The 80,924-nt window shown below is 40.2% G+C and carries 61 protein-coding genes, 1 tRNA gene and 4 pseudogenes; 15 read left to right on the top strand and 51 right to left on the bottom strand.

Features of this window, described 5'->3' with window-relative positions; all coding sequences use genetic code 11:
* Positions 1 to 225: 225 nt before the first annotated feature.
* The 11 genes and pseudogenes from BSAG_RS12075 to BSAG_RS12105 form a co-directional block, all read right to left on the bottom strand.
* Entirely contained in the window at positions 226 to 1,161 is a 936-nt protein-coding gene (locus tag BSAG_RS12075) for a transposase (protein ID WP_008025715.1), read from the bottom strand.
* A gap of 40 nt (positions 1,162 to 1,201) precedes the next feature.
* Positions 1,202 to 1,573, bottom strand: coding sequence for a transposase family protein (locus BSAG_RS12080; protein WP_008640050.1), 372 nt, complete (start codon positions 1,571 to 1,573; stop codon positions 1,202 to 1,204).
* Positions 1,574 to 1,781: 208 nt separating this feature from the next.
* A pseudogene (locus tag BSAG_RS0223185) lies at positions 1,782 to 1,976 on the bottom strand (type II toxin-antitoxin system RelE/ParE family toxin); the annotation flags it as partial.
* Positions 1,977 to 2,032: 56 nt separating this feature from the next.
* Positions 2,033 to 2,278 (bottom strand): hypothetical protein, encoded by a 246-nt coding sequence (locus tag BSAG_RS0223180; protein WP_004315521.1) that lies wholly within the window; start codon positions 2,276 to 2,278, stop codon positions 2,033 to 2,035.
* Between the two features lie 270 nt (positions 2,279 to 2,548).
* A complete protein-coding gene (locus BSAG_RS12085) occupies positions 2,549 to 3,904 on the bottom strand; it encodes an MFS transporter (protein ID WP_004315522.1) in 1,356 nt (451 codons plus the stop codon).
* Positions 3,905 to 3,917: 13 nt separating this feature from the next.
* Positions 3,918 to 4,757 (bottom strand): glycerophosphodiester phosphodiesterase family protein, encoded by an 840-nt coding sequence (locus tag BSAG_RS0223175; RefSeq protein WP_008770867.1) that lies wholly within the window; start codon positions 4,755 to 4,757, stop codon positions 3,918 to 3,920.
* A 256-nt stretch (positions 4,758 to 5,013) separates the two neighbouring features.
* A complete protein-coding gene (locus BSAG_RS12090) occupies positions 5,014 to 6,816 on the bottom strand; it encodes a glycerophosphodiester phosphodiesterase family protein (RefSeq protein WP_004315633.1) in 1,803 nt (600 codons plus the stop codon).
* 78 nt (positions 6,817 to 6,894) lie between these two features.
* On the bottom strand, positions 6,895 to 8,277 hold the full coding sequence (locus tag BSAG_RS12095; protein ID WP_008770866.1) for a RagB/SusD family nutrient uptake outer membrane protein: 1,383 nt from the start codon (positions 8,275 to 8,277) through the stop codon (positions 6,895 to 6,897).
* Between the two features lie 15 nt (positions 8,278 to 8,292).
* Positions 8,293 to 11,690 (bottom strand): annotated as a pseudogene (locus BSAG_RS0223170) (TonB-dependent receptor).
* Between the two features lie 45 nt (positions 11,691 to 11,735).
* Positions 11,736 to 12,731 (bottom strand): FecR family protein, encoded by a 996-nt coding sequence (locus BSAG_RS12100; protein WP_008019006.1) that lies wholly within the window; start codon positions 12,729 to 12,731, stop codon positions 11,736 to 11,738.
* A 127-nt stretch (positions 12,732 to 12,858) separates the two neighbouring features.
* Positions 12,859 to 13,479 carry an RNA polymerase sigma-70 factor gene (locus BSAG_RS12105; RefSeq protein WP_004315628.1) on the bottom strand — a complete coding sequence of 207 codons (621 nt, stop codon included), beginning with the start codon at positions 13,477 to 13,479 and terminating at the stop codon, positions 12,859 to 12,861.
* Between the two features lie 232 nt (positions 13,480 to 13,711).
* Here BSAG_RS12105 and BSAG_RS12110 point away from each other — a divergent pair, with 232 nt between their 5' ends.
* Positions 13,712 to 15,277, top strand: a complete 1,566-nt coding sequence (locus BSAG_RS12110) for an ATP-binding protein (RefSeq protein WP_032811609.1) — start codon at positions 13,712 to 13,714, stop codon at positions 15,275 to 15,277.
* A 106-nt stretch (positions 15,278 to 15,383) separates the two neighbouring features.
* Here the strand turns inward: BSAG_RS12110 and BSAG_RS12115 are convergent, their stop codons facing one another.
* From BSAG_RS12115 to BSAG_RS12155, 9 genes are all read right to left on the bottom strand, one after another.
* Entirely contained in the window at positions 15,384 to 16,739 is a 1,356-nt protein-coding gene (locus BSAG_RS12115; protein ID WP_004315624.1) for an MFS transporter, read from the bottom strand.
* Between the two features lie 16 nt (positions 16,740 to 16,755).
* Positions 16,756 to 17,676 (bottom strand): glycerophosphodiester phosphodiesterase family protein, encoded by a 921-nt coding sequence (locus BSAG_RS12120; RefSeq protein WP_008997516.1) that lies wholly within the window; start codon positions 17,674 to 17,676, stop codon positions 16,756 to 16,758.
* 30 nt (positions 17,677 to 17,706) lie between these two features.
* On the bottom strand, positions 17,707 to 20,238 hold the full coding sequence (locus BSAG_RS12125) for a glycerophosphodiester phosphodiesterase family protein (protein WP_004315622.1): 2,532 nt from the start codon (positions 20,236 to 20,238) through the stop codon (positions 17,707 to 17,709).
* 21 nt (positions 20,239 to 20,259) lie between these two features.
* Positions 20,260 to 21,606, bottom strand: a complete 1,347-nt coding sequence (locus BSAG_RS12130) for a RagB/SusD family nutrient uptake outer membrane protein (protein ID WP_008770863.1) — start codon at positions 21,604 to 21,606, stop codon at positions 20,260 to 20,262.
* A gap of 12 nt (positions 21,607 to 21,618) precedes the next feature.
* Positions 21,619 to 25,038, bottom strand: coding sequence for a SusC/RagA family TonB-linked outer membrane protein (locus BSAG_RS12135; RefSeq protein WP_008018997.1), 3,420 nt, complete (start codon positions 25,036 to 25,038; stop codon positions 21,619 to 21,621).
* A 162-nt stretch (positions 25,039 to 25,200) separates the two neighbouring features.
* Complete coding sequence (locus tag BSAG_RS12140; RefSeq protein ID WP_004314735.1) at positions 25,201 to 26,181, bottom strand: FecR family protein; 981 nt, start codon at positions 26,179 to 26,181, stop codon at positions 25,201 to 25,203.
* 67 nt (positions 26,182 to 26,248) lie between these two features.
* Positions 26,249 to 26,845: an RNA polymerase sigma-70 factor gene (locus tag BSAG_RS12145; protein ID WP_004314736.1), complete on the bottom strand. Its 597-nt coding sequence runs from the start codon at positions 26,843 to 26,845 to the stop codon at positions 26,249 to 26,251.
* Between the two features lie 212 nt (positions 26,846 to 27,057).
* Positions 27,058 to 28,356 (bottom strand): outer membrane beta-barrel protein, encoded by a 1,299-nt coding sequence (locus tag BSAG_RS12150; protein ID WP_004314737.1) that lies wholly within the window; start codon positions 28,354 to 28,356, stop codon positions 27,058 to 27,060.
* A gap of 6 nt (positions 28,357 to 28,362) precedes the next feature.
* Positions 28,363 to 28,911, bottom strand: coding sequence for an RNA polymerase sigma factor (locus BSAG_RS12155; RefSeq protein WP_004314738.1), 549 nt, complete (start codon positions 28,909 to 28,911; stop codon positions 28,363 to 28,365).
* A gap of 176 nt (positions 28,912 to 29,087) precedes the next feature.
* Between BSAG_RS12155 and BSAG_RS12160 the strand changes: the two genes are divergently transcribed.
* Positions 29,088 to 29,810, top strand: a complete 723-nt coding sequence (locus BSAG_RS12160; RefSeq protein ID WP_004314739.1) for a NigD-like protein — start codon at positions 29,088 to 29,090, stop codon at positions 29,808 to 29,810.
* A 138-nt stretch (positions 29,811 to 29,948) separates the two neighbouring features.
* Here BSAG_RS12160 and BSAG_RS12165 read toward each other — a convergent pair whose 3' ends face one another.
* Positions 29,949 to 30,638 carry an MIP family channel protein gene (locus BSAG_RS12165; RefSeq protein WP_004314740.1) on the bottom strand — a complete coding sequence of 230 codons (690 nt, stop codon included), beginning with the start codon at positions 30,636 to 30,638 and terminating at the stop codon, positions 29,949 to 29,951.
* A 117-nt stretch (positions 30,639 to 30,755) separates the two neighbouring features.
* On the opposite strand from BSAG_RS12165, the gene BSAG_RS25265 reads away from it, so the two are divergent.
* Complete coding sequence (locus BSAG_RS25265; RefSeq protein WP_008770862.1) at positions 30,756 to 30,926, top strand: hypothetical protein; 171 nt, start codon at positions 30,756 to 30,758, stop codon at positions 30,924 to 30,926.
* 24 nt (positions 30,927 to 30,950) lie between these two features.
* Here the strand turns inward: BSAG_RS25265 and BSAG_RS12170 are convergent, their stop codons facing one another.
* Complete coding sequence (locus BSAG_RS12170; protein WP_004314741.1) at positions 30,951 to 31,877, bottom strand: hydrogen peroxide-inducible genes activator; 927 nt, start codon at positions 31,875 to 31,877, stop codon at positions 30,951 to 30,953.
* 137 nt (positions 31,878 to 32,014) lie between these two features.
* On the opposite strand from BSAG_RS12170, the gene BSAG_RS12175 reads away from it, so the two are divergent.
* Entirely contained in the window at positions 32,015 to 32,491 is a 477-nt protein-coding gene (locus tag BSAG_RS12175; protein WP_004314742.1) for a Dps family protein, read from the top strand.
* A 95-nt stretch (positions 32,492 to 32,586) separates the two neighbouring features.
* On the opposite strand, the gene BSAG_RS12180 is transcribed toward BSAG_RS12175, so the two are convergent.
* The 6 genes from BSAG_RS12180 to BSAG_RS12205 form a co-directional block, all read right to left on the bottom strand.
* Positions 32,587 to 33,786: a DUF1735 and LamG domain-containing protein gene (locus BSAG_RS12180; RefSeq protein WP_008018988.1), complete on the bottom strand. Its 1,200-nt coding sequence runs from the start codon at positions 33,784 to 33,786 to the stop codon at positions 32,587 to 32,589.
* 21 nt (positions 33,787 to 33,807) lie between these two features.
* Positions 33,808 to 34,878, bottom strand: a complete 1,071-nt coding sequence (locus BSAG_RS12185) for a glycoside hydrolase family 18 (RefSeq protein ID WP_004314744.1) — start codon at positions 34,876 to 34,878, stop codon at positions 33,808 to 33,810.
* 30 nt (positions 34,879 to 34,908) lie between these two features.
* Positions 34,909 to 36,549 (bottom strand): SusD/RagB family nutrient-binding outer membrane lipoprotein, encoded by a 1,641-nt coding sequence (locus tag BSAG_RS12190; RefSeq protein WP_004314745.1) that lies wholly within the window; start codon positions 36,547 to 36,549, stop codon positions 34,909 to 34,911.
* 22 nt (positions 36,550 to 36,571) lie between these two features.
* Positions 36,572 to 39,892 (bottom strand): SusC/RagA family TonB-linked outer membrane protein, encoded by a 3,321-nt coding sequence (locus BSAG_RS12195; RefSeq protein WP_008770860.1) that lies wholly within the window; start codon positions 39,890 to 39,892, stop codon positions 36,572 to 36,574.
* Positions 39,893 to 40,145: 253 nt separating this feature from the next.
* The gene (locus tag BSAG_RS12200) at positions 40,146 to 41,066 is read right to left on the bottom strand and encodes a FecR family protein (protein ID WP_004314747.1); all 921 of its coding nucleotides are present in this window, start codon (positions 41,064 to 41,066) and stop codon (positions 40,146 to 40,148) included.
* Positions 41,067 to 41,239: 173 nt separating this feature from the next.
* Entirely contained in the window at positions 41,240 to 42,535 is a 1,296-nt protein-coding gene (locus BSAG_RS12205; RefSeq protein WP_008019074.1) for an InlB B-repeat-containing protein, read from the bottom strand.
* A 377-nt stretch (positions 42,536 to 42,912) separates the two neighbouring features.
* On the opposite strand from BSAG_RS12205, the gene BSAG_RS12210 reads away from it, so the two are divergent.
* Complete coding sequence (locus BSAG_RS12210; RefSeq protein WP_004315177.1) at positions 42,913 to 43,476, top strand: RNA polymerase sigma-70 factor; 564 nt, start codon at positions 42,913 to 42,915, stop codon at positions 43,474 to 43,476.
* A gap of 567 nt (positions 43,477 to 44,043) precedes the next feature.
* Here the strand turns inward: BSAG_RS12210 and BSAG_RS12215 are convergent.
* The 13 genes and pseudogenes from BSAG_RS12215 to BSAG_RS12275 all read right to left on the bottom strand — a co-directional run bounded on the left by BSAG_RS12215 (position 44,044) and on the right by BSAG_RS12275 (position 57,870).
* Positions 44,044 to 45,183 carry an AMP-binding protein gene (locus BSAG_RS12215; RefSeq protein ID WP_008019070.1) on the bottom strand — a complete coding sequence of 380 codons (1,140 nt, stop codon included), beginning with the start codon at positions 45,181 to 45,183 and terminating at the stop codon, positions 44,044 to 44,046.
* Positions 45,184 to 45,214: 31 nt separating this feature from the next.
* On the bottom strand, positions 45,215 to 46,240 hold the full coding sequence (locus BSAG_RS12220) for an o-succinylbenzoate synthase (RefSeq protein ID WP_008770858.1): 1,026 nt from the start codon (positions 46,238 to 46,240) through the stop codon (positions 45,215 to 45,217).
* A 172-nt stretch (positions 46,241 to 46,412) separates the two neighbouring features.
* Positions 46,413 to 47,237 carry a 1,4-dihydroxy-2-naphthoyl-CoA synthase gene (gene menB / locus BSAG_RS12225; protein WP_004310001.1) on the bottom strand — a complete coding sequence of 275 codons (825 nt, stop codon included), beginning with the start codon at positions 47,235 to 47,237 and terminating at the stop codon, positions 46,413 to 46,415.
* A 3-nt stretch (positions 47,238 to 47,240) separates the two neighbouring features.
* A complete protein-coding gene (gene menD, locus BSAG_RS12230; protein ID WP_004315180.1) occupies positions 47,241 to 48,908 on the bottom strand; it encodes a 2-succinyl-5-enolpyruvyl-6-hydroxy-3-cyclohexene-1-carboxylic-acid synthase in 1,668 nt (555 codons plus the stop codon).
* A 19-nt stretch (positions 48,909 to 48,927) separates the two neighbouring features.
* Entirely contained in the window at positions 48,928 to 50,043 is a 1,116-nt protein-coding gene (locus tag BSAG_RS12235) for an isochorismate synthase (RefSeq protein ID WP_004315181.1), read from the bottom strand.
* On the bottom strand, positions 50,040 to 51,272 hold the full coding sequence (locus BSAG_RS12240; protein ID WP_004315182.1) for a Cof-type HAD-IIB family hydrolase: 1,233 nt from the start codon (positions 51,270 to 51,272) through the stop codon (positions 50,040 to 50,042). Before BSAG_RS12240 ends, BSAG_RS12235 begins: the two co-directional genes overlap by 4 nt.
* A gap of 84 nt (positions 51,273 to 51,356) precedes the next feature.
* Positions 51,357 to 51,719 carry a DUF488 domain-containing protein gene (locus tag BSAG_RS12245; RefSeq protein WP_004315183.1) on the bottom strand — a complete coding sequence of 121 codons (363 nt, stop codon included), beginning with the start codon at positions 51,717 to 51,719 and terminating at the stop codon, positions 51,357 to 51,359.
* Between the two features lie 65 nt (positions 51,720 to 51,784).
* Positions 51,785 to 53,542, bottom strand: a complete 1,758-nt coding sequence (locus tag BSAG_RS12250; protein WP_004315184.1) for a helix-turn-helix domain-containing protein — start codon at positions 53,540 to 53,542, stop codon at positions 51,785 to 51,787.
* A 154-nt stretch (positions 53,543 to 53,696) separates the two neighbouring features.
* Positions 53,697 to 54,464: an N-acetyltransferase gene (locus BSAG_RS12255; protein ID WP_004315185.1), complete on the bottom strand. Its 768-nt coding sequence runs from the start codon at positions 54,462 to 54,464 to the stop codon at positions 53,697 to 53,699.
* A 50-nt stretch (positions 54,465 to 54,514) separates the two neighbouring features.
* Positions 54,515 to 55,450, bottom strand: coding sequence for a 23S rRNA (adenine(1618)-N(6))-methyltransferase RlmF (gene rlmF / locus BSAG_RS12260; RefSeq protein ID WP_004315186.1), 936 nt, complete (start codon positions 55,448 to 55,450; stop codon positions 54,515 to 54,517).
* Between the two features lie 376 nt (positions 55,451 to 55,826).
* Positions 55,827 to 56,048: pseudogene (locus BSAG_RS12265) on the bottom strand (MATE family efflux transporter); the annotation flags it as partial.
* Complete coding sequence (locus tag BSAG_RS12270) at positions 56,045 to 56,746, bottom strand: epoxyqueuosine reductase (protein WP_004315188.1); 702 nt, start codon at positions 56,744 to 56,746, stop codon at positions 56,045 to 56,047. The pseudogene BSAG_RS12265 and the gene BSAG_RS12270, both read right to left, overlap by 4 nt.
* Positions 56,743 to 57,870 (bottom strand): GyrI-like domain-containing protein, encoded by a 1,128-nt coding sequence (locus tag BSAG_RS12275; protein ID WP_004315189.1) that lies wholly within the window; start codon positions 57,868 to 57,870, stop codon positions 56,743 to 56,745. The genes BSAG_RS12270 and BSAG_RS12275 overlap by 4 nt, the downstream gene beginning before the upstream one ends.
* A gap of 689 nt (positions 57,871 to 58,559) precedes the next feature.
* On the opposite strand from BSAG_RS12275, the gene BSAG_RS12280 reads away from it, so the two are divergent.
* The 7 genes from BSAG_RS12280 (at position 58,560) to BSAG_RS12310 (ending at position 66,674) form a co-directional block, all read left to right on the top strand.
* Complete coding sequence (locus BSAG_RS12280; RefSeq protein ID WP_008770855.1) at positions 58,560 to 59,843, top strand: site-specific integrase; 1,284 nt, start codon at positions 58,560 to 58,562, stop codon at positions 59,841 to 59,843.
* A gap of 67 nt (positions 59,844 to 59,910) precedes the next feature.
* A complete protein-coding gene (locus tag BSAG_RS12285) occupies positions 59,911 to 61,209 on the top strand; it encodes a YhcG family protein (RefSeq protein ID WP_004292951.1) in 1,299 nt (432 codons plus the stop codon).
* Between the two features lie 5 nt (positions 61,210 to 61,214).
* Positions 61,215 to 62,252 (top strand): hypothetical protein, encoded by a 1,038-nt coding sequence (locus BSAG_RS12290; RefSeq protein ID WP_004292950.1) that lies wholly within the window; start codon positions 61,215 to 61,217, stop codon positions 62,250 to 62,252.
* A gap of 223 nt (positions 62,253 to 62,475) precedes the next feature.
* Entirely contained in the window at positions 62,476 to 62,784 is a 309-nt protein-coding gene (locus BSAG_RS12295) for a DUF3853 family protein (protein WP_004292949.1), read from the top strand.
* A gap of 14 nt (positions 62,785 to 62,798) precedes the next feature.
* The gene (locus tag BSAG_RS12300) at positions 62,799 to 63,875 is read left to right on the top strand and encodes an AAA family ATPase (protein ID WP_004292948.1); all 1,077 of its coding nucleotides are present in this window, start codon (positions 62,799 to 62,801) and stop codon (positions 63,873 to 63,875) included.
* A 214-nt stretch (positions 63,876 to 64,089) separates the two neighbouring features.
* Positions 64,090 to 65,046, top strand: coding sequence for a toprim domain-containing protein (locus tag BSAG_RS12305; protein ID WP_004319668.1), 957 nt, complete (start codon positions 64,090 to 64,092; stop codon positions 65,044 to 65,046).
* A 224-nt stretch (positions 65,047 to 65,270) separates the two neighbouring features.
* Positions 65,271 to 66,674 carry a hypothetical protein gene (locus tag BSAG_RS12310; protein WP_004292946.1) on the top strand — a complete coding sequence of 468 codons (1,404 nt, stop codon included), beginning with the start codon at positions 65,271 to 65,273 and terminating at the stop codon, positions 66,672 to 66,674.
* A gap of 103 nt (positions 66,675 to 66,777) precedes the next feature.
* Here BSAG_RS12310 and BSAG_RS12315 read toward each other — a convergent pair whose 3' ends face one another.
* Both BSAG_RS12315 and BSAG_RS12320 read right to left on the bottom strand, forming a co-directional pair.
* Positions 66,778 to 67,743 (bottom strand): CfxA family broad-spectrum class A beta-lactamase, encoded by a 966-nt coding sequence (locus BSAG_RS12315; RefSeq protein ID WP_008770854.1) that lies wholly within the window; start codon positions 67,741 to 67,743, stop codon positions 66,778 to 66,780.
* 238 nt (positions 67,744 to 67,981) lie between these two features.
* Positions 67,982 to 68,066: transfer RNA gene (locus BSAG_RS12320), tRNA-Ser, on the bottom strand.
* Positions 68,067 to 68,199: 133 nt separating this feature from the next.
* Here BSAG_RS12320 and BSAG_RS12325 point away from each other — a divergent pair.
* The 3 genes from BSAG_RS12325 (at position 68,200) to BSAG_RS12335 (ending at position 73,068) form a co-directional block, all read left to right on the top strand.
* On the top strand, positions 68,200 to 70,701 hold the full coding sequence (locus tag BSAG_RS12325; RefSeq protein ID WP_008770853.1) for an endonuclease MutS2: 2,502 nt from the start codon (positions 68,200 to 68,202) through the stop codon (positions 70,699 to 70,701).
* Positions 70,702 to 70,787: 86 nt separating this feature from the next.
* A complete protein-coding gene (corA, locus tag BSAG_RS12330; protein ID WP_008021512.1) occupies positions 70,788 to 71,840 on the top strand; it encodes a magnesium/cobalt transporter CorA in 1,053 nt (350 codons plus the stop codon).
* Between the two features lie 19 nt (positions 71,841 to 71,859).
* The gene (locus BSAG_RS12335; protein ID WP_004305771.1) at positions 71,860 to 73,068 is read left to right on the top strand and encodes an L-serine ammonia-lyase; all 1,209 of its coding nucleotides are present in this window, start codon (positions 71,860 to 71,862) and stop codon (positions 73,066 to 73,068) included.
* Positions 73,069 to 73,132: 64 nt separating this feature from the next.
* Here BSAG_RS12335 and BSAG_RS12340 read toward each other — a convergent pair whose 3' ends face one another.
* The 8 genes and pseudogenes from BSAG_RS12340 to BSAG_RS12380 form a co-directional block, all read right to left on the bottom strand.
* On the bottom strand, positions 73,133 to 73,633 hold the full coding sequence (locus BSAG_RS12340) for a PepSY-like domain-containing protein (RefSeq protein WP_004315193.1): 501 nt from the start codon (positions 73,631 to 73,633) through the stop codon (positions 73,133 to 73,135).
* A 37-nt stretch (positions 73,634 to 73,670) separates the two neighbouring features.
* Positions 73,671 to 74,117 (bottom strand): PepSY-like domain-containing protein, encoded by a 447-nt coding sequence (locus tag BSAG_RS12345; protein WP_004315194.1) that lies wholly within the window; start codon positions 74,115 to 74,117, stop codon positions 73,671 to 73,673.
* Positions 74,118 to 74,463: 346 nt separating this feature from the next.
* Positions 74,464 to 74,820 carry a hypothetical protein gene (locus tag BSAG_RS12350; RefSeq protein WP_008770851.1) on the bottom strand — a complete coding sequence of 119 codons (357 nt, stop codon included), beginning with the start codon at positions 74,818 to 74,820 and terminating at the stop codon, positions 74,464 to 74,466.
* 1,191 nt (positions 74,821 to 76,011) lie between these two features.
* A pseudogene (locus tag BSAG_RS12355) lies at positions 76,012 to 76,268 on the bottom strand (hypothetical protein); the annotation flags it as partial.
* A gap of 92 nt (positions 76,269 to 76,360) precedes the next feature.
* Positions 76,361 to 77,374, bottom strand: coding sequence for an NAD-dependent epimerase/dehydratase family protein (locus BSAG_RS12360; RefSeq protein WP_008770848.1), 1,014 nt, complete (start codon positions 77,372 to 77,374; stop codon positions 76,361 to 76,363).
* Positions 77,375 to 77,385: 11 nt separating this feature from the next.
* Entirely contained in the window at positions 77,386 to 78,198 is an 813-nt protein-coding gene (locus BSAG_RS12365; RefSeq protein ID WP_008770847.1) for a glycosyltransferase family 2 protein, read from the bottom strand.
* Positions 78,199 to 79,353: 1,155 nt separating this feature from the next.
* Complete coding sequence (locus BSAG_RS12375; RefSeq protein WP_008770845.1) at positions 79,354 to 80,031, bottom strand: haloacid dehalogenase-like hydrolase; 678 nt, start codon at positions 80,029 to 80,031, stop codon at positions 79,354 to 79,356.
* On the bottom strand, positions 80,028 to 80,840 hold the full coding sequence (locus BSAG_RS12380) for a glycosyltransferase (RefSeq protein WP_008770844.1): 813 nt from the start codon (positions 80,838 to 80,840) through the stop codon (positions 80,028 to 80,030). Before BSAG_RS12380 ends, BSAG_RS12375 begins: the two co-directional genes overlap by 4 nt.
* Between the last annotated feature and the right edge of the window lie 84 nt (positions 80,841 to 80,924).

Genomic DNA, 80,924 nt, shown 5'->3' with positions numbered 1-80,924 from the left:
AAAAGACCGTCAATGAACCAACAGCTTCAGAGATACCATCTTGTTGCAGATTATCGTAGCCAGGACTGAATCTGAAATCATGGAATAATCCCCTATTTGTAGGAGGATTTTCTTTTTTTGATGTATATTTGTACGTTGTAGATATGGCTTGTTGCATTGTAACTCTTAATGATGTGGTGTCGGCTCAGTTGTAATTCTTGGGGGATTAAGTTTAGTCAATTCCCTTCATGCATATACCTTTGCTAGCCTAAAAAGGAAGAAGCTCATATCCACTACTCCTCTAAATGATGCCCTAAATGCTTTGATTTTAGCATTAAATGCTTCCGCTGCTGCATTTGTACTCCTGTTCACAAAGAAGTTCAAAATCCTTTCATAATGGTTCTCAATAGAGTTTGCTACTGTTGTGAATGTATCGTATCCATATTCTTCAATCTTATTATACCATAGTGCCAGCTTTGCTCTTGCTACATCCTTGTCATAGTTTGTGGAAAAGATCTTTCCCAACTCCAATGAGTAGTAATATACGTGCTTAATATCTTCAAACTGCTTGAAAAGTAATTCTGCCCTGATTTTCTGACTCTTGGTCCATTTATCAGGTGATTTAAATAATAAATATCTGCTTCTGGCCAATAATTGCCTGAGTGTATCTCCGTTTTCGAGTTCTTCTGCTTTATATACTTCCCCCTTCTCTTTTGCCGCTTTCATAGCTTTATTCTCCTCTTTTATCACTTGCCATCTATATGTAATGCGCAACTCTTGTACAGCTTCGTATACAAGTTTTTGTACATGAAACCTATCAATCACCTGCATGGCACGTGGAAAGCACGTTTTGGCAATCTTTTGCATGCTCCCTGCCATATCCAGTGTAATTTCTTTGACCTGATTACGCAGCTCCTGTGGCATCTTTGTAAGTACCGCAATGATATCATCGGTTTTAGTGCCCTGAATTACAGCTATAATAGAACCTTTCCTACCTCGCTTATCTCTATTTATTAAGATGGTATAAAGATCTCCCTTACTTAAAGCCGTTTCGTCAATACATAGGTGATAACCCATATTCTTTGGATAAAGGATATACTCTTGGGCATGTGCTCTCTGATCCCAATTCTGGAAGTCACTCAGGTGGTCTTTATATTGGCTTTGAAGCTGTTTGCCATCCATACAGTAATGCTCAGCTACACTTTGGCAGCTAACGGCGTGATTATCTAAGTAATTCTTTTAAAAAAGCACCGAACTCAGCGGTTATGCGAGTACCGGTGGCTACCAAACTCCAGTCACGACTATATGTCTGCCCAGTGGATGGATCTTCCCAGCGACGACGCTTGATACGTAAATAAACGGCTTTACCACGGATAGGGAAGTCCTGAACTTCAATCTCAGGGAGGAAACCTTTTGAGTGAAGATGGAGATCAGAGTACTCAGCAGGAATAGTGGCTTTCTCCTCTAAATAAAGAATAAAGCAAGTATCCTGAGAAACATGATTGACTAGGGTAAAGTAATCAAGGATTCCTGAAGGCAAGAACAAGCTTAAAGAAGCAACAGGATCAATCGTTTGGGAAGAGGATGTTTTCATGATGCAAAAATAAGAATTTTAACGCAATCCCCCAAGGTTTCAGACTGAGCCGTGGTGTCTTTAAAGTTACTAAAAAGCAAACATATCTACAACTTTTTATAGGATTAAGAAAGAAGAAGAGGAAAACCATCGAAATAAAAAAGAGATTACCACCAAATTTGACGAAGAACCCAATATTTCCATCATCAAAAATGAAAAATACCCGTTATATATTACCATTATATTCTGTACGAAGTTCAAAAACTCCGTCCTGAACAAATTTTACAAATTTAGTGGAGAGTCTTTCTTGTGTTTTCAACAAGAGTAGTCCATACTGGATTTTATCTTGTTCCTTTTCGGTTAAAGTCTCCATGAAAGCCTCAAAGTAACCTCCGTATGTACGGATCTTACGTTTCTTTTCCATACTGCAAATATACGAATTGTTGTTCAACTATACAACAATCGTCTTTTTATTTTATATTATTTTTCCTCAAATTCTCCAGCACGCTTTTTCTTCTCATAAGACACCAGCGTCTCTACACTAAGCGTTTTCCCATTCTTAGGGCTTATCACATCTACAACGCTTGCTAACGCACGAAAAGTCTGTTCGCAATTTGCTACTCCGTCATACGTCAACCTACCCAGATTGATGGCATCGAGCACAACAGAGACATATTGCTTCGGATTTCCCCGATACTCGATGATGACAGGCGTGAGATGCGACATCTCTCGAGTCAGTTGACTGACGATTTCTTTTTTTTGGTCGAGCAGATCCATTAATTTTTCACTATGCACATTGATTTGTGCGGTTACTTCACGAAGTTCGTCTTTCAATGAACACAATAATTCATCATTCAATGAATTTTCCATAAAACTTTCTATTTAATTGATTATAAAAAAGCCATTCCAGAAAGATAAGCAATCATTACTTACTTCCCGGAATGGTGTCTAATACCTCGAAAACAAAGACTTATATTCTAACCTAATGTACTCACTTTAATCCATTTCTTTTGATTTTGCATTCCATACCAGCAAAGCAAACAACACCGAAAGCAAAGCAGCACCAATCCAAAACCAATTGATATAGGTGAAGTCATAAACATCTACTCCATTCTGAACAGTCTTTTGCCCTTCTATCAGTATACCGCTCATCACGTCCTGCAATCCGGCACCGATATAACTGGCAATACCAACTACTCCCAATGCAGCACCCGACGCATTACGGGGAGCAATATCCACTGCCATCAAACCACCCAGAAAACAGATCAAAACTCCGATACCTAAACCGAAAAGAACCATTGCCAACACGTCTATCCCAAAATGAGCTCCCGGAACTAAGAGAAACAAACAAAGAGCAAACACATTCATCAACCCGAAAATTAACGCAGGAACATTGCGACGTCCACCAAATAACTTATCGGAAATAACACCTGAAAACATAGTACCGATTATGCCACAGACCGGACAAATAGAAATGATAAAACTGGCATCCAAGGTGGAGTAACCCTTTTGAGCTTCCAAATAAAAAACGCCCCAACTATTGATAGCATAACGACTGATATACATAAAAGCACTCGAAAGAGCCAGTATCCAAATGGCAGGCATCAGCAATACCTGACGCTGTGCTTTATTAAAATCAGCCGTTTCTGTCTCACTCATTTCCTTTTTCTGTTTGGGAACATTCACCGAAGGAAATCCCATGCTTTCGGGAGTATCATGGAAGAACTTCCAGACGATCAACGCTCCTATCAATCCCACTATACCGGCTCCGAAGAAACCATACCGCCAGCCCAACACACTGACAATTGAGGCTATTATCAGAAAAGTCAACGCTTCGCCGATATTATGGCTCGCAGACCAAAAGCCATAGTATGAACCGCGCTCTTTGTCCGTGAACCAACGGGAAAGCCCTACTACACAAGAGGCTGCTCCCATAGATTGAAACCAGCCGCTAATCCCCCAAAGGATAGCGAACAGGATAAAAGAATTAGTAAAACCGAGACAGAGGTTAACCAAAGCGGTTACCAATAAACCGGTAGTCATAAAACGGTTGATATTACTACGGTCGGCAAGGAAACCGTTCGTGAATTTCCCGATGGCATAGGTGAAAAACAATACGGAACCTATGATGCCTAACTCTGTTTCCGAAAAAATGCCTTCATCTACAATAGGTTTCTTTACGACATTCAGACTAAGACGGCACACATAATACATACCGTAACCAAAAGTCGCAGAAAGGAAGGTAGACCATTTCAGAAACTTCAAACGGCGGGCATCGGATGAAGACAAAGTTTCTCCGTTACAAGGTCTCGGTGAAGAGACCTTGTAAAAATTGATTAGTTGTTTCAACATGAAGGAAGTGCGTTTAATCGTGAAGTTTCTTGTTACGCAAATACTCCAATAATAAAGCAGGACGATCTGTTTGAATTAGCTTGGCTCCCTGGGCAATTATCCACCCCCAACTTTCATCCGGCTGATGAAGTTCTACTGCACGGTCGTCATCATGGCCGCCACAGAGTTTAGGCCACAAAGAATTAACAAAAAGCCTTGCGCCACTATCACGCACTTTCTGAATCAATCGAAGAGTCTCTTTTTCATCATTATCAAAGACTAATTCATAAGCTATCGGTTTCAAATGTTTCTGATAACTATCTATTATTTTTTCAGCATCTTCCTTATTTAAATTTATCACTGGCATAAAAATCACTTTATCCAATACTTCCCCGTTCTCCACTTTTACTTGTTCATAGGGAAGTCCAGCTTTGATAACACATTGGTCAACTGTTCCCGTTTTTTCCAGAATACAATAAGCCTCTTTAAAATAATCATACCCCTTATCAATATTGACTAATATTTTGCCCTTACATAATAACATGACTTCTTCTAAAGTAGGAATAAGATGAGTAGTCTTGTGAGCTGCTCCATTTTTTAGACGAAAACGCCGCAATTCTTCCAAAGTGTAATTTTCCGGTTTCCCTTTTCCTGTTGTTGTGCGATCAATTGTTTGATCATGCATCACAATGAGATGTCCGTCTTTCGTTTTCTTCAAGTCAACTTCGACCATATCAACTCCCATATCAATACAATTTTGTATTGCTTGCAAAGAATTTTCCGGTGCATTTCTCCAATCACCACGATGAGAAACCACCATCACCGAATGATTATTTTTATCTAACAAATTCGCACGTAACTGGTTCTTAATCAAATTCCGTGCTAGTAAAGCTCATTGAAAGGCCGATGGATAAAGGGATATCGGCATATTAGAAATAGCAAATAAATTATCCAAACTATATGCATCTTAAAGTACTCCGGAATAGCCATGAATAAGGTAATTGAACATAAATAAGTAGCACGGAATTTGAAGAAGAACCACGTAACTTTCTATTCTGAGCATTTATCCCCGAAATAGCAATGAGCAACAAACTAAAAATGAATAACTTTCTCATATTGTTTCAGTATTTTTATCTATTGATTCTGATTTTTAAATAAGCTCTATCGTCAAAGGAGCAGTTTCCCTTCTTAATACCTTTAGTACTTTTATATTGGCGCATACAAAGAGGATCATTCTCCAAGATATTCATCAAATAACATTCTGATTCCCTCAAAGTCGGAAACAAACAAGGATAGCCGTCAGACGACAAGACTATTTGTGTATGATTTCCTATGGAGAAAATACGTACCTGATGCATATTAATGGGAAAACCATCAAAAACCGGAAAAGAATATGGTTGATTTTTATCAGGATTGTTTTGAAGTATAGCTTGCTGCTGGAGAAAACGATAAATAAAATTACGCCCTGGATCATTGCTCAATAAATCATCCGGTGTAGCACCATTTAACAAAGCTATTTCATTTACTACCGCACGCGCATTAGCCATTATAGCGTCAATTTCCTTTTCATTTGAAGAGTAAGTATTACCAAAAAGACACTGACAGTCCCCGATTTGCCATATTTCATTCTTTTCATAACTATAAATCACTCCATTGGCAGTAAAACGGCTACCGGGTGTTTTCTCCAACTCTTCCAACAAACGATGCTGAACATAAAAAGAATGTATTTTCTCTGTTATCCTTTTCAGAGCTTCATTGGCATCAATATCTTTAGGGAAATCGTGTATCGCCTCAATGACCAGTTCCATCGCTATACGCCCCGTTTTTTTTCCATCAATCTCCAATTCCGATTTTGCCGTAGCTCCATCAATGACTGCTGCAAAATAGGGAGTTACAATTATCCCATCTTCATTTGTAGCAGGAGTATGCTTACCTTTCAAGAATACTTCTTCTACATCAAAATTAGGACTTGTTTGCATTGTCCATTCATTCTCTACGGAAAGGTAATCCCAATTTTCAATACATTCCCATTTCTTTTTCAATTCTTTCTTTTTCAAATAATTTATTAAATATGCAGGTCTGTCTGTTTGCAATATAGAAGCCCCGAGCGAATCTATCAAATAGCCATAACCTTCATCCGGATCAACTAAAGAGCAATCATCATCGTGACCGCCTGCATGGGTATTCCACAAAGTATTATACCAAATTCGTGCTCGCCCTTTCATCGCATTTTTTACATCATAGGGTAATCTGTTCAAATCAGATGCAAATTTGAACTCTACCGCCACAGGATTTATTATTTGTAAATAGTCATCCAAACGCTGCATTGCATTTTTATCGTCCAAATTAATCTTTGGCATAAAGACGACCTTTTTTAGATATTTCCCATAGTTCTTTTTCACATAATCTGCCGGAGCATCGCTTTTCATTATTACCATATCGGTCGTTCCTGTCTTCTCCAATAGGGTATAAACCTGATCAAAATAATCAAAAGCTTTGTCCAAATTAAGCATCACTCTACCTTTAGCAAACAGTAATGCCTCTTCTAAGGTCGGTACTTTATAAATAGTTTTTATATGACAACCATTTCGCAATTGAAGTGCTTTAATTTCTGCCAGCGTATGATCTGCAACCAGTCCTTTGCCGGTCGTTGTCCGGTCCAACTTAGAATCATGCATTAATATCAAGTGTCCATCTTTCGTTCTTGCCAAATCAACTTCTACAATGTCTACCCCCATTTTTACTGCATTATCTATTGCCTCTATAGAATTCTCGCAAGCATTTCGCCAATCACCTCTATGAGAAGCTACTAATACATTCTTGTTTTCAGGAGCAAACAGTTTATTGCGAATACTGTCTAATCTGGTCTGAGCAAATGAACTAATGCTCAGAATACAAAAGCTCACAAAAACAACTAATTTTCTATTTATCATGTTTCAGCCATTTCAATTATATCGGAATATATAAATAACTATCTTATCTATATATTCCAATATAACATAGTGAGTTTTCTAATATTGAGGATTTTGTGGAAGTATATTAGGATTATTCACCTTCTCAACTTCTGCACTAGGAATCGGGAAAATCAATCTATAATCCGGAATATCTATATCATAAGCGGCCTTTATGACCTCTTTTGCCGTTCCTGTTCTAATTAAATCGAACCAACGATTTCCTTCTAATGGAAATTCCAAATATCTTTCGTTCAAAACAGCTTTTTTAAAGTCTGATTGTGAAGGTACTTCCAAGGATGTCAGATTTGGTAGCCCTGCTCTATCACGTACTTTATTCAGATAATAAAAACCGCTGTTCTTTGAGTTAATATCCGTATCAAAAGATTCTTCGTTCAATACCTCCGCATACATCAAAAGAATATCTGCATATCGCAAAACGATAAAATCATTTCCAACATCTTTAGTAGATACATCCTGAATATCATAATATTTCATCGGTAAATAAACAGAACCACTCTTTTTGTACTCCAACAATCCTGCACGCGCATCATCACTATTATAGGCTCCTTTCAGGACGTCACTAAAATGGCCCAATGTTACATCCGATAGACTTAACCACATTCCATGACCACCGTCAATCAATGTTTTACTATATTTAATGGCAAACAAGATCTCTTTATTCATCTCATTATTCACATCAAAAACATCCTTTATATCAGTAAGCAAATCATATTTCTCTGTGATTATGATATTATTTAAATGAGTCTTTGCATCATTATATTTCTTATTTGTCAGATAAGTTTTTGCAAGAAGAGCTTCAGCCGCATTAGATGTCACCCGCCCTAAATCTGATTTATCATAAGTATCGGGTAACTGTAAAGCAAATATCAGATCGGATTCAATCTGCTCATAAACTTTGCCTACGCTCTCCCGAGGCATCTTCAAGGCCTCTCCATCGGAAAGTTCATGTACAACCAATGGCACTCCACCAAAGAGACGCACCAAATTAAAATAATGAAATGCACGAATGAAACGGGCTTCCGCCTCAAATTGTAATTTCTTGTCGGCATTAATTGTTGCATTCTGAATGTGATCTATCATCACATTACAACAACTTATTGCACTGTACGATTTCTCCCAAATATCAGCAATCAAACTATTTGTCTTGTTATCTTGAAAATGGTTGATTTCATATTTATCTTGAGAACCGGACGTAAAACTTGGCATAAACATATTATCCGAACGATACTCCAATACATCAAGAACGATTGTCGGATAATTCCGAAGCGACTGGTAACACGCCATTACCGCACTATTAAAATCATTTTCAGTTACATAAAATTCTTTAGCATTAGGCTGAGATTCCGGCGACAAATCTAAGAAGCCCTCACAAGAACTCAAACAGAAAAATGCACATACTATCAATAATTTATTCTTCATAATTTCATGTATTTATTAAAAGCTAACATTCAAACCAAACGAATAAGTCTTAGATAACGGATATGATCCATAATCCACACCAGGAGTCAAGGAACCATTAGAATTATAGTTACTTACTTCCGGATTATAACCGGAGTAATTGGTTATCGTAAATAAATTCTGACCGGAAAAATAAAGTCTCAATGATGTTAATCCGAACTTTTGTACAAAATTCTTAGGCAATGTATATCCTAAAGTAATATTTTGCATTCTAAGATAAGAACCATCTTCCAAATGCCATGTAGATGTGCGTGAATTGTTACCGGTTGACTTACGGTTTGCTCTGTTCACCTGTCCGTTACCCGGATTTTCCACTGATTGAAAACGGTCTAAAGCAATGACCATACTGTTTACATTTCCCTCCATATTAGCTATATAACGCCTTTGTAGATTAAGAATTTTATTTCCCTGAATACCTTGCAAGTTGAATGACAAATCTATCCCTTTATATGCAAATGAACTCATAAATCCATATGTAAACTTCGGCATATAATTGCCAACAATTGCGCGGTCATCATCCAAATCCATTTCACCATTTCCATCAACGTCTACAAATTTGAAATCACCGACTTTTGCATTTGAGAAGTGTGGATATGCATCTAGCTCTGCCTGATTTTTGAATACTCCATCCTGAACCAACAAAAAGTAATTGCCGATAGGCTGACCTACTTCTGTTTTAAAATATGCATGGCTAACGCCCGCAGATGTGATGATCGGAGCATCTTCGGGGCCAAGTTTAAGAACTTTGTTCCTATTGGCAGCAATATTAAAACTTGCATCCCATCTGAACCCACTCCAATTGTGATGGGTACCTATCGTAAATTCAACACCACGATTACGTACTTCACCAATATTCTTGCGCATATCTGAGAATCCCGTAATCTGAGGGATAGGTACGTCTAACAATAGATCGTAGGTGTTACTTTGATACATATCAAATTCAAATGTCAATCGTTCGTCAAATAAACCGATGTCTAATCCAACATTGTACATCCGAGTTTTTTCCCATCCTAAATCATCATTTGAAATCTGCGACGGACGCAAACCTGATACTAAACTACCTTCACCCGTGCCCAATACATATTGATTATATTTCAACATAGCAATATGTTCATAATTTCCAATACTAAAGTTACCGGATATACCATAACTAGCACGTAATTTCAGATTACTAACCCAAGGAAGATTTCTCATGAAATCTTCAGAAATGATACGCCATCCAACAGAGACTGACGGAAAATATCCCCAACGATTATTCTTCCCGAAACGAGACGAACCATCTGAACGTATAGCAGCACTCAATAAATATTTTCCTTTATAATCATATTGTGCCCGTGCCAAGAAAGAAGCCAATGCCCATGCCTGTGAATCTGCTCCACCTGTAGAAACAATTCCTCCGGCTACATTCTGCACTAAATCATTCACAAAATCCGTAGCTTGTACAGAATGCTTCTTCATCATATCTTTTTGAGCTGTAAATCCAATGATAGCATTTAAATTATGACCATTGAAGTTCTTTTGATAATTTAAAGTATTTTCTATAAGCCAGTTCAAATAGTACGTTCCACTGGATTTAGCTACGGGGTTTGATGGTGATTGAAAATACTTCTCTCCCTGTAACGGCAATTCGGACGAACGATAATACTCATTATAAAAATAATTATAATTAGTGGCAGCTGAAAACTTATACTTCAAACCTTTAATTATCTCCCACTGAAAATAGAAGTTACCTAATAAATTAGCATGAGTCACCTGATCTTTTGTCAGATTAGCCATTGCGACAGGATTTAAAACAGCATTATGCTGATAGTCAGTACCTATTTTCCAAAATCCGTTTCCCATATAATTATATGAACCGTCCTCATTATATACCGGCCATACAGGTGGCATCATTAATGCATTAATTACCACTCCTTTATTATTATCACGATCCACTCTGTCCTCTATCGAATAAGACGGTGAAAAATTAACACCTAATTCCACTTTATCACTTTTATAAGTGAAATTGAGACGAGCACCAAACCTTTCATAACCCGAATTCACAATGATACCCGATTGATTTAAATAGCTTCCAGAAATAAAGAATTTTGTCTTTTCTCCACCACCACTTATAGAAATGGAATGCTTTGTAATAGGAGCCGTACGATATAATGCATCTTGCCAATCTGTATTTGTTAGCCCTTTCTGTCCTTCTAAATATGGAAATAACTCAGGTGGAATCTTGTCGTAAGATTTTTTTCGTACTTCATTAGGGTCATCAGGACTAGCGTCAGGATAAGAGGTTAAATACGAACCATTATGCCCGTCACGTGCAAATGCTGCAAATTCATAAGCGTCTAACATATCTATCTTTTTTGAAAGCGTTTGAAAACCAACAGAACCATTATAACTAACTTTCGCTTTTCCACTCGCCCCTTTTTTGGTAGTAATCATTACAACACCATTTGCTCCACGTGAGCCATAAATTGCTGCCGAAGAAGCATCCTTTAATATTTCAATCGATTCCACATCATTCATATCAACAGTTTCCAAAGCACTTGAAGCTCTTTCCAATGGTACTCCATCCACCACATATAGCGGCTCTGCCCCTGCTGTAATAGTCCTGTACCTCTCACGCGAATAGTAGCACCACTGTTAGGTTTTCCAGAAGTCTGAGTTACTTGAACACCAGCCATTTTACCAACAATAGCCTGGTCAAATCCTGTAACAGGCATGTCTTTCAAGTCTTTCCCCCCTACTCTTGCAATGGAAGTAGTGACATCCTGCTTTCTCATGCTTCCATAACCTACTACTACAACTTCGTCAATCAACTTACTATCTTCTATCATGGTTATCTTTGAAAGTTTCTCATCAGTAACAGCAATGTCTATTGTCAAATATCCGATATAAGAAATAGTTAATAGCGATTTTTCCGGCACATCTGACAAAACAAATTTACCATCAAAGTCGGTAATTGTTCCTTGCGCTTCACCTTTAATTTGGACACTGGCTCCAATAATAGGAGTACCATTTTCGTCTACAACCGTTCCGGAAATTTTCTTTTTCTCTCCACTTTTTGATTGCTTTTGTTGGTTACTTTTAGAAATTACAATCATTTTATTCTGCAATTTATAAATCAAGCCTTCATCAAGAATTTTATCCAAGACATCATTTATCGAAGCATTTTTAAATGTTGCCGTAATCATCTTGTTCTCATTTACCTCGTCTGTTTTATAAATAACAGATAATCCAGTTTGTTTTTCCACTTCTTTCAATACCGTTTTCAAAGCTTCATTTTTAAATGTCTTACTCACTGTTTGACCATTTAAAATTACTGCAACAAAGCTCAATGAAACGAAAAGAAGTAACCGTAATAAGTTCTTTCGGTTGTTCATAGTTCTTCCTGATTTAATTTAATAATAGTTGTTACTAAATAGAAATTATTCTCTGATATATATATCCTTGTCTATACGTTCGATGGTTATCGGGATGATCTCCTGCAAAGCAGTCATCACCTCTCCTATCGTTTCTCTGTTTCGCAGAGAAATACGGAAAGTCTTATCGCCTATCGACTCCGATTCCAATCGAATATTCACATCATATTGCCGGGATAGTTTTGCGACTAGTTCTTTTAATGTAATATGATCAAATTCTATACGATTCTCCGCCCACGCTTTTGATTGTGAGGCATTTACTTGGGTACGGACAAATTTTCCGGTTTCTACATTCAATCTTATTGATTCACCAGGAGACATCATAACCGGAGTCCCCTTATAATTCAACTCGACCGAACCTTCGAGCAGAGTGGTGGAAATAAACGGATCGTCCGCATATGCGGATACATCGAACTTCGTTCCTTTTACGACTACGTCATATCCATGTGTCTGTACGATGAAAGTAGCTCCCTCCTTCTTTGTGACTTCAAAATATCCCTCACCATTCAATTCGACTTTACGATTGGCCGTATTAAACTTGTTCGAATACTTCAGTGTAGAACCTGCATTAAGCCAAACGACTGTCCCATCAGAAAGAACGACTTTGCTCTTCTCTCCATAAGGAGTTTCACATACAAAATACGTCTCCGGCTTTAATGAGGAAGAAATCTGCCAAATACCTATGGTGCCTCCTATGGTCAGAATCACGATAGCCGCAACCGCAGCAACTTGCCGCCATACGGATGACCGGAATTTTGAAACAGTAAGCATCGGGATAATAGCTTCTTGAGTGCGAATCTTGCGCTGCAAAATTTCCCATTCTCCGATTGTTCCGGAATCTGAAATGCCTGATGCAATCCACTCCTTTTCCCATTGTCTGAATGTCGCACGATTTTCTTCGCTTTGCCCGACATACGCAAACAGTAGTTTCTCGTCTTGGCGCAGGATTCTTCCTTCGAAATACTGAATAGCTAACTCACGAATGTTTTTCTTTTCTTCCATAATCTCACTTTCTATAAGATGTAACAACTATTATTTCTTTTACCCAACCACCGATAGAAATAAAAAAGCAGGAATTTTTCGGTTCCTGCTTTTTCGCCCTAATTTTCAATGGTTTATCTTTTCCATTTTATTTATTATTCATAATAACCCAGGCAATAATTATAATATAAATATCTACCGGATACTTGTCTTTGAAGTGTTTAGAGAAGCACTGCAATGCTTTGGCAATGTGTTTTTCAACTGCCGTGGTCGATATTTGAAGTTTGTCTGCTATTTCACGATTCTTCAGTCCTTTGAAACGGCTCATCAGGAATATCTCGCGGGAGCGTTCAGGCAATTGCCCAATGACAATGTTGATCTGTTCCTGCAGCTCGTCATACAGCAGTTTATGTTCGGCATCTAATGCGAAATCGGAATAGTAGAGCCGCTCTTCTCCATCAACAGATGCAAGATATTCAATCTGATGTTTCTCAACAATCGAAAGATGCTTCAAGTAATTCAAGCATCCATTACGCACCATCGCAAAAAGCAAAGATGTGACCGATACTGCCGACAGCAATGCCCGCTTCTCCCAGAAACGCAAGAAGCACTCTTGAATAATATCACGAGCCGTTTCTTCATCTTCAACAAAACGAATAGCATAGCCACGCAAACGAGGATAGTAGGTCTTAAAAAGATATTCAAAAGCTTGATTATTTCCTTTTTTTATTTCATCCAATAAGAATTTCTCATCTGAAAATTCAATCATAGTGTCGCATTTTAAGAACAAAAGTATAACAAAGATGTAAAATATCAGATGACAATATTATTAATATTTTTCCACTTATCCGCATTTTGGGGAATCTTTTTGTTACGCAAGCAACAAATATATAAGGAGAAAGATGATATATATCAGATATATCCCGTTTTTAAAGTGTTCATTCATCATTATTTCGAAATAATGATTACCTTTGATGTGTATAATAGCTAAAGAACCGAATATGTATGACTTGATGCGTAAACTTCCTATTGGAATACAGACCTTTGAGGATATCCGAAGGAAAAATTATTTATATGTGGATAAAACGGCATTGGTATGGCGAATGGCGAATATGGGAAAGCCATATTTCCTAAGCAGACCGCGCCGTTTTGGCAAAAGTTTGTTGTTGTCTACATTTGAATCCTATTTTTTAGGTAAAAAAGAATTATTTGAAGGTCTTGCCATTGAGAAAATGGAAACTGAATGGAAGGAGTATCCGGTTTTACATATTGATTTGAACGCAGAAAAATATGATAAACCGGAGAAGTTAAATGAAATTCTTAGTAATCATCTGACTCAATGGGAACTTAAATACGGGAAAGGGATTGACGAGAGAACCCTTTCTTCACGATTCGGGGGTGTTATTCGCCGGGCATGCGAACAAACAGGTCAACAAGTAGTGGTATTGGTGGATGAGTATGATAAGCCGCTTTTGCAAGCTATCAACAATTTGGAACTTCTCGACGATTACCGCCAGACATTGAAAGCCTTCTACGGAGTGCTAAAAAGTGCCGACCGCTATCTGCGATTTGTATTTCTTACCGGAGTGACAAAATTCTCACAAGTCAGTGTATTCAGTGATTTGAATCAATTGAACGACATCAGCATGAAGCCTCCGTATGCTACGGTCTGCGGCATTACCCGGCAAGAATTAGTTGATACTTTCACACCTGAACTCAAAAACCTGTCGGAAGCCAACCAACTGACTTTTGAAGAGACACTTCAAAAAATGGCTGCCACCTATGATGGTTATCATTTCTGCGAATTTGCCGAAGGAGTATTCAATCCCTTCAGCGTACTCAATTCTTTCGACGGATGCAAATTCGATAGTTACTGGTTTCAGACAGGTACTCCTACATTTTTAGTTGAACTGCTGCAAAAAAGCGAATATGATCTCCGCACTTTATTAAGTGGTATCGAAGTTCCGGTTTCTTCTTTTGCAGAATATAAAATGGATGTTAATAATCCTATTCCGCTGATTTATCAAAGTGGATATTTGACGATTAAAGACTACGACAGAGAATTCCAAAATTATCTATTAGATTTTCCAAACGATGAAGTCCGCTATGGGTTCATGAACTTTCTTGTACCGTTTTATACTCCAATGAAGAACAATGACCAAGGATTTTATATTGGAAAATTCATCCAAGAACTCCGAACTGGTGATTATGAAGCTTTCCTCACCCGTCTCGAAGCCTTCTTCGCAGGTATTCCCTATGAGTTGAACGACCAAACCGAACGTCATTATCAAGTTATCTTCTATTTGGTATTCAAACTAATGGGGCAATTTACAGAAGCCGAAGTCCGCAGTTCGCGTGGGCGTGCCGACGCTGTGGTTAAAACTCCTAAATACATCTATGTATTTGAATTCAAGCTGAACGGAACGGCCGAAGAAGCACTCAAACAGATTGATGAGAAAGGATATTTGATTCCTTATAAAGTAGACCATAGAGAAGTGGTAAAGATTGGCGTGGAGTTTAGTGCTGAAAGTAGGAATTTAAGTCACTGGCTGGTAGAAATCAAGTAATAAATATAAAGCCATTCCAGGAAGAAAAGCAATCATTACTTACTTCCCGGAATGGTGACTAATACCTCGAAAACAAAGACTTATATTCTAACCTAATGTACTCACTTTAATCCACTTCTTTTGATTTTGCATTCCATACCAGCAAAGCAAACAACACAGAAAGCAAAGCAGCACCAATCCAAAACCAATTGATATACGTGAAGTCATAAACATCAACGCCATTCTGAACAGTCTTTTGCCCTTCTATTAATATACCGCTCATCACATCCTGCAATCCGGCTCCGATGTAGCTGGCAATACCGACTACTCCCAATGCAGCACCCGAAGCATTACGGGGAGCAATATCCACTGCCATCAAACCACCCAGAAAACAAATCAAAACTCCGATACCTAAACCGAAAAGAACCATTGCCAACACGTCTATCCAAAAATGTACGCCCGGAACCAAGAGAAACAGACAAAGTGCTATTACATTCATCAACCCAAATACTAAAGCTGGAATATTACGACTGCCGGAAAACATTTTATCGGAAATGATACCGGAAAATACCGTGCCAATGATTCCACAGATAGAACTGATTGATATTATAAAACTGGCATCCAACGTAGAATATCCCTTTTGAGCTTCCAGATAGAAAACACCCCAACTATTTACCGCATAGCGGCTAATATACATAAATGCACTGGACAGAGCCAAAATCCAAATTGCAGGATTCTTCAAGACAGCCTTTTGTGCTTTGTTGAAATCTTCCGTTTGTTTACCAGACAAAGAATGGGAATCCACAGATGAAGAATTTTTGTTCAACAAGAATCCCTGACTCTGTGGCGTATCACGCATAAAGACAAGCATCATAAAGAAACCTAATATCCCAATAATGCCAGCTCCAATCATCCCGTACCTCCATCCCATCCAACTGACTAATAAGGCTATGGAAATAAAGGTTAATGCTTCACCCAAATTATGACTAGCAGACCAAAAGCCGTAAAAAGTTCCCCGTTCTTTACTACTGTACCACCGAGTGAGAGAAACCACTCCGGATGCTGCTCCCATTGACTGAAACCAACCATTCAATCCCCAAAGTAAAGCAAAAGCATAAAAGGAGCTAGTGAAACCTAAACATAAATTTATCAAAGCGGAACACAATAACCCGGTAGACATAAAACGCCGAACATTACTACGGTCAGCAAGAAAACCATTCGTCAACTTACCCACTGCATACACAAAAAACAGACAGGAACCGATGATTCCTAATTGCGTTTCGGAAAATACTCCCTCCTCTACAATTGGCTTGCGCACTACATTCATGCTAAGACGACAAACATAGTAAATGCCATATCCGGTAGTAGCCGACAAAAATGTAGCCCAACGGATGCGCTTAAAGCGGGAAGAATCTTCTGAATCAGTCTCTCCCCCGGCTAGCGGGGAAGAGATTTTATAAAAATCCAATATTTTAAATGACATAACCGAAGTTTACATATTAATGAAAGACGTCTATCTTATGCTCATTACGTTTCTTACGGACTTGCAAGTATTCCAGTAAATAAGCGGTACGATCAGTCTGGATAATCGTTGCTCCAAGTTTATCTATCAAATATCCATATCCTTCATCCGGGTTTTCCAATGATTTGTCGTCATCATGTCCGCCTGCCATCGTATCCCAAAGGGTATTATACCAGATTTTACTTTTTCCTTCCAGCTTCGTCCTCACTTGTTGGGGGAGTTGACAAGTATCCGATTCGAACAACAATTCGAAGGCTACCGGATGAAGTTCTTTCATGAAATCATCTATTTGCTGCATAGCTCCCGGTCGATCCAAATGTACGATTGGCATATATATGATCCGGTCTAAATATTTTCCCAAATCCTTTTTCACTTCTGCAACAGGCTTTGACCCCTTCATGATGATCTGTTCAACGGTTCCGGTTTTCTCCAGAATGGGGAAAATCTCATCGAATATCGGATAAGCCTTATCCAAATTTACCATAACGCGCCCTTTAGCCGTCAATAATGCTTCCTCTAATGTAGGCACACGATGTTTGGTTCTCAAAGCAGCGCCATTCTTCAGACGGAGTGTACGGATAGAATCCAGTGTCCACTCGGCAACCTTACCTTTTCCGGTGGTCGTTCTATCCAAAGTCTTATCATGCATAAGGATCAACTGTCCGTCTTTGGTTTTCTGAACGTCCAACTCCACGACATCGGCTCCCAACCGGATAGAACTCTCTATTGCTGCCAGCGAATTTTCAGGTGCAAAGCGCCAATCCGCCCGATGGGCGACTACGGTTACTTCTTTATTATCAGGATTCGTAATCTTTGCGTAAATTGCCTTCACCGGTTCATCTGCAAACAAGCGGAAAGGAAACAGCAAAATAATTCCTATTATCAGATAGTTTTTCATATTCATTTTTATCATCTATACTTTGGGGGATTATCTATACTTTTTGGATTTTAAATACTTGGCAGCTAATTCGGCATAATCAGTCTGTACGACATTAATACGTTTGTTTATCATGCCTACCAACCCCGAATAGTTGTCCGACAACATGTTCGTATCATTCGCTCCTACGATATTGGAGAATAAAAGCCAACCTTTGGATTTAATGTCTTCCGTCATCGCTCCCGCAAGAGCATCCGAGGTGGAAAGTTGCATCATCTGCACATTGTCCGTGTAAGATGAAGCAAAATAGGTAATATCATCTGAAGCTTTTGCCATCGGATGCAGTAACAGAGTGCTGTTCGCCGCTTTCAAATCGTATGCATAATTACGGTTGTTTGAAACATAAAGCAGGACTTCGTTTTCCATGTCGAGTTTTTTAAGTAATGCCACCATTGTCGCTACGGCAACGTTTTTGTTGACTATATCCAAGTTAAAATAAACCTTTCCTTTGCCTTTCTTCAATGCGTCCTCTAAAGTGGGGATTCGTTCGTTTGTCAGATTCCCTGCTGCATCTTTAAGATAGAGTTGCTGTAATTGCTGATAAGAATAATCTCCTACCGCACCGCTTCCGTTAGTGGTTCTGTCGATCGTATTATCGTGCATCAGCACCAATATTCCGTCAGAGGTGGGACGTGCATCAAGTTCGATCATTTCTACTCCTGCATTGATTGCATACTCTATGGAAGTTAATGAATTCTCCGGTATGCCATCGGCTATACCTTTCTGCGTGTTCGCCCGATGGGCACAAAGCCAGACCTTATAGGAACTATCATCAAATAAATTCTTTAAATCGGTCTTCAGATTTCCTGTAATAGGCAATTGTCCGCCCGGTTCGCCTCCCGGATTCTCTCCCGAGCCTCCCAACTGTGCACTGGTGTGGCGGCTGTCTTTCCCTTTCATCGGCCATGCCGAAGCTGCACATCCGGTTATACCTTCATCTTCCAAAGCTACCAGGACACTCTTCGACGGATCTACCGTGTGAGTAACGCCAATATAGATCGTTCCATCCGGTCCGATTGTAGGCGAACTCCAGATTTTTCCGATACCCGCTTCCCAGTTATCTTTTAAAGGAGAATCGCTCTCGCTAATCAGTGCAGCCAAGTCTTTTTTCAAGATTAGCTGTTCTTCCGAGGATTCGGGTTTAATGATATAATAATTACCGGATTGCGTTCCAAAATGAATATTTCCGGCCTGATCGATTGCCGCACATCCACTGACGTCTTCCGGCACACCGTAATGCCATTGAACAACTCCATTAGGAGATAATGCAACGATTCCTCCTGTGGCTTCACCCGGAGCACGTTTTACCGTTACAATGATACTTCCGTCCAAGCCTATCACAACACCCCCTTGGTCTAGTGTTCCTACATTTCCTAACGAAGTACGCCATTTCTCAACCCCGTCGCTTCCAATAGCAAACGCACTGCTTCCTATACTCGGGAAGGTGGCAATTCCGTATATAGTGCCGGTTGCGTCCACAGCTACGGAAGCATTCATGTTTTCTGAAGGCTTATCATTTCCCGAACTATATATTTGCCATGCCCACATCACATTACCACCTGTATTCAGTGCAGACGCCGACGCGCCGAATAAGCCGTTCTTTCCACCAGCCCAAATTAATGTGTTGTTCGCCAATGCTATTCCGGCAGATACTCCCCCCGACGGGCCTCCGGAATTGTCTGCGTTTGCCACATAACCTACTCTGTAACCGGTATTCTTATCGACAGCAAGCACAGATCCCGTAGAGCCGCCGTTACCCATATAGATATGATTCTCTCCAATCGCACAAGTCAGATAATTAATACGAGGCTTTGAAGCCTGTCCTTTATTCCAAAATCCTTTTTCAGCATCTCCGGCAACGACCCATTTCTTTGTTCCATCGGGATTGATGGCATATACGCGCCCTATTTTGCCACTTGTGTCGCCTGTTCCTACATACACAGTACCGTCCGTATCAATGCTCGGAGTGGTATGCGTATTACCGGACGGAGAATCACCGTCAGCCGATGTCCATAAGTCGAACTCCCACAATTGTTCACCGGTAGCGGCTGAAAATTTCCGCAAATAATGGTCATTGGAAGTCATATATACATTATTATCATCACTGACTGCCGGAGCCGTAGAACGTATTTCGCCCAACACGTGGGCACCTACCCATTTCAGTTTCACATTGCCGACTTCGGGCAGAGGTTCAGCTTCAATCGTCAATAATTTATGAGCCATTGCATAATTTCCTTTACTGTCTTTCACATGCAAAGTCACTGTATATGCTCCATTCGTTTCGTAAGTCACTTTAGGAGCAACTTCTGTTGAAGTCTCTCCATTCCCTAAATCCCATTGGCAGGTATAATTACCTTCTCCGCCTACTGTCTCATTCGTGATACTGACTTCTTCGCCTACATAGTAGGTTGTCTTGTCAAAAGTAAATTTAGCTGTCAGCGCATTTTCCTTCCAATCATCCGAGCATGCTGAAAGTAGCAGCAAGCAGATAAAAAACGTTGTTACTATTTTTATATTCTTCATACTTTGTTCTTTCTAAGATAATTAATAGCCTTCATTTTGAGGGTAATTTTCCTCTCCCGCCAAATCGCGTTCCGACTGGGGAACAGGATAATACATCAGGTAGTTTCTACCGTTCAAGGAAGAAAACAAGTCCAAACGGTTGGTTCGCTTCAAATCATACCATCGTTGACCTTCTGCATACAACTCGCGGTGACGCTCATCAAGTATTTGATTCTGAAACTCTATATCAGTCATATTTGAAGGCAACAAGACGGTTGCGTAGCGTTTGTTCATAAATTCTTTTAATGTAGCCAACCCATTGACTGCTCCCAATGCTTCCGCTTTAATCAGATACATTTCCGCCACACGGGTAACCACAATCGGGGTTTGTGACGGTTGTTCATTGGTAACAAACTGACCGGTACTTCCATTCGGGAATTTAATAATACGACTATTATCTGAACCAAATACTGCCTTTGCCCGTATATCCTTTGACTTTACGGCGGTATCATCATAAAGATGGCTGTAACATTCGGTAGAAGGAGAGTAATCCCAAGTCGGATCAATGTCATTGACCGTTTGGTAAAATAACAGCAAACTTGTACTACGCTTGTTGGCTAACGCAAAGACCAGTTCTTTGCTACTGCTATTAGAGACAAACGCCTGAGCATACTCAACTGATGTAGTACTCAATGCGAAATTTGACTTTGTAATCACTTTGTCGGCATAAGCTGCCGCATTTGTATAGTCTTTCAAGGACAAACATACTTTGGCGTGAAGCGCATCACAAGCACTAAGAGACACATAAAAACGATCGGTGAAATCAGACAGTAATCCTTCCGCTTTAGCCAAGTCTTCTTTTATAAAACTCCACACTTCGGTTTCGGGGGAAATGGGAACGACGTCGTAAGTGCGCTTACGCAAGATAGGAACTCCTCCCCAGCGAGTGACCAGATGATAATAAATCAAAGCTCTGAAGTAGTATCCGGTCCCTCCTGTCTGCTTCACAACCTGACTCTCTTTATTAGATGACGCTTCGTATGTTTCGACCAAGAAATTAACTTGCTTCAAGGCTGTGAAACATTTTTGCCACTGGCTCAAAACTTCTTTAGAACTAGGAGCCATCAACATGGGGTCGTTCATGGAAAATCCGGGACCTGCCTTGAAATTCTCGCCTTTTACATCACCATCCATATAAAATTTGAATACCAGTTCTTCCATTTCGGCATACACTCCATTCAATAACTTTTCCAAATCGGATTCGCTCAACATATCTTGAGGTATCTGATCTTTAGGTCGCATATCGTCCAGTATACCTGAACAACCCGTCATCCACAAAAGGCAAATGCTACATAGCAAATAGTTGATTATAGTATAGTATCGTTTCATACATCTATATTTTTAAAAGTTTAGATTCAGACCAAAAATAAATGTTCGCAATACAGGTTGCAACCCGAAGTCAACTCCATAATTTGAGTCTCCCGGGCTACCGGAAAATGATGTTTCGGGATCATAACCGGAATACTTGGTGAGAGTGAGTAGATTATCAGCCGAAACGTAGACTCTTAATGAGTTCACGCGGAGTTTCTTAACGACTGATTCCGGCAAAGTGTAACCCAAAGTCACAGTTTTCAGTTTAAAATAGGAAGCATCTTCCAAATAACGTGTTGAGGTTTGCACGTTATAGTCATAATCATACCCGGTATGTACTCCTATTCTTACAGGACGAGGAATCGTGTTGCTTGTGCCCTCTCCACGCCAGTATCCGTTAGCCACTTCTTTGCTTACATTAAAGTATTGCTCGACAGATTCGCCACGGTCGTTTACTTTTACATTGGATAGCGCCAATCCTAAATGGTCAGTACCTTCGGAACCGTTCACTCCCCGCCATGCCGACATCACTTTACCACCTACCGAAAATTGTCCGAACAATGACAAATCGAAACCTTTGTAAGAGAAGTTGGAAGTAATACCACCGTAAAAATCAGGAATGGCTTTTCCTACATTCATTCGGTCGGCGTCAGATATATCTCCGTCTTCATTATAATCGAAATATTTCACGTCACCGGCACGGACTCCTTTTGCATACAGTTTCGCAGGCACTTCGTCGTCACGCTGGTAGATACCTTCCATCTTTAACATATAGAATGTACTGATAGGCTGTCCGTTAATCAATGCATGCATCGAACCTCCTAAAAGGTTACTACCGCTGCTGGGAACAATATACATATCATTTCCTTCGATGAGGGAAAGCAGCTTGTTCTTTACAAAAGAAATGTTACCACCCAAATCCCATTTAAACTTTCCGGTGAAGATTTTACCATTCAAAGCCAACTCAAGTCCTTTATTCTCTAATGAGCCGATATTGGACTGTAATGTGGTATATCCGGTGGTTGCATTGACTGGTTTCTTAAACAGCAGGTCGGTAGTCTTTTGATAGAACATATCTATGTTTAAAGTCAGGCGAGACTGAAACATTTCTATATCAAATCCGATATTAAACTGGCTGGCTTTCTCCCAAGTCAAAGCACGGGCATCCTGCGAAATCTGGAATCCGGCAGAACCGTTGTAAGAAGCACCGCCCGCACTAATCAGTGATAACGGAGCATAATTACTCACTCCTGCCATGCTACCTGTCATACCCCAGCTTAATCTTAACTTTGCATCATTGACGTATTTGTTTTTTGGAAAAAATTCCTCATTGGAGGCACGCCACGCAAAAGAAGCAGAAGGGAAATAACCATATCTCTTGTTCTTCGCAAAGCGGGAAGAACCATCACTACGCAAAGAAGCATTCAGTATGTATTTATTGTCCCAATTCAAAGCGATTCGTCCGAAATAAGATTCTAAGGCATAAGAGGTATAACTAATATTTCCGGCGTAAATATTAGGACCTGCATTGATTAAATCAAAGTTGGAGGAAGGAAATGCGCCGTTAGCATAGTTATCACTCTTTGCCCCGAATTGTTCATAAGTGTATTTCTCAAACGAATGTCCCAACATGACGGAGTAGATTAGTTTATTCCATTCATTGTTGTAAGAGAATATATTATCTATCACATAGCGGAAACTCTGGTCTTTTTGTTCGGCTAATGCTCCCCAACCACTACTATTTTTACGGGCATCATGCTTGTCCGACAATTTTTTAGATGTGTTGTCCAAAATACCATATACGCTTACTGTTGGTGTGTACTTAAATCCTTTGAAAGGAGTTACGTCTATGCTGAACACACCAGACAGTTGATATTTCTTAGCTACCCAGTCTTCTTCATTAATCAGCATCACCGGATTGTGGCGCAAAATATCTGTCCCGTTCACTTTATAAGATGTTCCGTCTTCTTTATAAGGTGAATACCAGGGCTGCTCCTCACGAGCTGTACGAAGTACTTTCAAGCTGGTACTCGTTTCTTCCAATAAGTCTGAACGGCTGGCCGACCCTGCCAGATTCATATTCAGCTTGAACAGGTTGTTTATTTTATGCGTGAATTTGGCACGCATATTATACTGGTCATAACTGCTCTTATTCAAATATCCTTCTTGAGTATTAGCGCCTAAAGAAGCAAAGAAGGTGGTCTTTTCATTTCCACCGGAAATGCTGATAGAGCCGGTACCTGTTTTCGAGTTTTTTCTTGATATTTCTTTCACCCAATTGGTTTCCTGAATTTGAGAAGGAACATACAATTGAAGGTTAGCTCCCATTTGCACATTGTAATTATCAATAGCGGCTTGCATCGTATTCATATATTCCATCGAATTGGCCATTTCAATGTCGCTAGCCAGATAAGCGAATCCGTAACGACCGGACACCTCTATCTTCGTCTTACCTTGTTGACCTGATTTGGTCGTTATCAACACAACTCCGGCATTGGCACGCGAACCATAGATAGCGGCCGCAGACGCATCTTTCAAAACTTCCATGCTCTCAATGTCATTCGGATTCAGGTTGGGATATTTTTCGCTGGGGATACCATCGACCACATAAAGCGGAGAGCTTCCCCCACTAACGGAACCGATACCACGAACGGTAACATTCGGTGCTTCTCCCGGAGTTCCTGATGCAGAGGAGATATTCACACCCGCTACACGTCCTTGCAGCATTTTAATCGGATTATAGTCATTACCCTGATCTATATTTTCCATCTTTACTTTACTGATAGAAGTAGTGACTAGCTTTTGTGACTGGACTCCGTAGCCGACAACAACGACCTCGTCTATCATTTTACTGTCTTCCTGCAGTACAACTTTTACGAATGTCTGCCCTGCGGCAGAAAGGTCAACTGTTTTATAACCGATATAAGAGACGGTCAATATTCCCTTTTCCGGTACGTCTGCTAATGTGAACTTTCCATCAAAATCTGTAATCGTTCCGTGCGACTCACCTTTTATCACAATACTGGCACCAATGACTGGCTCGCCTTTTTCATCGACAACAGTACCTGTTATTTTTTTAGTTATCGATTTGTCCTGGGCTTTGCGAATCAATACAATCACATTGTCTTGTTCTTTCTTATACGCTAAGTCCATTCCTCCTAAAAGTTGTTGCATGGTTTGTTCAATCGTTGCATCTTTCACATTTAACGATACTTTTCGGTTTAACTCCGGCAGACTCTCATTGTAGAAGAATTTGTAATTGCTTACTTGCTCGATTTTCTTTAAAGAGGCTCTCAAAGAGATGTCTTTCACATTCACTGTTATTTGGGAATAAGCGGTGAAAGAGACGCTTAAAAACAATAGCAGACAGATAGCCCGCAGTGTTTTCCAGTTCTTACTTCTCCCTGTATTTGCTTGAGGGAGCTTTTCAAAGGTTGTTTTGTGCTTCATATATCAAAACTTTTAAGTTGTTTGATAGGTATACAGACTGCTATACTCGCTCGTCCAATCGCCTATCAGACTTTAACTCTCGTTAACTTATTCAATTCAGAGAACAAAAAAACCATTCCTAAGTAGTGGGCTTCGGAATGGCTCTATTCTATATTTTTTCTACTATTTCTCTTTCAAAACAATCACCGAACCGTCCATTTCATAATAGAAAGGTGAAGTAAGCATCAGGATATTCAATGCATTCTGTATGCCACCTCCCGGAATGGTTCCGGTGAAATATTCATTAGGTAGTTTATTGGAGTCGAAACGAATCTCTACGTCATAGATGCGTGAAAGGGTTTTCATTATATTTTCCAAAGATTCTTTCTCAAAATAGATATTTCCTTTCGTCCATTCAATGTAGTCACTCGGGTGTACTTGAGTGGCTGTTATCTTATGAGTGGCTTTATTATATTCTATTTTGTCGCCGGGCTTCATGATATGCGACATTTTCTGCGCATAAACCCCTACTTTTCCTTCCAAAAGAACGACCGTCACGTCTTTGGCATCTTCATAGGCAGATACATTAAAAGAAGTACCGAGTACTTTCACTTCCAAATCCCCGACCTGCACTATAAAGGCATGTTTTTCATCATGAGCTACTTTGAAATAGGCTTCACCATTCAGTTGCACACGACGCACATTTTCTCCGAAGTTATTCAGATAGCTTAATTGTGAAGCTGAATTGAGAACGACATTCGTTCCGTCCGGCAATTCGATGGTTGCTTTATCTCCTTTATCGGCTTTTACTATAAAGGGCGCTCCCACTGTTTGCGAAGAATCTATAAGATAGTAGGTGAAGAAGGCAATACAAATGGGTAAAACGATGGCGGCAGCCCATTTCCAAAGATTCATGCGAATAGTTCTTGGTTTCTCTTTTCCCTGTGTCTCTTCTTTTCCCTGCGTCTGTTCTTTGATTCGGGCAAATAGTTTGTCGCGCAGTACCGGATTAATACCGGCATCCGATTTGGAAAATTCTTCTTCCCACCAGTTCTGTAAATGGCGGTCGTTCTTTATCCAATCGGAAAGTTCTTTAATCTCCGCATCCGTTATATTTCCATCGAAATACTTTTCAATCAGTTCTTTATAATATATCTTATCCATCTTCTTTCCTGCTTATTTACAAGTATACATTTTCATCCTATCTACTATCCAAAAACGTGTATTACAATTACATTTCATTAACAAAAAAGGCGATCAGAAGCGCAATTACCTTATCGTAATGCTTCATCAACTGCTCACGCATAAATTTCACCGCCAAAGATAATTGTGTGGCGACTGTACTTTCAGAAATACCCATCATTTCAGCAATTTCCTTATTCGTATAGTTCTGACGCTTACTTAAGATAAAGATTTTCTTTCGCTGTGCCGGCAATTCTTCCGCTAATGAGTCGATATAGTCGTTCAAGAAATGAAGATCAATATTCTCTTCTGTTTGCGAATCACGATCCACACTGCTTTTCAGCAGATATTCATTGTAAACATATTCAACGGTCTGACGCTGGTACATGTTCATCAGTAAATTTTTGGCTATCGTACAAAGAAAAGAAATAAATGAAGCGTTGGTATCGACTTTCTCACGTACTTCCCATATACGGATAAAAGTGGATTGCACCACTTCTTCAGCCATATATTGATTGCCGGAAGAAAGCCGCATAATGAAATTGTACAGTTTACCGCTGTACATATTATACAATCTTTCAAATGCTTGAAAAGAACCGTCTTTTAAATCGATTAATAAATGTTTTTCATCTGTAAAATTCACCATAGCTTAGAGTTTTGCAACAAAGGTATGCAACCATAGACCATTAACAGGTGACAATATTATTAATATTTTCTCAATTATCCGATTTTTATGAGGAAAAAGATACTAATATCAGGATAGTGACGCCATCCGGTCAAGATAGTGACGCTATCTAATCAGGATAGTGACGCTATCTTGAACGGATACCGTCACTATGTTCAGTAAGGTAGTTCGCATTAATAAGTCAAGCGGATACCAGCCTGTATATTGAAGTTAAACGGATTCTCTTTACGTATGGTCTGTATATCCGAACCATCATCAAAATAATAAGCAACACCGGGTTCTACATAGATACCCAGACGTTTCGTTGCGTTCACCTGTGCACCTACCGCACCGGATACCGAGAATTGCAGAGGTTTCACCGTTTCTTTCTCGGAACCGAGCTTTCCATAGACACATTTCTCCACCATACCTCCACCGGAAACGTAAAGAGTGATGAGTTTTTTATCAAGGAAATTCCAGTTGGCACGCAGCGGAATACCTACATAATGAAGTTTTTGTTCTATCTGCTGATCTTCACCCGCCAGTTTCGCATCCGAAGAAAGCAATGTGTAAGTCAATCCCGTTTCGAGAGAGAATCCTTTGGCCAGTCCTTTACGGACGGACAATCCGAAAGAAATAGGTTGATGGTGCTTAATGTCAACCACTTGTTTTGCCTGACGCAGATAAGGCACTCCATCTTCAAAAACCAATGTCTGATCGTTAGGTATCTCCATCAAACCGTTGGAAACAGAAAGCATATTCACACGAGACATATAAGCATGAGAGCCGGCACCGACTTCTGTGGATGCTCCGCCCGAATTTCCAACCGATAGTCCCATGGACCATGTTCCTTTTTGAGATGCTCTTTTTTCTGCCGGAATATGCAGCTTGTCTCTGCCGGAAGGACGACGCGGCCTGTTGTTCGGCCGTTTAGTATCCTGTGACTGTGTAGCCTGACCCACATTTTCACTGTCAACCTGCCTTGCTTCATTTTTCGTCTGTTCCGTCTCACCTTTGAGCGTCTGATCTTTCTCAATCACAGGATTATTTTCATTCCCTGTTACAGGTTCGTTGTTATTTTCTATTGCAGATTGACCTGCATTTGTTTTCTGTTCTGTAAGATTCTTATCAATTTTCGCCAAACGGTCTTCACGAGCCACTGGTCGCAAGACGGGGTCTACGGAAGTGCCCTGCACATCCGGTTGTTGCACACCCGGCAACGCATCGGGTGTAGATGCCAATGCCGGAGTTTTTATATGACGTATTTCATCCGCGGCCGGTGTCCCCAGAAAATATAGACTTACCGACGAAACGACGGCTAACAATATAACAGCTGCAGCAGCCATCATCCATTTTCGATAAGGATATATTTTCTTCTCCACAGGAGGCATAAGTTCTTTTTCCAGTTGTTCCCAACCGGAAGCAGGCACCGGCTCGGAATAATCCGCGAGCTTCTCCTTCAACTTATTCATCCACAATTCTTTCTCTTCCATCTCTATCTATCCATTATGCATTATCCATTCTTTTACTCTTTTTGCCAATACACTCTTCGCACGAAATAGTTGCGAAGCCGAAGATTTTTCATTAATACCTAATTCCTGTGCGATTTCTTTATGCGATTTGTCTTCGAATGTATAAAGGTTAAACACTGTACGATATCCGGCAGGTAGTTCTTCTATAAACTGCATCAACACTTTCTGTGGAATAGCTTCTACATCAGAAGCGTCCGGTTCTTCATATTCTTCAGGCAACTCTTCTAATGGTGCCGACTGATTGATTACATCATTTTTCCGGAGATATTGCAAAGCTGTGTTGACCATCACCCTTTCCATCCAAGCCCGCAGGGAGCCTTCACCCCTCCAGGTGAACTTGTCGAATGAATCGAATATCTTTAAAAAACCGTCGTGAAGCAGATCCTGGGCTGTATCACGGTCGCCGGTATAACGAAGACAGATGCCAAGCATACGTCCCGCATACTGCTCATACAGTTCTTTGCGAGCTTGGTTATTGCCTAGCCTGCATTGTTCCGACAACTCTAATTCTTCCATTCTCTTATACACGTGTTTAACTTATAAATGCAGCAAAGATAGAAATACTGCATAGAGAGAACAACTCTTTTATCACTTTTGTTTCTTTAACAGATTCAAATGCAATATTTTCTATCCCACTGCATTTTCACAATACAAAGGAACCATTTTATATAATCTAAAACTTAAATAAGTATATGAAGAAATTTAAATTCATTGCCTTTATCTTTGCTATTATGACTACAATGCCGATTCTCCAGTCATGTTTGGACGACGATGACAACCCGTCCGATCTTCTGGTTGTCAGTACCATCAATATGATTAGCCAGGATAGCAAGGAATTTTATTTCACTTTGGATGACGGGAAAAAGATGTATCCCAGCAATGCGCAAGGATGGAGTAATAAAGATTGGGTGGAAGGACAACGAGCTTTTGTGATCTTCAACGAGCTGGAAGAACCTGTGAATGGATACGACCTTAATATTCAGGTGAGAGGTATCAATCCAATCTTAACTAAAGACATCATCACGATGGGTGAAGATGACAACGATGAAGAAAAAGTCGGAGATGACAAGATCAACACGACTTATATGTGGATCAACAAGGATAATAAATATCTAACGATTGAATTCCAATATTATGGAACGCATAGTGAAGATAAAAAACATTTCCTGAATCTCGTAATCAACGACAAAGAAGAGTCTGCTCCCACTGCTGACGAAGACAGTGCGGAGGACGAATATATCAATCTGGAATTCCGTCATAACAGTGAAGGTGATTATCCTCAAAGCCTGGGCGAAGGATATGTATCTTTCAAACTGGATAAGATTAAAAACCGGATGGAAGGGAAAAAAGGATTAAGGATCCGTGTCAACACTTTATATGGCGGACCGAAAACTTATGAAGTAAAGTTTCCCTAAGATTATAAATCTAATGTAAACGTGCAAAACACACTCTTTTTTAATATAATATATTAATTACGCAAAAGAGGGCGGTAGTTGTGAAACTGCCGCCCTTTTATCTTCTCCTTTATATAAGGAGTTATTCTTATAAAAGATTTATTTCTTTTCTTCCTTATCTCCCAGATAATTCCAAACTACCGCACTCAACGCAGCTCCTACAAATGGAGCAATGATGAACAGCCACAACTGCGACAATGCTTCTCCTCCCTGGAATAATGCCGGAGCAATACTACGTGCCGGGTTTACAGAAGTCCCTGTGATAGGAATACATACAATATGTACCAATACAAGAGTCAAACCGATGGCAAGTCCTGCCAGATTGCCTGCTCCCTTCTTCGAGTCGGTAGAGCCGAGCACCACTAATACAAAAATAAAAGTAAATACTGCTTCCGCAATGAATGCCTGCAACATTTCTCCATCGCCAAAACCATTGGAACCTGTAGCCGTAGGTCCGTCATGAGCACCGGTGGAAACTAAAGCAAAAAGAATAGCCGAGCCGATAATAGCTCCGATTACCTGGAAAATCATATACATACCTGCATCTTTTCCATTCATACGCCCAGTTAAGAACACTCCTAATGTAATAGCAGGATTAATGTGACATCCTGAAATACCTCCGATAGCATACGCCATCGCTACTACTGAAAGACCAAATGCTAAAGCTACGCCGACTGTTCCCACGCCAGCACCTACCGTACCGGTTACACTACCGGCAAAAACGGCACTTCCGCATCCCATAAGAACGAGCACCATCGTTCCAATCATTTCTGCAATGTACTTTTTCATAACTATAAATAATGGTTAATGCATCAAATATAGAGAATTAACCCAAGAAAACAAAACCTACGTGCCTAAATTATTATTGCCTTCGCAACATTTTTGAATAAAAGACAAGCAAATAAAATGAAAAAAGGACTTTTCTACGCCATATTAGCCTCTACCTTATGGGCCACCGTAAACTCTTTTATCAAGCAAGGATTGAGCAATGACTTCACTCCGATAAATTTCTCCGAAACCCGCTTTGCCACTGTTGGAATTATTCTTTTCGCTTATACCCGATACAAGGGTATATGACAGGAATCATCTCAATCTCTATTATTATAGCAAACACTGTATAGGCTGCAAAGTAAGCATTTCTTTTGGGACTGCAGCTTTTATTTCCTCTTTCAGAACACATAGCAGGCTGTGACGAATAAAATCTCTATTTGTCGCCAGCACCACTTGCCGCGTCGGTCGGGGGATAGCAAACGGACGTACTAATTGTCGCTGTTCTTCCGTCAATTGAGCCACTGCCAGTTCGGGAATAAAAGTGATTCCTTTTCCGCTTTCTACCATTCTCATAAAGGTTTCCATGCTTCCCAAACGATAAGCCATCTGACTAACCTTCACCGCCTCCATCTGACAGAAACGGACGAGTTGGTCACGAAAGCAATGTCCTTCGTCCAAAAGCCAAAGATGTTCACCGGTTATATCGGAAGTGCGAATTACGTCATGTTTGAACGAAGGTTCTTTCCGTGATACATAAGCATAGAATTGCTCATAGAAGAGAGTTTCTTCCGTCAAGAATGTGTCTTCTAATTTACTGGCAATAATCCCTGCATCCAAATCGCCGGCATGCAAAGCTTGCTGAATATCCTGGGTTTTCATTTCCGTGACACGAATATCCAGTTCGGGATATTTCTCCATCAGTTGAGGGAAAAAGCGTGGTAGCAAATAAGGAGCGATAGTTGGTAATACTCCCAAACGGAACACGCCTGATAATGACTGCTTATCTTCACTGATGATTTCTTTTACTTGAGCTGCCTGCGCCAGAATCACACGAGCCTGGTCTATCACTTTCTGCCCGATGGGTGTCGGACAAACGGGTTGCACTGTCCTATCGAATAACTTTACTCCCAATTCATCTTCCAGCTTCTGAATCATGGCACTCAAAGTGGGTTGCGTCACACGGCAATATTCGGCTGCCCGTGCGAAATGCCTGAACTGGTCTACGGCTAGTATATATTCTAATTGTTGTATCGTCATCTATCAAATCATATTAAGTTATAGATTTCATCTATGCAAAGATAGAAATTTTCAGTTTGACAACAAGCATTTTCCGCCTTATCTTTGCAGTACAGAAAAAAAGAAAACAAGTATAAATCATTAAAAATAAAAAGAATATGAAAACTTTAGAATTTATCAAATTGAATGAATCGGGAGCAAACAACGTAGTAGCATCTTTGCAACAACTATTAGCAGACTTCCAAGTGTATTACACCAATCTCCGCGGTTTTCACTGGAATATCAAAGGACATGATTTCTTTGTTCTCCACAGCCAATTCGAAAAAATGTATGATGACACAGCCGAAAAGGTAGACGAAATTGCAGAACGTATCTTGATGTTGGGCGGTACTCCAGCCAATAAATTCAGCGATTATTTGAAAGTAGCAAATATCAGTGAAGTAGATAAGGTGAGCAACGGCGAACAGGCACTGAACAATATCCTTCAGAGTATCAGTTATCTGATTGGTGAAGAACGTAAAATTCTGTCCATCGCTTCCCAAGCCGGAGATGAAGTAACCGTTTCGATGATGAGCGATTATCTGAAAGAACAGGAAAAATTGGTTTGGATGTTGACGGCTTATAATAGCAAATAATTAAGATAAAAGGTTTAGGTTTAAAAAAGGAGATGTGTCAAAATAATCACATCTCCTTCTTATTTCTATTCAAACTTACGAATAAACTAGAAGAATTAAGGACAAGGTACTTCAGTCATCCATTCTATAGCACCACTTCCTTCCTTCACAGCAGTATGACCATGTCCGGTATAATCCTTACACTCATCACTCATATCATCCAGCTTCCAGTAGCCTTCCAACCCTTCACTGTCAACTTCTACAAAACAACGATGAAGCGGATTCTTCAATTCGGAAGCTGTCAATGCTCTTGTCCAGAAACGTGCTTCGCTCACAGAACCTTTCAAATAGAAACCGTTTTGTACTCCCGGTGCAGCTCCGATGTAGAACTGTTCTGAGAATGAAATAGGATTCGCATATTCCGCCTGCACGAACAATATTCCATCAATATACAGAGAAAGTGTATTGTTTTCAAATACTCCAGCCACGTGATACCAAGCATTCTTTTCAAGTGTATATCCTAATTTTCCGGCATAAACAGACCATCCTTTCGTTGAGAACATAAAGACAGGCACATCCCCTTCACCTCCTACGCGGTCAGGAGTTCCGTCTACAAATAGCCAAGCACCTTTTGCATTATTTTCTCCCCCAGGGAAACCTATAATACCCATTAGATTGCCACCATAATATTTAGGGAATTCCCATAAACTAACTCTTGTCTCGATAGTAAATGAACTCATATTCTGGAATCTGCTGACATCATTATCCTTAAAGTTTATCTTAAAATAATTCTGCCCGTTCAGTTTAGGAACATTAACCAGCAACTTCCTGTTGACTATGACATATAAAACATCACTTCCCGGCAAACTAGGATAATCCTTATTTTTGCTAACCAATTTTACAGGTAACAAGAAATTAACGCCTTTCTGTATGGCATCTATGTCCTTTACCACCAGTTTCACCGCTTCGGAACGATATTTGCCGCTTTCTACCAACACAGAATTGCTTGACAACACACAAGCACCTTCCGGCAGAGTCTTGTAAGACTCTCCATGATCACTATTATAGCGTTCCACCAACGAATTGTCAATCATCAATTCACCTTCTATATTTGAATTTGCAATCAACGAACTAGAAATTGTTATTCCTAGTTCATCGTTATTGTTCGTTGCAGAAAAAGTCGTTATAGGAGTTTTTTCAGCAGCGGTGATATACACAGCTTCCACATCTATGCTTTCATTGCAGGCCATTCCTATAAAGGTAAGGCATGAAAGGCACGCAACAGCCAATCTATTTTTTGTGAATAAATTCTTCATTTCTTTACAACTTTATAATTGTTATTCTTCGACTTCAACCTCTTCTCCGTCTGTTTCATCTTCCACTGTTTTACCAGCAGGATTCATAATCTGAATCGCTTGGCGTGCATAATAGTAATTATTAGGTGGTACAGGCAAATTCAGATGGTTTCCTTCAGCATATCCGAACTGTAACACATACGCACCGCAACCTGCCACGTTCTTCGGACTTTCCGCAGCATAATGCGCCATTCCCCATAAACTGGGGATGTATTCATTATTATACCGGTATCTCACTCCACCTTGTCCAAACGCATTGCCAACCTGGCTCACCCATTCGCAAAAGATTCGCTTTTCATTTGGAAATCCCTTTCCATAGTCTTGATATCCATTCTGACATCTTCCATTCAATGAAGATTCGGAACTAGCATTATATGCCTGACCTATAAAATAATCAAAACGATCTGCATATTCAGCGTCATTCCACTGTCCGTCAACAACCAACAACTTATGTTTACCATTCACTTTATATTGCTCATCACACTTAGGACCCAGATATTTGCTCATTACATCAATAAAAGTACGCATCATCTCTGTGGTATAACTATCTCCGCCGAAACTTGGTTCATAATCCAAATCAAATCCATCCAATCCCCATGTATAAATAGAATCAACCAGATTCTCAGCGTATACTATCATCGAATCTAAATCCTCTCTTCCTTCTCCAGTCGTAGCAAAATATTTATCCGGCCACATTGTCAATAATACCTTGGTACCCCTGCGCTCTTGAAGGAATTTCACATCCTCCCGATTCTGTTTATTATTCACATATCCGGTAAAGAATGAGACAATGTCAAGGCTATCAGGGATACCTCTTAACCGGGTCTGCATGGAAGAAGTAGCAGGACTATAGTTCATCCATGCAAAGAAAATCTTATGTTTCGAGTTCTTGTAGGCAATCAACGCAGCCTCTTCTTCCGGCGTCAATTCCTTATATTTCATTTCCGGCAAAATAGTCGGTTCAGCTTCTATCCAATCGCTACATCCGATAATCTGGGTCACCATAAACAGGCAACACAGAAATTTTATTATCCGATCGTTTTTCATATCCATATAAAACTATTAAGATTATACACTATATTTTTAATTCTGATAAGGTTTATCATTTCTTTTATCCCACCAAAGTTTCGTTCCACCATTATCTGCACCACCAAGCAATTCAGAATTATTCACGGCTTCCTGATACAAATCGGGATAATCTTTCGACAAGTTGGTAGGATAAGGCAATCTTGCCACTTGTTTCTTAGAATCGATAAGCCCGCCACTATTATTTCTGGCTACCCGAATCACTCTCGGACATCCCGTTCTTCTGAATTCGCTCCATGCCTCTTGTCCGTCAGGGAACAGAGCAATCCACTTTTGAGTAATGATTTTCTCCAACTTTTCATCAAAGCCAGTGGCATCCGCCCAATTCACTGACACTTGTCCCGTACTACTGTCACTATAACTGGAGTTCTTCGGATCAACATAACCTTTCGGCAAAGTAGTCCGTTTTATGTATGCACTGGCGTCTCCCGCTTTTGCCTGGGTAGCCCCCAGAGGTTGAGAAAAAGCAGTCGCAATCCCATTTTCATATAATGTTTCTGCGTCTCCCCCCGCATTCCATTTACGCAAAGCAGCTTCCGCACGCAGAAAATAGACTTCCGCAGCATTCATAAACTGGATAGGCGTACTTGAAGAGACATTCAGATTAGAAAATACCTTATAGTCATTTCCATTGAACATACTACCACATCTGATTCCGTTATATTCTTTAAATCCGGAAACTTCCGATTTGGCAAACCAAATATCCAGACGAGGATCTTCATACCCTTTCAAATAGCTCTCCAGGGTTGCTCCCAAACGACTGTCATTGTAAGTGTAACAAATCATATACAAAGGATTGACCGTTGCAGAGCCATCCACTTTTAACATGGCATTATCCTCATTATCAATAAATACACCATCTCTTATTGCCTCTTCAGCTTTCTGCTGGGCCATCGTTTCGTTTACATAAACGATACGAAGAGCCAGACGCAACTTTAAAGAATTGGCAAACTTTACCCACTTTTCAAAATCACCGCCATAAATCTTATCATAACTCACCAATGGTTTGGCACCGGGATTATCTTTGATAAATTCTTTCAATATCCCGATTGCTTCATCCAGTTCACTAAAGAACTGTTCATAAATGACTTGTTGTGAAGTGAACGGAACATTAGAAGCTGGTGCGAAATCCTTATAAGGGACCGGACCATACATATCCGTGATACGGTGCATACCGAATACTTTCAGAATCTGTCCCACCGCAAATGTGGAAGGATTGATATTCCTCTTGGTGTAAAGAGTATACCAAGGAGTCATATAATTCTGATAAGCCACAGTATAAGCAGCCGCACACCAGTCAGGATACATGTCATACGTCGTATTATTCCTTCCGTTACTATCAAACATGTTGGAAGCTCCCTGATGTCCGGAAAAGATATCTCCGGCAAGGCTGAACATTTTCTGATAGTTATTGACATCTATATTCTGATCTTTTGTAATACATGGATACATCTGATACTGCATCTGCGTTATCATTGATCCCGTACCCAGGTTATCATACCCTAACTCTTCTTCCGTTACGGCATTGGGATCGGTATTTGTCTCCATGAAATCTCCCGTACAAGCTCCCAACATCCACAAAGAACAAGCAGAAACCAGAAGCAGACTTTTGCCGAAATATCTATTATTTAGTATCATTTTCATCTGTTTGTTAATTTAGTTATAATGTAAATTTAAGACTCACACCGAAGCTTCTCAAGCTCGGCATCAGGAAGTAATCGATACCTTGATAGAAAGTACCCACCGAAGAGGTCAGTTGCGGGTCAAAAGGAGCCTTATTATAAATCATAAACAAATTACGTCCAGTCACGGACAGAGTCAAATCCTTCACAAAGTTCTTGAACAATGGTTTGAAACGATAAGAAAGTGAAGCTTCTCTCAAGCGTATATTGGTAGCATCATATACATAATTGGACAATACGCCTGTACCTGCTCCCATTTGAGTATAGTAAGTTTCCGCATCCATCAGCACTCCGTTTACAAGCACACCACCATTGTCACGTGCCTTTGCACTCTGTTCGGATACACCGAAAGAATCCAGAACAGCTTGTGTGGCAGAAACCACTTTTCCGCCAATCCGGGCGTCAATCAAGAAAGAAAGAGTAAACCCTTTATAACTGAACGTATTGTTAAATCCCAAAGAGCAATCCGGATTGGTATTTCCCGCATAAATCAGGTTTTCATTGTCCACCATCATACTCAAAGTATTTGGATTCACATATACATATCCATTTCCGTCTTTCTTCACCGAATTGACATATATATCACCGATAGAACCACCTTCATCGATATAGTTCCGGAATGAATATGAAAGGCCACCCATGTCAAAATGCGAAACATCCATATTGGCTCCAGTGAACGGATTAGGAACATTTCTTACCAATTCCACAATCTTATTTTTATTGTATGTAACGGTCAGTTTAGGCGAATAATTAAACTCTCCAAACGTCAGGTCGGCATCAATGGAAGCCTCAAGACCTTTATTGTTTACTTTGCCGGCATTCACATAGAAGTTGGCATAACCGCTACTTTCTGGTGCTCTGAATTTGAACAACTGGTCGTAAGTGTTAGCATTATAATACGTTATGTCTAATCCCAACTTGTTATTCAAGAAGCGAGCATTCAGACCAATTTCAAACGATTGTGTCTTTTCAAATTTCAAGTTATCGATAGGTAGGTCAGGATTGATGCTTACACCACCACCCGGACTAATCGGATAAGACGGAATCGTGATTCCTGCAAGTGACATCGGTACATTTCCGACCTTGGCATACGACAGGCGAAGCTTGGAGAACGTCAATATTTTCTCCGGAACTTTGAAGAACTCTGTCAATACAAAAGACATACCTACCGACGGGTAGAAGAAACTCTTGTTCTTGGTATTGGCTAACAATGAAGTCCATTCGTTACGTCCGGTTACATCAAGGAATATTTTTCTTTTCCAATCCACAGAAGCACTGAAGAACACAGCTTGCGACTTCATCGTTTTACCTTCCTGATATTGGGGTTCCGGAGTCAGGTTGTTCAATGTAAACTTATTGGCTACACTGGCAAGAGGTGCTCCGAATTCCAGTTTGTTAGAATTGGCCGTATAATCGAATGACGCATTCTTAAAGCTGGCACCCGCATTGACTACAAATCCCCAGTCTGATATCGTTTTCTGGAAATTGGCAATCACATCCCCATAATCCTGGATATTCTTTTCCGTTGCCAACAAGTATGAACCTTTATCCGAACTGGAAGCCAGCAACAACAATGTAGAAGCATAATTCTTGATTTCATTCTTCTTGTTATCGCGGTCCGTACGGAAACGAGCACTGATGTTAAACCATTCATTGAACGTATATTTCAAGCTTCCTCCAATAATGAAACGCTCGTTATGGTTAATGTTGAAATTACGGTGCGTAATCCAATACGGATTCTGGATACTTCTCTTTTGGTCGCCATAAGGCCAAAACTGAACCGGGAATCCTCTGTCCGCACTGTAACGCTCGTAAGATTTATACTTATCTATATTATCACCACGAGGAAACAGATAGATCGGTACAATCGGATTATAATAGTCACCCTGCGAAAGCATATTCTGTGCTTTCTTGTTCGTATACATAAAAGTAGCTCCCAAAGAAAGTTTGTCCGTAATGGTATATGTACCATTATAGGAAACGTTGTAGCGGTCGAGATTGTTGTTATGGACTACCCCACGGGCATTATAAGAAGAAAGAGAAATATAGGATTTATGATTCTCCGTTCCCAACTGTGCCCCGATGCTGTTGGAGAAACTCATGCCTGTGTCAAAGAAATCTGCCGGATCATAATTCGCAGGAGTCTCCAGCTTCGGTCCCCAACTGGAAAATTCATCCGTCCGGCTTCCGTACGTATTTTGTAACTTCGGCAAGAGAAGTGGTTGGTAGAAATCGGAATAATGGGAGAATGAAATACGAGGCTTTCCGTCTTTCAGTCCTCCTTGCTTAGAAGTCAACATGATTACTCCATTCGCAGCCTGACCACCATAGAGAGCAGCTGCCGAGGGTCCTGTCAACACAGTCACTTCCGCAATATCCTCCATATTGATATTGGAGATACCGTCACCTTCGTCCACTCCGCCATACTGCGCATTAGAGGTAGCCCCTCTCCGCGGGAAAAGGTCGGGAAGCGGTATACCGTCCAACACATACAATGCATTATTGTTTCCTTCTGCATTTACAGACTTGCTACCACGCATCACTACCTTTGTGGAACCACCGATACCGGAAGCTCCCTGGCTAATTGTGACACCTGCCACCTTACCGTTCAACGCATTCGGAACACTAGCTTCTTTGACAGACATAAACTGTGCATCTCCCAATTTCTGTACATTATAACTCAATGCCTTGTCCGAACGCTTGATCCCCAATGCAGTGACAACGACTTCGTCCAGCACTGCATTGTCTTCTTGAAGTACAATATTCAAAGTCGCATTTCCCGTAATTGTTACATTTTGAACCGTGTATCCTACATAAGAAAATTCAAGGACATCCCCTTTCTTCGTCCTAATCGTAAAATTACCGTCCATATCTGTAATTGTACCGATATTTGAACCTTTTACTTTTACATTTACTCCAATAAGAGGTTCGCCATTCACATCCTTTACTATACCTTTTACGGGAATAGTCGCATCTTCCATTGTTTTTTGTACGAAAGGTTTTGCGGAAAGAATAATCTGTTTATCCACCACCGTATAAGATATAGAAGTACCCCGGAATATTTCATCCAGAATGTCCTGTATCTTGCCGGAATTATTATTCACTGAAACAATGCGGTTCTTCTGAATCGCCTTATCATTATAAAGGAACACATAATCCGAACTTTCCTCTATCTTATTCAGTACCTGTTCAATAGATACATTATTCATCGAAATGACTCCCCGTATACGTTGGGCATAGCCATTTGCTGCAGAAAGTTGCAATACGACTGCAAAAAGTAATGTTAGACTAATCCTCATAACTAAAGGAAGTTTTAGATTTAAAGCATATTTAAAGCATAATGCAATAAATGAATGATTTTTTTTCATACATTTGTAGCTGACTAAAGTTTATTACTAAATGAACTAAGGTGTTGATTCCGGTTAGCGTTTGCGAGACCCTGTACCGTGAATCTTAGATTTGGGAGAAGACAGCCGTTGGTAGCGGCCCTCCTCCCTTTTTTGATTATCAATATGTGTTATATCATAGGCTATTTGTTTTTTCAGATGATTACTAATATAAATCTACTATTATTTTCGTCTTTGTAAATGTATCATCTTCCCGTTGTTCGGGAGTCAAAATCTTCCATTTCAGGTTTGCCGACTTAGCTAAATAATCTAATATCTGCGTCAATGTTTCCGTTCTGAAAGTGGCCCGATAGCTATACTCCTTTCCCAAATGATTATTGAATTCAATATCTACGTTGAAATGACGTTCCAGACGCTTGATTATTTCTTCCAACGAAGCATTCCGGAATATCAATTTTCCATCCTTCCAAGCCACCTTCCCATAAACATCCACTTTATTTTTCTGCACCTGGCGGGTTTGTTTGTCATAAACCAATTGTTCGCCGGGAATCAATGTAATCGTCTCCTGCCCGGGAGTCACTACATTGACTTTTCCTTTCTCCAATACAGTTTCTATGTAGTTATCGTCCTCGTAAGCTGTCACGTTAAATTGCGTACCATACACATATACGCTCAACCCATTTGGCGTATTCACATAAAACGGACGCTCCGGTTCTGCCTCCACTCGAAAATAAGCCTCACCAGTCAGTTCCACATTGCGGTTGTCTTTTTTGAAAACAGTAGGATAACGCAACTTACTACCTGAATTGAGCCAGACAACAGAATGGTCCGGAAGTTCATAACGCACCACCGTTCCCATGGTAGAAATAACTTCTGCGTATCTTATTTCTTCTTCCGACTCTGCAAAATATAAATATCCCAAAATCAATGAAGCCAATAGCAACGGTATGGCCAGAAATGCAGCACAACGTATCAGTTGATTGTGCAGTCTCATTCTTTTCAGCCCTCTAATCTTCATTTGAGACTGTCGATAAGCAGCTAATGCATCAATCGACTCCATTTCTCTAATATCATCACCCAAAGCTTTCGCCTTGCGGAATGATGCCTCCAGTTCTTTATTATTCATACTTCCTTTTTTTATAATTGCAACTATATTAATAGTACAATCGACTCATTGAAAAGGGACATCAAAAGCCAATCATTTTTTCAATAATCTGAAAAAAACATCCGTAGACTCTTTAATCTACATATAAGAAAAATCTACGGATGTTTTTCCATTCTCTTCTCTATTGATATAGACTACAACGGTCCTGTATATTCAAATCCCACAATATTAACAGAAGGATACGACGCATCTGCCCGCAAATTTAATACCCCCTCTATAGTATAAATATCACTAACCGCATCATATTTTACAATAAACGAACCGGGATCGTCAGAGTCTAAGCTTCTATAGCTGCCACCGCCTGTTACTGTCACATATGCACTATTTATTTGGGCTTTAGAATATTCTCCCGGTTGTAATTCGGATAATTTCAAACTTAATTGTATACGATTACTATCATCATCCGAAAGTATTAGCGTCAAACTGCCATACGAATATTTATATGCATCAGTCATTGTTAAATAGACATCAGTATTAGGCATAGTTTGAACTTCTACATTTACATTTTCATTCAGTTTTTTCAGATTACTTTCCCAAAAAGCTATTTGTTCCTCAGACAATAACACTTCAACTGTCCGGGCTTCTCCATCTATTGTTGTTTGGTTACCACAATGAAGCATAAAACCATCTTCATATAGCATAGCCTTCAACTTCAATGAGGACAAATGATTATTGTTACAATATAACTCTTTAAGATTTTCACTTTTTCCTACGGACAAATTGCTCAATTTATTATGGCTACAATCAAGTTGTGCAAGTTTAGGCCATGCTACATTTAATGTAGTCAATTCATTTCCACTAACTTTCAACACTTCCAGTCCTGCAAATTCAACCAATTCATCCACACTTTTTATTTTGACTCCATTCACCCCACCGGTAATATCAATAGCTTTTACTGCTGACGCTTCATCAGGGGAAAGTACACCGTTACCATTCGTGTCCCACTTCGGGTAAGTAACTCCGTCTATTTCCTGCTCTGTATCCATTCTGGATTGACAATAAGCTTTCAATGCAGGGTCGGTTATTCTTTCAAGCACATCATTTCTTATCATAAATGTAGCTACAATTACTACATCCTCCATAGGCATAGTAAATGTGGAAGGATTTGCCTGCACATTCTCAACTATAGTATTACCGACTCTCACTTTCCATTCTTTAAATAAAAATCCATCAGCAGGAGTAGCCGTAACAGTCACAGCTTCTCCCGCTACGGCTATTTCCTTATCAGCTGTTGCAATGGCGCCACCATAACCGGCAAATGCAGTAATTGAATGACCCTGCTTGTCTTCATCTTCTCCACACGAAAAGAATATAACACAAACTACAGCCATCAATAAAAAACTCAATCGTTTCATGTTTTTCAATTTTTGTTGATTAATAAATTTATTACTAAATGATTCAATGTTACCAACAAACTCATCTTGTTTCACTAAGGCGGTGAATTATCCTCACTTATCCACATTCATACTGATGATAAACTCACTTTCGATTCCCGGCAGCGTTTGCGAGACCCCGGACTATGAATCTAAAAACAAAAGAAGAAGATTGTTAATCAAGGTTCGTAGTGTTATTCAATTGAAATATATATATTCCATAGGCTATTATTTTAAGTTCAACAACATTAATAATACAAATAGGATGCCTAAAAAGGACAGAGAAATCAAACTTTTTTTTATTTTTTTCCGAATTCAGTTAAAATGAAACGATAATACCAACTGAAACACAAAAAAAGAATGGGAAATTAGGGTTAATCAATTATTGTATTATATATTTGTAGCAAAATGAAAAAACACAGAATCCCTAAATAATGAAAATTTCTTTTTCCAAACAGACTAAAGAACGGGCTTTCAAGCAACTTTATGAGGAATATTATGCCCCATTTTGTTTGTATGCCAAAAGGTTTGTTGACGATAAAGAAACACGTGAGGACATCGTTTCGGATGTATTCACTTCATTATGGGATAAACTGGATACTGACTCTTTTGATCTTCAATCGAACACTGCATTAGCTTACATTAAAATGTGTGTGAAAAATAACTGCCTGAATTTCTTGAAACATCAGGAATATGAATGGAGCTATGCGGAAAATATTAAGAAGAAAGCTCCAGTTTATGAAACGGAACCGGATAGTGTATATACTCTTGACGAACTGTATAAAATGTTGTATGAAACATTAGACAAACTTCCGGAGAACTATCGTACAGTATTTATGAAAAGTTTCTTTGAAGGCAAAACGCATGTAGAAATTGCAGAAGAGATGAATCTCAGTGTGAAATCCATCAACCGTTACAAGCAAAAGACAATGGAACTTTTGCGCAATGAACTGAAAGACTATCTGCCATTGTTACTTTTGTTATTCTATCGCACATAACAGTCTCTCCTTATCATCACATACAAACTATTACTTTTCCGTCTGAAAAATATTAATAGTAAAGTTGCTTTTGACTAATAGCAAACTTCCAATCCTTTATATATAAAGTTACTTTTGACTAATCATAAACTATAAATGCAAGCTTCGTTTTTATAATCAAAGGTTGCATTTATAAAAATAAAACTTGCAATTATATAATCAAAGCTTACAATTATAGTTTATAATAGGCGAAACACAAGTTTACTATTAACCCAAAACAAGTTTACCTATAATGAAGCATAACTTTACTATTAATGATTCAAGCGTAAAATAGCAGTAGATTGTTATACAACTGCTATGAGAAATAACAAGAATGAGTATGAGAAATGCCTGTTTTTAGGGACAGAGCACAGGAAAAATATGAGAAATGCCAACTTTTAAAAGTATTTCTCATATTCTATTACATTATGTTTCAACAGGTTGACTTATATTCATGAGAATATGAGAAATAGAATTGCCAAATCACTCTGGGGGGGGGAGGCTCCCTAAGTTCCTCAATTTACAAGTTCACTAGTTTTACCGGGAACCTCAACTACATTTTGCATCATCATGTAGTTCTATGGATGGGAACTGCTGCGAATGGGAAAGGTATGATGCTGCCAAAGTGCGGCAGCCGACCCGGTCTATTTTGCCGTTTTCCGTCTGTGGAATAGATTCTGTAATAAAAATATGTTTGGGACGATAGTATGGTTCCAATGTTGTCTGCAACTTATTTTCTAGCTCTCTCGTATCCAATTGTCCCACTATCAATAAAGTGACAGCCTGCCCTAAGCGCTGATCCGGAACTGAAGTAATGACAAAGGACGCAGGAATAAACGGGCGAAGTAACTTCTCCATCTCTTCTGCTTGAATCTTAATTCCTCCACTGTTAATCACATTATCTTTCCGGCCTAGAATCATAAAACTTCCATCGGGATAGATACGTGCAATGTCATTGGTTTGCAAAATCTCATCACAGACAAGGGGGGCATCAATCACCAATGTGTTCTCTACGGATAAAGACAGTTTTACTGAAGGAAATGGATAATAATGTTCTGAAGCCGATGCTCCATTCAGACGACGAAGGGCAATATGCGACAAGGTTTCAGTCATGCCATAAGTGGAATAAACGGCAGTCGGAAGATATTTTATCTCCGTTTCCAGAGCCTCATCAACGGCTCCGCCTCCTATAATCAGAATATCCGTTTGCTTTAATCGTTCTTTCTCTTCGGGAACTTGCAACGTATTATAAACTTGCAGGGGAACCATTGCCACAAATCTCAAAGGCTCTTTTATATCCGCTAAAGGATGACCGGAAGCAGGACGTACAATCAAATTCAAACCTACAACCAATGAACGTACGACCACCATCATTGCACCGATATAACGAAGATTCATGCATAATAATGCCGACTCACCTTTCTTCAAATTCAGAAATTCACAAGTCAGACGCGCACTTTGCATCATTTGATCCTTGCGTACCATCAGTTCTTTAGGTATACCCGTGGAGCCCGATGTATGAACTGTAATAACAGGAGAATCATTAAACCATTCGTTCAGGAAAAGATATAAATTCCAATAAGCAGAAGAATGAGCTTCTGCTCCTCCTGCTATCAGTTGGCTTATATCTTCAAAAGTGTATTCTTTTCCTTCCAGTAGCAAGCGCTGTTGTTGTCGATCAAATATCATCAGAATATCCTTTAAATACCACTAAATACCATCATTTACAAAACCACAGGCAATCTTTTCTGATTTCAAGAGGCACTTCTATATTGTCAGTAAAGAGCATACCCGTTCCCAATCCTTGTGGCAACGGATTATTGAATGTTGCACACCAATGGGCGATAGCGTTCAAACCAATGTTGGACTCTAAAGCGGAAGTGATCCACCAGCCGATATGTTGCTTTTCCGCTTCCATAATCCATTCATCTCCTCCGCATATTCCTCCGTGGAGAGATGGTTTAATGATGATATATTGCGGACGGATGGTTGCCAGCAGTTTCTTTTTTTCATCCAGCGTGTTGCATCCTATCAGCTCTTCATCCAATGCTATCGGCAACGGAGATTCAGAAGTGAGCCGGGCCATTTCCTCCCATTGTCCGGCACGGATCGGCTGTTCGATAGAATGTAAATCAAATTCCGACAGACGTTTCAGTTTTTCCATTGCATCACCCGGAGAGAAAGCACCGTTTGCATCTACACGCAACTCTATTTCTTTAGAAGAGAAATGGGTACGAATATGGCGTAACAACGCCAATTCTTTTTCAAAATCGATAGCACCAATCTTTAGTTTGACACAACGGAATCCGGCTTCCATCTTTTTCTCGATTTGGGATAACATGTGATCAAAATCTCCCATCCAAATCAAACCATTAATTTGAATCCCTACCTCTCCACGAGAAAAAGCCGTATCGGACAAAGCCCAACTCCCTGCAAAGAAATGCCAGATAGCCGTTTCCAAGCCAAATAAGATGGAAGGATACTGGCATAAAACATCCTTATCCCACATTCCTTGTTCTTTCTCTACTTGCCGACAAAATCTTTTTAATATATCTTCGTAATCAGGAAGATCGTCACAACTTAAAGCGGGCAAAGGTGCACACTCCCCTATTCCCACTCTGCCAGGGAAGTCAGGAGAGGTAAAATGAAGATACCAAACTTTACGCGTAGTATATGTTCCTCTGGAAGTCCCGGCAGGTTGCTTGAAATGGAGCAATCGGGGAATAATTTCTATTTTACAATTCATCGTGAATAATTTTTCAATTCACCACAGAATAACACAGAGCCTCACGAAGTTTTAACAAGTTATATCTCTTGCAGTTCTCCTACCATTCTCTCATCCACAGTCTTGCTTTGCAGAAAATCGGGCTTAAACGCAGGAAAAGCAAACTCTGTGGTACTCTGTGGCAAAGCCGATTTTAAGGGAATTTCGGATATTGTTTGAAGTTCGGTTTACGTTTCTCCAGAAACGCATTCTTGCCTTCCTGTGCTTCATCAGTCAGGTAATAGAGCAACGTTGCGTCACCTGCCAATTCCTGAATACCTGCCTGACCATCCAGTTCGGCATTCAATCCTGCTTTAATCATGCGCAAAGCCAACGGACTAAGCAACATCATTTCTTCCGCCCACTGTACATATTCGTCCTCCAACTGCTCCAAAGGAACTACTTTATTCACTAATCCCATGTCCAATGCTTCCTGTGCATTATACTTCCGGCAGAGGAACCAGATTTCGCGCGCTTTCTTCTGCCCCACTACACGTGCCAGATATGACGCACCGAATCCGGCATCAAAGCTACCTACACGAGGACCCGTCTGACCGAAAATAGCATTTTCCGACGCAATGGACAAATCACATACCACATGAAGCACATGTCCGCCACCAATAGCAAAACCGTTCACGGCAGCAATCACCGGTTTCGGGATGCTGCGAATCTGCTTTTGCACATCCAATACGCTTAGACGAGGCACACCGTCTTTTCCGATATATCCGCCACGTCCTTTCACATTCTGGTCGCCACCCGAACAAAACGCCTTATCACCGGCTCCGGTAATCACAATCACATCAATATCCGCTTCTTCACGGCAGATGCGCAATGCGTCACTCATTTCAGCAGTAGTTGTCGGAGTAAACGCATTCCGATAGCGCTCACGGTTGATCGTGATACGGGCAATTCCATTATAATAATCAAAAAGAATATCGTCGTATTCTCTAATGGTTGTCCACTCTCTTTGTGTTGACATAATCTATTTTTGTTTTAATTGATGATAATAATTCTTCAACATGCGCGCGTCCTTGTTTTTGTTGGTAAACACCTCCAAGAGCACAGGCTGCTCCATAGCTTCCGGTTGAGTGAAAGTTTTCATCGCTTCAGCCAGTTCTTCGTCATTTTGCGCTTGCAGATAGAGAAACCCACGCTCTTCTGCCCAACCTTTGGCCGATGTTTTATGAACTGCCGCAATAAATTTATGTGAGGTACCCGACATATCCAATCCCGGCAAGGTATGGAAAATCTCTCCTCCTCCATTATTTAACAGAAGAACACGCAGATTGGAGCGAACATTGACGTTCCACAACGCATTCATATCATAGAAGAAGCTCAAATCTCCGATAGCTATAAAGTTCAGTTTGTCGGAAGCTGCCGCATAACCGACAGCCGTAGACAGCGAGCCTTCAATACCGTTTGTTCCCCGGTTGCAACAAACTTCAATCGTAGAAGGAATAGAGTATAATTGTGCATAGCGCACCACCGAACTGTTAGCCAGATGCAACGCACATGACTCCGGCAAGGCTTTCAACAACGTACCGATGGCAGACATTTCCGAATAGGCAAACTCCGGTTCGGGAATGATCTTGCAATAGTTTTCCCACACACGGGGATATTCAGGAGTCCGATTGTCCAGCAAACTGGCTATCTTCTCCAGAAACTCGAACGGGTCCATTTCGATCACCGTAGTTAATGAGCCGTACAAATCGACCACCTCGCCATCCGGCGATACGTGCCAATGTTCTTTAGGCGGATGCTGACGGAGAAACTTCTTCAGCCGTTTGGAAACGACATGTCCTCCATAAGTAATCAACAACTCCGGAACCATCTGGCCGACCTTCTCTTCGGGCATGGCATAAAGCGCCGCATCAAAGTTCTTTACCGGAATACCGGGAACGGTCTGGTTGCCGATATGTTCCGTCAACCAGGCAAAATGTTTATATAATAACTTGATATATCTCTTTTCAAACAGATAGATAAGATTCATCTGACCGATGATAATCATACGCTTCTGGTATTTATTCATCCGGTCGACCAAATCGTTATAATCACGATCGTAGACGTTCAACCCCTGATAACGGGTAATGACACGCACTTCAGGAAGCGAATCGACCGTAAACTGGAACAACGGTTCAGAAATAGGGATATTGATATGTACCGGTCCTTTTCCATGATGGTTCGTTTCCAGCAAAGCTTCATTCACCAGACGATTGCAATACCATTCATCTTCTTCCGTATGAATCTCCGGAAGGTTTACCGACTTCTTAACCAATGTCTGAAATACGCCTGGTTGTGGTACTGTCTGTCCATCCATCTGCCCGATCCAGGCAGCGGGACGATCCGCAGAAATAATGACCAGAGGAACATTTTGATAAAATGCTTCTGCCACAGCCGGATGAAGGTTTAATAATGCAGTACCGGAAGTGCAGCAGACAGCAGCAGGCTTACCACCATTCAACGCAAGACCGATGGCAAAATAGCCGGCACTCCGTTCATCCGTCACCGGATAGCAGGTAAAATTCGGATGGTTAGACAAAGTATGCACTATGGGGGTGTTACGACTACCCGGACACAACACAACCTTAGTAATCCCATGCGCCTCAAGCAACGCAACCAACTGGAGTATGTTCTTCTTGTCTGTATACATGATGATAATTATTAATAGTTTATGATTTTAAAGGAGGCACTGCAATCAGCCGTTTGATGGTTTGCAACTTTTTCTCCGTTTCCAGCCATTCGTCATTCAGTTCCGAAGAGGCCAATAATCCACCGCCGGCATAAAGAGTGAGTTGTTTATCTTCGATATGCATACAGCGCAGGTTTACATACAAGTCTGTTCGCCCTCCCGGATCGAGCCATCCGATAAAGCCGGAGTAATAGCAGCGGTCGTAACCTTCATTCTGCAAAATAAACTGATAGGCTTCTTCCTTCGGCAAGCCGCATACGGCAGGTGTCGGATGCAAAACTTTCAGAAGGTCTCCCAAACCTTTATTATCTTTCAAAGAAAAACGGAAATCAGTTTTTAAATGTGACAAAGCACCGGCATAAGCAGGATATGGCCCGTTTTCTGTAGAATGAATATCCAGTGAAAGAAGCTGCCGACGGATATAAGAAGCAACATAATCTTGTTCTTTCCGGTTCTTTTCATCCCATACTTGCGGCAGTCTGCCATCTTGCAAAGGCTGTGTTCCGGCCAGCGCAACCGTATGCCATTCGTCTTTCTCACCCGATAAAATGATTTCGGGAGTGCTTCCCAGCCAGATCCCTGTCTGCGGAGTATAACATAAGTATATATACGAATGAATATAACGTTTACAAGCCGCCCGAAAGATGGACGAAGGAGAGAAATCAGCTACTTTATCAACTGTAAGATGACGGGAAAGCACTAGTTTATCAAAAGTCCTGTCACGTAACGCATTTATAAAGGTATGAAAGCATGCCGTATATTCTTCCGTGGAAGAAGTCAGAAATGATTCTTGCCCTTGCAGGCGCAAGGCTATCTCCCGGTCTTCTTCCGTATCATCATCCACCGGTAAAGGCTGCCCCCACTGATCGGGTTGAATCAATACAACCGGACATGACTCACTCACCTGAAACGGAGCAATTACAAATCCTCTCTGTCCGTTCAGTTCTTTCAAATCGTATATCAAACGGACCACTCCTTCCGCCTGCGTCAACAGACGGGGAACTTTCTCTCCGGGAATACGGTAAACAGCAAACGGCTGCTTCCGCTGAATAAATGCATCAATAGTTGTCAAGTTACTTATTTCTTCGTCGGTCATCTCTTTTTCATCACACTGTTGACTACCCGTATGGAAGACACCAGTTTGTTTGTTGAAGTAAACACGTCTACATTCCATACGTGGGAGGAACGTCCTTTATGTACAACTGTTCCTACTGCACGCACGGTATCTCCTTCATGTGCAGAAGATATATGGTTTCCGCTGACCTGCATTCCTACTACAATCTCGTCCGGCTGGCAAAGAATCATCGAACCGAGTCCGGCAACTGTTTCCGCCAACGCAAGAGTAGCTCCACCATGCAAAATACCAAAAGGCTGACGGGTACGATGGTCTACCGGCATCGTTGCTTCCACACGATCTTCGTCGGCGTATGTATATTGAATTCCCAAGTTTCCCATTAATGCATGGCGTGCCTGCGCATTCAGTTGGTCAAGGGGAATTTCGGCTGCACGCACTTCGGCTATAATAGCCTTCTCCACTGCAACGGCCACTCCGTCTTCCTCATTCGAAGCAGTCACATAGTCGGCACAGGCTTTCACCGAGTCTTGTGAATGTCCCATAGCTACGCCCAGCCCGGCCAATTGAATCATTGTTACGTCACACACACCGTCGCCCACAGCAATCACTTCCTCACGCTTCACATCCAGTACCTCCAGCAAAGCACCCAAAGAGTTGGCTTTGTCGATAGCGCAGGGAACTACTTCCAGAAAATATGGTTCCGAACGGAATACGTCCAACGCTCCGTTCAATCGTCTCTTCCAGTGATCTTCCAGACCAACCAGTGCTTCTTCGTCATCGCTCACCAGCATACACTTACAAGGAGCAAAATCAACGGCAGCAGAAAATTCTTCTTCTTTGATTATTTGCAGGTTATTCAACCGGGCTTCATTTTGGATATGTTCATTTTCAGGAGAATCCGTTATGATCGTATCATCATGATAAGTGAATAAGGCAAAACCGTTTTTACGGGCTTTCTTTTCCAGATACGGCAACATTTCGGGATTAATCCGACGTTCAAACAGAATTTCCCCGTTTTGTGCATTGATAATCTGACAGCCATTATAGGAAAGGATAAAACCTCCATAGTTTCCAAGTTCAAGCATCTTGGCCAGCGGCATCAGGCCATAAGTAGGTCTGCCGGATGCCAGCACAATACGTACTCCCATTTGCTGAACCTTCAACAGGGCAGCCAATGTACGCTTACTAATTTCTTTCGCATCATTGAGGAGTGTTCCGTCTACATCAAGAACCAATAATTTATACTTCATGATTACACGATTTTGATTTAGATTACAAAGGTAGGAAATTGAGTGAACGACAGAAAGCGTAAACAGATAAAAATTACTTTAATTTCAATCTTTCAAACGCATTTCCAGATAATCGCGGAGGATACGGGCATGATTATACACCGGTTCTTTGGAAGCGTAAAGCAATGTTATCACCGGATGCGGCTTGATAAGAGTCAGAAAATCAGCCGTTGAGGAAGAAGCGTCAAGTTCTTTCTGATACTGTACGACAAAATCTTCCCAGTGTCCGGGAATATCTTCGTGAAACCATCTACGCAATGTGGAAGACGGTGTGATGTCTTTTGCCCAATAATCGTACTTCAGCCATTCTTTCTTCATTCCACGTGGCCATAATTTATCTACCAGTACCCGGTAGCCATCTGTTTCTGAAAAATCGTCGTAAACCCGCTTTATCCTTACCTGTATCATTTCTATTAATAGTTAATTATAAATAGATAAACCGGAAAATGCGAAAATTGTTTAGCAGAATCCACTCAATTCTGTAACGAATCCTGTGCTTTTTTAAATTCGTAAGGAGTCATTCCCGTCTTTTTCTTAAAAAGATTGTATAAAATCGGGGTGCTATTAAATCCGGCCTCATCCGCAATGGCACGTATCGTATAATTAGGATGCTTTTTCATCAGTTCAATGGCATAATTAATGCGCAATTCATTGATATATCCATTGAAATTGGTTCCGGTACATTCTCTTATCATCCTCGCAAAACGTGCGTTATTCAGATGTACGATTTGTGCCAGATCTTCTCTCGACAATTCTGAAGAAAGATATAACTGTTTCTGAATCACGATATCATTCAGTTCCTGAAATATCTTTTTATTCTCTTCTTCTTCCCCACTTTCTTTATCTGTATCGTTAGCAAGTTCTTCCAGTTCTTCGGGTGAAATACGTTCCGGTTCAACCTCCGACACAACAGCCAGTTGTTCGTATACTTCCGATAGCTGGTTCCCATCTTTTCTATTAGCAAATTTCTCGTTTATAAGCCTGGCAAGCATCCTGTTCTTATATTCGACTATATGATTGAAATGCCACAAACGCCAAACGATAAACAGAGTCAACACAACAATACACGCAAGAAAACAGAGGGTAATATTTCTTATTTTTAATTGAAAAGCCTGTTCGGCAATATATTCTTCTTTTTCAGAAGCGCCGTACATTGCATTCAATTCCAATGCAGCATTGTTTCTATCCCGGGTATTGATACTATCTGTTATAGTTAAAATCGTTTCACGTATCTCGGCAGCTTCTTTGTATTTATGCATACCCAAATATGCCTTCACTTCCTGTCGAAGGACAGTCAGATACTGTTCATTCAAAGTATCCTGCTGGGTTCTCATCAATTCCTTGAACCCCCTGCAATTATCAATAACCTTTTCATATTGTCCGGAAAGCGCCAAATAAGGAACCGAGTACATTTTTCCGTCGGGAGTATGAGACTCTTTCTTTGATAAGTATTTCTGATAATATTGCTCCGCCTTCTCATATTTCTTCTCCATACAATAGATGTAGGCTAATTTGGCATATAAATAACTATATTGGCCATCTACATAATCTTCAGAGATTTGAGGTACTTCCTTAAGCCGTTTAATCTGCTTTTCACGCTCAAAACCCACTTTCAATGCCTCATCAATTCGAGAATCATTCATTAAAAAGCTCATTTCTGCTCCATAGTAATAAGAGAGCAGCATCATTTCCCGCATCTCCTTTGAGCCCCGCAAAAGCTCAATAGTCCGGTTAAAATAATCGTATGCTTTATCTTTAAAAGATAATCTCCAATTATTCTCCCCCATACAGAAAAATAACCTGGCTTTGGCTTCCCTGTTCCCTAACTCTTGCGCCTGCCTGATTCCATCTAGTGCATAACGCATACTTTCATTATATTTACTCATCATTGCCGAAAACTCAGCCAAATGTACTGTCATTTTCAGCATGTGTTTCGGATCTTTTTGATATATGGAATCAAGCAAATAAGCTTTCCTTGCATACATAAATGCCAATTTATTCATATACATATTACTATATGATAAACTACGCAATTCATTTACAACCCGCAAAGGAATCGTTTTCCTGTCCTCCGCTTCGTCCAGTAATTGCAGAGCACGCCTAGGTTCGGGAATATAAATATTCCTGATATATTTCTCCGTATACAGAGAATCATCAGTTAAAGTTTTATCAGCCCTCGAAAATTGATTGTGTACAAATAAAAGCACCAAAATACATACAAAAAAACGCATAAGATCTTACCGTGTTTTAATCATTCAGCATCCAAAGATATGTATTTTCCACAAAAAGTGCAAGGTGCATCTTAATTTTGCAAAATTAAAATAAGAAACATTAGCTATCTTCTTATCCCAATCCTAGTTTCTGATAAATCTTCATCTCACAGAATCACAAGCCTAAAGCCTTCCCCAACCGGGCTTCAATACACGCGCTCAAATCGGTTGTAACAAACTTCCCATTATAAAAAAGAGTAAAGATAGTGGCTGGTGTAGGCGCATTTTGTGCTTGTTCCATGGTTTCTAATTCTATTATTTTTAATGGGAGATCCTTACTCTTGGCTGCATTGACCAAAGAACCGCGAACATGGAATTCTGTAAACGGACAGCGATGAGTATAATACACTACTATTCCATCCCGGTCAGGACACTCACCTGTCAATACACTGTCGTTGAATGAAGGATCGGGAACAGCCGGATTTATTTTCAAAGCCAACAAACTGAATCCGTAAGGAAGTTTTTCTATAGTTTGGAAACCTTGTCGCAGCAGCCATTTTGTATCACTCATAAAATGAAATTTAGAAGTGCCCACTACGGTAACTAAACCATCTTTTCCCTGCAATTTCGCATCATCAATAGCAGACTGCAGCAAAGCCTTACCATGCCCGCATCCTTTATATTTACCCGACACCCAGAAACAATTTATCATCAGATAATTAGGAGCACTGACAGGAACCCACGCCTTTTCAGCAGGACCATATTCGATGAACACTTTCGCCCGTTCGTCAATACGTCTGAAAACATAACCATTATCAAACTCTTTTTTCAGCCATGCTTTTTTTAACTCATAACTATCTTTGCATTTCTTATCCGAAAAGGCACAGCATATATGTTCGTCCGCAATATTCTCCTTCGTCAAAGTGATGTAATTTGTTTCCATAATATTTTATTTAATAGGTTTAAAAATAACAGATCAATAAGCACTCATTATTATGAGTTATTAGAAAATCGCCAAGCTAATATTCTGCTGCTTTTAGTTCCCTGCTGCATTCTGATAATCTTATATTCCGATACATTCACAGACTTCAATTTAGCACATAGCTTTTCAAGATTCTTTTCTTTTGAAACCAAGCTGGTAAACCATCCACAGTTCTTCTGATATTTCTGACTCTCGGAGATCATATTCAGTATAAAACGGATTTCTCCACCCTCACACCAAAGTTCATTTGCACTCCCGCCAAAATTTAATTGTACTTTTTTCACCTTCGTCCCCTTCAGGCTACTCAATTTGCGCAAGGTTCCGTCTTCCGCTTCTTCCTTCGAGCTATGAAACGGAGGGTTACAGATCGTAACATCAAAATACTCGCCAGGCATGATAATTCCATCAAAAATTTTCCGACTGTCTTTCTGAAGTCGCAAGTCAATCTTATGTGCCAATACCGGGTTGCAAGTCACTATCTTCCGTGCATTCTCAATCGAGACCGGATCAATATCACTGCCCACAAATGTCCATCCATATTCTGTGTGCCCTATAATCGGATAAATACAATTTGCACCTACCCCAACATCCAGACATCTGCATTTCGTTTTCTGTTCGTTCGCATCTTCCTCCTCTGTCTGCAAATCGTTCGCTACCCTATCCGGCTGAATAAGATCGGCAATATAATGAATATAATCCGCTCTTCCAGGAATGGGTGGACACAAGTATTGTTTCGGTATATCCCAGTACCGAATGCCATAATAACTGATTAATAATGCTTTATTTAAAGCTTTTACTGCTTGCGGATTAAAAAAGTTTATAGTTTGTACACCCAGAGGATTAAGTGATACGAATCTCTTAAGTGGAGGATAATTTTCTATCAACAACAGAAAATCGTATTGACCATTGTGCTTATTTCTTATATGTAACTCACCTTTTTGCGCCATGTCGGCAAAGATACAGAGAAATTTCCTGTCTGCAAATTTTCCCTAACTCTTACCTCATAACATCACTAACATTCGGTGTCTTTTTTCGGTTCTTCTTTTATCTGCCGAGTTATAGATTATGTTTCAATTTTGCAAGTCTTTAATTACTAATATTTAAACTTAGACATAAGATGAGGGGGTCCGAAAAGGATACCCTCTTGGCACCGACTTATCATTGGACTTTGTTTAGAGCAAGATATGGTGAGGCTTGCTTGATAAATCCTATCTATACACAATGGGTAAATATGTTAGAAAAATCTCAAAAAGAAATATCATTTTGGAACAATTTATTGCCGAAATGTGAAATTAATAACTTAAAAACAAAAGAGGAAATCGCAAGAATCTGAGCTCCGACACTGAAACCGAAAGCAACCATAAATATAATCAAGTAGAACACCCCCGAGATGGCAGATGCTCCCAACTCGATCTCTCCGACACGACCCAGAAAGGCTGTGTCCGTAACGCCTATCATCATCTCCATCAGCAGGCTGATAAGAATGGGAAATGTGATACCCCCAATTTGTTTATAGGTATATTTTATGTTGTTATTTCTCCTCATTTTGTTAATTGTTTACAATACCGACGAGTATACGGGCAATGAACTAAACACTTTAAGCAGGTGCTGCATCCATATACATCGACGATTTCATCTCTTGAAACAGAGGTGCTCCAAACCTTACCTTTAAGAACTTTTCTCTCGCAGATATTGACACAAGCAGTGCACTTTCCGCAATGCGGATGGAGAGTCTCACACAAAAACGTTTCCAACGGGGCATCGGTTAAAACTGTACCGAGACACTGTGCCGCACCATATTCAGGAGTGATTAACAGATTGTTTTTTCCAATCCACCCTAATCCGGCGAGCAAGGCTATCGTTTTATTCGGCAAAAGAGACTCTTTATGTGCTGCATCAAATTTTCCCTCGGCAATAAGGTTTTCATCCGATTGCGAAAAAGCGTTGTATCCTTTTTCTGCTATATACGCTGCCATGTTATCTGCCAATTTATGAGTCCTGTTTTCGGTAATGGAGTATTCGTCGTCATCGAAATTATAATTGTCATCTATCCGGGCCTGTACGTAATCGGGGGTATCACATACTTCTTTTATATATCCGGCTGTCAGCGGAAGTGCAAATACAATGGCATGAGGGAATTGCCTGTTTTGTGTTTCACTCAAGTGTGATATATCAACAAAGCGTATCAGTTCTGCTCCTTGATTTCTTAATTCGTTTTCTATCTCTTGATTCAGGTATTTCATGTTTCTTTTCTTGTTACAGGGATATAAATAGCTGTTATCAACTCCGAAGCCGGAGTTTTCTCAGGTGTATTGATATACGTTTCAAAAGTGAAAGGCTCTCGCAACGTATAATCACTTGTGGGCAACCAGTCAAGGTAGATATGGCGATACACCCTATTTAGCTCGTGGTATAATCCTTTGAAACGAAAGATGGCATATTCGCCCGAAGAAATTTCATACATGCCAAAGCCTTTAGGGGTCTCAAATGATTGAGGCAAGGTTACTCCAACCATAAAACGGCTGTGCTCCTCAGGCGTAATCAAAGGATAATCAAGAGTCAGGCTTACATATTGGCATCCTTTTGATGGCAGTTCATAGTTTTCGGAGAATTGTAACAACTGTTTCCATAAGAGAGAAAAACTATGACTGATGTTATTTGTCCTTTCCAACTTCAAATAGGCAATGCGCATGTTGTGCACTTTCTTTATGCTCAACTCAACCTGTATTGGATTCTTTCCTTCGGGGCGAGCATTGGAATGTTTCTTGCGAAATTCTGGTATAGAACAATTAAAATAACTTTTAAATGCTCTTGAAAGCGTATGTTTATTCTGATAATTGATTTGACTAAGAAGTTCAGGAACACTTGTATCTGTCGATATTAACTTAAATGCAATGTACTCCAATCTTAGCCGGAAGATGTAATTTCCAAGACTATCACCACAGATTGCTTTAAAAAGTCTACGAAAATGAAATTTAGAAATACCTGCAACTTGGGATAGCCTGTCTGAATCGAGGTCGTCAAACAAGTGGCAGTTAATGTATTCCTGAACTTTTATAATTAATTCGTACTGCACATGGGCAGTGTTGATTTTTTGCTTCCATCTTTTGATTTCCGGCAATCGTTTGGACATAATTTCCCTTAATTCCGATGAAGAATAGCTTATTCCGACCTCTCTATAATATTCTTCGGGGAAAAGCCCCCAAAGGTAGATGAGGTAATCCATTGAGAAGTCATACGACTTAACTCCATTTTTTAGGCAGTAGTCGCAATATTCCTCATTCTGACCTTCCTCTAAACTGGCATAATCTATATCTAAGGGTATTCCACACGTTTGGCAATATTTTGTTTCAGTATTAATGTTCATACACGTCTCATTATTTAAGTGCAAAATTACTCAATAAATTACGGAAAGGGTTACCCTAAATGGCTATCTTTTACTTTATCATAATCTCCTCCAAGCAGGTAAATCACATTTTTGTATAACACGTTCATCAACTTTTTGCGGATCAAGCTTTTTAGGTATAAAAGTAGTATATACTTCAAGCTGATAGCATTGATGCAGTACTATATCCCGTTGAATACCATCGATAGATGTTTCTATAAATTCGAATATGTCCTAAATAGACACTAGTGGTTTAAAATAGCCGTTCTCTATATTGGATACTATGTATTCTAGTGTTCTTTTCTAGAGGTATTGCATATCTGCCTCTATTTTTACATTTTCGGTGAATGGCTCCAAATATTCAGGCTGATCCAGTATTCAGACTGAGCCGTCTAAATGATGTCCGGTAGAGCAGACATAATGGGATAAAAAAAGTCCCACAAATCATTGAATTTGTGGGACTTGACTGTTCATTGCCCGGTTTTGTCCGGATAGTTCAGCGGAGAGACAGGCTCTCGAACCTATGCTTTCAAGAAATATCATAAAATTGCAAATCACTGATAATCATATACTATCTAAAGCGCAGAGTAAATCTAAATCTTTCTGAATATCTTTTGCTATTCCAAATATTGGGTGTATATTTGGGTGTAGAATTTCAAACGCACCCAATTATGAATATCAAACGTAACATCATTTTTGCATTGGAAAGCCGGAAAAAGAACGGTGTGCCAATCGTAGAGAACGTACCCATCCGTATGCGTGTCATATACGCAAGCCAACGCATCGAGTTTACAACAGGCTACCGGATTGACGTAGCCAAATGGGATGCCGACAAACAACGGGTAAAGAACGGATGCACCAACAAACTAAAACAAAGCGCATCCGAAATCAATGCGGACTTGCTGAAATATTATGCCGAGATTCAAAACGTGTTCAAGGAGTTTGAGGTACAGGAAACCATACCGACCACCCAACAGCTAAAGGATGCGTTCAACCTGCGGATGAAAGACACCAGCGAAGAGCAGCAGGAAGAAACACAAATAAGTTTTTGGGAAGTATTCGATGAGTTTGTAAAGGAGTGTGGCAATCAGAATAACTGGACGGCATCCACCTACGAGAAATTCTCAACAGTGAAAAACCACCTCAAAGAGTTCAAGGAAGATGTAACCTTTGAATACTTCAACGAGTTCGGCTTGAACGAGTATGTAAATTTCCTGCGTGACAAAAAGGATATGAGGAACAGCACCATCGGCAAACAGATGGGATTCCTCAAATGGTTTCTGCGCTGGAGCTTCAAGAAAGGGCATCATCAGAATATTGCATACGACACTTTCAAGCCCAAATTGAAAACCACCTCTAAAAAGGTGATATTCCTGACTTGGGACGAATTGAACAGGCTGAAAGATTATCGGATACCGAAAGACAAACAATATCTGGAACGTGTCAGGGATGTTTTTCTGTTCTGTTGCTTCACAAGCCTGCGATATTCAGATGTTCGTAATCTGAAAAGAAGCGATGTGAAACCCGACCACATCGAAGTTACCACAGTCAAAACGGCAGACAGCCTGATAATTGAACTGAACGACCACAGTAAAACCATACTCGAAAAATACAAGGAAGTCCATTTTGAAAACCACATGGCACTGCCTGTTATCAGCAATCAGAAGATGAATGATTATCTGAAAGAACTGGGGGAACTGGCTGAAATCAACGAGCCTGTACGGGAAACATATTATAAAGGAAATGAACGTATAGATGAAGTCACCCCGAAATACGCATTATTAACCACCCATGCAGGAAGAAGAACATTCATCTGTAATGCGCTGGCTCTCGGTATTCCGGCACAAGTCGTGATGAAATGGACGGGGCACAGTGACTATAAAGCCATGAAACCCTATATTGACATAGCGGATGATATTAAGGCAAATGCCATGAACAAGTTTAACCAACTATAAAAGTATCAATCAGTTTCATAGATTATCAGCTATTTGAATTATATTTGCGACAACAATAAACATTAGAATGGAAAATAACAGAGAATATCATATAGGAAGAACGGACTTTGACGCATTTGTTCATGCCGTCGGTTCGGAAATAGAACAGGCGCAAGTCCGGCTGATTGCCGCAGCCAATGCGCAAATGCTGTTCCATTACTGGAAAATGGGCAACTATATCCTGTATCATCAGAACTTGCAAGGCTGGGGAAGCAAAATCATCAAGCAACTGGCAAAGGCTATCCGGTTCAATTACCCCGAAAAGAAAGGTTATTCGGAGCGTAACCTTACTTATATGTGCCAATTTGCACGGTCATATCCGTTGAACGTGCTACGAAGTTTCATTGATACAGACACAAGGCTGTCTGTTCCAAGCATACAGAATGTTACAGATGAAGTATTGAAACTGAACAACGGACAATTTACGCAGGAACTTACTGCGCAAATACAATCCGCTGATTGTCAATCTTTAGAAATTACGCAGGAAGTTCCTGCGCAAATTCAGGATGTGGAGAAAACAGTTTCTGCCATTTACAGGATGGAGATTAGGGAAATAGAAAAAGTTTTCCTGAAATCCCCTGTTGCCAAAATAAACTGGGCAAGCCAAATGGTCATACTTAACGGTTCGTTACCGTTAGGCATAGGATATTGGTATATGAAACAGGCTGTAGAAATGGGCTGGAGTAGCAATGTGCTGAAAATGCAAATTGAAAACAACCTATATAACAGACAAATCAACAACAACAAGGTAAACAATTTCACAGCCACACTTCCAGCACCACAAAGCGACCTTGCCAATTACCTATTGAAAGACCCGTACATCTTCGATTTGGCTGGAGCGAAAGAAAAGGCAGACGAAAGGGACATAGAAGAGCAGCTGGTAAAGCACGTTACCCGTTATTTGTTGGAAATGGGCAATGGTTTTGCCTTTGTCGCCCGGCAGAAGCATTTTCAAATAGGTAACAGTGATTTCTTTGCCGACTTGATTCTATATTCTATTCCGCTACACGCATACATTGTTGTAGAACTGAAAGCTACTCCATTCAAACCGGAGTATGCAGGGCAACTGAATTTCTACATCAATGTGGTGGATGACAAACTGAGGGGAAAAAATGACAACAAGACTATCGGGCTGTTGCTGTGCAAAGGAAAAGATGAGGTGGTAGCACAATACGCATTGACAGGCTACGACCAACCGATAGGCATCAGCGATTATCAACTGAGCAAGGCTATACCCGAAAACTTGAAATCAGCTTTGCCAAGTGTGGAAGAGGTGGAAGAAGAACTGGCATCTTTCCTTGACAAGGACAATAATCCCCAAAATTGAAGTCTATGGCAGGAGAAATAAACAAACTGATTCCCCAATATGGAGAACTCAATAGAATATATAATGATTGGGTAACCAATTATGCTTTTTCTTTTGACAAGCAGAAATTCATCACCGACTTTTACAGGCAGCACAATGATACAAAGGCTTTTGAAGCCGCTATCCTTGAACTGGTACTTGACAAGCAGAAAGAACAATACACATTGATTCTCAATAGTCTGAAAATCGAAATAGAAAAAAATATACGGGCTTATGAAACAAAACCGCTGAATGATGACGTCATAAAGCGTGTGTGTTTTCACTACGCAGACAGGCATAATTCTGCAATTAAAGACCAGTTGGAGATTACCACCAAGTTGCACGAGCCTTTGAATGACGCATACCACAGATATGATTTCATTGGTTTTCGGGAGCATACGGACGAAGAAGAAATACAGGCAGAAAAGGAATATGAACGCTGCAAGGCTGAATACGACAAGGAAAAGAAAGAATTGGATAAACTTTATGAACTGCAAAAGCAAGACAGGAAAGAGGCTTTTCAATATATAGAAAACCTTTCCGGCAATGTTTACCGCCTAAGTCTTCTTTTTATGGAAGTCCTAAAAAAGTACCTTCCTAATGATAGGGAAGAAAAACAGCAGGATGAACCAGTCAAGCAAAACGAACAAGAAGAAGTACAGAATAGCCCGGAGGGACAACATGAATATTTTGACATGAAGCAGCTTTCGCCCATTCATGAAACCTGTGTCGGGGAACAGTTCGAAGCCATTACCATAGCGGATTTCTATGCCAATATAAACCTGTACCCCTGCAAGAATAAACTAAAAATCAAGGCAAGGGAAAAGATACGGGTGTGTTACCTGATATTCCTGATGAGCGAGAAACTATCCAAGCAATACAGGGATGAATGGAGAAGCCAAATATTAAAATTGTTGGATATTGACGAGAGCTATTACAGGTCGAAATACAAAGAACCTGTTTCCGATTTTCCGAGTGACAGCAACCAGAAATTCGCAAAGGAAATGGAAAGCATATTCGGATAATTCGTGATATAACCTGACATTCTACGAAATTACCACTTTTACCACTCAAATTAATTTTTGAGTGGTATTTTTATTGTCTGATATTTAATGAGATAGCGCAGTATCCCATTTGTATTATCCACATCCTTACCACTTACAGCCATACCTAATTTTGCATCGTTCGAGAACAGAAATAACAGCCAGTGCGCAGGGCTGATTGTTTAACGACTAAATAGATTGGACGATGACAAATCTTCAAGAGTTATTATTAAAACCCGTCTGGCAGATGACAGGCGAAGAGTTCATATTTCTAAGCAAGTACGCTTCCAACCAAACGGAAGCGCAGCCACAGCCCGTTACGGACACAGAAAGAAAGTATGTGTACGGAATACTTGGCATTGCCAAATTGTTCGGGTGCAGTCTGCCTACCGCCAACCGTATAAAGAAAAGCGGAAAGATAGACAAAGCCATTACGCAAATAGGGCGCAAGATTATCGTGGATGCGGAACTTGCCCTTGAACTGGCTGGAAAGAAAACCGGAGGACGAAAATAACGGGAGGTGTACTTATGGATTATATGAAAGATATAAAAGAAATATCGGCGGAAGAAGCCGTAATCCTTTGGCAAGCCTCACGCCTGAGCCTGTCGAAAATCTATGAGAAAGCACCTGAGATTCTAAAAGTGCAAGGTTCGGTCATTGGTACACTGGGTAATTTCAGTGCATCAATCGGCAAAGCCAAAAGCAAAAAGACTTTCAATGTGTCGGCTATCGTGGCGGCAGCATTGAAGAATGGTACAGTGCTAAGATATGTGGCGGAACTACCCGAAGAGAAACGGAAAATCCTGTATGTGGACACGGAACAAAGTCCTTATCATTGTCTGAAAGTCATGAAACGTATTTTACGGATGGCTGGGCTTCCAGATGACAGGGACAATGAGCATCTGGAATTTCTTGCTTTGAGGAAATACACGCCCGAACAGCGTATCAGGATTGTAGAGCAGGCTATTTACAATACGCCTGACATAGGGCTTGTAATCATAGACGGCATCCGTGACATGGTATATGACATCAACAGCCCCGGTGAATCGACACGCATCATATCAAAGCTGATGCAGTGGACGGACGACAGGCAGATACATATCCACACGATACTCCACCAAAACAAGGGCGATGAGAACGCAAGGGGGCATATCGGTACGGAACTGAACAACAAGGCTGAAACTGTCCTTCTTGTGGAAAAGGACAAGAGCAATGGAGATATAAGCAATGTTTCAGCCATGCACATACGGGCAATGGACTTCGAGCCTTTTTCATTTCGCATCAATGACAATGCCATACCTGAACTGTTGGAGGGTTACAAGCCCGAAACCAAGAAACCGGGAAGACCGGAAGAGGAAAAGTTCGACCCTTACAGGCATATCACCGAACAGCAGCACCGCATCGCATTGGAAGCAGTTTTCGGGCTTAAAGAGGAATATGGCTACAAGGAACTGGAGGACACCTTAATTAAGACTTATGTGTCTGTGGGGGTAAAGTTGAACCACAAAAAGGCGGTATCGCTCATCACCATGCTTCGGAACAAACGAATGATAGTGCAGGAGAACGGCAGAAAGTACACGTTCATGCCCGACTTCCACTATTAGCCCACACCTTGCAATCGCTTCACTTTATTCCGGGGGTCTATATATTAGGGATAAAGCGAAGTGGTTGCGAAATGTGGCAAAACCGCTTCACTTTATTACCGTACTCTATATATACGAAAATAAAGTGAAGTGATTATACAGACCGTACTTCATAAAGAGGTACGGGCGAAAAGAGAAAATAAACCAATTCAACTATCATTAAACCTATCGTCTTATGGATATACAGACAGCGAAACAAATCAAAATAGCGGATTATCTGCACAGTTTAGGATTTTCACCCGTCAAACAACAGGGCATAAACCTGTGGTATAAGTCACCACTAAGGGAAGAAACGGAAGCATCGTTCAAGGTAAATACAGAACGTAACCAATGGTATGATTTTGCACTCGGCAAAGGTGGGAATATCATCGCACTGGCACAGGAACTTTATTGTTCCGACCATGTGCCTTACCTCTTGCAAAAAATCGAAGAACAGACACCCCGTATTCGCCCCGTGTCTTTTTCTTTTGGCAAGCAATCATCTTCCGAGCCAAGTTTTCAACAACTGGAGATTGTACCGCTTTCTTCTCCTGCCCTGCTTGCTTATTTGCAGGAAAGGGGAATAAACATTGCAATGGCGAAAAGAGAATGCAGTGAAGCGCACTTCACCCATAATGGCAAACGGTATTTCGCCATCGCCTTTCCCAATGTGTCGGGTGGGTATGAAATCCGCAACCAGTATTTCAAGGGATGCATCGCACCGAAAGAGATTTCTCATATCAAACAGCCGGGAACAGCGAGGGAAACATGTTATGTGTTTGAGGGATTTATGGACTATCTTTCATTTCTTACTTTGAGATTGGAGAATTGCCCGAAATATCCCGAACTGGACAGGCAAGATTATATGGTGTTGAACTCAGTAGCCAATGTTTCCAAAGCAATCTATCCGTTGGGAAGCTATGAGCGCATCCACTGTTTCTTTGACAATGACCGTGCAGGAATGGAAGCCATGCAGCAAATCTATAAGGAATACGGCAGGGACTTATACATCCGTGACGCTTCGCAGACATACAGCGGATGCAAGGACTTGAACGAATACTTACAGAAACAGACTGAAAGAAACAGGCAAGTTCAATCTGCAAAAGGGGTGCGCAGCCAACCACCGAAAAAGAAAAACGGCTTTCGGTTATAGCCCACTATAACTACACGCTTCGCTTTCGTAGTTGTGGGCTCTCCCGAGGGGATTAGGGCTTTGCCCTAATGACCCACTCAGGGCGTTTCTCCCCTAAGAACCCCGAGCAAAGAGTGCCCCTCTCTTTGCAATCTCCGCTTATGGGTTGCACCCCTAAGAACCCTGTGCGGTTATGAGCGGACAACAGAAGATTTCATCAACAATCCAAATCAAATTTTAAGAATATGGCAACAAAATCAAGCATACATATCAAACCCTGCAGAGTGACATCAAGCGGGGCTCATAACCGGAGAACTGCCGAGTACATGCGCAATATCGGCGAGTCCAGAATCTACATTGTACCCGAACTGACTTCCAATAACGAGCAGTGGATAAACCCGGGCTTCGGCAGTCCTGACCTGCAGGCGCACTATGACAGCATCAAACGGATGGTCAAGGAAAAGACCGGACGAGCGATGCAGGAAAAGGAGCGTGAGCGCAAGGGAAAGAATGGAAAGATTATAAAAGTGGCTGGATGTTCTCCAATCCGTGAGGGAGTATTGCTCATCAGACCAGATACAACACTGGCAGATGTACGAAAGTTTGGTGAGGAGTGCCAGAGACGCTGGGGTATTACACCGCTCCAAATCTTCCTGCATAAGGACGAGGGACACTGGCTTAGTGGACAACCCAAAACCGGGGATAGGGAGAGTTTCCAAGTCGGTGAAAAGTGGTTTAAGCCGAATTATCATGCCCATATCGTATTCGACTGGATGAACCACGACACGGGCAAGAGCCAAAAGCTCAATGATGACGATATGATGGAAATGCAGACTTTGGCATCTGACATCCTCTCCATGCAACGTGGGCAATCTAAATCCGAGACCGGAAAGGAACATTTGGAACGAAATGATTTCATCATTGAAAAGCAGAGAGCCGAACTGCAACGCATGGATGCTGCAAAACGGCACAAAGAAGAACAGATAGGTCTTGCTGAACAGGAACTGAAACAGGTGAAATCAGAAATACGCACTGACAAGCTAAAGAAAACAGCCACCAATGCAGCCACCGCCATAGCAAGCGGAGTTGGTTCTCTTTTCGGAAGTGGAAAGATGAAAGAGCTGGAGCGAACTAATGAAGATTTGCACCAAGAGATTGCCAAACGAGACAAAGGTATTGACACCCTCAAAATCCAAATGCAGGAAATGCAAGAGCGACATGGCAAACAGATACGCAATCTTCAGAGCATACACAACCAAGAACTTGAAGCCAAAGACAGGGAAATATCACGATTGAACACTCTGCTTGAAAAGGCATTCAAGTGGTTTCCGATGCTTAGAGAAATGTTGAGAATGGAAAAACTCTGCGCTGTCATTGGATTTACCAAAGATATGATAGATTGTCTTTTGACAAGGAAAGAAGCTATCCAATGTAATGGCAAGATTTATTCCGAGGAACATAGAAGAAAGTTTGAAATCAAAAACAACATCTTCAAGGTGGAGAAGAATCCGACCGATGATAGCAAACTTGTACTGACCATAAACAGGCAACCGATAAGCGAATGGTTCAAAGAGCAATGGGAGAAACTTCGGCAAGGTTTGCGACAACCAACGGAAGAACCAAGAAAAAGTAGAGGATTCAAGTTATAATAGAAAAAAAAGACAATATAAAAGCACTCTGATAGTTACGAAGTGCTTTTATATTGTATAAATTATATAATGTTTACCATTGAAGCTTCAAAGTAAACGCAACTTAAGGAATTGCCGAATTTTGTATTAATAAAGAATATACGACCTCTGATATATGCGCAACATATTGTGATGCTTGTGATTCATTACCCTTGAAATCCTTAACAAATATCGCTAAAGTATAGCAGACATTATTAGGCAGGCATATATAGGCAACATCATTGTGAGCTGCAAGAATACCATTTTCATTGACATCACCAGAACCCGTCTTATGTGCAATAGAAACCCTTTCTTTATCAAGAAGCGGAGCGACTATTCTATCTGTACCTGTCACACATTCTTTTAATGTATTCTTAATGAAACTTTGCTTCTCACCACTGACAATACTTTCGGTAAACAAACGGTTCATCAACATTGCGGCACCAAGAGGAGATGTATAATTAAAGTAAGCCCTATCGTGGTCAGCCGACATTTCCTCTTCTGTATAAGCTATCTGAAAACTTGAACGAGGAATAAGTGTGGCTATAAAACTGTCAGTTTGAGCAACATTGACCATATCTTTAAACATCAGATTGCTTGCATTATTATCACTTTGAGCAATAGTATAACGAAGTAAATCTCTCACGGTTAATGATATAACCAACTCGGAATAATCTTTCATCATAGGACTCCAAGTCTTTGAATCAAGTCTATTCCTATCTATCTTTACTAAGGTATCAAGTGAAATCCCTTTGTTATCAAAATCATTGCAAAGAGCTAATGCCTGATGAACCTTAAATACACTCATCATAGGATATACACTCTTATCATTAACTTTAACTGTATCTGTGTTATTAATAATAATTGCCACTCCAATTTCACCAGGACAAGCTGATACTATCCGAGAAATGCTATCAGTCAAAACATCTGTCAAAGGTGGATTTGTACTATTATTAGAAGTTGATTTAGAGAACAATAAAAAAACTAAAACTATGATACAAACTAAAGCTATACACAAAATTACAAGGCGTTTTCTTCTACTTTTTTTCATACTACGATTTTTAAACATTATATATTATCATGACAGACCCTGATTTATTATTTACTGCAAAGATACGAAATCTTACGGAAAATGAATTGGTTGTTTTTTTCGTTTGTTCTGTTTTTTATCAAATTATTTTCCGAGCGAATATGATTCGTCTTAAATAAAATAAAAACATCCAACTTTATATTCTTGGGTGTAAAATTGGGTGTTTGTTTTATAATTTGCTGATTTTCAGCGTTTATTGCGGAGAGACAGGGATTCGAACCCCGGGTACCTCGCAGTACAACGGTTTTCAAGACCGCCGCAATCGACCACTCTGCCACCTCTCCAAAACTCCTTTATCAGAAGTGCTTTCCGTTGAAAGCGGTGCAAAGGTACGAATCATTTTTAAATCTGCAAACATTCTGATAATTTTTTCGCGAATTAATCGTATTTTTGCAGTCCATTAGTAAGAACAAAGATATGATATACCCTCAAAATTTTGAGCAAAAGATAGGATTCGACCAGATCAGACAGTTACTAAAAGATAAGTGTCTTAGCACTTTAGGCGAAGAAAGAGTTACAGACATGACCTTTTCCGAGCAACATGAAGAAGTAGAGGAGAAATTAAACCAGGTAACAGAGTTTGTCCGTATCATCCAGGAAAAAGACGGATTTCCCGATCAATTTTTCTTTGATGTCCGCCCTTCACTAAAGCGAGTGCGGATAGAAGGAATGTATCTGGACGAGCAAGAACTATTCGACCTGCGCCGTTCATTAGAAACCATCCGTGACATTGTACGCTTTCTCCATCGGAATGAAGATGAAGAAGAGAACGACACCCCCTACCCCAGTCTGAAACGACTGGCAGGAGATATAGCCGTTTTCCCTCAACTGATAGGAAAAATAGACGGCATCCTTAACAAATATGGAAAAATCAAGGATAATGCTTCCACCGAATTAGCCCGTATACGTCGCGAACTTGCCAGTACGATGGGAAATATTTCCCGCTCGTTAAACAGCATTCTGCGCAGCGCACAATCCGAAGGATACGTAGATAAAGACGTAGCTCCCACCATGCGTGACGGACGTTTGGTGATCCCCGTCGCACCCGGACTCAAGCGAAAAATCAAAGGTATTGTACACGATGAATCCGCTAGCGGGAAAACAGTGTTTATAGAACCGGCGGAAGTCGTAGAAGCCAACAACCGTATTCGCGAACTCGAAGGCGACGAACGACGCGAAATTATTCGCATCCTTACCGAGTTTTCAAACATTCTCCGTCCGTCTATCCCGGAAATTCTTCAATCATACGAATTTCTGGCAGAAATAGATTTTATCCGCGCGAAAAGCTATTTCGCCATACAGACCAATAGTCTGAAACCCGCCGTAGAGAATGAGCAACTACTGGACTGGACAATGGCTGTGCATCCTTTATTACAACTTTCACTTGCCAAACACGGAAAGAAAGTCGTACCACTGGATATAGAACTGAATCAAAAACAACGCATTCTTATTATATCCGGTCCGAATGCCGGAGGTAAGTCCGTCTGCCTCAAAACAGTCGGTTTACTGCAATATATGTTGCAATGCGGTATGCTCATTCCCTTGCACGAACGCAGTCACGCCGGTATATTCAGCAGCATCTTTATCGATATTGGTGATGAGCAATCTATTGAAGACGATTTGAGTACCTACTCTTCTCACTTGACCAATATGAAAATCATGATGAAGAGTTGCAACGAGCGGAGCCTCATCCTGATTGACGAGTTCGGTGGAGGTACGGAACCGCAAATTGGAGGTGCTATTGCCGAAGCCGTCCTGAAACGTTTCAACCAGAAAGGAACATTCGGAGTCATCACCACCCACTACCAGAATCTGAAACATTTTGCCGAAGATCATGAAGGAGTAGTGAACGGAGCCATGCTTTACGACCGCCATCTCATGCAAGCACTTTTCCAGCTACAAATCGGAAATCCCGGAAGTTCGTTTGCCGTAGAAATCGCACGAAAAATCGGATTGCCGGAAGATGTCATTGCAGATGCTTCGGAAATCGTAGGAAGTGAATATATCAATGCCGACAAATACCTTCAGGACATCGTGCGCGACAAGCGTTACTGGGAAGGAAAACGTCAAACGATCCGTCAACGGGAAAAACACATGGAAGAAACCATTGCCCGCTACCAAACGGAAATGGAAGAGTTGCAGAAATCACGGAAAGAGATCATCCGGCAAGCAAAAGAAGAAGCGGAACGGATGCTTCAGGAATCCAATGCACGCATTGAAAACACAATACGCACAATCAAGGAAGCACAAGCTGAAAAGGAAAAGACACGCCAGGCACGTCAGGAACTGACAGACTTCCGTACTTCTTTAGATGCGCTGGCTTCTAAAGAGCACGAAGAGAAGATTGCACAGAAAATGAAGAAATTAAAGGAGAAACAAGAACGGAAGAAAAATAAGAAAAACGAACCGAAAGCCGCAGTCTCTTCCCCGTCAAGTGCTCCTAAAGTAGTGCCGATTGCAGTAGGTGAAAATGTAAAAATCAAAGGACAGACAAGTGTCGGTCAAGTGATGGAAATCAATGGTAAAAATGCAACCGTTGCTTTTGGAAGCATAAAAACGACCGTAAAAATAGACCGTCTGGAACGTAGTAATAATGCACCCAAGATGGAAGGAATCGCCAAAAGCACCTTTGTCAGTAGCCAGACGCATGACCAAATGTACGAAAAGAAGCTTAGCTTCAAACAAGACATTGACGTACGTGGAATGCGTGGAGACGAAGCTCTGCAAGCAGTCACCTATTTTATCGATGACGCCATATTAGTCGGCATGGACCGTGTACGCATCCTTCACGGCACAGGAACGGGAATACTTCGTACATTAATCCGCCAGTATCTGGCCACCGTACCGGGAGTGAGCCACTATGCCGACGAACATGTGCAGTTTGGCGGTGCCGGAATCACAGTAGTCGATTTTGACTAACCTGTAAACAAAACGTCCAAAGAACTTGTTCTCATTTAGAAAACCACTACCTTTGTTACAGTGGTTTTCTAAAACGAGAATAAAGCATGAAGAATAATCTGTTAAGCGAAAAGCTTATTTACACAGGAGCCAGTCTTACTCCTACCCACTTACATCTTTGTACTTACAATGCTACCGAGATGCAGGAAAGCGCCAACGACACCTTTCAAGCCATCAAGGGAACACTGAACAGCGATCGGATCAATTGGCTACAAATACACGGAATGAAAGATACGGAGACTATCCGGGAAATTTGCAGTCATTTTGAAATAGACTTCCTAGTCCTGCAAGATATACTGAATGCGGATCATCCTACCAAGATAGAAGAGCATGACAAATACATCGTCCTGATCTTAAAAATATTCTACCCCAACGAACATAAAGAAGAAGACGAACTGGACGAGTTGCTCCAACAGCAAGTTTGTCTTATTCTAGGTAATAACTACGTACTTACTTTCCTCGAAAAAGAAACCGACTTCTTCGATGATGTCAGTTCCGCCCTGCGCAATGATGTCCTGAAGATACGTAGCCGCCAGACTGATTATCTACTTAGCGTGCTGCTCAACAGCATCATGGGAAACTATATTTCAACAATCTCTTCCATTGATGACGCACTCGAAGATTTGGAAGAAGAACTGCTCACCATCACCAGCGGTGATGACATCGGTATTCAGATTCAGGCATTACGACGCCAATATATGCTGATGAAAAAATCTATCCTTCCACTAAAAGAACAATATATAAAGTTACTACGGGCAGAAAACCTGCTTATTCACAAAGTGAACCGTGCCTTTTTCAATGATGTAAACGACCACTTGCAATTTGTATTACAGACCATTGAGATCTGCCGGGAAACTCTTTCCTCATTAGTCGATCTGTACATCTCCAACAATGATTTACGTATGAACGACATCATGAAGAGGTTAACCATCGTATCCACCATCTTTATCCCTTTGACATTTCTGGTCGGAGTATGGGGAATGAATTACAAATGGATGCCCGAGCTCGAATGGCAATACGGGTATTTATTTGCCTGGATTGTAATGGCAATTATCGGTATTATTGTATATTTGTACTTCAGAAAAAAGAAATGGTATTAACAAAAACACATCATCAGTCATGAAATCGATAAAAGAGCTATATAGAATAGGCACAGGACCTTCCAGTAGCCACACTATGGGACCGCGTAAAGCTGCCGAAATGTTTCTGGAACGTCATCCGGATGCTGCATCTTTTAAAGTAACCCTTTACGGCAGTTTAGCTGCTACAGGCAAAGGACACATGACGGATGTAGCCATTATAGACACTTTGCAACCCACTGCCCCGGTAGAAATTGTGTGGCAGCCCAAAGTCTTTCTACCGTTCCATCCGAACGGAATGACATTTGCAGCTCTGGATAGCAACGATAAAGTGCAGGAGAATTGGACTGTTTATAGCATCGGTGGTGGTGCACTGGCAGAAAATAATGACAATCCAACCATCGAAAGCCCCGATGTATATGGTATGGAAAACATGACTGAAATACTCCAATGGTGTGAAGATACCGGAAAAAGTTATTGGGAATACGTAAAGGAATGTGAGGAAGAAGATATATGGGACTACCTGGCTGAAGTATGGGCTACCATGAAAGATGCCATTCACCGTGGACTCGAAGCAGAGGGCGTACTACCCGGACCACTAAATCTCCGGCGGAAAGCCTCCACTTATTACATACGTGCTACCGGATACAAACAATCCCTGCAATCCAGAGGGCTCGTCTTCTCTTATGCTTTGGCAGTAAGTGAAGAAAATGCTTCCGGCGGTAAAATAGTAACCGCTCCTACCTGTGGCTCCTGCGGAGTCATGCCCGCCGTACTTTATCATCTTCAAAAAAGCCGTGACTTTAGCGATATGCGCATTTTACGTGCGTTAGCCACTGCCGGCTTGTTTGGCAACATCGTCAAATTCAACGCATCCATTTCCGGAGCAGAAGTAGGTTGTCAGGGAGAAGTAGGTGTTGCCTGCGCAATGGCTTCGGCTGCCGCCAATCAATTGTTCGGGGGCAGTCCTGCACAAATTGAGTATGCAGCAGAAATGGGCCTGGAACACCATTTGGGAATGACTTGCGACCCGGTATGCGGATTGGTACAAATTCCCTGCATCGAACGAAATGCATACGCCGCCGCACGTGCGCTGGATGCTAATCTTTATTCAGCTTTCACCGATGGCATGCACCGTGTCTCTTTCGACAAAGTAGTGCAAGTGATGAAACAGACCGGACATGACCTACCGTCACTCTATAAAGAAACAAGTGAAGGAGGATTGGCCAAGGATTACAAACAAATGTAATTATAAAAAGCAACGGACCATTCCTTTTATAGAAATAGTCCGTTGTCATTTTTATGATTAAAAATTATTCAGTTGGCGGCCAATTCGTATCGTCTCCGTTACTGATATCTTTCTCATGTATCAATCCGCCATCCTGCGTGAAATAAAGCGAGTAGCGCTGGCTACCTTGTTTCACCTGAATCACAGATTCCATCGGATTCTGTGGAAATGTCAACACATATACATCTGTCACTACCCACGCGTTATATTTAGAATCTATAAAAGCCGTATAAACAGCCGGCACCAACTGATCGATACTGTTCAGTTCATTTTCTGTCATCACCCAGTTGGCATTAGCATCAAACCAGACTTCCAATTCATCATTGCTCACCCAACAGTCAGCTACATAATAAGCACCTTTCATCTCCCATTCTATATTCTGGGCAGCCGGATATACCTGTTTCAAGGCCTCCGTAATATTACTGGGCGGAACAAAAGTATCATCATCGTCATTATCACATGCGCCGAAAGAAAGGGCAGTCATAAGCAACACTACTGCCCATGCGCTAAACTTAAATCTCCACATAGTTATCTTCTTGTTTAGGTCTATTTACTGCAACTAGTTAATCATCAGCCTTGATAAATTTTCCTTTCTTATCAAATTTGAAAGAAAGCCCGGTAGACAATTCAATCTCATACCCTTTGCGGTCACGTTCCACTTTCGTCACTCCTTCATTCACAAAATTATGTGCTTTCAGGTAGTTGACAGCGAATCCCGGAACAATACTAACAGGAACAGTCTGCCCTTTCTTAGCACTTACCTCTTCCCAGTTTCCCTTACTGTCAAAATCAATTTCCGTACCATCCATCAATAACACTTCATACTTGGTAGATTCCATCATATCCTTATCAATTTTGATATGGGCAACCTGTGGCTTTGTAAAATTACTATTGATAAAATTACGTGCCGGAAGCGGCAACTGATTCATGTCTTTAGTTATCACATCTTTTGCGAATGAAAACTGCACGGCTACCAGAGCCAGTACAAGTAGAGATAGAAATTTCTTCATAATCGTTATTCTTTTAGCGTTAATACTATACTTTATTCTATGCTACAAATAACGATACAGATTCCGGAAAGATTTAGGAATATTATGAGTTTGCTCTTTTTTTGTATTCTTTAACCATCTATTCTATTTTCCACTCCCCTATGGTACAACGTTCCCTTAAAGCGCAATATACCAACGATCCTCACAGACAGTTGGTATATTTCACATATAGATACATATCAGTTTTTACACCGATACGAGGGTCAAGTTAAAAATATACCGCTGTACGATTTCTAACCTGCAAAATGTAGGGATTTCATGAGTTTATCATGAATCTAGGGACCTACATATTTCTTCATTTCAACATTTATTTTATACCATCCCAATGCATTACTACCACCCACTCTTTCGGTTGGTAAGTTCCGTGAAAACGGTGCGGAACCGTAGCAACCACCAAATCACAATTGGAAGCTAATACGGCTCTTAATTCCTTCAATAACATATCCATCCGAACAATTAAATGAAGATACTTCATCATACACCGTATCACCCGTACATACTGATAAATGCACATATCCTCTCCCCGTCTTATCTCACTCAGAGTATTAGGAGAAATAGCAAATTCGCTGGAAAAGAAACTGTTACTGAAAATACGATCCGTTCCCATTAAAGCCAATACCAAATTGCTTAAAAACTCGTATGGTTTCTGTTTTTCTTTTGCCATGTCATTCTATGATTAATAATTTATAATATTTCAGTTTTTATTACCTTATCAAATATTGTCCACATAGGGAAACAATTAGCGATTCACTGCTAAAATCAACTGTCACTGACACTATTCACAAAAAAGCATATTACGTGAGCTTCCTGCATTTTTTCGAGCACACAAATTTTCGTCCCTAAAAAAGCAACGAGAGTTTATCGACTGGATACAAGCAAGTTACAAATCTCACACACCTCTTCTTTCCCCCACCAACGCGCCCTCCTTTCAAAAGGACAAAAGGACATAAGGACAAAAATCCCCTATGGTACTATAAAAATTCCAATGCCAACGACGAAGCCTATTAGTTGGGAAAGGAATTCCAGAAAGGAGCTCCTTTATTTCCCCGAAATTCATACAATAATTTTACCTTATTGTCGAATAATTATATTATTGAAGGCGGAAGCAAACGCGAACAAGATATCGCTCTTCTTTCCAAGCACGATCCTTTTACTAAATAATCCTTACAATACACGTAATTTCGTTCAAGAGTTGACCAAGCATTTCATGACAGACAAAACGATTCAGGTTGGCGCACAACACGATTTCAATATTCGTAAGGTTACACGTCTACAAAAGTACTTAACATAATAAAAATCAGCAATATACCTCATAGTTCTTATAGTAAGATGAATAAAAACAATCATATATGTCCTTTTTGTCCTTTTGTCCTTTTGGAGAGTCGGAAAAACATCGGAAGATTTGAAAAAAACATCTCAATGATTGAAATCAAACATTGGGATATTTCGATACAAATCTCCCAATGTTTTTTCTTTATATTTGTGTGTCTAAATACATCACTATACGCAAAATTAGGAAATATCAACGATCTTCACAGACAGTTGATATAGTGGGAAATTCACATCGGCTTTAACCTCCGATGTCAGGGCGTAGATCAGAAAAGCACCGTCGTGCTATTTCTGATCCACAATGTAGGAGAATCATGCTGTAAACAGCATGAAGCTAGGGACCTACATTTTTTCATCTCACATACGAAACACTCACGTGTTTATTACATCTCAACATTTATTTTATACCATACCTTTTTAATTCACTACATAATTATTTTTCATCTAGAAGTTCGACCTACTTTTCTATCTGTACAGATTAAAATAACAGACTGAAACTACAGAGTTCCTAATCAAATAATTTATTTTATTGTTTCAGATGGAGTTTGAAAACAATGCCACCAGTGAAATAGCAGCAGCGGTTCAGTTCTACTACGGCATTGATGTAGTCTTTCCAAAAGCTGTATTCCATGCCAAGATTATCGATTTACTATCATACTCTGCCATGAGATTCAAGTTATTCACCACTTTATTGATAAAGGAAGTCGGAGGCAGAGAAAAACGGAAGTTGGCACCAATGGCGAAACCATTTAATGGGTAATCCTTCCGTCTGTTATAAACGTGTATGCCGGATGCAAGTCCTATAATCCCGTAGGTGAACTGGGTGTATGCCGCACCAATCATTGCAAAGAACAAAAGAAAAAGTATCAGCCAACTCATTGCAGATACAGGTTACCATTATCCTTGTACCAGTCTGCCAGCGCCTCTTCAAAGGTGTAACGGAAACGGTAACCCGAAGCGGACAGTTTTTTTCCGCAGATATTTGTGGAGATCTGCAACTTTCTCACCCGTGCCGGACAGATGCCCATCGGAGAGCCTATTGCTCCGACTATACCGGCAGCAGTCATGATCAGCCATCCCGGCATGAAAGGAACTTTTACCTTCATATTTGTCACTCTTTTCATAGATTCTACGATGTGTTCTATCGTATAGGCGGGTTCGTAGCAGCAATTATACAGTTCCACCCCACTGTCGTGATGTTCCAATCTGTAAAGCATGAACCGCACCAGTTCCTTCACATAGATACAGGCCTTGATGGTATCCTTGCGCCCCGGGTACATAAACTTATGTCCCCGAATGCCCCAATACAGACGCGTAAAGTTTCCGTTCTCTCCCCGTCCGAACACCACACCGGGACGGACAATGGTAAGCTGGCGGCCTTCACCTCCTGCCTGCCAAGTCTGATGAATCTTTTCCGCAACCAGCTTGGATATGCCGTATGGAGTGTTGGGCATAGGCAGCGTAGTTTCCTCCTTCAGTTCCTCAGCAGCACCGTAAGGGGCTATGGAACTGGTGAAAACTATTTTCCGGATACCTTGCCGTTCAGCAAAGGCACATACATTCTCCGCACCACGGATATTTGTTTCAAAATATGCAGGATCGGGATGACCGGGAGTACGATGAACGGCTGCAAAGTTAAAGATCACATCATCGGGAGTGATATTTACTTTTTCCAACTTTATCGGCTGGCGTACATCACAATAGATGAATGTGGCTGCATGTTCCTCCCCTTTTCTTAAAGCCGGTTTATATTTTTTTACTGTCGGTAATGGAGTGCCCGGCTCTATAATATCCAAGTTGTAAATTTTTGCTTCGGGATGTACTTCGTGCAAAAGATTAGCGAGGTGAGTACCGATGAAACCGGTACCACCTGTAATAAAGTAATTCATTATAGAAAATATTATTTTTTATATCCTAACTCTTCCAATAACTTTCTGTTCCAAGCAGAACGTTCTTGATCAACTATCCATCCCCACTTATTGAAATACTTAATCATATTGACCATATGAATCTTTAACATTTTCTTACTTTTGTAAGATGCTGCCCGATGAGCATGTACAATGGTCACACTAGGAACAAACATAGTTCGATACCATTTGTGCATTCTCCTAGTTATATCAATATCTTCAGGATACATGAAGAACCTTTCATCAAACAATCCTACTTTTTTGAAACATTCCAGACGAAAAAACATGAAACTACCTTGATGATAGGGCACATTCATTTCTTTCTTATGGTCATCGAATTTTAGTTGATAACGTATATTCATCTTCTCTACCATTCTTTTAGGCAGGAAACGTCGGAAAATCAGATTGGCAGGTGTGGGAAGAAGACGGCAAGTATATTGCTGCTCTCCATCAGGGTATACTACATTGGGCTGTACCTGTGCTACATCCGCATGAGCATCCATATATGTTGCCAGAAATTCCAAAACCGAAGGTTCAAAATATACATCCGAATTAAGAATCAAATGGTATTTTCCACCCAAGTTGAGTACCTGTCTTAATGCTTGATTATGCCCTGCTCCATAGCCTACATTTTCACTACCAATATATACCACATTGGGGTATTGCTGACAAAAATCTGCAATATACCGCTCGTTGGAATTATCGACCATATAAATTTGGAAAACAAGAGAAGAGGTTAGTGATTGCAAGCATTTGGACAGTTCTTCTAGATTCGTCTTGTAGGTGACAATAGAAACTGTTATCATTATTGTTTAAACTAATTATCTAAAAAATGGATTATTTATTTCCCTGAAAAACAACATGAAAGTAACTGAAAACAAATGCAGCTGAATGATACAGGAAAAATCCTTTCTACTGTATAATAAGATTCTTCTAATATAATTTTGTTATATGGCTATACATCAAAATTGGACGCTAACTAGCAGAATTGATATATAATCACAGAACATACCATATAATATAACAAATTCGAAATATTTGCTTTCAGATAGTTTTTCAACATATGTCCACTATTCATTTAACACACAGATGTCAACAAATCGGGAATACCAAATCATGTCAAATAGTTTTTAAAATTATATATTCTCACCAATAAAAGCAGGGAAATGCGAAAAATCGCTATTACAAGAAATACAGCATAACACATAAAAGACAAAATTCCCCTAATATTCAAAAGAATAAAGCCAAAAGAAAGTATTCCGAAATACAAGGCCCTAAACAGTGTAAAACAATTCTTATTCGGCAAGCAATTCATGAATAGGGATAAGTTATATCTTTTATATGAAAATCGTTCAATTATATTAGGAACAGGATAAACTAATATAAGCATACCTATAACTATGAAATTAACTTTTGGATAGAAATAGAAAGCATAAATTACATATTTAATAGTTTGTAATAAAACAAATATAACGAGTGACAAATTACTGCGAATCAAATTATATATTAAAAATACGCCCAACTCAATGAAACAAAGAACAATGTAAAGAAAAGCGCCTTTATTTTCATTTGAAATGAAAATTAACAAAAAGGAAAGAGTAATAGAGATAAAGATTCTTGTAAGATAAATGGAACATCTGTGCTCATAATAAAATTTAAGATTATAACCATATAACCTTAACGAAGGCTGCCTATCTTTTTGAACAGTCTCCGTATCATTCTGTATATACCCGACCTCATATAGATTATACAGTAGTAAAAGCGAAACCAAGTATATTGGAATGCCATATAAACTATACCCAAAACAATATAAGAAATAGTATAATGTAGGTAGAATATAGTAAATACTAAAACCTATGAATTTACTTAATGTACCCATTCTTACTACCCCATAATAAGCAAATGGAATATAAAATACATAATTGGGTATAAAAGCACATGCATACTTTGCCTGCCCTGAATTAATAGTTATATCGCCTTTCATTTTCTATTACAGCCTTAATTGAATTCTTTCTCTTTGACCATTTTTTTTCAGTCCATGGATAAATGATTAAATCTACGGTCTTTGAATGGTTTATAATATCCATATCTGTGATATTGTCTGTTATCACTTTATAAAAAGGGGATTTTAATCCCATATCATTAAGAGCTTGATATTTATGCCCCAATCTATCCTTTAATATCTTTCCCTTAAAAAGACCTTGGTTGTCATAGGCTAATTCTGTTCCAAAGCAGATTGGAATCGCTAATCTATTTGCAACGACATCTGCGATAAAATCAAAAGTCGCCGATGCCAATATGATAGTTGTATTTGAATCCTTTCTATAGAATTCAATTTTATCAAAAGAATTGTCTATTTTTAACGGTAAAAGATATTGATCATAAAAAATATTTGCTTTTTCCTGCAATTCAGCTTTGCTCATTCCCTTTATATAGAGTACTGCTATACTTCTAATGAGGTCCTTCTTTAAAAGTAAAACAGATACCTTATTTATAAATCTTGCAAAAATAGTTTTTGACACTTTACGAAACAGGCTATAAGATTTCGCTTGAACAATCAAATCAAGAAAGTCAAACGAAGTATTAGAAAAAAATAAAGTACCGCAAATATCAAATATAACAAGACGTCTTTTGGTCATTTGATATAGTATTTAAAAAAGATAAGAACAGGTCTAAAGGAATGCGTTTTTAAGATTAAAGATACTCCACGTTTTAACACAACCATTGCATATCCCATGCGATCTACAAAAGATGGCATATCACATTGTTTAAGAGATAAACAGAACAATTGGTATCTACTCAACATTTTATCTCTATCATCAACCAGAGTGGAGAATTCTTGGTGAATTTCTGTTTTGAGTATATACCCCTTGTCAGATATGCGTCGGAATCGCTCTATAAATTGAAAATCACTGTAATCAAGAAAAACCTGATTTTTATATCCGCCACATCTGAAAAACGCATCTACAGAAATACACATTCCACTGTTTATAGGTGAATAATCATACAGAGAAATAATTTGCCCCTTTGGGACATCATTGTTTATTAAGCCCATCTTCCACCACAATTTAACAGGCGACATATATCTTCCATTACCGACATTAACTGGTGGAGCAATTAAGTGAATATCAGGGCATAAACGAATGCAGTCCAAATATTCTTGTAATATCCCATTAGGAAAGTGAGTATCTTGATCTAATAATAACATCCATTCATAACCATTCTTTTTTGCATATTTAGCCGCTTCATTATAGGCGAAACTTACCCCCGGATTATCTGGATGATGGCTATAAATAATATTAGTATCCTGAACTATTTGTGAATATAGCGAATTATCAATTATATAAGTCTGAATATCAGAATGGGGTAACAATAGCGTTTGATATGTTGACGACTGATGAAAATCTAAATTATAAATTACTATAACAAAGAGTAATTGTTTATCCATAGTATATAAAGTCAATGTAATCTTAATAGTTGTTTTATAAAATTCTTAACTGCACGATCAATCAGCAAAAGCAATAATTTGGAA

Origin of the sequence: Bacteroides sp. D1, assembly GCF_000157095.2 — a bacterium.
Taxonomy (GTDB): Bacteria; Bacteroidota; Bacteroidia; order Bacteroidales; family Bacteroidaceae; genus Bacteroides; species Bacteroides xylanisolvens.
This window is presented reverse-complemented; position numbering and strand designations above follow the sequence as displayed.

Excerpts from the sequence above, each read along its gene's own strand:
- BSAG_RS12075 (WP_008025715.1), bottom strand. The coding sequence starts at position 1,161 with ATGGATGGCAAACAGCTTCAAAGCCAATATAAAGACCACCTGAGTGAC.
- BSAG_RS12080 (WP_008640050.1), bottom strand. The coding sequence starts at position 1,573 with ATGAAAACATCCTCTTCCCAAACGATTGATCCTGTTGCTTCTTTAAGC.
- BSAG_RS0223180 (WP_004315521.1), bottom strand. The coding sequence starts at position 2,278 with ATGTCGCATCTCACGCCTGTCATCATCGAGTATCGGGGAAATCCGAAG.
- BSAG_RS12085 (WP_004315522.1), bottom strand. The coding sequence starts at position 3,904 with ATGTTGAAACAACTAATCAATTTTTACAAGGTCTCTTCACCGAGACCT.
- BSAG_RS12090 (WP_004315633.1), bottom strand. The coding sequence starts at position 6,816 with ATGATAAATAGAAAATTAGTTGTTTTTGTGAGCTTTTGTATTCTGAGC.
- BSAG_RS12095 (WP_008770866.1), bottom strand. The coding sequence starts at position 8,277 with ATGAAGAATAAATTATTGATAGTATGTGCATTTTTCTGTTTGAGTTCT.
- BSAG_RS12100 (WP_008019006.1), bottom strand. The coding sequence starts at position 12,731 with ATGGAAGAAAAGAAAAACATTCGTGAGTTAGCTATTCAGTATTTCGAA.
- BSAG_RS12105 (WP_004315628.1), bottom strand. The coding sequence starts at position 13,479 with ATGATTGAATTTTCAGATGAGAAATTCTTATTGGATGAAATAAAAAAA.
- BSAG_RS12110 (WP_032811609.1), top strand. The coding sequence starts at position 13,712 with ATGTATGACTTGATGCGTAAACTTCCTATTGGAATACAGACCTTTGAG.
- BSAG_RS12115 (WP_004315624.1), bottom strand. The coding sequence starts at position 16,739 with ATGTCATTTAAAATATTGGATTTTTATAAAATCTCTTCCCCGCTAGCC.
- BSAG_RS12120 (WP_008997516.1), bottom strand. The coding sequence starts at position 17,676 with ATGAAAAACTATCTGATAATAGGAATTATTTTGCTGTTTCCTTTCCGC.
- BSAG_RS12125 (WP_004315622.1), bottom strand. The coding sequence starts at position 20,238 with ATGAAGAATATAAAAATAGTAACAACGTTTTTTATCTGCTTGCTGCTA.
- BSAG_RS12130 (WP_008770863.1), bottom strand. The coding sequence starts at position 21,606 with ATGAAACGATACTATACTATAATCAACTATTTGCTATGTAGCATTTGC.
- BSAG_RS12135 (WP_008018997.1), bottom strand. The coding sequence starts at position 25,038 with ATGAAGCACAAAACAACCTTTGAAAAGCTCCCTCAAGCAAATACAGGG.
- BSAG_RS12140 (WP_004314735.1), bottom strand. The coding sequence starts at position 26,181 with ATGGATAAGATATATTATAAAGAACTGATTGAAAAGTATTTCGATGGA.
- BSAG_RS12145 (WP_004314736.1), bottom strand. The coding sequence starts at position 26,845 with ATGGTGAATTTTACAGATGAAAAACATTTATTAATCGATTTAAAAGAC.
- BSAG_RS12150 (WP_004314737.1), bottom strand. The coding sequence starts at position 28,356 with ATGGAAGAGAAAGAATTGTGGATGAATAAGTTGAAGGAGAAGCTCGCG.
- BSAG_RS12155 (WP_004314738.1), bottom strand. The coding sequence starts at position 28,911 with ATGGAAGAATTAGAGTTGTCGGAACAATGCAGGCTAGGCAATAACCAA.
- BSAG_RS12160 (WP_004314739.1), top strand. The coding sequence starts at position 29,088 with ATGAAGAAATTTAAATTCATTGCCTTTATCTTTGCTATTATGACTACA.
- BSAG_RS12165 (WP_004314740.1), bottom strand. The coding sequence starts at position 30,638 with ATGAAAAAGTACATTGCAGAAATGATTGGAACGATGGTGCTCGTTCTT.
- BSAG_RS25265 (WP_008770862.1), top strand. The coding sequence starts at position 30,756 with ATGAAAAAAGGACTTTTCTACGCCATATTAGCCTCTACCTTATGGGCC.
- BSAG_RS12170 (WP_004314741.1), bottom strand. The coding sequence starts at position 31,877 with ATGACGATACAACAATTAGAATATATACTAGCCGTAGACCAGTTCAGG.
- BSAG_RS12175 (WP_004314742.1), top strand. The coding sequence starts at position 32,015 with ATGAAAACTTTAGAATTTATCAAATTGAATGAATCGGGAGCAAACAAC.
- BSAG_RS12180 (WP_008018988.1), bottom strand. The coding sequence starts at position 33,786 with ATGAAGAATTTATTCACAAAAAATAGATTGGCTGTTGCGTGCCTTTCA.
- BSAG_RS12185 (WP_004314744.1), bottom strand. The coding sequence starts at position 34,878 with ATGGATATGAAAAACGATCGGATAATAAAATTTCTGTGTTGCCTGTTT.
- BSAG_RS12190 (WP_004314745.1), bottom strand. The coding sequence starts at position 36,549 with ATGATACTAAATAATAGATATTTCGGCAAAAGTCTGCTTCTGGTTTCT.
- BSAG_RS12195 (WP_008770860.1), bottom strand. The coding sequence starts at position 39,892 with ATGAGGATTAGTCTAACATTACTTTTTGCAGTCGTATTGCAACTTTCT.
- BSAG_RS12200 (WP_004314747.1), bottom strand. The coding sequence starts at position 41,066 with ATGAATAATAAAGAACTGGAGGCATCATTCCGCAAGGCGAAAGCTTTG.
- BSAG_RS12210 (WP_004315177.1), top strand. The coding sequence starts at position 42,913 with ATGAAAATTTCTTTTTCCAAACAGACTAAAGAACGGGCTTTCAAGCAA.
- BSAG_RS12215 (WP_008019070.1), bottom strand. The coding sequence starts at position 45,183 with ATGATATTTGATCGACAACAACAGCGCTTGCTACTGGAAGGAAAAGAA.
- BSAG_RS12220 (WP_008770858.1), bottom strand. The coding sequence starts at position 46,240 with ATGAATTGTAAAATAGAAATTATTCCCCGATTGCTCCATTTCAAGCAA.
- menB (WP_004310001.1), bottom strand. The coding sequence starts at position 47,237 with ATGTCAACACAAAGAGAGTGGACAACCATTAGAGAATACGACGATATT.
- menD (WP_004315180.1), bottom strand. The coding sequence starts at position 48,908 with ATGTATACAGACAAGAAGAACATACTCCAGTTGGTTGCGTTGCTTGAG.
- BSAG_RS12235 (WP_004315181.1), bottom strand. The coding sequence starts at position 50,043 with ATGACCGACGAAGAAATAAGTAACTTGACAACTATTGATGCATTTATT.
- BSAG_RS12240 (WP_004315182.1), bottom strand. The coding sequence starts at position 51,272 with ATGAAGTATAAATTATTGGTTCTTGATGTAGACGGAACACTCCTCAAT.
- BSAG_RS12245 (WP_004315183.1), bottom strand. The coding sequence starts at position 51,719 with ATGATACAGGTAAGGATAAAGCGGGTTTACGACGATTTTTCAGAAACA.
- BSAG_RS12250 (WP_004315184.1), bottom strand. The coding sequence starts at position 53,542 with ATGCGTTTTTTTGTATGTATTTTGGTGCTTTTATTTGTACACAATCAA.
- BSAG_RS12255 (WP_004315185.1), bottom strand. The coding sequence starts at position 54,464 with ATGGAAACAAATTACATCACTTTGACGAAGGAGAATATTGCGGACGAA.
- rlmF (WP_004315186.1), bottom strand. The coding sequence starts at position 55,450 with ATGGCGCAAAAAGGTGAGTTACATATAAGAAATAAGCACAATGGTCAA.
- BSAG_RS12270 (WP_004315188.1), bottom strand. The coding sequence starts at position 56,746 with ATGAAATACCTGAATCAAGAGATAGAAAACGAATTAAGAAATCAAGGA.
- BSAG_RS12275 (WP_004315189.1), bottom strand. The coding sequence starts at position 57,870 with ATGAACATTAATACTGAAACAAAATATTGCCAAACGTGTGGAATACCC.
- BSAG_RS12280 (WP_008770855.1), top strand. The coding sequence starts at position 58,560 with ATGAATATCAAACGTAACATCATTTTTGCATTGGAAAGCCGGAAAAAG.
- BSAG_RS12285 (WP_004292951.1), top strand. The coding sequence starts at position 59,911 with ATGGAAAATAACAGAGAATATCATATAGGAAGAACGGACTTTGACGCA.
- BSAG_RS12290 (WP_004292950.1), top strand. The coding sequence starts at position 61,215 with ATGGCAGGAGAAATAAACAAACTGATTCCCCAATATGGAGAACTCAAT.
- BSAG_RS12295 (WP_004292949.1), top strand. The coding sequence starts at position 62,476 with ATGACAAATCTTCAAGAGTTATTATTAAAACCCGTCTGGCAGATGACA.
- BSAG_RS12300 (WP_004292948.1), top strand. The coding sequence starts at position 62,799 with ATGGATTATATGAAAGATATAAAAGAAATATCGGCGGAAGAAGCCGTA.
- BSAG_RS12305 (WP_004319668.1), top strand. The coding sequence starts at position 64,090 with ATGGATATACAGACAGCGAAACAAATCAAAATAGCGGATTATCTGCAC.
- BSAG_RS12310 (WP_004292946.1), top strand. The coding sequence starts at position 65,271 with ATGGCAACAAAATCAAGCATACATATCAAACCCTGCAGAGTGACATCA.
- BSAG_RS12315 (WP_008770854.1), bottom strand. The coding sequence starts at position 67,743 with ATGAAAAAAAGTAGAAGAAAACGCCTTGTAATTTTGTGTATAGCTTTA.
- BSAG_RS12325 (WP_008770853.1), top strand. The coding sequence starts at position 68,200 with ATGATATACCCTCAAAATTTTGAGCAAAAGATAGGATTCGACCAGATC.
- corA (WP_008021512.1), top strand. The coding sequence starts at position 70,788 with ATGAAGAATAATCTGTTAAGCGAAAAGCTTATTTACACAGGAGCCAGT.
- BSAG_RS12335 (WP_004305771.1), top strand. The coding sequence starts at position 71,860 with ATGAAATCGATAAAAGAGCTATATAGAATAGGCACAGGACCTTCCAGT.
- BSAG_RS12340 (WP_004315193.1), bottom strand. The coding sequence starts at position 73,633 with ATGTGGAGATTTAAGTTTAGCGCATGGGCAGTAGTGTTGCTTATGACT.
- BSAG_RS12345 (WP_004315194.1), bottom strand. The coding sequence starts at position 74,117 with ATGAAGAAATTTCTATCTCTACTTGTACTGGCTCTGGTAGCCGTGCAG.
- BSAG_RS12350 (WP_008770851.1), bottom strand. The coding sequence starts at position 74,820 with ATGGCAAAAGAAAAACAGAAACCATACGAGTTTTTAAGCAATTTGGTA.
- BSAG_RS12360 (WP_008770848.1), bottom strand. The coding sequence starts at position 77,374 with ATGAATTACTTTATTACAGGTGGTACCGGTTTCATCGGTACTCACCTC.
- BSAG_RS12365 (WP_008770847.1), bottom strand. The coding sequence starts at position 78,198 with ATGATAACAGTTTCTATTGTCACCTACAAGACGAATCTAGAAGAACTG.
- BSAG_RS12375 (WP_008770845.1), bottom strand. The coding sequence starts at position 80,031 with ATGACCAAAAGACGTCTTGTTATATTTGATATTTGCGGTACTTTATTT.
- BSAG_RS12380 (WP_008770844.1), bottom strand. The coding sequence starts at position 80,840 with ATGGATAAACAATTACTCTTTGTTATAGTAATTTATAATTTAGATTTT.